Source organism: Oligoflexus sp. (assembly GCF_035638955.1).
Classification (GTDB): Bacteria; Bdellovibrionota_B; Oligoflexia; order Oligoflexales; family Oligoflexaceae; genus Oligoflexus.
In genome coordinates this window covers 57672-173014 of the sequence record NZ_DASQYZ010000083.1, presented here as the reverse complement: position 1 = coordinate 173014, position 115343 = coordinate 57672, and the positions used below count along the sequence as shown (strand labels likewise).

The window sequence follows — 115343 nt, the reverse complement described above, 5'->3', positions numbered from 1 at the left end:
GCTACTTTTCACTTTGAAGGTGAAATCCTCTAACTTCGGGCGTTTCGAGAGATAGAAATTTCGTTTTGAAAAACAAGTTGGCATACTGATTTCAGAAAAATTATCCGTTGTGGTTCAGCCGGTGGTTGACTGATGCCGTTTTGCAGTGAATAACGAAAGTCTAAGTTGCATCGAATACGAGGTGGGGAGCGGAATGGAGCAGTCTGCAATATTCTTATCAAGAAAGCTGAAAGAGTTTATTGACGGGCGCCACGAGGGCAACGTCAATCGCGCTTGCTTTCATTTAGGCATAGATGATTACAATAGTGTATATCGCCTCTATCATGGCAAGGTTAATTCTCCAGCATTCTTTTTAGCCTATCGAATTCTTAAGCAAACCGACCCTGAAAAATATTGCGAACTTCTCGCCGACTTTTATCCCCAAGAAATGGAAACTATTGGTCAAATCGCAGGTGATAAAAGCGATGACCTAATCGGCAGTCTCGATAAAAAGTTCGCATTGGTCATGAGTTCAAAGCTTCATTTTTCGATCTATGCTCGCGCCTGTGAACATGATGGAACCAAATTGGATGACATCACGAGAGATTTTGGCAACATGGGTTTGATAGTTGCTAATGAACTCTTGAGCGCTGGTGTGCTATCACTTGAAAAGGGAATTTTTCTTAGCGAACTCGCTGACAAAGATTTCCGGCCAGCAATGTCAATTGTCAAACAGCATGGACATTTGCATATAGATTTATTTCAGGACGCCGCCCCAGGGTTTCGGATGGAAAATCCATACGGCGGGCTAAATGAGGATGGAATCAAGGAAATGTATAGAGCGTTAGACGAATTGGCGTCTAGAACTCTCAACATTTTCAGAAATCCCAAGTTTCAAGGCAATATCATGTATCTGACCACAATTCTTGGAGGACCAATGCAAAATCCAAGAAAGGAGCATAACCAGTGAAATTGTATGTTTCAATACTTGCGGCAAGTCTGTTAGCTGGTAGCGCTTTTGGTGGAGGAACAACAGGAGGTGGATCGCCTCCTGCAATGAAGGAACTCAAAGAATATCTCATGTCAAATCCTGACATCGCTGCGGGTGTATTTGATCATGGAAATGGCAACATAGGTCTTGGAATTAATGGTGCTTTGAGTCCTGAGCTAAGGATGTCAAAGTCAAGTTTGCAGTCTTTTGATATGAAACTATCTGATATTGATTTTGACTTATTGCGTAGCAATAAGTTTGTTGAGGCTGTAAGCCTCAAGGGATCCGAAGAACGAAGTTCTGAATCCCGTAAGTCATATAGCATCGAAGACGGTGATGCTTTAGGTGAGTTACGCTTAAAAGATCGTCGCGAGTTAGCTCGGGAATCAGCGAAATAACATAATTCACATTCAGAATTATTTGAAAGAGGCAGCTAATGCTGCCTTTGCTTTTTCGTGCATCGACTAGGCTCGGTATCGTAGCAGTCCACGCCCACCATGTTCCAGGTTCCATTTTGGTGCTTGGCTTTGTTTCGCCGCCTCGTTGTTTTTTTGCTGAGCCGTAAAAAACATCTACCTTCTCAGGTCGTACCGCATCGCTACCATTCCGGAGTCGAGTTCCTGATGGCTCACGAGTTTTAAGTCGACGTACTTCGATAGCCCCGCGAACAACGTTGGCCCGTGTCCTGCCAGCCTGGGCTGCACGACGAACTCGTACTCGTCGATCAAGCCCAGGTTCGCTAGCGCCAGGGGAAGCTTCACACCTCCCACCAATAGCTCCTTGCCGGGCTCACGCTTGAGCGTCTAGACGGCCTGCTTCAGATCCCCGCGCACGAACTCTGCGTTCCAGTCGACTCGATCGAGCGTGCTCGACACAACGTATTTCTTGGCCGCGTCGATCGTCCGGCTAAAGGGTTCCATCCAATCGGCCATCCATTCAGGCCTTGCACCCGACCGCCTCCTCCAGGCGGCCTCCATCATTAAGCGGACTTCGTACCTTTAAAGCAACCACACACAATGCCTGCGCGGCTTCAAGAAGCGCACGAAGTACAATCAATATGCCAGCACCAATCCAGTTCACTGCATCGCGCGAAATACCGAGTGGTTTTGGATTTGGAGGCTGGACTGCGATCGCCTGAGCTTTCGGAAGTTTTTCAGCGATCCTTTGCATGGTGGACCAAGCTCCAGCTTTCGTGGCCTTTTGCAAAGCATCTGTAAGGGCACTCATTACAGGATCGACACTCACTGAATGACTGGGCTGAGCCGACAATACTGAGACGGTCTCAGATAATGCCTTTTCCCAAGTGTAGCTGAAAATATGGAAGGTGGTACTAGCGACCATAAAGGCATAATATCCACCGCAAACAAATCTGCGAATCCAATCAGCTGTTCCTGATAGTTGCAGAGTCAGCAAGGCAATCATAGCAAGCGATCCAGCCACAGCGAGTGGCCATGAATATCCGGGAAGAATATCGTGCTGGCGGTAGAACTCGTGCTGAAGGAACGTCGAGAGAACTCCTAAACCGCATACTACAGACACCTGGAAGAGGTGGATCAGGGACGGGAGAGTTGCCAGTATTTTTAACTGCTCAGACACTTTCGATTTTTTCTCATCAACTGAAAACCTGTACACGGTTGCAGCGGGGGCTGAGGATAGGGGCATGATGGTTTCCTGATATTGAATAGTGGTCGAGCAGTCCGGTTCGTCATGGCTCTTTGACTGGCAGAACTTTGGTTCGTCGCAGTTCGACACCTGATCACGGTCTGACGCCTGACCAGCACTCGGCTCAAAATCTAATGTTGGAAGGTTCGATGCCTGTCCGTGGTCCGACGCTGGCTCGTGGTTCGATGCCGGTGCGTGGTCCGATGCCTGACCTTGGTCCGACGCTTGGCCTTGGTCCAATGCCTGACCTTGGTGCGACGCCTGGCCTTGGTGCGACGCCTGACCTTGATCCGATGCTTGGCCTTGGTCCGATGCCTGACCCGGGTCCGATGCTGAGTCGGATTCGGAAGGGCATGCGCGTTCAACAAGCTTTAGTCTGGGTACTCCCAGCTCGCTCCGTTCTTTCTCGCGCTGACGCCTATCCCGGCGCCTTCGATTTATCTCGTCCCTGTTAGCTTGGTAGTATCGATTGTCTCTGGCTTTGCGGCCTTGGGCTTTTGTCATTGAACTGCCTCCGCCACTTGGTATTTTTTGCAGTAGCGACTATAGAGGTCGAGGCAGTGACCGAAGGTCAGCTTAGACAGAGCACTTTCAATTATTGCCAGCTCACGGACCTGCTGCTCTGAGATTTCTCCCTGGGCCATTCTCGTGATTTCAGATCTTAGTTCCCGCACGTTAGTCGGGACAGGTTGGTTACAGGCTGTACCGACTCTGCGCTTTGCAGAATTTATGGGCTCCTGAAGGAGATGCTGCACAATAACATCAGTTACGTTGCCAAAGTTCTGCGATTTATTTCTGATGAAATCGGGGATTTCGGACAGAAGGCTATCGAGATCACACTTGCTTTCGACCCTTGTAAGGGCTTTAGTGGCTTTATCGATGATTTCCGATCGATTCTTGAGGGCGCAGTCGATGCCGCTGAAGAGAAAATTGATGCTCTTGGCTCGTGCCGCAATATATGGATCGGATGCGATCGGAAGGAGTTTTTCCATGAAATGGACCTCGTTACCACCGGTCCTAACGTAGTCCCGATAAAACTTCTCCTTCTCACGTTGTGAAACAGGAATCTTAACCAGTTTTTCCCAGGCACGGATAATGGTATCGACCTCGCGCTTTATCTCAAATCGATTTCGACTATCAGAAGAACTGATTTCTCTTTGGCTTTCGTTTGGGCTTTCAGGAAGGGAATTAGGCAACGCCACAGACAGAGGGATACCTTCAGATGCAAGGCATTCCTCTTTTCCCGAAAAAGTGGTGGGGTGTTTGGCAGGAAAAGAAAAAGAATCTCCGACTGCTCGCTTTCTATTGCTCGAAATTTGTTCGCGACTGCTTAGAACATTGTCAAAAAATTGAAAAGCACGTGAAGAGAGAAAATAGTTATTGGACGATTGCTCAAAATGCCCGCGGTCGTTCAAAAAGAGCACTGCATCAATTTTGATATAGCCTTTTGACTGAAGCGCTCTGAGTCTTTTTCGAACAGTGGATTCACTGATTTTTGTTGCTAGGTGAATGGTAGAGATTGAAGGAAAGGCAGGATGATCGACAAATTTCTTATCGAAAGGCATGAGTGACCCTAAATAGGTCAGGATGGAATGCTCATAGTGGTCAATGTCAGAGGCGTGATCAAACGCGCGTAAGTAGCGCCCACCCTGATAGACCCTGTGTCCCAGAGGATAAACATTGTGCAAATGTGACATTATTCCCTCAATTCATGAGGGAGACCGGCAGGTGTTGAAAAGCGGACGTGTCCGTACTAATCTCCAAACGGAGCGTCGGGGTCTGCTTTGTCGTAATTGCCAGGCTCCGGGTTCCCGGAGGCAGAAGCTCCAACTTCTGTCTCCACCAAAAAGCCAACTGCACCCTACGATATTTCCTTCGTGAAAAAATTCACACTGCAATCTTATGATTTTTAGAAAATATTTAGTAGAAGCCATGAAAATCATGAGACTCATGCGTTTCACGATTTCAATTTAGTGACATCATCTATTGAAGTCTGCGACCAATTGCGACCAGACTTTGAAAACAATGGTGGATAACGAGAGATATCGGTGCACGAAGGAGAATAATGGCAAGGGTTTAAGATAATTCAGATTTTCAACAATTTCAGTGAATTGAGTGCTTACTTGGCGAAACAGGCTCCTTTTCGACTGAAATAGCGAGGCCAGAATCCGTAGTGTATTGGACCACCATGCTATACCATGGTCCGCACCCCAGTTCCAGTGGACAGCCAGGCATTCATCAGCTAAAAAGCCGATGCAAAGCAGAAGAACGCCAACAGCAGGAAGGGTATCCCATGGGTAACGTGACCATCCTCGTCGGAGCTCAGTGGGGCGACGAAGGCAAGGGCAAGTGGATCGACATCATGGCCGACAGCGCGGACATCGTTACGCGCTACCAGGGCGGCAATAACGCGGGACATACCCTTTACGTAGACGGCCAAAAAGTAGTTCTCCATCAGATCCCCAGCGGCATCTTTCATCCCGGCAAAATTAGCGCATTAACGACAGGTGTGGTGGTAAACCCGTATCAGCTGGTGGAAGAGATGCGGAAAGTCAGTCCATTTGTGACCCTGACTCCCGAGCGGCTGTGGCTTTCCGCCCGTGCCCATGTCATTTCCCCTTGGCACATTCATCTGGATGGTAAAAAGGAATCCGAATCCTCCCAGCCCATCGGCACGACCAAACGCGGTATCGGCCCCACCTATGCAGAGAAGGCCAACCGTACCGGTCTACGCCTCGGTGACTACGCGAACCCGGCTCGACGGGAACGCTGGTATCAGATGATGCGACAGAGCGCCCAGGGTTTTGGCACGCATCAGGAAGTGTATCGCGAAGATTGGGCTCGTTTCGAGGACGCTGCCACGCAGCTGGCTCCGTTCATCTGTGACGCCGAAGTCCGCATACGTGCGGCCATCGAGTCCGGCAAACGCATTCTGCTGGAAGGCGCCCAGGGTGTTTTGCTCGACATCAATCATGGCACCTACCCTTATGTCACCAGCAGTGAGACCGCAGCTGGTGGTGCCTTTGCCAGTCTTGGTTTTTCGCCGAAACGCGTAGATAAAATTTACGGCGTGGCCAAGGCTTATGTCACACGTGTTGGCGAGGGCGCGCTTCCTACCGAATTGAAGTGTGAAACCGGTCAGCTCATTGCCACCCGCGGCAAGGAATTCGGTGCCACCACGGGTCGTCCACGTCGCTGCGGTTGGCTGGATGCTGTCGCCCTGCATTACAGCGCGCAGATCAGTGGCTATGATGGAATCATTCTGAACAAGATGGATATCCTTACCGATTTGCCTGAAGTCAAAGTCTGCGTGGCTTATGAACATCCTGAACTCGGTCGCATCGAAGATTTCCCATGGGACCATGAGGTGCTGACCGCGTGCAAACCCATTTATAAAACATTCGCCGGCTGGAAAGAGGAGATGCCTCGCACCGGTCGCATGTCTGATTTGCCCGTTAATGCAAGAAAGTATGTGGAAGGCGTGGAAGAAATTCTCGGTTATCCCATCAGCATGGTCGGTACCGGCGTGAATCGCCAGGATGCACTGTTTCGCTAAATCTCGCTGAATTTCCGGAACCTCTGTGGAATCTCCGGCCCCTCTGTGGAACCTCTGGGACAGCACTCGCTGTCCCACATTACCTCTTGCCTGCTGCAAAAAATTCTGCGAACGTCTTCCCATACAATTTTCCAGGTTCATGTGGGAAAGGACAAAACATTATGAAACGTTTCTCTCAGTTGCTTGTATCGGCTGTCTTCCTCGCGCAGAGCGTCATGGGGTTTGCGGCAGTGAAAACCAAAACGGTGGAATACAAAAAAGGCAAGGATGGCTTTGAAGGTGTGCTGGTCTATCCGGACAACGCCAAAGGCAAGGTGCCTGGCATTCTTATGATTCATAACTGGATGGGCGTCACCGACGAAACCAAAAAGCAGGCCTCGCGCATGGCCGAGCTTGGCTATGCGGTCTTTGCCGCCGACATTTATGGCAAGGGCATCCGGCCTAAAACTCCCGAAGAAGCCGGAAAAATCTCGGGCTCCTATCGCACCGATCGCGCCCTTTTCCGCGAGCGTCTGAAACTTGGTCTTGATATTCTGCGCGGACAGAAGGAAGTGGATACCAATAAAGTCGTGGCTGTCGGTTACTGCTTCGGCGGAGCCGGTGTCATTGAACTCGCACGCAGTGGTGCAGATATCACAGGTGTGGTGAGTTTCCACGGCGGTCTCGATAGTCCAACGCCAGCGGACGGTAAAAATATCAAAGCCCGCGTTCTCGCCCTGCACGGCGCTGACGACCCTTATGTAAAACCGGAAGATCTGGCCGCTTTCGAAAAAGAAATGCGCGACAACAAAATCGACTGGCAGCTCTATAAATATGGCAATGCCGTTCATAGCTTCACAGAAATGAGTGCCGGCACGGACCCTAGCAAAGGTGCCGCGTACAATGCCGCAGCCGATGCTCGTTCCTTCGAAACCTTCAAGGATTTCGCCAAGGAAACCCTCTAATTTTTCAACCCTCGGGGTGGCGTCATGGTGAGCAAGGATCGTCGTTTGGCTTTAACCGTTGATATCCCCCCCGAACCAAATCTGGCGCCAGCGCTGCAGGGTTTTCATCCGATATTGCAGCGTTGGTTTCAGCAAAAGTTCAAAGAACCGACCCCCGCCCAGCAGCAAGGCTGGCCCCTTCTGCAGCAGCACCGCAATACTCTGATTGCCGCGCCCACCGGGGGCGGTAAAACCATGGCGGCTTTTTTTGTAGCGATCGATGATCTCTTTCGCCAGGCCGTCGATGGGGGTCTGGATAAAGGCATCCAGGTCCTTTATCTTTCCCCTCTGCGCGCGCTCTCGAATGATGTGAAGAAAAATCTGGAGCAGCCTCTGCAGGAAATCATGGAAGCGGCCAAAGCTTCGGGCCTGCATCCGGATCCGATCCGCATCGGCCTGCGCACGGGGGATACGTCCGCGACTGAACGGGCCCGTATTCTGCGCGATCCTCCGCATATTCTGGTGACCACGCCTGAGTCCCTATTTTTAATGCTGACTTCAGGTAAAGCGCGCACGATTCTGCGGTCCATCAAATCCGTGATCATCGATGAAATTCACGCCCTGGCCCGCGATAAACGCGGCTCCCATTTGAGTCTGAGCCTCGAACACCTCAATTCCATCTGCGGTCGTGCTCCGGTTCGGATCGGTCTGTCGGCCACTCAAAAGCCACTGGAGACCATCGCTCAGTTTTTGGTCGGCGGTACGGAAAAGCCCAGGCCCTGTGAGATCATCGATGTTTCCAAACAGCGTGAGGCCGACCTGGATATCATGGTGCCCGATCTGCCCCTCGGCGCCGTCTGCAGTCATGAGATGTGGGCCGAACTTTATGGCAAACTGGCAAAAATGATCGAGTCGCATCACAGCACTCTTATTTTTGTGAACACAAGGCGCATGGCCGAGCGCATTACCTTTCAACTCAGTGAAATGCTCGGCGAGGATGCCGTGGCGGCTCATCACGGGAGTCTTTCCAAGGATAAGCGCCTGATTGCCGAGGATCGGTTGAAGAAGGGCGAGATCAAAGCGATCGTAGCCACCGCTTCTCTCGAACTGGGTATCGACGTGGGGACCATCGACCTCGTTTGTCAGATCGGGTCGCCGCGCAGCATTGCAGCCTTCGTTCAAAGAGTGGGCCGCTCCGGTCACGCGCTGGGACTTAAACCCAAAGCTCGTTTGGTTTCGCTCACCCGCGATGAACTCGTGGAATGCCTCGCGCTGATGCGCGCCTATCGCGAAGGCACGATGGATAGCATCGAAATTCCCGAGGTTCCATTCGATATCCTGGCCCAGCATATAGTCAGTCTGGTGGCCTGCGAAAATCGCCGCCCGGATGATATTTTCAATCTGTGTCGGGAAGCCTATCCCTTTCGCAACCTGCAGCGCGTGGACTTCGATAAAACGCTCGATTGGCTGGCTGAAGGTTTAGGTTCAGCCACCCGACGCGGCGCTTATTTGCATTGGGATAAGATCAATCATGAATTGAGGCCACGCCGCAACGCACGCCTCGCCGTGGTGATGTCAGGTGGTGCGATTCCTGAACAGAATGCCTATCGCGTGATCAATGGGGACGATCAATCGTTTGTCGGGACTGTGGATGAAGAATTCGCCGTGGAAAGCACCAAGGGTGACGTCTTCCTGCTCGGCAATCATTCGTGGCAGATTCAAGGCATGAAAGGGGACACCTTACTCGTGCGTGACCTGCATGGAGCACCGCCGACCATTCCCTTTTGGAAAGGGGAAGCCGGTGGCCGGACCTTTGAACTGTCGCAGGAATTGAGTCGCCTGCGGACTGAGGCGGATGCGATCCTGAGTGCGCAGGAAACTCCGGAATGGCGCGAGCCGGATCCCAAAAAGGATCCTGCCCTGTGGACATCCTACCGACAGCCTTTGCAGGACTTTCTGACCAAAACATTTATTATTGATCCGGCGTTGGCCCAACAGGCTGCGGATTTCCTTGCGGCGCAGAAGATTGCGCTGGGTGTGTTGCCGACCCAGGATCGCGTGGTTTATGAACGCTTTTTCGATGAAACCGGCGGCATGCAGCTGATCGTTCATGCGCCCTTTGGCAGCCGCGTGAATCGTGCCTGGGGTCTGGCGTTTCGCAAAAGGTTCTGTCGCGGTTTCGATTTTGAGCTGCAGGCCAGCGCCACGGATAACGGCATTCTTCTATCCGTGGGACCGAACCAGAGTTTTCCTTTGGAAGCGATGTTCAAAATGCTGAACCCGCAAAACGGTCGATCGGTCCTGATTCAAGCCCTGCTGGATGTGCCCATGTTTGAAATCCGCTGGCGCTGGAATGCGACGCGGGCTCTTGCCGTCCTGCGCATGAAAAGCGGCAAGCGGGTGCCTCCGCATCTGCAGCGTTATCAGTCGAATGATCTTCTGACCGCAGTCTTTCCCCAGCAAACGCAGTGTTTCGAACACCGGACCGGAGATCTGGAAATACCGGATCATCCCCTTGTACGGCAGACGGTCCAGGACTGTCTGCAGGAAGCCATGGACTGTGTCCGCTTCGAACAGGTGCTGACCAATATTGCTGCGGGAACTGTGGAACTTCTGGCCCGAGATACCCGGGAACCCTCCCCTTTCTGCTATGAATTGATTCATGCCAATCCCTATGCGTTTTTGGATGACGCCCCGCTCGAGGAACGACGCATTCGCGCCCTGGCCACCCGCCACCGATTGGAGCCGCAGGTCTTCAATGATCTGACCGCGCTGGATCCCGGCGCCGTTTCCCAGGTTGTGAGTGACGCTTGGCCTCTGATCCGGGATCCGGATGAACTTTATGATGCCTTGAAACAGCTCGTGCTTTTTCCACTGGATGAGATCCAGTTTTATCAAAGCATGCTCGGTGAGCTGCAGAAAAAAAATCGCGCGCGCATCCTCACGTTGGGCGAGAAAAGTTTTGCCTACGCCTATGAGCTGGAAGCCGAGATTCAGCTCCTTTACGCCCAACATTTCGCCACGCAGAATGTGGATTTGGAGGCCCAGCAGAAGGCCATGCTGCAGCTGCTGCGGGGTCAGCTGGAGTGCCTGGGGCCTTTGACAGAATCGGCCTTATCAGCAAGACTTCTTCTGCCAGAACACGAAATTCTGGCCGGTCTGCAGCAACTCGAAAGTCTTGGGATTATTCTTTCGGGTGTCTTCAGCAAGCACAACAGTGGACGCGAATGGTGCGAAAGGCGACTTTTGCACCGCATGCATCGGCTCACCATTGAAGGCCTGCGCGAACAGATTCGTCCGGTTTCACGCGCCGTGTATCTGCGTTTCTTAGCCCGTCATCAAAGGGCCGCCCCTGAACATCGCTGGTCCCCGCATGATAACCTGATGCCGCTAATTGAAATGATGCAGGGTCTGGAGCTGCCCGCCAGTGTTTGGGAAAATGAAGTCTTCATGACCCGCGTGCAGGGCTATCGCGGTCGCGAACTCGATGCTCTTTGTCAAAGCGGACAGGTGGTCTGGGGCCGTATTCATGTCGCCCCACCCAAAGGTGAGAAGACCAACAAGAATCGCCTGCTGAGCCGCACTACCCCGCTGAGCTTTTTAACACGGACAGGACTGGGTTGGGTCATCCCCCATTCCCGTGAACTCCTCGTCGACCGACTGAGCGACAGCGCGAAAAAAATCTGGCTGCTGATGGAACAGCGCGGCGCTCTATTTTTTGACGAGATCAGCGCTTTGGGCAAACTCCTCCCGACCCAAATTGAAGACGGCGTCAGTGAACTCATCAGCATGGGTTTTGTTTCGACTGATAGCTTTGCCTCGATTCGCCCTTTGCTCAATCCCGATCGCAAGGCGAGACAGCCGGCCTCCGTTCGAGATGCCAGGCAGGTTCGTTACGAAACGGATTTTCGCAGCGGAGGCCGCTATGCACCCTTTGCTTTGCATCGACTGCCTTTGAGCCAGGAGGGACGTCTGGAGCAATGGGCCTGGCAGCTTTTGAAACGATACGGAGTTGTGTTTCGCGACCTTTTGCGCAAGGAATCACTGGCGCCGACCTGGGGTGAACTCGTGGTCGTTTATCGCACCCTGGAAGCGCGCGGGCTCATTCGAGGCGGACGCTTCGTTGAAAAAGTTGGAGGCGAGCAATTTGCTTTAAAAGAAGCGATTGATGCTCTACGGAGCTGTCGTGATGCACCACCTGATGCTGAATTTATCATACTCACCGCCGCGGATCCCCTCAACTGGATGGGCATACTCAGTGATGATCCGAAGCTGGCGTCGCAAGCTCGTCATCGCGTGGCGCTGTGGTCAGGACGTTATGTGGCTTATCGGGAAGCCGGTGCATGCCACATCATGGACGAAAGTTTAACCGGCGATCAACGCATGCGCGTGGAACGCGCTTTGCGGCTCAATGGACTGTTCCGTCATCACGATCCTTTTTTGAAAGAACCCGCGATAGCCGAGAAACAGGGCGACACACTGGGGCGTGACGAGCGCGGGCCAAGGCCTTTGATCCAGAACTGGCGCAAATTTCTGGCCGGCAATGATTCGGATTAAGAAGCGGGCGAGTATTTAGCCCGTTTCCCCCTCCTTCCACAAGTTCCAATTCTTCAAGATCGCGCCTGCCAAAAATCCTTTTCCGTTGGCTGACTGGTCGGTTAGTACTTCACTCAATCGATGCTTTGAATTTTTTAAAAGTCACCATCTCTCGGAAAGGAACTCACCGTGAAGTTACTCCTGTCATGCGGGTTATTCAGCATCTTGCTGTTGGCCAGCGCCTGTTCCCAGGAACGTCGCAGCGTGCAAGCGGATCCCGCCATTCAAAATTCATTCACTGTCGTGGATCCTCTGAGTTCAGCCGCGGCCGGCAATTTGGGAATGACCGATCAGAAGCTGATCAGCCTTAAAAAATCCGCACTGGACAAGGAATTTTTGTTGCAGGCTTCCATGATGCGACAGATCCCAATGCCCACAGCCAACGGTCTGAAGAGCCGGATTGTGGCCTTCAAACGTTCCGGTGACGCCCTTTTCATGATGGAAGCGACTCAGGGTCATGTCATCACCCAGGACCTGCCTTCGCAGCTGATACTTGCCAGACTGCCGATCATCACCGAAACCGAAACGGAAGTCATACTTGATTTTAGTGAGGGTATGGCCGCGACGTTTGTCGCCGGGGATTGGTATGGTTCTGATGATGGGGCTTCCTACGTGAAGACGTTCAAGGGCGTGGATGTTAAATCCAGCTTTATCGAAACCGCCACGTTTCATGGCAATGCCCTCAGCATCAGGCAGATCGCTCAGGTCATCGGCACTCAACTCGATACCGTGGAAGTGAAATATTATCTGGAGCCTTATCATCCCAGCTCCACGTTCGTGAAAACTCCGGGTCAGTCGCTCGACGTCTTTGGTTTCTTCCAGGTGGCGCCGCTCTATCAATCCGAGAACGGCACCGGTGTTCTGAACACCTATGCCAGCAAATGGGATTCCTCGAAGCCTATTATTTACGCGATTTCCGCCAATACACCGCCTGAGTATGTGGAAGCCGTGCGTGACGGCATTCTGTACTGGAATCGCGCCTTGCCTACGGCTCCTCTGCAGGCAGTGGTGGCACCGCAAGGGGTCAGTGCTCCTGACTATGACCACAACATGGTGCAGTGGGTCCCCTGGGATACAGCAGGCTATGCCTATGCCGATGCGCAGATGGATCCGCGGACGGGCGAGATTCGCCATGCCCAGGTTTTCATGACCAGCACCTTTGCTGTTTCAGGCGCGTCCCGGGCCAAAGCTCTCCTGAAAAGTCACCCTGGCAAGCAGAAGGCTCTTGAGACCGCCTTTGGGATGGCCGGCATGGTGCAAAAGCCTCTGTGTAACTTCGAGCTTCAGGATAATTTCCTGACCGCCATGGAAAATCTTGTGCGGGACAATGCGCCAGACACTGAATTTCTGCGTATTTCCCAGGACTATATTCGTGAAGTCGTCGCTCATGAAATTGGGCATACGCTCGGACTTCGGCATAACTTTGCCGGCTCGCTGGCCGCCACCTATAAACTGGAACAGCGGGCGGCCCTCGTTGCCGACTATGTAACCCAGGCGAAAATTCCGGACAATCTGCAGCCGGCATCCTCGGTGATGGAATACCAGGTTTTCGAGGAAGCTGCGATGACAGGTCACATTATTCACAAAACCAAACGTATGCTGGACTATGATCGCATGGTCATGGATGCCTTGTATAACGGCACCCAGTACGATCCCAAGGATGTCCCGCTGTTCTGCTCCGATTCCCAAAGGGATCACCTCGACTGCCAAACTTTTGACCTTGGCCAGAATCCCATCGAATCCATTGCGTTCGACGTCGATCAGCAGGAAACCAACCTTGTACAGAATCTTTTCAACAGCATTCTCAAGGCCAAGCGGTTGAATAAGGACCCCGCCCTTTTCGTGGACTCCTGGGCCTCGCGTCTGCTGAGTAGCCGTTTTGAGCTCCTGACTCTGACAGCTAACGAAACTCCTTTGATCCAGGTTCGACGCAAGTACAAGAATCCGGATGACTATTCACACGAAAAGATGGTCGCTGAAGAAAAAACTATGATGCAGCAGGCTTTGCAGGCCCAAGGCGGCTGGGACAAAATGCTGGCATTGCCCACTGAAAGAGAGCTGAAGAATGTTCCCTTTGCTCTACGCAAGCTTATGCTGGGGTATCAGGAAACTCAGGCCGACCAGACACTGACCTTCAGTTTGGAAGAGCAGCAGCGCTACGAAACCCTGATGCGTGATTTTGTTGAAAGATTGCATCAGGCCTTACCCGAGGCTCAGTGGGAAAGTCTCTCCATGGCCGCGACACCTCTGGCCAATAACCCATTCACCGATGACCTCCTCAGTTGGATCGGTCAAGAGGCACGCGGACTGCTTTTGACCACCAACGGCGTGATTCCCGCCAAACGCTATCTGGAGGATGGCACAGCCGTGGATCTAATGCTTCCCGCCTTTTCCGCGAATCCGGAATTGCGTCTGCAGGTGGTCAATACCTTGGCCAAAATTCCTGTCGAAGCCACGTGGAAAGTCGGCGCCATGAAGGAAAGCCTCCGTGACGACCTTCGCGAGATCCTCGATACTTACCTGTCTGAAAGCAGCACCATCAAATATAAGGACCTGGATGCCGCCGCTCAGGAATGGCGAGCTACCGAACAAGGCTTGATTCGGACCCTGTCCTACTGATTCACTCAGCCGGTCCTTGATGGGGCCGGCTGCCGCCCTTCGCATCCATGGAACCTTTTCTCAAGAAATTCGCTGAAATGTCGAATAATCTGGGGCGACATTTCGGTGGAGGTCTTGATCTTGTGGTTCATTCGCCAAATCCTGCTGTTTTTCCTGGCTCTGCCGGGCGGTTGGCTTGCGCTTGAAAACGTGTCCGCGGCCGCAGCATTGCCCTTCGAAATATCAGATCGAATGGATGGCCAGCCTCTCGGATTGCACTTTGAAAAACTGGAAGATAAGGACTGGCGTTTCACATTCGATGATGTTCGGCGCATCGAGGCTGAGGCAGGCCTTCAGCCTTCCCATGAAAAGGCTCCGAACTTCGGACAGAATCCGGCCCATCAATGGATAAAATTCACACTCCATAATCCAACCGATCACGCCATCGTCACTCTGCTTGAGAACAAATTCACGCTTGTTGATGAATTTACCCTTTATTATCAGGACACCAATCAGCAGTGGAAAACAAAAAGGGCTGGTGACCAGGTTTCTTTCGCGGAACGCGACATTCAAACTCGCCAGACAGTTTTTCGTTTCGTATTGTCTCCGGGAATCCATCATTTTTATGCGCATTCCATGACGGAAGGGGCCCATCAGGTACCGCTGCACATCTGGACTCATGACGAGTTTTTTAGCCACAATGCGGCTGAATATGGGTTTATTGGGATTCTGATCGGCTTTCATGTGGTGATCTGCCTTTACAATCTTTTCCTCTTCTTTTCTTTGAAAGATCGCACCTATCTTTTCTATGTGGCCTATGTCACGTTTAACCTCTTCTACCAGTATTCAGCTCTTGGACTTCTCCAGCAGACTATGAGCCAACTGGCCATCGCTGAAACGGCATCCAATGGTTGGCTCATTGTATGTGTCGATCTAGTCTCCAGTACGGCTTTGCTTTTCAGCTTTCATTTCCTGAATATCAAAGAGCGTCTGCCGCGATTTATTAAGGTGTACTACACCATCGGCATTCTCGATCTTGCCAACATCCTGATCACAATGTTTATCTCCGTCCGCCTTGGCACTTTGATTTGTTTGGCAACAGCGTCGTTGACCACCTCATCCTTGATTCTGTCCGGTTTCCTCATTTCAAGGAAAGGCTACCTGCCGGCCATCTTCTATCTCGCCGGCTGGGGCTGCTATCTGTTTGGAGTCACCGGTACCGTGACCAATCTCCTGGGCCTCCTGCCGACCAATGATTTCACCCGCTGGGGTCAATTCACGGGCGGTGCGCTGGAAATCGCGATTCTCTCGCTGGCGCTGGGAGCCCGTATCAATGAAAAGCGGCGTCAGACCCTCGACATGATCACGAGCCTCAACGAGGATCTGGAAGATAAGGTCAAAGAACGCACGAGTGAGATTCAATCGCTGCTTCTGCATATCCCGCAGGGTATCCTCTCCATTGGACCCAACGGTCTGATTGATGCTAACTATTCAGCCCAGCTTCCGAAAATCCTGGGCATCGAGCTTATCGCAGGGGAAAGTTTTCGCCAGGTTGTGCTCGAACATTCGACGCTCTCGGATGATGAAAAGGATCAGGCTTGGCAAACCATCATGGCTTCGCTTGGGGAATCCCGATTGAGCTTTGAACTGAACGTCGATAAGCTTCCCCATCAGCTGCATTATGCCGTCAGTGACGTTAAAAAAGTGGTTAACCTGACCTGGAACTTCGACCTCAACAGCAAGGACGAGATCAAGCACATCCTGGTGACTCTTCTGGATGTCAGTTCAGAAGTTGCGGCCCAGCAGGAGATCGCCCGGCAGAATCAGGAGTTCGAAATCATCCGGCAACTCGTCGATAGCGGCGCTAAAAAATCCATCCAGTTTTTCAATGCCGGCGATCAACTCATCGAAGAAAATGAGCGGCTTATTCGGGCCCCGGTGATGGACCGCGACTCGATCAAGATTCTTTTCGTCAATACCCACACTTTGAAAGGTGCCGCTCGCACCTTGCAGTTCCGGGAGTTGGCCAACGCTCTTCATCAGGTGGAAAGTTACTATTCGGCTATCATCAAAGAAAATCAGGCCCTCGATCAGGCACGAGCCCTGCGGGAATTTCTAGCCGCGCGGTCTGTCTACCAACGCTATTATAAGGCCAACCGTGACATCCTCGGCCGCACCGACGACGTGAAAAAAGTTTCTGTTGATCGGGATTTTTTGCATCAGAACGTCAAATTTCTCCGTCATCTCTCGGATGTCGACGTCCTGCCTTTCGAACTCAGGGACGTGATCCACACCTGGCGCCATGAGCTGACGCAATTGATTTTCATGTCCATGCCGATGATCCTCGATGACATCATGCAGCAGAGCGAAAAGATTGCCAAGGATCTGGGCCGTGAACCGCCCCGTGTGCAATTGGATGCGGACGATATTCTGGTGAGCTACAGCCAGGAATTGGCCTTGAAAAATGCCTTCATCCACATGCTGCGCAATGCTCTTGATCACGGCATCGAAACCCCTCGTGCTCGGCTCGATAAGGGCAAACCGGCCCAGGGAACGATTCAGGTCAAAGCCTGGGAACAAAATGGAACCATTCACCTGGAATTCAAGGATGATGGCAAGGGTCTGCCTTTGGGCCGCATTCGAGATCTCACCAAAGTCGATGCGCAGACGAAGCCTGACGTGCTGGCGAGCAGGATCTTTGAAGCAGGCTTTTCCACGGCGGAAACCGTTTCTCAAATGTCCGGCCGTGGCATCGGTCTCGGTGCTGTCAGGCAATTTGTCGAGGCGGAAAAAGGCACTGTCACGATCAAACTGGGTCGGCTGATCCAGGCCGAAGGGGAGTTTTACGAGTTTTCGCTGCACTTGACCCTGCCGGCGAACGCATCCGCAACCGGACCTCTCGCGACATCCATAGCCAGCTAAACCAACCATAAAAAAAGGCGCAAACCTCGCGGTCTGCGCCTTCCTGTTTTGAGCAGAAAATCTTAGAGCTGGATACCCCAACGAGCGTAGTAGTAACGACCAATCAAGTTGTGCGTACGCGCATCGATGTTATCGTTGGCCGCAGCATCCGTGACAGGTGGTTCCTTATCTGTCACGTTGTTGATACCAACCGAGAAGCGGCCGTATTCCACCAGATCATAACCAGCACGAAGGTCAAAGGTCGACCAGGCAGCCAGAGTGGGGTAATCGAAATCACTGCCAGCATCCAGTTCGGTGACGTGGTTGGCGGTCGCGCCGAAATCAAGACCAGCGTTCGACCAGCCCAGGTCCAGGAGGCCTTTCCACTTGGGAATCGAACCGCGGCCACCGGAAGCGGTGTCGGTATACTTGCCGACGACGTTTTCGAAAGGTGCCGACGAATCCGCCTGGTTCATGTACTTGATGTAATGACTGGCGAGCAAGCTGAAGGTATACGAACCGGTGGGTGTCCCACGCAGAGCGTAATCAAACGCCAGGTCAACACCTTCCACTTTACGTGAGGCCAAGTTCAAAGCAATGGCTTCGATCCGGGTGATGTTGTTAGCGGCATCAAGCTGAACCTTGTCAGCGAACAAACCGTTTTGACGGAACTGGTCTACGACAAACTGCGGATTGGTGTCGATCGCGTTTTTGGTTTCGATATTGAAATAGTCAGCCTTGGCATTGAAATTCGCAATCGAATACGTAACGCCGTAAGTATACGACTTGGATTTTTCAGGATCCAATTCGGTATTACCACCCTGCAGAGCCAGGAACTGGTTGATATCTTCATCCGCTTGCACGGCGCAATTGCCAGGGACCTGGCAAGGATCGCTCAGACTCGCAAAGTTTTCCTGCTGACCCTGGAAAAGTTCCACCAGAGACGGAGCACGGAAACCAGTCGAATAACTTCCGCGGAAAGTCAGACCTTCGAAGGGACGGATCTTCACACCAAATTTAGGGTTGGTCGTGGTTCCGAAGTCGCTGTAATCCGAATGACGAGCGGCGAGGTTGACCTCGGCGAGATCCGTCAGTGGTACAGTCAATTCAACGTAAGCTTCCTTGATGTCACGATCACCTTCGGTCGATTTCACGTTGGTGCTACCGATGGTATTGTACTTCTCGGCATTCGGATCGGACACACTGTTGTATTCTTCTGTCCGTCCTTCAACACCAAGAGCCAATCCGATTTTACCCAGTGGAGTTTCCGCCAGCTCGCCGACAAAGTTCACGGTCACCGAGTCGACTTCAGTTTTCGTATAGTTGGTGGCGTCGATGCGCAGCCAATCCATCATTTCGTCGGTCAAACTACCGTCTGGACCAAGGATATTCACAGGCACGCAACCCAGGCTGGCCAGCGCCGTGCAGTTGGCGGGATCACCGATTCCCAGCTGCAGGTTGGTCTTGTTCACGAGGTTTTGCGTGGTGGCGCGGGTTTTGGAATCACCGTGGTTATAGGCCACATCCCAATCCCAGGAGTCCGCGATTTTACCTTGGACGCCGGCAACAGCGCGGAACGTGTTCGAGTCCGCTTCCGATACGCGCGGACCAAGCTGAAGGAAGCGCTTTCTCACGTCGGTGAGGGGCACACCGAATGTGTTGAACGGATTGTTCGCTGCCACGACCAGGTCACCCGTCTCGTTCGACAAGAAGAGAGGTGTGGGAGCCGAGTTATACCGGCTGAGGGTATTGGTGAAAGTGGTTTCAACAAAGCCTTTCAATCCTGGGGTCAGCAGATAGTCACCGCCCAGGAAAATGCTCCGGCGATCCTGCGACATGATCGCGTCCGTAATGGACGAGAAATTGTAGCGATCGGCCGGGGTATAGGGACGATACGTACCATCTGGGTTCGCAATCAGGTTATCGGTAGCGGTGATCACATGCGCGTCCGGGGTTGCGGAGCTGGGACCGAGAGCGTCTTTCGACACGTCGCGATCGCGGGATTTCACAGAACCCTGGCTATAAACGTTAACGCCGAGGAGCAAACCACCTTTGTCATTGGTCGCGCCATAAGTCAGATCCATGGATTTGGTTTGGAGGTCACCACGGGACGCCTGGCCCACGTAAACGCTAAAATCCAAACCATCCCAGTCTTTCCGGGTGATGATGTTGATCACACCAGCGATGGCGTCAGAACCGTAAATGGCGGACGCACCGTCCTGCAGAACTTCGATACGCTCGATGGCAGCCACCGGGATCGAGTTCAAGTCAGGGCTATTGCCAAAGGCGTCGAGCGGGAGACGGCGACCATTCAAAAGCACCAAAGTCGACGAAGGATCCAGACCGCGGAGAGCGATATTACCGCTACCGTCACCACCACCGTTAGTCGATGTGGTGGTCACCGAGTTACCAATGGCCGCAGGCAAAGACTTGACGATATCCGTCACCGTTTGTTTACCGGTGGCTTGAATTTCCTCTTTGCCCAGAATCGTCAAAGGCGCGGCGGCATTCATGTCCACGCGCTTAATGCGGGTACCGGTCACAGCGATGACTTCAGTTTTTTTGTCGGTCTGTGGCTTTTTGGTTGTCGTGGCAGCAGCTTCCGTAGGCTTGGTTTCGTTCCCCTGCGGCTGCGCGGGCGTTGCGTCCTGCGCATGCGCTGTGACCAGCGATGACAGAAGCACAACACTTATTGCGCTAGCGATGGATGGCTTCATCGTAACTCCCTTAATTTGGTGAATCCTGATAACTGTCGCCGGCTTTGGTATATACGGATAATTTCTATAGGTGAAGATCGTGTAAAATGCACCATGCACATGAGAGGAGCGTCATCCCTATGCGGACTGGCGTTGATCCCTCGACCCTGTCCCGGTTGCGTTCAAAAAAGCCCACAAAGCCTTGCTGGTAAGGCGTTCAGGGTTTTTCGCAGGGTGGACAAGCAGAATTACCGTAGTTGTCTATTGAAAAAAAATACACAGTCTGTTTCCCCTCTTCGTGGTTGCCCAAGCCGATTTGCTGCAGAAAAATCACTTATGTCATTCCTTGGAGGACAGGCCTTAATTTTTTGGGGTCCGGACTGATTCCAGCCTTACAATTCCGTATAAAAATATTATGATGCCCGGCACATTTCCCCCCGTCGGCAGCCTTTTTCAGGCGACCGGCTGTGCAAAATCAGGAGGATCGAACGTCGATGAGCCGCGCAGAAAGCTTGGGACAGAACGTGTCAGGAGAAAGGCAGCCCCCTGCTCTTTACCTCCTATTCTTTGTCGAAATGTGGGAACGTATGAGTTTCTACGGGATGCGGGCCTTGCTGGTGCTGTACATGACAGCAGCCACCACCGCCGGAGGGTTTGGTTGGTCGCGTGCTGAGGCTCTCAGTATTTATGGCTGGTATACCGGTTTGGTTTACCTAACGCCGATTTTGGGCGGCTATATGGCAGACCGTTTTCTGGGTCTTCGGAAAGCCATTACCATCGGTGCGACCACCATGATGATTGGTCATATATCAATGGCCTTTACGGGTGAATTTGCGTTCTTCCTGGGTCTTGCCTGTTTGATTGTCGGCAATGGTTTTTTCAAACCTTCGATGGCGACCCTGGTCGGCTCTCTTTATCAGGAAGGCGACCGACGCCGCGATGCGGCCTATACGATTTTCTATGTTGGTGTGAACACCGGGGCCTTCATCGCGCCCTTTATTTCAGGGACTTTGGGCGAACGCGTGGGCTTCCACTGGGGCTTTGCCGCAGCTGCCGTCGGCATGTTCCTGGGTCAAGTCCTCTTCCAATTGGTCGGACCTCGTTTGCTGGGCGATATCGGTAAATATCCAAGACGCGCAGCGGCCAATGCCGCGAATGCGGTCAAGGAAACATTAAGCGCCGTGGAACGGGATCGCCTTAAAGTTATTTTCAGTCTGATGATTTTCGTGGTGATCTTCTGGGCTTCGTTTGAACAGGCCGGTGGTCTCATGACACTCTATACGGATACCAAGGTCGATCGCGTGATCTTTGGCTGGGAAATTCCCACGACCTGGTTCCAGTCCATCAACCCGGTCTTCATCATGACCTTCGGACCTCTGTTCGCCGCGATGTGGGGCTGGCTGGCCCTGCGGGGTCGTGAGCCTTCCGCTCCTGTGAAATTCGGGATTTCACTGTTCCTGATGAGTCTTGGTTTCCTCTGCATGGTCTTCGCGGCTCAGCAAAGTGAAGTCAATGGCAAGGCCAGTGTGCTTTGGATCGTGGCCTCCTATCTGCTGCAAACCTGGGCTGAACTCTGTCTGTCGCCCGTGGGTCTCTCGATGGTGAACCGTCTGGCTCCGGCCCGCTTTGCCACTGTGATCATGGGGATTTGGTATCTTTCCAATGCGGTGGCGAACAAACTCGCGGGCTTCATTGGTGGATTCGCGGAAACTTTGGGAGAAGCCCAGCTTTTCGGCGCCATTTCCGCGACCGCTTTCGTAGCTTCAATGGTCCTCCTCTTCGGTCTCTCCAAACCGCTGCGTAAATGGATGCACGGCGTCGGCTGAAAATTCGGTAAGCTGAGGCCCGACTGGGCTTCAGCCTTCCCCTCCCCTGCCCGGCAGAAACTGCAGTCTGCACTCCCACCCCAATGCCTCTATACTGGGATGAGATGGATAGTATCTGCAACTTCTGGTGACAGGGTCTTGCATGCGCCGCTCCACTGATAAAAATCCGGAAACTACAGCCACTGATGCCATTCGTTGGCCGTCTCTCAGCTTTTTGCTGGGCGGTTTGAAGCGGCAGTTTCTGTTTGCCAGCATCCTGACGATTCCGGTGTTCTTCCTGGTGGTCTTTGGCGTGAGCCGAATCCCCCTCGAATATACATCCAATATAGCTGTGATCTTTGATACCGCGGAAAGCATGAGCGGTGGCGGCGATAACCTGGCTGTGGTCGTCAACCGTATCACGAGTTCTTACATGTCCCGCTTCAGTGATCCTGAATTCTATAAGCGGATGATGCAACGCCTGCCTGAAGACACGATCAAACTTCTGCCACGCGGTGAGTCGAAAATTAAACAGTTTCTGCAGGGCATCCTGCCAGCAACCCTGCAGCCTGCCTCATGGTCGCTGACTCCCGAAGAGCAAACGGCCCTGGCGCGGATCGACGAATTGACCAACAGCCTGACACCCAGTGTGATTATAGGGCAATTTACCTTGAATCTGGCAGCGACGGCGGCCGACCCCAAGGATGCCCAGGTGATGGCCAGGGCGGGCATGGATCAGTATATTATCGATGATCTGACGCAAAGGCGAATCCAGGCCCAGGCGAAAATCCAGGAACTTTCGGCACTGGAAGCCACGGTCCTTAAGGAAAAGGAAGCGCCTTCCGACCTGAGCCAAACATCGGAACGTCAGACCACCATGCAAACGAGCCCAGAAGATCGTCGCAGCATCAAAAACAAAGAACAGGTCCTGGTTCGGGAAATCCTCCTGAAACAGGCTGACTTCGATCGTGCGCAGTCCACTCAGGAAAGCAAACTCCTTCTCCTCAACGATGACCTCAACAATCTCTTATCCCGCAAGGGCGTGACTCATCCCGATGTCATTCAAAAGCAAAGGGAGATTGAAAAGATGAAGGCGGAACCGGTGGATGCACCGATCCAGTCCGAACTCAATCGCCTGAAATCCCAGCTCTTCACCATGCAACGTGATATGAAAGCCCGCGGGTTGCCGATCGACCGCAGCGTGCAAATCGCCAGCTTTCCTGATGATACGCGCCGCACGCTTTCGGAACTCACCACGCAGATTCGTACCCTGGAGAATCAGGTTCAGGATCTCACGCGTGATATCGAAAATCCTTCCGCGAGCCGACGCTTCACCACCGTTCGTGAACCGGAAGCTCCCACAACGCCTTCCAACAAAAAACAATATGGTCTGGCCATCGGCGTTGGACTGATGCTCTGTCTTCTGACCTTCGGTATGACCATTCTGATCCGCGAAATGAACCAACCGTATGTCGTGGCTTCCGAGCAGATGGATCGCCTTTACGGTGTGCATCCGACGGCTGAAGTCAAACCCTCCTGGTTGCGCCAACACCCTGCTTTCGATGCTGAGCAGATCCGTGAACTGCGGCCCCAGCTCGGACAACTCGTCAGCAAGAAAAGACCGGAGCTCGTTCTGCTGGATTCCTATCGGCACATCGGTCAGCTGATCGATCAGATGCAGGAGCGGCAGGTCACAGTCGTTTTTGATACCGGTGCTGAAAATCATCCTGATAATCTCGCCGCCAACCTTACCAAGGTCCTGACGGTCGACAGCGGACGCCGCGCCCTCTTTTTAAGCTTTCGGGGTCGGGAGAATCAAAACGAGGAAAATACCGCGGACCTTATGGAATTCCTGGCTGGCAAAGCCGAATGGAAAAACGTTCGACTCAAAGGGTCCGCTGATGGGAGTCATGATACAGCCTACGCCCGTGACCCGCTGGAATCCCTGGGAGCCTTCCAGGAGGATCTGGTGCAAAGACTCTTCAAAAGCCTGCGTGAAAAATATCAGGTCATCGTCATCGAAGCGTTCCCACCCGCGTTCAATTCAGAAAACGGGATCCTCCACCAAGTGGCGGACGCCGTGGTTCTGCAGATCCGCCTGGGCGAAACGCGGCACGAAGACCTTCAGCGCCTGCTGCAGTTCATGGACCGTCGCAAGATCGCCGCGGCCCTCATGAGCTGAACCCGTTAAGGCACCAGTTCTGGCATAATAGCCTGGGGAAACAGGGAAAAGACTAGACCCCAGCCCATATAAAACAGGATCAAATAGCTAAAGATCCAGCCAAGTTTCGACAGATGGAGAAACTCCATGCGTCGGCCGAAGACCACACCCAGAACCAAAACATGCAGCACGAACATCAAGGCTAAACGCGTTAGCATTTGCCGAGCTCCTTTTTGCGCATTTGATAAAGCCGATAGCAGCCGCCGAGCAGAAGGCCACCCAACAGCTGATTCTTGCTGACCTGCAGCCCGATATCACCAAACACATAACTGAAAAACTGCACAAAATAGAAGAGCGAGAAAATCCCGATATAACGGTATCCCGCCATATCCTCATCAAAAACCAAACGGCCCGCCATGGCAAACATAAAGAGAAAGACCAGACTGAGCCCGGCTATCGTCAAAGGGCCCCCGTAACACCAGGCCGCCAGCAGGTTATTATGGGGAATCATCTTATACCGCGGGTAAACGCTGGCCACCGAAGGCATGGGATAGAACTCTTCAAATTCCTTGCCGTAGCCCATGCCAGTGATGGGGGCTTGCGAAACTTCGCGCAGCATGTTGGCATTTTCCAGGTCGCGATAACTTGGCCCTTCCTGGCCCGTCTCCTGACCGAAGGATCGGTACAGGGCTCCCACGAATCCCAAGGGGCCAGGTAGATTCCAGGTGACAGCAGTGAGTGTGCCAAAGGCCAGGGTGCAGGTTACAATCATGCGCCCATAAACTTTCATGAACGATTTAGGCAGGAAAAACAAGAGCGCTATCAACGCAAAGGGAATACCAACGTAGGATGTACGTCGATCGTTGAGGATATAAGCTATGAGGGTCAACACAAAACCTAGAACACTCGCCCCTTTCAGCAGGCCTTCCGGCCGACGCCAAGCATACTGCAAGAGATGCAGCATGGCCACCACCTGATAAGCGGAAAAATAGTGTTCATAAATATATTCCGCTTCCGCAAAATAACCCCGGTTGGTAATCCAAATAAAAATGGTCTGCACGGATTTAAATACGATCAGCATGGTGAGCCAGAAAAATATTTTGCGGAAAAACGGCTCATCCCGAAGCACCACAAAGCCAATAAAAGTCCAGATCGGCAGGAGATAAAGAAAACGGATTTGAATCAGCGCCGTTTCCGGTGACCCGCCCGTCATGACCCCATAGAATGAATTCACCAAAGCCATGAGCAGGATCATCGACGTGATGATCAGCAAAGGCACAAGTCCCAGACCCAGCCAGGCCTTCTTTTCTTCACGGCGGGTAATAATCACACAGAGCAGGGCAAATCCCATCGAAAAGACCTCAAATCCTGTGAGGCCAAACGAGCGAAACAGAATATTGCCTAGAATGTCTTTGGTAATCGAAAAAAGCCCATTCCAAGGCGCCTGGGCAATATCATCGATAAAAAAGCAGAGGATGAAAAATCCCAGGAGCATGATTTGATCGGAGCGCGCGCCGAGGCGAGGCAAAATAATCCAGGCAGCGACGGCCAGGATCGGTATGGGACTGAGAGGCAGCAGCGGCTCACGCATGAACATAAAAAGGCCAAGCGCCAGGGCACAGATGAAAACCAGCATCTCGATCCAGAGCGCATGACCTTTGGTTTTGGACTGTAACGTAAACTTGCCGGGATTCATCAAAGGCCCCCTAGAAATTCCCTAATTGACCCAGACTTACCAGGAAGGTGAGACGTTCGGCCGCCACGTCTGTGATCTCTTCCTGCAAATTTTCATAGCTAGCATCAAGACGATAAAAGGTTCGACCGCCGAGAGGCCTTACACCGCCCGTCAGGGTTTGCTGCCAGCCCACGCGCAGATCCGCAAAATTACGGCGGATCGCAACCGGAGGCGTATCCGTTTCAAAGCGACTGGAACGCGCGCCCAGGATAACACTCAGCTGCCCAAGCCTGGTCACATCATAGACCTGCGCAATATTCGATTCGACAAAATCTGCATGACTTTGGGCAAATTCCTGCCGACTCTGCACGAGGGAAAGAGTCAAACGATAGCGGCCCCGTTGATGCGCCCACTGCGCCTGACCCGTAACCGTGCTGCGCTGCTGATCCGTCGCCACAAAATTCTGCACCGTAAACACCCGATAAGCCGTGATCAAATCGATTTGCTTGCTGGCACCAAACAGAAACGAGTTCCGAGCATCCCCGCGGAAGGCCAGATTCGCTTCCCCAAAGAGTTGACCCGAGCTATCGTCATTGCCTTGCTCCCGTAACGCGCGCCCAAAAATGCTGGCACTCCAAGCTGATTCCGGCGTGTAGGTGAGCCCCAATTCGGGACCACTCAAGCGTCGATCTTCAGCATCGGTGCCCTGCGAACGCAAATCCTGCCAGCCCACACTGCCGTTGATTCGTCCGATGAGGGGAAAGAGCAGGCGGCCCTGAATATCAACCACGTTCTGCCGGGCGCGAAGTCTCTGACCAGCCAGATCATTACCTAAATCCAGTTCCGTCTTGCGAGCACTGGTCTGCAGACGCGCTCTGACCCAACGTTTTTCCAGGCGCGCACCCCAGCTATCGATCTCACTTTCGCTTTGGTCGGTACCGGCAATCTTCACGCGTGATTCCTGCCGATTGGCATCCAGCGTAACGTCCAAAGTGCGAGTCAAAGAAATGGTATCCGCAACGGTCAAGCCAACTCCCCAGCGATTGGTGGTCCCACCCGTTGTGGAGAGGTTCAGGCCGTTGCTCAAAATAAATTGATCTTCAAGATTGGCAAAGCGGGTCGAGCCGAAGAAAACACTGCCGCCTACATCGATGCCCAGACTGAACCGATGCTTGCCGACGCTCCGTTCCCAAAGAGTCTGGCCTTCCAGCAGAACAAAGCGATCCAATCGATCCCCAACACCCAACGTCCAGTTCAAACGGGTGACCTGGCTGCGGGCTTCCACGGAACGATTCAACTCAACAGTTCCGGTGTCCACGAGGTAAAAGGTATGCTCCGCGGTTTCAGGCTGGGCTCTTTGCCAGCCCCACCACAGTCCATCAGCGTGCTGCCAACTGCCTTCAGAATCACCCGGCGTTTGAGCGCGAAGCAGTCCAGGCAGCAGCGCCAGCCCGATGATCAGCGCCTTATTCCACGTAGATAACATCGCCACTTTCCAATGTGATGTTATCAATGTATTTTTCTCCGGTCAGGATATCTTCGTAGCGCAGCGAAAAGCGGCGAACCTTGTTATTTCCAACCTGGCGAATCAGAACAATGCGTCCCGTGGCAAAAGCGGTCGGCCCACCCGCCAGAGTCATGGCCTGCAAGAATGTGGTCTCACTCGTCAGCGGAACCATTCCAATGCGACTGATTTCCCCGGCAAAATACACGGAAAAGCTGCGAACCCCGAGGAGCGAGGCGGTGACTCTCGGATTTTTCACCATGCTGTCGAGCGCGCTTTCCAAACGCTTGGTCAACTGAGCGACTGTCATGCCCACGACATTGATCGGGGCGATCAGGGGAAACGTCAGAATACCGGCCGGTGAGACCGTAAAGCGGCCGCTGAGCTTTTCCTCGCCATAGACCACGATATCAATTTCATCGCCCGGCCCGATGGTGAATCCGCCCTGACGGGTAAATGTTTTACCGGCCTGCAGCTGCGAAATGTCCTCGGCTGGTATATGAAAGGTGCAGGCCTCCATCCAGGACAGGGCACACAGCACGATCAGAATACGAACTGCCATTTTCATCGACCCATCTCCTTGGCTGCTGATCCATGGCCGGCTCCCGTCAGAGCCACGCCCAGGACGACAAGACTCTCCTGCTCATCCTCTTCATCGAAGGGGTTCTTTTCGACAAATTCCCGTTCAGCTTCGACGAAGACATGCCAGGACCTTTGTACGAAGTATTTGGCTTCCAGGCGTAAAGCTGCGCCGAGCAGTTTGGTAAAACTTTCGGGATCCTGATAGTAGCTGCGACTTACGGTCAAGAGCCGTGCATCTCCCGAAAGATGCCAATACTGGCCGTCCCCATGAGCCGCGCGCAAACCAATCCCAGCCTTCCATTCGCGTGGATAGGTGACGGCATCCGCAGCGGGTTTGGGATGATCGCTGAATTCCAGGGGAATGAAAAAGCCAATGCCATGCTCTGTTTCTTCGGTCACCAGCTGCCCCAGACGCAGCTCGGATTGATAGGTGACAAAGGGCGCCTCATGACCATCACGTTCCAGAGCCGCCGTGAAAACATAGCGTTTCCAAAGACTCATGCCGACCTTGGCGGTATCGCGCATCAGACCCTGTTCCTCGATCATCAAAGGCCTTTCGACCAGCGAAACAGCCTCTCGACGCAGACCAAAGCCCAGCGAACTTTCACCCAGGCGTATAAAGTTATCCACCCGTCCCATCAGGTTCTGATCACCGGCTGAAAAATAGCCAAGCTCGGTCTGCAGATTCCAGTTGGTGGTCAGATTAAAGGTATAGCCCAATTCCAGGGATGCTTCCTTCTGTGGTTCCGGGTCCAAAGGATGGCTCAGCTCATGCGCACCGACCGCGACATGGAGCGGCCCATGGTAATCCACTTCCAGCGTCCGCCGCCGATACCCACGCAGATCCACCAAATCTTTGCCCGCGACACGCATCCAGACGTTATGCGCTGGGTGATCGGATCCAGGTTTGGCATTACCGTATTTTTCGAGCAGGGTTTCCGCTCGCTCCACGGACTGGCGTAAATAAGGAGACAGATCATAGCGCTTCATCGCGGCGATTCGTAACAGGGCCGCCTCATCATCACGACTCCAGATCAGAGCATAGAGTCGTTCGATCTCCGAGGATTCATTATTATCCTGAAGACTGATCAGCTGCTGATAGGTGGCAAGGCCATCCTTGTACTGCTCAAAGCGAATCAGGTTACGAGCCAGCACCAGCATGACAAACGGATCATCGGCATAATCACGCTGTCCGATGCGCACGCGATTCGCGAGTCCACTGTAATCTCCCTGCCAGGCTCGATAGAGCACCTGCACTTTTTCGGAGCCGGATCCGGAAGCCGGAATGGAACGCCCGAGGTCCTTGATAGCGGCTGCATTCTGCTGCATCGCATAGACAAAGCTGAGCCAATAGACGGCGGCGTGCCGATAATCATCCCGCGGACAGGCGAGCATTTGCCGGCCCAGGGATTCGGCCTGAGGCCCCAGGCTTTGGGCCTCGGCCAGGAATTGACCAAACGTCGACGCATCACAGGCGGCCTGCGCCCGTGCCGAAGAAAATCCCAACAGTAAAATGAATAGACCGATGCGACTTCGCAAGGCTCACTCCTTAATCGTAATCATCGCAGGAGGATTCACCTGCCACCTGATCCACCGTACTGCCAGCTTCTTCCAGGACAGCACGCAGTTCAGGAATCTGATCCAAACGCACAAAAGAGAAGCCAAAGGCAGACAAATCAGGAAGCAGGGCAGCGAGCAGCTCCAGACTGCGCGGGTCTTCATCATGAAACGGAATAATACCCTTTTGGAGCCGGACGATTTCGCTGAAGTACTGCTGCGTGCAGGCGCTCACGCTCAGGTCATTGTCCCAGCACGCGGCATCATCCATAAACGTATCGCTCGCCACCGTATCGGGAGCGATCGGGCCTACGTATTTACCAAGCCCATTGTGATTGAAAAGATCGGCGAGCTCTTCCGAAAACGCACCTTCCGGAGCATGGAACAAGAACATATTGCCGGTCACGTCTTCTGTGATCAGAGCATCGGTCTTGCGTACTTCCACAATCGGCTCGTGTGAATGCGTCAGCGCTGTGAAGGTATAGCCCCCATTGCCGACGATATGTCCCTGCTCCCAAAGATGGTGCAGAGTCGATTGATGCTCATGGGCGGCGGCTCCCCGCACAAAGAACGAACCTTGAATCCCGCTCTGTTCGAGCAGAGTTCCGATATCCGCGGTGGTTTCGGAAGGCCCGCGAAGAAAGGTCAAAGACAAAGTGTTCGTGGGCAGGCCGGCTCCAGTCCATGGCTCCGCGCGCAGATTTTTTGCCGTCAAATCACAGCTGCTGCCCTTTTTCACTAGCCCACAGCCAGCCAAAGCCAGACTGAGAGTAGCGGTGGCGAGTCCTTTCATGCGACTGCTCCCTTGGGACTGTCAAATTTTTTGTCAGGTGGTCTTGGCTATCAGTGTAGCAGAAGCCCTCCAAGCCACACAAATCATTTGTAAATTACCCGAGTTATGCGGCAAACCCGGTCTGGTCAGGACCTTGCATTTTCAAAAGGGCCACGCGTCTGTGGATTCGGCTGTTTCCCTGGGAATGGAGTTGTTATGACGAAGCGGTGGTTTCTTTTCAGCCTTTGGATTGTTACGGGTTGTCTGCCTCAACCGTCCAGTGACGTGCAGAAAGCCAGACCGGAATTGACCATCAAAGGTCGGATCCTGCATAGCAGTGAAAGTTTGAGCGGTCGCACGGCCGTCTATTTGGAGCAAAACTCAGCTCCGGAAGCCCTCTCGGCCGATGATGGCAGCTTTGACTTGACCCTGGATACCGAAAGGCTGGCAGCTTTACGCCTGCAGTACGGCTTGCAAAATTCACGTTTGCACCTCTATTTCGTCCCTGAAAACGCCGATCCGGAATCGGCCGTGATCGACTCTATCAATCTGGAATCTCGTGGTGAAATGGATTTGGGTAACGTTCTGATGCAACCGAACACGACGGTCACCGGTCGCGTCGTGGCTTATGGGGCTCCCGTACCTGAGGCGCGCGTGCGTCTAGGTCGTCAGGAACTGATCACAGCGGAAGATGGCAGCTTCAGCGCCGATGTTCCCGCGCAGTTATCCACTCCGCTGCTGGTCGAGAAACGAGGCTTTGTGCAGACCAAAGGCACATGGCTGGCTTCGGTTCAGGAACGCGATCTCGAACTCTATAGTGATCTCACTCCAGTCGGCAGCATTGCCGCTGAACCGACCCTCAGAAACGCGGGCAATACGCCAATTTCATTGAGTTATTCCGCAAACGGCGCCGCCTATTGGATTCGATTTGCCGGCCGTGCCGAAGTCCTGGACGAGAACTATGAGTCCGACGCTCCCTGGCTGGATTTACGCCAACCCTTGCAAATTTTGAGTGCGCCGGTGATTTATTATCAATTCGCGGATCGGGATCAGAAGATATTGGGACCGGTGCTGAGTTATACACCGGCCACGGTCGAGGAATGATCAAAGGTTTTCTTCGTCGACACCGAATTGCCGTTTAAGCCCCGGTGAAACATCGGCATTGCGCCGATTGCCCAGGAATATGACCGCCAGCTGCACGATGTAGTTGGCGTTTTCTTCAACCTGGTTCAAATCCTTTTCCCGCACAAAACGCAGACCCCAACATCCCGATAGACTATCGTATCCAATTTGATACGACGTTCCGTATTGGGACTTTTCATTCTCGACCTGCCGTTGAATCAGGTTCGCACCCAGGGTGATATAGGGAATGATGCCTGAACTTAAACCAGCGTTGGTGGTTTTAATCCTCTTGAAAAAGACCTTATCCTGAGCCAGATCCAGTTCAGCGTTTTTCTCAAGCACATAATTCATAGCCAACGATGTGGACCAAAACGTGGGCAGACCAAGGCCGAAGCTCAAGGACGTGTTCGCGTTCTTATAAATATTGTAAGTCGAGGTGGTGGTCAGCGACACGCCTCGCCAGTTGACCATCAAACTGGAGTACGGCCCCAGCCAGGACTCTGGCAGGTTATAGTAATTGACCTTGGACACGCGAAGCTGCTCGGCCGTCGTCGGATCGGCAGCAGCAACGGCCTGCTCTTCCAGTTCCTCATTGCGTTGAATCTGCTCCTGCCGCAGCTTTTCCTGCTGGTAGTCAAAGCTCATGCTGACCGAGAAATTCACTGGCTCTGACGCATTGATGTCTGAACTGCGATAACGATTGATCAACCAATCCACTCCACCATCCGGCTTATCACGGAACATGGACGTCGAACTGGTGACGGGCTGATCCTTGACGCTTAACAATTCCCGCAACGCCTGCTTTTGCATATCCAGGAGGTTGCCTTTGATCTCCGCCTCCTCATTGGGCGGCAGCTGACCCGGCACCGTTTCCAGCACCCGATCGAAAACCTGCCAGCGATGACTCGTACTGAGTGTGATGCGCTGATGAGGAATCATCATATCCTCATCCCGGACGTCACGATCTTCGGCGTAAAAGACTTTGCGATCCGAGGGGAAATAAACCAGAGGGGCATTGTTGGTATCCACCAGTTCACCATAAGGCCCATCCCGCACCACACTGGGCCGCATGGAAAGACTGAGGCCCCAGTTCATAATGTGCTTCACATAACTCTGGCCCTTGCCGTCTTCCGGCTTGCGAATCCACGCGGGAAGCGGCCCGGTTCCATCGATCGGCAAATTCAGCGCAAAGCCGGTTCGCCAACTGCGGATGGTGCTGCTTTTTTCCGGCAACGATCGGTGGCTGATGACCCGCAATTCCCCTTCCGTGAATTGATCGACGCGCACAATACTTTCCGTGGTCAAAGGCGTCGTCAGCAACATGGCCATGCGTTGCCACGTTCCATCGCCCAATCTCGGTTCGACCGTCGTGGGCGTGGGTGTGACCGTGGGCGTCAGACTCGGGGTACTGGAATCGAACTGATCAATTGAAATCGTTTTCGCCTGCACCTCGGCATAGATCGGTATGTTCAGCCATTGGGCCGGCAGGAGGCGGAACAGCCTCGTCTGAACATTGAAATAGGCAGGCATTTGCTGGCCCGCATAGCGTTCCGTTGACCACGCGTTATCACCGACCGAACCCCCGATGCCAAGATAAAAATCCCGACCATCGAAATCCATACGAGCCTTGGCCGTCGAGAACGCGTTGGCATTGGCCTGAGTGGCAAAGGCTGTGACGATATCTTCAGGCAGATAAAGATCTTCAATATAACGATGATCCGACGTGACTTTACCGGCAGAAACAATCGACAGTCGCGGCGCCAGGAAATAGCGTCCCTGCCACTCCTCTTTGCCCCTCCAGGTGTTTCCCGGCGGCGAAAGGGTATCAATCGTTTGCTTTTCGCAGGCCGCTCGTTCTACGGGATCAGTCTGGGTACAGAAGGGTTGATCCACCAGATGATACTGCAGAAGCCCATTGCGTTCACTGCGGAGCTGCATCCATGAGGTATCGCGAATCATTTCCGTTTGAAAGCGAAAGCCTGAATTCTTGCGGGCTTCATATCGCCCTTCGACCCCGACGCGCGTCCCACGTTTTTGAAAAAGGTCGGTGGTGATCGTGGCGTCGGCATCCTCGCCGAGATCCAGAAACACCGGCTGTGTGTACACAAAACCGTTTTTCTGTTGTCCGCTTTGAAAGCTCGGCATCAGAAAACCCGACTGCCGTTTGGCCTTCAGCGGCAGTTTCAGATAGGGCAAATACAGAATCGGTATGCCTTTGATGGTCAGCACCGGATGATGCAGATCCACGTAGCCTTCCTGCTGCGCATCGATTTTGTCCGCCTGAAAACCCCAGGCTGGTGTTTCATCTTCATCGCACCGGCACGGCGTGAACGATCCGCGATCGACGCGATAGAGATTGCCATCCCGTCTTTGCAGATTTTCACCTTCCAATCGGAAATAATAGTTCTGGGGCAAAGGCGCTGTCTTGGTTTCGGCGCGGGATTTTTTCCAGTAGGTGCGGCGCCGTTCCAAACGCGACCGCCGCTCGGGATCACGATCCGCGAGCATGGGGGGTGAGGACTCCCGCGTAAAGCGTTCCCGCTCCAGCAGACGGGTATAAGCCGTGACCTGGTCCTGCGAGGGTTCACGGGCCGGCGACACACCGAATTCCCGCTTCATATCATCCTTGCTCTTTTGAATGGCGCGCAGCTGCTCTTCACGGGCCGCGTCATAAGCCAGTTCCCGCGGCGCCTGCCCCAGAATACGGCGGCTGACTTCCTCGACTTTTTTGGGATCATTGGCGGTAAGCATCGCGTTGCTGATGGTGAAGTCGCCAAGCTTCCACTGCATCTCAATGCGTGTCCCGGTAAACACTTCGTATTGGTGGAGCAGGACCACGTGCCCTTCCGCCACCAGCGTGGTCGTCGTGTAATCGACCTGGATTTTATCGGCCGTGATCACGTTGCCACCGCCGATCAGAACGACATCCCCTTCGAAAAGGTATCGCTTGCCTTCCTTGTCGAGACCAATCGTGCGCGTATCGTAGAGAAAGGAATAGTCCGGATCGACATCCAGAGGATCCAGCGAAGGGACCGGTCGATCGGCAGCGCCCAGTTCAGGCACCGGCCGTGTTTGCGCAGAAGCCAGGCCAGAAGCCAGGCTGCCGAAGATGAGGATTAACAGAAAGGACCGCAGAGAAAGCCCCTTACCAATCACCGCTAAGACATCGTTCAAGGCTGATTCCATCCTTAGGCGCGCTATCAAAATGCTGAAGGATTCGTCCCACAGCCAGCACCGAACCACAGACAGCCCAGGGCGCATCGGCCGGGTTCCATCGAACCAGGGCTGCGTTCCAGGCCTCTGTAAAATTCGAAAAAAATGGCAGATCGCGATGCCGGGCGTCGAGAAGTTCCGGCTGCCAGGCACGTTCATGCTCAATCCCAAACAGGATGACAGGATGCAGCCGCGAACGCAAGACGTCCAGAATGCGATTCATATCCTTGTCTTTCAAGATACAGACCAGAGCCGGCATAGGTCCCGCAAGGCCGCGACTGGTCAATCCAGTCAGAAATGCTTGGGCACCATCAGGATTATGCGAAACATCGAGGATAAGGCGCACCGGACCACGCTCAGTCGGAATCAGCAGTCTTTGGCTCCGACCGTACAGGGTCACAGGTGCCGCCGCCTGACCTTCCCCTAAAAGCGGCCAAATTTCATTCAGAGGCCCCCAGCCGGCTTCGATCTGAGTCGACTGCAGGTAATGGTACATCGCAGCCGCCAGAGCCAAATTCCGCCTTAAAAAAAGCGGAGTCGCGCGCAGACAGTTTTGAATGGGGAGTGAGCAAAACGAAAGGTTCGGCAGGTTGATCACGACGAGCTCACTGGCTTCGTCATAACCAAAATCACGGCCCGCTTCAAAAAGAGGCACATTGAGTTTTGCGGCTTTCTGCAAGAGGTGCTCACGATAACCGGGAACCGCGCAGACCTCACCGCTGTTGCCCCAGAACAGCGGGCGTTCAGCGCGCATGATCCCAAGTTTTTCATCAAGGATGCCCATCAGATCGTGACCAAGATATTCCTGATGGTCTTTCGAAACACTGACCACAGCCGAGATTAAGGGATCGCTCACATTGGTCGCATCCCAACGTCCACCAAGGCCCACTTCGAGCACTTGAAAATCTGCGGCTTTCTGCTGAAAAAGTCGGAAAGCCAGCAGTGTCGTGATTTCAAAAAACGACAGCTCGTCATAGAGGTCAGCGGGCAGTTCCTTCTGCAACTCGCGCCAGACATCAGCCAGCATCCCGTCATCACACGGTGTTACACTCAGCTGGCAGCGTTCCGAGAACGCAGCGAGGTGGGGCGAGCTGAAGAGGCCGATGTTGCGCTGATTGAGCGCCAGGAGGTACCAGAGGAAACCACTGGTGCTCCCTTTTCCATTGGTGCCACCAATCAAAGCCGCGGGGATACCTGCAGCAGGTCGCTTTAAAAATTCGTAACTGCGCTCAATCCGTTGCAGACCAGGTTTTATATGGGTGGAGCGCTTGGCAAAGAGCTGATCGAAATCCACGGTTTTTTCCTCAGTCACGCTGGCCTAAGAACCGAATTACTTTAACAAAGAACCGCTTTTTCGGGCAGGCCTAAAAGCATTTTTCCCAAATATTACAAATATTTTCCCGTTGCAGAGCCAGATCGCATGGCCTAAGATGACCCTAACCCCATGAAAAAATAACGGTTGATGGCGGAGAGTACTGGCCACAGAGGGGAGCTTTTTATTAAAAAGCTCAGACTCTGTGTGAGGGAGCCTTGCGCGTCGACAGCCTTGACAAGAAAGGTGGCCCTAATGCTTTGTAAGCGTTGTCCTCACTTGGTTCGTCACGGACAGTATGTCCAAGAGAAATCCCAGATCGAATTCAAGAGTCTCTGTGGTTTGATCATGAAAAAATACATGACTCCCGAACCAGTGATCGACGACCCCAAAGCCAAAGGCCCTAAAAAGGTCGGCTTGCGTCGTCTTCCCAAAAAAGGTGAAGCGGAACCCAACATGGATTGCGTCAGTCATCCATTCCCCAATGTATTTGATTACATTGATTGCAGCGTCTATCAGGAAACCTTCAAGTCCACCACGCGGAAGAATGATGTGATCCCGACCAAGGATTTCCAGTATTCCGACGCTCTGTCTGGCAACTCCATCACGGATATGGAACTCCTGTAAACAGCGGCCTTATCATTCATGGTGGAAAAAACAAGGGGGCCTTTAGCCCCCTTTTTGATCCCTGCATTCGAGATGGTCATCCCAGTCCAATACTAACCATCAGTTAGCCGCGAAGCGGTCTGACCCGCCACGCGACCCAGGACCTTAGCCGCGAGCAACCTCGCTGCCCGCAACCTTAATCACTTTTTTCTTTTGCCACTGTTCAAAGAACAGAAGGCCCGTGGTCGCCACGAAGGTCGAGCTGACCGTCGCTGCAATGATACCGATGAACATCGCAATCGCGAAGTTCAGGATCTGCGACGTGCCAAAAGCCAGAATACCAGCCAAAGACACCATAGTGGCAAACGAAGTATTGATGGAACGTGACAGCGTTTCATTCAAGGAAATGTTCACGTTTTCCAGAAGAGAACGTCGGGCATGCCCCTGAATGTTTTCACGGATCCTGTCATAGATAACAATCACGTCATTGACCGAGTAACCGATAATCGTCAGAACACCAGCCACCGCGGTCAGATCAAAGGGTCTTTGGAAGAAGAGATAGAACGCCAGAACCATGGACACGTCGAAGATCATCTTCAAAACCGCGCCAGGGACAAAGCGACTGTCAAAGCGCAGGGCCACATAAAGAACGATACCCAGTACCGCCCAGAACACGGAATAAACACCCTGCTTGCGGAGTTCCTTACCGATGGCGGGACCTACGTATTCCACTTTTTGAACATCCGGCTTATACGGCGCCAGCTTCTCCATTAGCGTCTGTCGAATCGTGCGAGTCTGTTCTGTGTTTGCAGCCACTGCGGCTGCATCGACACCTTCTGCCGTGATATTACTGCCTTCAAATCGGGCCGTGTACTGCTTGCCGTCGGCACCGACTTCCTGCAGCTGCACATCCTTCACGCCGGCCGCTTCAAAGGCCTGACGAACAACATCAACTTCAACCTTCTCACCGAAGACAACATCGATCTGGGTACCACCCGCGAAATCCACCGCCCAGTTAAAACCAAGCGTTTGACTGCCGACCAGAACCGCAAGCACCATAGCCACGCCAAAGCCGGTCACAGCTTTGCCATATTTCATGAAGTTGATGTGCCGACGAGGCGCCTGAGCTTGTTTTTGAGCGCGTGCCCAGCCCAGCCATTCCTTGACCTGTTGCTCGTTCTTGCCGCGGGCAATCAGCAGTTTGAAGAAGGTATGAGTTACCGTCAAAGCTGTGAAGAGTGAAACCAAAAGGCCGAGGATCAGTGAGATGGCAAAGCCTTTAACAGGACCCGAAGAGCTGGTTTCCAGCATAACAAAAGCGGCAACAAGGGTCGTGACGTTGGCATCGATAATGGTCCAGAACACTTTGGAGAAACCGTTTTCCAAAGCTTTTTGGGGCGGACGCCCATCCCGCAATTCGTCGATGATACGTTCGTTGATCAAAACGTTGGCATCAACCGCCATACCCAAAGTCAGGATAAAGCCGGCGAAACCGGGCAGCGTGAGCGAAAAGCCGAAAGCGGCCATCAGCATCAGCAAAAGGATACCGTTCAACACTAGAGCTGCGCACGAAAGCGCACCGGGAATACGGTAGTAACCGATGATAAAGACCAGAACGAAGACCAAACCCACAAGGACCGAGATCACACCCTGGTTAGCCAATTCAGGCCCGAGGGTTGCGCCGACCTGCCGTTCTTCAAGGATGGTGATCGGTGCGGGCAAAGCACCGGAACGCAGAATCAAGGCCAATTGCAGGGCCTGTTCCTGTTTGACGTTGAAGGCTTCACCGGAACCCAAGGTGATCTGAGCGTTGCCGCCCGAGATTTTACTTTGGATCACAGGATCGGAAACGATGACGTCATCCAACACGATCGCCATCCGACGTCCGATGTTCGCACCGGTAATGTCACCGAAACGCTTGCCACCGGTCGGGGTAAAATTCATGGAAACAACGGGATCATTGGTCAGGGAGTTGGGATCGTAGGTAACGCTGGCGTCGAGCACATCTTCGCCGGACAGTTCCGTGGCAGCCTTCAAAACCTGGCCTGTGTAGCGGAATTTCTTACCACCGGCGAGGGCAGTTTCTTCAAACAGCAATTCACGACCTTCGGGAACCAAAGGTTTGGCCAGTTCGGTCAGAACCTGCTTGTCCTCGCCAACCAAAGCCATCGCTCCGGTATTGCCCCGGCGCTCCAAAGTCACGCCAGCAGGCAGTCTGCCTTCCAAGGCAGCGAAACCGCGGAATTCTTCATCTATGAGTTTGAACTTAAGCTGAGCGGTTTTGCCAAGCAGTTCCTTGGCCTTGTCCGGATCCTTGAAACCTGGCAACTGCACCATGATCGACTTGTCGGCCCGACGGTTGATCGAAGGTTCGGATACACCCCACTTATCGATCCGGGATCGAACGACTTTTTCAGCCTGCTCCAAGGAACCATCGCGGATGCGTTTCAGTTCGTTATCATCGTATTTCAGATCGAGAACCTGGCCTTCACCGCCCACGCGCTCCAGACCTGCATACTGGCTGCGGAGGTTGGCTCGGAATTCGTTCACATCCACACCGTCTTCCAGCGTGATGCGAAGAGTCTGCTTGCCTTTGATGCCGTAAGCTTCCTTGACAGTTTTCTTGTCCTGGTTGGCCCAACGCTCAAGTTCCGTTCCGATACGACCCAGACGGTTATCGATAGCCGCCTCGGTATCCACACCTAAAACCAGCTGCACGCCACCTTGAAGGTCGAGACCCAGTTTGATGTGTTTTCTGGGGAGCCACTTAGGAATGGCTTTGTCGAGTTCCGCCGGGTCATTCCGCGTTTCCTTAGGTAAGGAGAAGTAAATAAAAGTCGGCGAAATGTAGTAGAGCGCTCCTAGCGTGATCAGCAGGATGGCTATGGCGCGGAATCGCAGGGACTTCATGGGGGCTCCATTCCTTCTATTAAAGCAGACTACACCGCATCACGGGTGACCGTTACAGATACCTTGACTCGTCGGAAGTGTCAGCCGTTTTTTTGGTAGCGATTCAGCGTGGATGCACGCTCCCAAGAAACGCAAATACGACGCAGTTACATTCCTGTTTCTGCAGCTGTCACCTGATGCTCACAACTGTGCTGCCTCCAAGTCTGTCAAAATGATATTTGGCTGTCCATGAAAATTCATCATCACCTTGCAGCGCAAGCGCTTGAAAGCTTTCTTATGTATGGCATGGGTTTCGCTCCGCAAACCTTGCTTCCTATTACGTCGCGGAGGACTCACTTCATGCAATCGGTTCGAAAGATTTTGGTTCTGGCCAGTTTCCTCAGCCTGTTCACGGGCTGTGCTGTTGAATTGGATGACACACCAGCAGACGAAGAGGACAAGGTCCATTACGAGTATGGTACCTGGGAAACGCATCCTAATTCCTCGACCTATGAGTATGTCGAATGCACCACATCGGGCGGTTCATCACGTCTGTGTGGTTACCGTCCTGGCACGTCAGCTTCATCGACCCGACCCGATTACAGCTGGCAGAGCAACTGCCGCGGTGGTGACTGCCAGATTCTGAACGTCTTCGCCCATTATTCGCTGCATGAAAATTTGGGCACCAGCCGCACCCTGGTGATCGAAGCCTTTGAAAATGCCCAATTCAGCGGTTCGCCGGCTGCCAACATTCATATTGCCGGTTTTGATGCCAGCCGTCCGAATTCGAGCGATCTCGAGGAAATGTACCTGGCGCCCGGCGAATATTATTTCCGTGCCTATTTCACGACCGCGGATTCGCAGCCGACCCCTTATCCCATGGACGGCATGATCCTGGTGGGTGAAGTGCCGGTGGGTGTTTATGGAGCTCTATCAGGTGCCAAACGCGTGATGGTGAAACCGGAGCAGCAGCCGGAGGTCATCAATATCTATATAAATCAGCTCTTTAAAAAGCCGGGCAGCGACCCTGATACCAACGCTCGCATCCGCCTGCGTGTGAATGTTTCGCCAGAGGATATCATTCCGGCCAATCGGGATGTCCGTATTTTCCTGCTGAAAACCCCGGATACAGAAGCGCGGCCTCTGTACAACCTGAGTTTCAGCAGCAACCTTCTGCTGGTCCATGGCCAGGAGTATACCGCGGAATTTGTGACCCCGAGCCTTGATTTGGCTTCCTATTATGTCTTCGCTTTCGTCGACGAAAACAGCAACGGTTACTATGACTCCATCGAGTTGGGGGCCTTTTACCTCGAAAATCAGGAGGTTTCGAGCTTCCCGGTCGAGCGTGATCGAACCCGCAGTCTTCAGTTAAACCTGAGTCTGCACCCGGATCGTTGAAGTTTTGCGAGCTTCCGGCCCCGGAACCAATATCGGTTCCGGGGCTCTTTTTCGTCCCCTACCCCAAGGAAACCCATCCGCCAGCCGGGTCGCAGCGGCCTTGCCCCACCAGACAAAATTGTTTATAGTCCCCCGTCTCAGTCATATGTGCTCTGAACAAAGGACAAGCCCATGCAAGAGAGTGCTGCTCCCCGCCGCAAGAAAGGCTGGATGAATCTGAAAGTGACCCAGGTGATCGATGAGACCTGGGATACGAAAACCTTTCTGATGGAAGACGCCGAAGATGGCTCCTGTCCATTTGACTATATTGCGGGCCAGTATCTGACCTTTCGCTTTGATGATATCAGCGAACGCCCCGTCGCTCGTTCCTATACGATGAGCAGCTCCCCCAACCAGCAGGGCTTTGCCGCCGTGACCATTAAACGTGTGGTCGGAGGCCTCGTCAGTAATTATTTCTGTGACAAGGTTGAAGTGGGTTCGGTTTTGAAAGCGCGCGGTCCGATCGGACGTTTTACCTGGGATCCCACACGCTGTCGCAATCAGCTGGTCATGGTCGGCGCCGGCAGCGGTGTCACACCGTTTGTCAGTATTCTGCGCGCCTATGCCGACACCCTGGGCCAGCCGGGTTCACCCGAGAAAATGACTTTGCTCGTCGCCTATCGTTCCAAAGAGGATTTGATCTGCTGGCCTGATCTGGAAGTCCTGCAGAAAGTTCCTGGCATTCGTATCTTTGTAACGCTGACGCGTGAAGATGCGCGATCGGAAGGATTCCTGCACGGTCGTCCGGACGAGGCCATGCTTGCCGGCGTGTGTGAAGGGACCTATGAAGATGCCACGTACATGACCTGCGGCCCTGATGCGATGATGAAAAACGTTCGGGAATTCCTGCAGAAGAAAGCCGTTCCCGATCAGCACATCATGCTCGAATCCTTCGGCGACTAATCACCCTAGGGAGCGGAGCCGAGGCCACCGCCTTAGCCGCTCCCGATGTCATTATCCTTCTTCATATTGCCAAACGCCAGCACATCGGTCCGCGGCTCAATCCACTCCTGGGGATACAGCGGCATCGGAAAGCCACCAAGGTTTTCCAACTGGCGAATCTTCTCATGCACCTCCTGCTGCCGCTGCTTCAGGACTTCCGGATCCTGGGACAGCAGTATGGGTGCGCCCTGGAAGCCAAATCCAGCACCGCTTTCTTCCACCAACCGGACAATTCTTATATTCAGGTCTTCGACGACGGCCAGGTACTCATTCCAATCCGTGCTGCGGATGTAAGCAAAGAATTCGATTTCAAATCCGTTCGACGTAAACTTCACAAACCGCACGCGCGAGGGATCATTCATCACCAGAGGATGACCAATCAGCATCTCTTTCAGCTTGATGAGAATGTAACGCAGCTGATCCGCACTCGTATCGAAGCGGAGGACCATGGTTGATGTCCACCGCAGTTTATCCCGTCGCTCGAAGTTCTCCAGTTTCATCAGGGAGAATTCCGCGTTCGGAATCGTCACGACAGTCCGGTCCAACGTTCGGACTCGCGTGGAGCGCAGGCCTATATCCTCGACCGTTCCCACGATATCACCGTAACGCCCAAAATCACCCACTCGCACGGGCTGATCCAAAATCACCGAAATGCCACCAAACAGGTTTTCAATGGTTTTCTGACCCGCCAGCGCAATGGCCAAACCACCAACCCCAAGACCCGCGACGATGGCCGTCACATTGAAACCAAGGTCGCGCAGAAGAAAGATAATGCCGATCACCACGACGATGGTCTTCAACCCTTTTTGCGTGGGCGGCAGCATCGCGGCGGCTCCCGGTCGCCCCTGTTTGTCGAACGACAAACGCATCATGGCCATCGTCGCTTCAGTCAAACGCAAAGCCAGAAAAATAAGGGTAAATGTCAAAACAACAGTCGTTCCGTATTGGACCGTCTGCCGCACAGCCAGGTTCAGATCCACATGATCGAGCGCTATGTCAAAGACCCAGAGACCCGTGAGCATGCGCAGCGGGGGCACAAAGCCTTTGAGCATCTCATCCGTCAGATAAATCTTGAACCTTCGGCTGGTGAAATTAATCCCCTTGATCAGAAACCAGGCCAGGATCCGCGAGACCATCGACGCCATCAGGATGGCGAGCGCCAGGCCGAGCCACTGCCAGGCTTTGATGCCACGAAACTGATACTGCACCAGGACTGGTGGAATGTTGGCTTCGATATCCGACTGCTTTATTTTGTCGGCAAGGGCTGGAATCTGATCCATGAACTCCGGAGCAAAACGCCAGACCTTGGCATCCTCCACCTGCACGTGCACCAGCATCACGGGTGTACTGATCCCGTCGACGGCGACCTGGCCGACGACTTCCACGTCAGGGGCCAGGCTGTCGTTCTGATAGCCATCGGGCTCGATGGAAATGACCGCGAGATTGATTTGCCCCTTTTTATTCAGAACTTCAAAGAGCTGCCGCGTGAGTAAGTGCCGACGACTCGACCCCAGGCGTCTCGAAAACTCAATATAACTGACAGCGCCGTCCACATCCTCGCGCTTCATCACATTCAAAAACTGCCGCATCATATAACGCGGCGACTCGATATTTTCCCGGCTTTCTGTCCGCGAAGGCGCCGACGCATCCTGCGCATAGAGTTTGGCGGCCTGCACCTGGCCAAAGGCCGAGGAAAGGCTGAGCAGCAGCAGAATTGCGGAGATCATAGGCCCAGGACGACATAACTTCGGCATGAACGCACCCTTACCTTCAAACATAACCACTGGCTTGCAAAGCGAACAATTTCGCATAACGACCCTGGGCCGCGATCAACTGATCATGGCTGCCCTGTTCGATAATTTGTCCACCTTCGATAACCAGTATCGTATCAGCCATGCGAACCGTGGGGAAGCGGTGAGAAATCAGGATCGAGGTACGATCCCGGGTCAAAGCCCGAAAACTGTTGAAGACCGCAAATTCAGCTTCAGCATCCAACGCCGCTGTCGGCTCATCCAGCACCAGGATATCAGCCTCTTCCCGCATGAAGGCTCGCGCCAGAGCAATCTTCTGCCATTGTCCGCCGGATAATTCCACTCCGTCATGAAACCAGCGACCCAGAGGTGTCTCCAAACCCTTCGGCAGTCCTTGCAGCACGCCATCCGCACCGCCGTGATCAATGGCACGCAGGAGGCGCGACTGTTCCGTTTCATGCTGGATACTGCCCATGGCTACATTTTCAGCAAAACTCATTTGATAACGATTAAAGTCCTGAAAAACCACCGCCATGCGCTGCAATAAAACGTCCTCAGCCCAATCCTGCAAATCTTTTCCATCCAAAAGAATGCGGCCCCGTGTCGGTCGATAGAGTCGCGTGAGGAGTTTGATAAAGGTCGTCTTGCCGGCTCCGTTGTGTCCCACCAGAGCCAGGCTTTGCCCTTTTGGAATAAAGAGGTTGATATCACTCAAAGCTTCCTGAGTTTGCCCAGGATATTGAAACGAGACCTGCTCAAAGCGAATGCCTTCCTCCTGTCGAGCCGTTATCACACGCTCCGGCGGCGTGGCAGTCGTTTCAGGAATGGCCAGAAACGCAAAGAGGTTCGACATATAAAGATTGTTCTCATACATGCCGCCCAAGGTACCCAGGATCGACTGGAAGGACTGTTGCCCTTGACGAAATGCCGCCACATAAAACGTGAGGTCACCGAGCGACAATTTTTTCAAAGCAGCGGCCATCGCAATCCAGGCGTAACAAAGATAGAACGCCAACGTCCCGATCAAGGATAGGAGGTAACCCCAGGTCGAACGCCGCAAACTCAGCTGCTGGTCCTCACGATTCATGCTCTCGGCGATGGCTTGATAGCGACGGAGCAGGGTCGGACCCAGTTTGAAGAGTTTGACCTCCTTCACATGCGAATCATTGGCCAGCACATATTCCAGATAGTTGAGCTTGCGCAGCTCGGCCGAGCGTCGATTGCGCGCCCAGAATGTGGTCGTTGAAAAATAAATTTCCGCCAGTGCGGCCGGCATTGCCGCCAGAAAAAGACCAATCACCGCCCACACATTCAGATTCATCAGCAGAACGAGGTAACCGCTGAGAGTCAGGCCATGCTGAATCAACATAAAACTGTCGCTGACAACGGCCAAAGGCCGTGAGGACGCCTCCCGGCGGGCACGGACCAATTGATCATAAAATTCAGGATTTTCAAAATCCTTCAGATCGAGCGTCAGAGCTTTTTCCAAAATCCTGACATTGATGTCGATCGCCAAACGTCCGCCAATCAACTGCCGACAGAGACTGAGGCCACGTTGGCTGAAAGACTGGAACACCATCACACCCAGTTCGATGGCCACCCATTGCAGAGTCAAGGCGCTGTCCCCAGCGACCACGGCATCGATAATAAGTTTGCCCAGCCAGGCGATAAGGAGCGGCAAAAAAGCATTCACCAGCGTCAACAGACCGAGCCCCACGAAGAGGCGCGGGGCCGACTTCCAGGCCAAACCAAAGGTGGCGGGTGTATACGTGAAACTTTGCCGGATGCGGGTCCAGCTTAAAGGATTTTGAGAAGGCTTGGGTTTTTCCGGCAGATAAGGACGCATCGTATCCCCCTTGGCAGGAATACGATGACAGAAATCAAGGCGCTGGAGCAAGGGACAAAGCGCGCCCCTGGTTTATAAAGGTGTGATGATAAACTTGTCCAAAACCTTGCGGGTCGGGGTCGCGCCGATTTTTTTCAATTCGTTATCGAGAAGAATCAGCCCATCCTTGGTCAGCTGCTGAACATGTTCATCCGGCTGAAAGGTGGCACCTTGCGGAAAATCCTGACCGGGCGTTTTGGAAATTTCCACATGAGCACCCAGAACGTGGCTTATGGTTTTTCCTTCAGCAAAGGTGCGCAGCCTCGTAATGCTGGCCCGATACGTTTCCCAATCCTGAACATAGAGGCGTCCCGGATACAGAGTATCGCCTGTGAAAAGGATACCTGTTTGCGCATCAAAATACGCGAGGTGACTGGCTTCGTGCCCAGGAATCGGAATCACCTTGATCACCCGGCCGCCAAGATCGTAGTCCACCACCGAATTCGGGAAGTCTGCAATCCCAAAGAAAGTCGAAACAGCAGCCTGACCCGTGCCGACCACCACTGTGCCGGCCTGTCCATTAAACTGAGCATCGGCCGCACGGTGATCACCATGGGCATGGCTGTGGGTTACGACCAAGGTAATTTGCGCGCGTTGGGCGGCTCCATAATGTTCGACCAACAGGCTTTCCACCATCGTGCGGATCGGAAAGGTTGCCGCCGAAGCTGTCGCTCCTGAATCGATCAGGAGGGCTTTCTGCGCGCCAAAGATCAGATGAATAAACGGCGCTTCAAAGTTTGTACATTTATTCTGCCGCAGAATGGTGAGGTTTTTATTATAGGCGTGAACCTGAATCGGCGGCTGGTTATTCTGAGCGCAGTTGGCGACGCCGGCATACCATTGCACGTTCAAGTTTCCAGCTTCGAGCGCGGGAGCGGGCGCCGGGGTATTCGTGGCCGGTGTGTTCGGCTTGGTCTCGGGATCAGCCTGGGTATCACCCCCAAGAGTTTCATCGGGGACGCCCGTGGCATCTTCGCCGGGAGCTGTGGTGGTGGTCGTCGTCCGGGTCTGCCCCGGTTGGGCGCTTTTGGGCGCGGTGCAGCTCAGAAGACAATAACCTAATACATACAGCAACTTGGAATTCATTCTAGGCCCTTTCCGCAAACGTGTAGGCTGCGTATCGGCAGAATTCTTCAAAAAAGTAAGGATAAAAAAAGGGCGGCGAAACAAAAGAGGTTTTAAGGAACGATGCCTTTCAGCTTCCAGCGACCCATTTCATTGATCGCAGCGATCCACTCATCCGAGGGGTGTTCGAGGAGGGCGGCCTGGGCGGTCCCGAGGCTCAGAGGCGTTCCTGACAGCAGCGTTGCGGCTTCCGACCAACCCGGATTGTGACCAATCATCAGAATGGTTTCCAGCGCATCATCTTCATCACCGCACGATTGAATCACGACATGATCATCGGCCAGATAAAGGTCGCCCTGAATTTTCGTGGCCACACCGACCAAGCCTGCACTGCGTACGACTGCATGCAGGGTGGCCACGGCCCGCTCGGCGTCACTGCATAGGATGATTTCGGGACTGAAACCAAGCGCCCGAATTTCCTGACCACAGCGCAGGGCTGCAGCCTGGCCAGCCGGCGTGAGCCTGCGCTTCCGGTCGTCCATTCCGGCCAGCGCATTTTCGGCTTCGCCATGTCTCATCAATATCAATCGGCGCATTAACTGGCAGCCTTATCATGGGCACGGGCTTCGATTTCCTGCAGTTTGCGTTTGGCAGCTTCAAAGTCCGGATGTTTTTCAATACAGCGTTTGATCAACTTGATGGCTTCATCGTGCTGGCCTTTGGCAGAAAGCATCACACTTTTGTTATAGAGCGCTGCTTTGTTGCTGGGGTCCAGCTTGATCACAGTGTTATAAGTCTTGCTTGCTTCTTCAAACTGATCGGATTCCTTATAACAAATTCCCAGCTGATTGAGGAAGGTTATATTTTCCGGCTCCACCGAAAGGGCGGATTTGATATGGCGAATCGCCTTCTTGTAATCCTTCAGCGAATAGAACGCCTGGCTGAGATAGTTATGCAGGCTCGGAAACGACAGCTCCTTATCCAAGGCCATGGTCAGCAGTGTCGCAGCTTCCTGATAACGCTGCTTCTTAAACAGTAATTCGGCCGCTTCTTCATAGCGCAACGGATTCAGCGGGGACAGATCGATGGCCTGCTTGAATTGCTCAATGGCCTCATCAATTTTATTTTGCTTGGTAAAAATGCGTCCTCGTTCCACGTAAGCCAGGACGTAAAACTTGTTCCGTGTGCCGGCTTCTTCAAGGAACTTCAATGCTTTTTCAAAGTCTTTTTTCTCGGACGCGATCCGCGCCAGACCAACCAAGGGTCTGGCAGCGCCTTTGGCCGACTGAGCCAGTCGTTCAAAAATATGTTCCGATTTGTCCAGGTTTCCCGCGCGCAACTCCGCCTTGGCTAACTCATACACCTGTTCGGGGTTGTTCGGGTTGTTAAACTTCTTATGCGCATTGCGCAGTTTGGGCACCAGATCTTTAAGCGTAAAGGGCTTGACCAGGATCTCATCCACTCCACTTTCGGTGGCGAGCATGATCTCTTCCTTATCCGGGTTCCCCAGCGAGATGGTGAAGGCGCCACGTGAGTACTGAGGATTTTCTTTGATCTCGCTCAGAAAATCATAGCCACCCAGGACAGGCATTTCCTTGTCGCAAATGGTCACGGAAAAGTTCAACGTCGGGTTGTCCTTCATGAAGTGCAGCGCTTCATGACCGTTGGTGAATTGCTTGATCGTGGCAAATCCCAGTTTATTGAGATGATGCGCTACGATCAGACGGAGATCCTGCTGATCCTCGATCAGCATAATGGGATCTTCGTGCCCCAATTGGGCGTCCACTTTAATGCCATATTCCTCGGCCAGACTCTTTTTTTCGCTCATGTTGCGACTCCCAATTCGGCTTACGGAGTCACCATCGGCACCCTTGGCACAAAGTTAATGTGAAATTAGGCATAGCCTCGTAAAAATGAGTTTATATGAATGATAATAGGTGATTAAGGGGGAGGTGGCAGGCACTCTTACCAGAAAGTCAGACGAGTGCCCGCTGTATGCTTAAAGGCTTCGCATCACTTTCAGGAAGGCATCGTTTTCCTGGGCGGTGCCGATACTTACGCGCAGGCAGCCTTTCAATCCAGGACCGCCGGAGACATTGCGCAGGAGTATGCCTTGCGCGACGAGTGCTTTATAAACCCGATCCGTATCCGCTTGATTGGGCCAACGCATCAAGAGGAAGTTGGCCTTCGAATTGATGACCTTCATGCCATTGCAATCGATGGACTGCAAGCCTTTGAAGACCCGCTCACGCTCGCTGCGCGCATTTTCAATATTGCGGGCGACAAACTCTTTCATATCAGGATCGGTCAGCATCACGCGGGCCGCTTCCATCGTGAAGTGATTCAGAAGATAGGGCAGACGCAGTTTGGTCAGAAGACTGATCAGCTCCGGCGAGCCTATGGCGTAACCCAAACGAACCCCGGCGGCTCCCATGGTTTTCGACAGGGTGCGCAGGATCAAAAGGTTGGAGAACTCACCCAAAAGATCGGTATAGGGCTCATCATCAAATTCATAATAGGCTTCATCGGCCAGGAACAGGACTTTGGGAAATTCCTTGAGCAGAGCTCGAAATTCCGCCTTCGGCAGGCCTGTACCCGTGGGATTATTCGGTGAGGCGAAAACCACCAGCGAGCCATCCGGCAGAGCAGGCAATCGTTCGCGCTGATAGCAAAGATTTTCGTCCAGATCCCAGCTTTCAAAGGGAATGCCTGCGTAGTGGCAGTGCGATTCGAAGAGAGCGAACGAGGGACGCGCGATCACGACCTTGCCTGGCAGGCGGCGGCCGAGCGCATCTAAAATCAGAGAAATCAAATGATTGGAGCCAGGACTGGTGATCAGACATTCGGGTTTGACGCCTACATATTGAGCCAGGATTTCCGCAAGCGAAGCGGCCATCGATTCTGGATACCGGTTCCATTCCAGATTTTTCAGACGAGCGAGAATCTTGTCCTTCAGCTGCACCGGCCAATCCCATGGACTCTCGTTCTGATCGAGTTTAATCGTGATGCCCTGCGGCGCATCGATTTTATAGGGTTTGGCGGCCAGGAGACTCGGCTGAAAATAGGCGCCAAGCCAGTTCATGTCAGGGCTCTTCGGTTGCAGCACATTCGGGGATACCATGACTCACCTTTTCTAAGCAAAGAGACCGCGGCGCTTCATCAGATCGTAAACCACGATCGAACAGGCGTTGGCCAGATTCAGACTGCGCACATGGGGATGAAACATCGGGATACGATAGAGCTGGTCGGCAAAGCGCTCATGAAATTCCGGGGGAAAACCCGACGTTTCACGGCCGAACATCAGCACTTCAGTATCTTCCGGCATCTCCGTATAGAGTTTGGTGGCGAATTTCGAAAAAAACGCGACGCGTCCAGGATACGCGCTCACCAGCGGCTCGATACTATCATGAATTTCCAGATCCAAAAAAGGCCAGTAGTCGAGCCCCGGCCGCCGCAAATTCTTATCGCTGGTGCCAAAACCGAAGGGCTTGATCAGATGCAGACGGCAGCTCGTGGCGGCCGCCAGGCGACCTATGCTGCCGGTGTTCTGTGGAATTTCCGGCTGAAATAGACAGATCTGTGGGTGTCCTGGTTTCATGCTTTATTGGCTTTTTGTTTGCCATGAGTCGCCAAAAAGCGGCGATACTGGACGCGCAAGGCCAGCATCGAGACAGCGTTCACCAGGAAATGACAGATGAGGGAGGGCCAAAGGTTGCCGGTGGAATCAAACATCCAGCCCATCATCAGACCGGAAATAATCGCCCATAAGGTCCAAACGGAAATGATTCCCTGCGGTCCCAGATGCAAAAGGCCGAACAGCAGCGACGTTCCCACCAGCCCCAGGACGGGCTGCACGGCGGCTCGAAACAGCAGTTCCTCACCGATGGCGGAAATAAAGGCCAGGTACAGGGCAACGGGAATCGTCGCTGCACCGATCATCTGCATCAGCACATGACGAAAAACTTTAAACGATGGGAACTGCTCTTCGAACAAATGATGGGCAATCAGAAGGACCGCGGCCCCGAGCAGGCCAAGTCCCACCAGCGACATGAGGGCTGGCATCTCGGCCGGTAGACTTAGAATTTTTTTGAGCGAGTGATGCCGATAAAGGCTGACCATCGCACCGACGCCGGCCATCCCCACGTAAAACACCGAGGAGGACAAAACGAAGTTACCCATCTGTTCGATGCTACTGGTCTCGTTGCCAGCGTCATTTTGATCTTGCATAAAGTGCCTTTATGACCATGAGTGCGGCTTCCTGCAGGCTGCCCCCTGGTTTAATCAAAGTCCCTGGCTTTTTTCCAACGAAAAATGCCGAAAGGCCGGGTAAGATCCGGCGGCAAACAACGTCTGGAGGTCAGACACATGCGTTCCGTCCCATTGACCCGTCTTTTGACAACGATCTGCCTCTTCTCCACGGCCGAGCTTTGGGCTGTGGCCAAACCCCTGCCCTTGTCGGATGCGGCGGGCGAAGTCATCACCTGGATCGAGAGCGTCGATCCTTCCACGCAAACCCAAAAAGAAGCCTGGGACAAGGTCCGCAAGGCTTTGGAAACCGCCGGCCGCGAATCTGAATCGGAAGCCGGTTTGAAACTCAGCGTGACGCGCATTCTGCAGCACTGGAGCGGTAAAAGCTTCCGCGTGCTGGATGAAGCCGATCCGCAATCCTGGGCGTTGCAATCCAGCGACCAGCCTTATCCTGACCTGGGAGCCTGGTTTCAGGCCCGCGGTAACAAATGGACTGTGCAGTATATTGGCCGCCACGGTCAAAAAAACTTTCGCCGCGGCGATACGGTCAAAAACACCGGTTTCCATCCCATCCATGCGGTTCAAAAAGCCCAGGCCCTGGATCTTGAAGTCCAGAGCAGCCCCATGAGCCCTGCGCGCAAAGTGAAAGCCGATGTTCGTCCGCAGCGTTTCGCGGACTATGTCCTGGCCGAAACGCAGGCGGCCGGCACCATCATGACCCAGGACAAGGAACGCATCTGCCTGCAGAAATCCTGGTTTTGGTTGAATGATGCGGTGAATTCCCATCTGCTCTCGCGCATTAGCTTTCAGACGGAAAATTGCGCAGCTCAGCTGATCGATCTGCGCGATAGTTTTGGTCTGGAACCGACCGGTCCCCTGAAAATTGCCAAAAAAATTCCCACGGTGGTGCTTATCAATCAGCAGACCCGCGAAGGCGCCGCTCGCTTCGCCCTGCGTTTGAAAAAGGAACTGAATGCACGCGTGATTGGGGAGACCAGTGGCCAAACCGTACTGCCTGAAAAATTGCAGACTTTGAAGGCCTTGCCCTGGACGGTCATTTCCTATGCAGGCACTGGCGCACCAGTGGAACCCGATAGCGCCGTGAAGGATTCTTTGGTTTATGCAGAAGGCCTCGATACCATGTATGAACAGGGCCTGCAGTGGATCCGCGAACAGATTAAATAAGCGGTACCCTTAAGCCGGTCGTACCACCAGAACTGAGTGGCGTGTATGCAGCACCTGATGGGCTGCCACGCTGCCCAGACTCAACCCTTCCAGCATGCCATGACCCTGCGCGCCCAGAATCAAGAGCCCCGCTTCCTGATGCTTCAGACTGCTTTCAATGGCTTCGTGAATGGGTTCCCCGCGCACCTCAGCGACGGCATGAAAGCCTTCCTGCTGAAGGCGTTTGACCACCGCCTGGTTTTCTTCGTAAAGTTTGTCCTCGACCCAGCGACTTACATCCAACCCCAACTGGCTCACAAAAGGAGCCAAAGCCGAAGTCAGATTCTGCGGGTAAGCGGTGAGCACAGCGATATGTTCGATACCCTGAGGCCGCATCCGGATCAAACGTTCCAAGGCCTTTTGCGCGAAGACGGAGTGATCCGTGGCAAAGACGGCTCGTTTAAGCGTTTCGGGAGCATCCCAAGGTTTATACACGAAGAAACTGGTCGGACATTGAAAAATCATTTTGCGACCGACCGAACCGAAAAAGAAATGACCCAGCGTTTCCTGAGCCTTCAATGTGACAGCGACCAGCTCCGCCTGGGACTCCTGAGCCTCAGCCATGAGTTCGTTGACCACATGACCCTCACGCAAGCGGGCGTGACTTTGGATCCCGCGTGCCTGGAGTTCCTTTTCAAAACTGCTCAGCAACTCCTGGGCTTTCAGCTGTTCATTCTGCATATATTGGGCGTAATAATCGCTCTCTGTGACGGTCAGCAGATATTTGCCCAGAGTGCTGCCCACATGTTCCATCACATGCGTCGGCCGAACTTCGAGATCATTAAACCCAAGCTCTAAAACGGCTTGCAGAGCCTGATGGGCAGATGGTAAATGGTGGACTCCTAGGACAACACGCATAATAACCCCCTTGCTCGTCACCCTTAAGCTATACCTGATAGCGCTCGGGATCAAGCAGGCGGTTTATGCAGTAATTTTACCCAATCGCTGGATTAAAAGGACTTTGCCAGTTCCAAATAAAAATCGACATCCACTGTGTAGTCAGGATTACGCCGACGGAATTCGCGGCTACTGGCCGACCCGGCGACAAAATTATTGGACGTGATGGTATAGGTACCACTGAGGCGAATCCATTCTGCGAACGAAATCACACCGCCAGCCTGATAAATCATCTGTTCGACATCCGTAACATAATCCTGCAAGGCGAGGCCCGTGGTATCAAAATCGGTATAATGGTAGCCCGTAAGCAGATGATAAGCTGCTGATCCTGTAATGCTGGCGCTATCGCCCAAGGGTATATTCAAACTCACCAGCGATTTGCCAGCCCCATAGGCCACCGACTCTACGCTGTCAATACTTCGCAAGCGATTGAGGTTGGCACCTTGGAGTGCCTCGCGTTGTATAGCTTCCAGGCGGAGCTGCAGCGTGGTTTCACTGAAAATATTAAACAGAAGACTGCCTGTGGCACCCTGCTCATTGACGAAGCCTGTGCGATAACGCAGGTCAGGATCCGCCAGCACCAAACGAAACCGATTGGAACTTTGAAACCGGGCGTGATCTGTCTGCCACCCATAGGCCTGCACATTCAATCGCACATCCCCGAACTGTCGCTCCACATCCGCACGTCCACCCAGATCAATCGCTTCCTTATCCTGTTTTTCATCAAACGACTGCAAAGCGGTCAGCTCAAGACCGATTTCGAGGTCAGCATGTTCATAGCGTGCACCGAGCTGCTGTGAAACCTGACCCCAGGCCTGAAGGTAATCATAATCAGGAAAATACGAACTCACTCCAACATTCAGTTCGAATCGCATGGTCTCGGTCACGTACCAGTTCAAATAGGGTTGCAGGCGAACAAATCCACTGGATTCATTTTGATTGGTGCGGGCCTGCGAGGTGAAAACCCCAGAGGTTTGCTCCAGAGTAAAATACTGAACCTCTTCCAACTGGGCACTGAATCCAATGTCACCCAGGCTATATTCCAGACCACCCACGAGACCTCCGCTGCTGCGGCGTTCATCCCCCGAGTTGACCATGCCGCTCACCCCTTCACGATGCGCGAAGAGGTTGACATTATCGTGATTCAATCCATGATTGTCGGAGAGTTGATTCTGTTGCGTCAGCATCAAGGATGGTTTGAAGCTGTGACGCCAGCCTTTCTGATCCTCGAGGCCTTCCACCTGCAGCGCGTTGGCTTTGGGTGCCGCCAGGTCCTCTTCAGAACCACTATCCTTCGGCGGCATAGGGGTGGCAACTGGCGGCTGGGGCGCAGCCAGATCCTGACCACTCTTGCTGACGCCACCAATGATGGCTTCGAGCATTTTATCCTGCTGCCTTTTAATATCTGCCAGATAACGTCGTCGATTGACGCGCAGGGCGACGGTCAGGTCTTCCGGATTCACCTTTTGAAAAAACTTGCGCGCCCTCTGCCACTGCCCAGCCCTATATGCGATGACACCCAGATAATACGTGGCATAAGGTCGGAACGGAGCCTTGTTCTTAAGGATATAGCGAAAGCCAAGGGCGGCTTTTTTATCCTCATCAAATTCCAGATAGGTCGAACCCCACGCAAAGGCATTGTCTTGATTCAAAAGACTGGCATCACCCTTCTCAAAAAGATAAAGGGCTTTTTTCAATTTACGGTTTTGGTAGTAAATCGTGCCCAGCAGCATCGCGGCTTCGCGGTGGCGCGGATCCTTCAAAAGGAGGGCCTTTAAAGCGCGAGCGGATTCACGAATGCGATTGGCGCGATAATCATTCAAGGCGGATTCGTAGGTCGGTTCACCTTCAGCCAAAGCGCGGGGCGTGCCTGCTGCCAGCAGCAAGGCCATCCATACCAGCAGCTGAATCAGCGTCCGCTTCATTCATGTATCCTAGTGCTGAAAATTCATGGCCGGATACTTTTGCTGCATCAGGTTTTGGGCGTCACTGATGTTGCCTTTCTGCTGCACGATTTCCTGATAGAATTTCAGCTCAGGCTCACGCGGCAGATAGTAGTTGGGAGCCCGGTTGCCAAAATCGGACACCAGAGCCTCCAAAGCACCCAGTTGTTCGGCTTCCACTGTATTGCGGCCCGTGAGAGCGAGTTCAATTTTGCGTTGGAGCACGCTCACATCGAAGGCTTCGCGCCAGCCCGGCTTGGGATTGACGGACCCGAGACAATTCTTCAGAGCGGATTCCTCGCGCGCATCCTCGATGCAGCTGAGAGCCCAAAGCGTTCCGGACATTTCAAAATCCTCGTCCGGCACCTGGGCCTTGATCACTCCGATCTGCCAGCGCATGCGCGAAACAAAGACTTTGGCTTCCCACGACATGTTATCACCGGTGAGACGCTGCATCGCTTTCACAGCCATACGCAGACAGGCTTCCGCATAACTCCCCGGATTGAGCCAGCCCGGGGCCGGGGTCCGCGTGCGAATCCAGTGCGGGTCCAGAGCCAAAAGATAAGCCCACTCTTCCTTGGGAAATTCCCGTCCATCCAAAAAGCGCGCCCATTGATCGCGGCTTTGGGTCCAGCGCTGTTCCCAGGCTCCCATCGAGCAGTCCTGCGGTAAAAAGCCATCCGCCTGGCCGCGCAGTTTTTTCGCCGAAAGGCCGTCCCAGCGTCCGTCCTTTTCAAAGGCCACCGCACGCACATAGGGCAGCCAGAGGGTACTGGTCTTTTTCTTTTTCAAAGCGGCATTGATCATCTCGCGATTGCGATCCATGAACGCTTCGAATTTTGCGTTGTACTGATCCCCATACTGAACCTTGGCATTATACAGTTGGCGATCTTTGATCATGCCAACCAGATGCCCGAATTCACCATCCTTGTAGAGCGAGATCCCGACGACACCCAGCACCACAAAAAGGACCAGCACCAGAATGAAGAGCACGGGCACACTGCTGCCACTGCGAGGCTTGGATGGGGCTTTCACTTTTGCAGGCAGCGGCGACGTGCCCATGGCTGAATGGGTGCTTACGCCCCAGCCCGACAGCATTTCGCGCTGCACGAGCTGCACGAGCTCGGGATAATGTTTACGGATACTTTCAAAATCGTCGAACGCCACCCACTGACGCAGACTGCCCGCAACCTCATCCTGGAGACCAAACTCCATACGACTGTACGCTTCCTTAACCTGCTTGAGCGAATAAGGCCCCAGGAAGCGTTCCATGTCGACTCGAATGAGATAAAGCTTGTCCACTTAACCCCGCACTATCGAAGAGATCACAACAGTTACATTATCCTGGCCGCCAGCTTCGTTGGCTTCCTGAATTAACCTCTGCGGCAGTTCATACAGCTTGTTTTCATATTCCTTGATGATCCGCAGAATGCGGCGATCATTAACCATACCCGTCAGTCCATCGGAACAGGTCAGCAGAATCTCGCCAGGCTGCAGTTTCAGTTCATAGATATCCACTTCGCATTGAGTGGACAGTCCAAGGGCCCGCACCAGGGCGCCCGGCTTCGGATTCACCGCCAGGGAACCATCCGGCAGCCAACCTCGCTCCACATAATTTTCGATATTATGATCCAGCGTGAGTTGCCAAAGGTGCTGTTTGAAATAAAGATAGGTGCGTGAGTCACCCATGTGACAGATAAAGGCTTTTTCACCGACGAAAAGAATGGCATTCAGGGTCGTCGCCATACCTTCAAGCCCTGGTGTAGCCGCACCTTTATTAATAATGTCCTTGTTCACTTGATCAATGCTCTTGATCAGAAACGGTTCCACTTCCTCGTGCCGCAGACTGTCACAGTTCAGGTAAGCTTCCTTGATACCATTCACGGCCGTTGCGGATGCAACCTCGCCGCCTTTTCGTCCCCCAATGCCATCGGCAACGATCAAGAGCCCCAATTCAGCATTGAAGAAGAGACTGTCCTGGTTGTTTTTTCGGACTCGACCCATGTCGGTCGCGCCGTGCATTTCGATACGCAAAGGCTACTCCTGTGATGACTCGTTTCGTTATCGGCCATTCCTCCTAAAACATAAGGATTCCGGCGAGGTGGCCCAGGGCTTGAGGGCAAAAAAGGCGAATTTTCTGGTGCTTTTTCGCGGAATTGATCAATATAACCAAAGCGTGATTCCAGGAGGTTACTCATGCTGCCTTGGATGGATGCTCATTGTCATTTAACCACGCGGTTTCATCCCGAGCCTTTACCGGGGGTTCTGCAGACTTTACATGAGGCAGGCTGTCAGGGCTTTGTACTCGGTGGCGTTGATCCTCAGGATTGGCAGGAGCAGCTCGACATTCCGTCTTCCCCTCTGCGTATCATGCGAGGTTTTGGTCTGCATCCCTGGACCGTTCAGGAAAGGGACGACAGCCAGTTGCAGAAGGATTTTGCCGAATTGGAACGGCTGCTGCCCGAGGCCCAGGCCCTGGGTGAATGTGGTCTGGACTACTTCCGCTGCAAGTCGGAACCCGAACGTGACAAACAAATAGTCTGGTTTGAACGCCAATTGGAATTGGCTGCCACGCAGAACATACCCTGTATTTTTCATATCGTTCGTGCGCACAACGAGGCCCTGCGGCTGATGAAACCCTATGCGGGCAGATTGACCGGTATGGTCCATAGTTTCTGGGCCAACCCCCAGACAGCCCAGCCCTGGCTTGATCATGGCTTTTATCTGTCGCTGCATCCGAGGATTTTGAAACTCGATAGCCACGGCTTGCTTCAGTACGTCCCAACCGATCGTATCCTCTTTGAATCGGACAGTCCGGAGGTCCATGAGGACGGCACGGCGTCGGACCCCCGACAGGCGCTCGACATCATGAAACACGTCGCCTGGACCAAATGTATACCAGTCGACAAAATCATCGAACAGCAAAACGCCAATCTTATTCAGCTCTTCCCCGCCCTGGGCGTCTCATAGATTTTATCTATCTGATTATAAATATATTAGATTTCACTTATCGGGCCTGATGCCCGATATTCTTCTATGTCTGGGGCGCCGAGGGTCACGATCCCTCCGCCGGACTCTCAGAAAAACATTAAGGAGATTTACATGATCACGATCATTAACACCAAGATTCCTGATTTTAAAGTCCAGGCTTATCATCAGGACAAGTTCATCACCGTTTCCCAGAATGATCTGAAGGGCAAATGGTCGATCTTCTTCTTTTATCCGGCTGACTTCACCTTTGTCTGCCCAACCGAGCTGGGTGATATGGCTGACAAATACGATGCGCTCAAGGAACTGGGCGTGGAAGTCTATTCCGTGAGTACCGACACTCACTTCACGCACAAAGCCTGGCATGATGCCTCGGATACGATCAAGAAAATCAAATTCCCGATGCTGGCTGACCCGACCGGAACTCTGTCGCGCGCCTTTGGTGTGCACATTGAAGAGGAAGGTCTCGCCTATCGCGGAACATTCCTGATCAATCCGGAAGGCCAAATCAAGCTGGCAGAAGTGAACGATAACGGCATCGGCCGTAATGCGGACGAACTCTTCCGTAAGGTTCAAGCGGCTCAGTATGTCGCCAGCCATGACGGCGAAGTCTGTCCAGCCAAGTGGAGTCCAGGTGAAAAAACCTTGAAGCCTGGCCTGAACCTCGTTGGCAAAATCTAAGCCAACTCCAACTGTCTGTAAGCCTCGGCAGAGGCACGCTGGGGGCTCCGGCCCCCTCACACGAAGGAGCAAGCGATGCTTGATAAAGATCTAAAAGAACAACTCCAAGGTGTCTTCGCTGAATTGAAACACTCCATCGATCTCGCTGTTGATGCAAGCGATCACAATCAGCAGATTGAACTTTTGGACTTTTTAAGGGACCTTGCCTCCACCAGCCCCAGGATTACGGTAACCGTTGGTCAGGAAAAATCCCCGGCTCCACGTTTTCGAATCCTGAAAGATGGCGCCTTCACCGGCATCATTTTCCGCGGTATTCCCGGTGGGCATGAATTCACCTCCCTGGTGCTCGCGATTCTCAACAGTGCGGGTCAAGGCAAACTGCCCGATCGCGGCCTGACGCAGAAAATCCAGGGTTTGCCTGCGAAAACCCATATCCGTACCTATATCAGTCTGAGCTGTGAAAATTGCCCCGACGTCGTGCAGGCCTTGATTCAAATCGCGCTGGCCCACGGGGATCTGACTCACGAAATGGTCGACGGCGCCATGGCCCCGGATGAGCTGGACAAGCTAAAAATCCAGGGTGTTCCCAGCGTCGTTGTGGGCAATGAATTGATTCATTCGGGCCGTTCAAACCTGGCCGAGCTTCTCAATAAACTCGAAGCCAAACTCGGCAGCCAAAAGCAATCGACCGAGCCTCGCGAACTTGGACATTTTGATGTGGTCGTCATCGGTGGTGGCCCAGCCGGTGCGTCTGCTGCGATTTACAGCGCCCGCAAAGGTTTGAAAACCGTGGTCATCGCCGAAAAAATTGGCGGTCAGGTCCAGGAAACCAAGGACATTGAAAACCTGATATCCGTGGTGAAAACCGAAGGCCCGCATCTGTCCTCGGCCTTGGATAAACACATGGCAGCCTATAATATTCAGGTCCTTGAACACCGCCGTGTGGAGCAGGTCAGCACCGGTAAAAAACGCGCGATCACATTATCCAGCGGCGAGACGCTGACGACCGATACTCTGATCGTGGCCACCGGTGCCAAATGGCGGGAACTGAATATCCCCGGTGAAAAGGAATACATCGGCCGCGGTGTGGCCTTCTGCCCGCACTGTGATGGACCGTATTACAAAGGTAAAAAAGTGGCCGTCGTGGGCGGTGGCAACTCGGGCGTGGAAGCGGCCATTGACCTGGCCGGTATCTGCTCCAGTGTTACGCTCTATGAATTCATGGACCAACTGAAAGCGGACCAGGTGCTCGTGGATAAGCTGTATTCGCTGCCGAACGTCAAAGTCCTCCTGCAGGCCAAAACCACAGCGGTGGTAGGCAACGGGGACAATGTCGTCGGCTTGCGTTACGAAGACCGGCGCGACAGCTCGCAGCACGAGGAAAAACTGGATGGTATCTTTGTGCAGATTGGACTCTCACCCAACAGCGGTTTTGTAAAAGACCTTGTCAGCGTCAACCGCATGGGCGAGATTGTAGTCGATGAGAAAGGTCGCACCTCGGTGCCAGGCATCTATGCAGCCGGTGATGTGACGACAGTGCCTTATAAACAAATCGTGATCGCCATGGGCGACGGAGCAAAAGTGGCTCTGGCAGCCTTTGAAGATCGTATGCGCGGTGAAATATGACCCTCACGCAGTTGACTTACATCGTGGCCGTGGCCACTCACGGCAACTTTGGGGTCGCCGCCCGCAAATGCCATGTGACTCAACCGACGCTGAGCATGCAGATTCAAAAGCTCGAGGATCTGCTGGGTGTCCTTATTTTTGATCGTTCCAAGCAGCCCGTGGTCATGACACCGATCGGAGCACGGCTGGTGGAACAAGCTCGTAGCATCCTTCGGGAGGCCGAGCGCCTCCAGGAAATTGTGCGTGAAGAGTCCGGCCAGATTCAGGGAGACTTTCGTTTGGGAATTATTCCGACGATCGCTCCCTATCTTCTTCCTCTCTTTCTGCAGAAGTTTATCGACCGCTACCCTTTGGTGAATCTGACGGTGGAAGAACTGGAAACTGCCTCCATCGTGCAGCGTCTCAAGGAGGACACGCTCGATGCGGGTATTCTGGCGACGCCTCTGCATGACAATGGGATTCTCGAAAATCGGCTCTACGATGAGCCGTTTTTTGTGTGTTTTTCCCAGAAGGATGAGCTGGCCCTGAACAAGATCGTGCACGAAAAGGATCTGCCGCTGGAGCGCATCCTTCTCCTCAACGAAGGCAACTGTCTGCGCGATCAGATGATCAACCTCTGTCAATTCAAAGCCCAAGCGCCGCGCAAAAGTCAGCGTCTGCATTTTGAAAGTGGCAGTCTGACAACTTTGATTCGTCTCGTCGCCCAGGGCTCAGGTTTCACCATCGTCCCTTATCTGGCTGTGGAGACCATTCCCCCGGGCCAGTGTGTGACGAGGCCATTCGCGGAACCTCAGCCCATCCGTGAAATCAGTCTGATCGTGCATCGCAGCTATGTGAAGCACAATATTCTGGAAGCGCTCCGCAAAGAGGTTCTGGAACACCTGCCGGAACGCCTCCAGGAATATCAGAAAAACAAGGGCCGTATCGTCGAATTTCAATGGAACTGAATCAGGCCTCCAGCTGCTCACGCGGCCACGCACACGCGAGCTCAGGCAGATAAACCCAACCCTGCTGCATGAAAAAATCATTGTTCGGTCGGGAACAAAAACCAAAGAGTTCCAACGCGGCAACAATCGCAGCTATGGCTGCTGAAAAACTTTCCACCGTGGCCGCGACTTCATCGATGTCATCCTCTTCCAAAAAACCACGCTCATGCAAAGCTTCGAGCAGATCAGTGCGTCGATCACGTCCAACTTCAAAGGCGCGATAGTGATAAGCCAGCTCCCGATCCAGCCCAAGCTGGTCGACAAGGCAGCTCAGGGCATGCGGCACTGACGTTTCCCACAGACGAATCGGCTGCGGGAGAATATTCAGTCGCCTCTGCAGGGTCATGGCGCGTACGACCAGCGGTGCCTTGTTCGCGCTGTACGTCGGTTCCTGAAGGGAAGGCGCCCATTGAAACCATTCTTTGACATCCCAAATCCGCTGGGTCTGTGGATTCATCACACGCTTTCGTTTTTTACCGGCTGCACTTTCAGCGAGCATTTGCATATAAGCCACTGCAATATCCTCGCAGGCGTTGACGCCCGGGCAACTCGGGCGGGTACAAGCCACGCACGGAGGCACAGTCAAAGGACTGTCGATCATCACCCGATCGGGTAGTTCACGCCGCAAAAATTCGAAGAGTCGATCGTCTGAAAACAGCCGGTGGAGGGCGCCCATACGGTCCAAAACCGCGGTGATCTTTAGGTTGCCTTCCCCAAGGCGACCTGTCATGATCACGACTGTTGTTTTGGTGGAGTTGGGCCCTGCAAGATGTATCCCAGCTACTTTGACAGTTTTTCCGATTTGCATAACAGGCCCCCAGGCTTAGCGCCGCTGATAAAAGGTAAAGGTATAGATTGTTATTTATGGGTATCCGTCGCCATCATTTCACCTGCCTCCTTTTGATTCTTGGACTTGAGGCCATTGTGCCGAATCGCGGTTGGGCGCAAAACGCAGAGCCGGGCAAACAGGATTCTAGCGCACTCATTCAAGCACAAGAAGAGTTTTCCCAAAGACGATTTGTCGAAGCCTTACAAAAATATCGCAGCTATTTACGTGAGCACCCGGAAGACCAGGATGCCTGGACGCTTTTCGCGGCCACTTATTATCACACAGGCCAGGCGCGTCAAGCCCTTGAGTACCTGCGTCGATCAAAACCTTCCAACCGGCTTCGGGCCTTTAATCTTTATTATCAGGCCCTCTGTTACGATGCGACCGGTGATCGCAGGCGCGCCAAACGCTATTTGGCACGTGTCAGCAAAATAGACGAACCCCTGGCCGAGGACGCCTTGTTCGAATGGGCGGCCATGGAATTCGAGGATGCCGATACCACAGCTGCACGGGCCGCGGCCGAAGATTATCTGAAGCGTTTTCCGCAAGGACGCTTTCGCGCCCAAATGGATTTGATCCTCACTCGCATGGCTGTCGCTGGAAAAATCGAAGTCCCCGGGACACAGCATGCGCGGTATCGCATCAGCTTTTTTGAGCAGCATCCCCAGTCGCTGATGGCCCTTCCGCACTTCTGGTACTATCAGGTGGGCTATTATTACGAACGCAGCGAGCGTTCCAATCCTGGTTACGAGCAGGAAAAACCTGTCATCAAAACCGGGATCGCCTCGGAAGCTTTTAAAATTGTCGCCAATGCCGGTTTGGGTCTGGGGCCTTTTAAAGGCAAGGGGACCGAAAGTTATGCGGGCTATATTTATGAACAGGATTGGTTCAGCGATGGCGACCGGCTCAAAACCTGGACCCAGGATCCCGGCGACGTCCAGTATTTTCCCTTCCGCCCGGATCTGATGGAACGTCGGCATCGCATGTTTGTGGAAACATCGGGTCAGTCCGGTGATTTTCTGCTTGGTGTCTATGGCCACTGGCAGTTTTATCGCGCCGGCTCGGAATATTTTCCAGCCCCTGAGCGTCCGGAAATTCGCCAGGCGTTTGATGTAGGAACGGAAAACCTCCTGGCCCCTTGGGTGGAGTGGAGCTACCATCCGCAGCATAGTGCCCGCTTTTATCTGCTCTTCCGTAAATATTTGGATCGACGCGAAAGCGATTCGAGTTTCAAAACCTATAATTTATTTGGATCGAGCATTGATCCGTTCCTGAGCGGAACGCTGGAGCATAACAGCAACTTCCCACAACTCTGGGGCATGAAGCTGACCGCCGAGGTCTTTCAGCATCAGTATGCGTTCAATGACTTCTTTTACAGCTATACCAGCCGCGGACTCGCGGGCCTGGTTCGCGTCACTCCCTGGTCTTTCCTGCACCTGAGCGGCCGGGCATCCTATTCCCTGGAAGACTATACGTACGACACAATCCAAAGTCAGGGCTGCGGCTCTCAGACCAGCTCGGCGGCCGCACTCTGCCAAAGACTCGAAAAAACCATAAATTTGGGTGGATCGGTCAGCTATATCAATGGCAAACAGCAGGCTCTCAGTTTGATAGGTCACTATCGCAGCCACAAAAATGATACATTAAAGGTATACGACGAAAGCCGGTTCGATGTCCTTTTCCAGTTCACTCAGGCGTTCCCGACGCTCAACCAGGCAGGGCGCTACATCGAACCCTTCCGCGGTATTGCTGAATCCAAGGGAGCCTACTGATGTCCATCGATGAAGCTTCGCTCGAACTCATCCAGGAATGCGTCCAACGGAAGTCGCCGGTATTTTTTTCGGCCAGCGAAGTGAACATCGTATTCCAGACCCATATCATGGTCATCAAAAACCGCTCCATCGTGCTGGCGAATACGGTCCCGCCCGAACATATTTCGGCCGTGGCGCAATCCCAGCAGTATTTTTTGAAGATTCATTCGGTGCGTTTTGTGTCCGATCGCATCACCACCGATGGCGTGCACATCCTGTTTCCTCTCGAAGGATTGCGCCTGATCGAAGACAGTCGCAGCGCCAAGCGTTTCATGTTCGATGCCAGCGAGCGCGTGGTGATGGAGGTGGTGAATCCCATCGACCAGGAGACCGTCCTGCGCAAGGCTATCCTCGACATGTCGACCACCGGTCTCTCCATTCGCACCCCCATGCAGTCCAAGCTCTACACACCAGGACAGCGTTTTGAGAAGATGAAAATCATCATGGACGGTAAGGTCTATAACGAAGTCGACGGTCACGTCGTCTATCAGCAGACTTTCCTGAACCAAAAAGGCAAGAGCTATTGCCAGGTGGGTTTCAAATTCGATAACGTCCCCTGATCGCCAAGGTTATTTCACACCATGCAAAAACTGAAAAAGCACCAAAAGATTTACGTCAACCGTTCCCTGAATATGGCGTCCATCAAGTCCATTGGCTTTGATATGGATCATACGCTGGTCCTCTATAATCGTGAGAATTTCGAAAGCCTGGCGTTTCATGAGACGGTGAAGAAGTTCGTGCAGAACGGCTATCCCGAGGAATTGCTGAAGCTCAAATTCGATCCCGACTTTGTGATCCGCGGCCTATTGGTCGACCGTGATCGCGGCAATCTTCTCAAAGTCGATTCCCATAAGTACGTGAAAGTCGCCTTTCACGGCCATCGTAAACTCGATAAGCAGGAACGCTACGAACTCTACAATGCCAAGAGTTACAAGGCGGACGACTACCTGACTGTGGATACCTTCTTCGCCCAGAGCGAAGTGCAGCTCTTCACGGAAATCGTCGACTACATGCGTCGGCATCCAGGCCAGATTCAAAAAAGCTATCGGCAGGTCTATTCCGATCTGCGCGAGTGGATTGATCTTTCCCACCAGGACGGCTCGATCAAACTGCGGGTCCTCGCGGAACCCGAAAAGTATATTGATCGCGATAAAAACCTGGTGGAAACCCTGGTGAAGCTTCTGGATGGTGGCAAGAAACTCTTTGTCATCACCAACTCCGACTGGAGCTACACCAATGCGGTCATGACCTATCTGCTCGACGGCCTGCATGCGGACTTTCCGAGCTGGCGGGATTATTTCGAGCATATTATTGTCAGCGCCGGCAAGCCCAACTTCTTTACCGGCAGCAACCCCTTCTATGAAGTGGTGACGGAAAAGGAAGGCCTGCTCAAGATGCACCGCGGTTCGTTTCTGCCGAAGCAGGTCTATCACGGTGGCAACGCGATTCTGTTTGAGCGCCTGACCCAGCAGAAGGGCGATCAGATCCTGTACTGCGGGGACCACATCTACGGTGATATCCAGCGGTCCAAGGAACTCTTCAACTGGCGGACGCTCCTCGTCGTCCAGGAACTGGAAGACCAGCTGAGCCGCCAGGAGAAGCTGCAGCCTGACTTTGAACGCATCATGGAAACGATTCATCAGGAAGAGGAGCTGCAGGACGAAGCCCAGTCCTTGCGCTCAGAAATCGGTAATTTGCAGCGCCGGCAAAAGATGGTGGGCAGCGATAAGCAAAAGGAAATCAAGCAGCAGCAGCGGCTCAAGGAATATATTGATCAGCTTCAGCGCAAGGAAATGCAGCTGGAAGAGATTCATAAGCAGATCAAATTGCAGATTGAGCAGCGTGAAAAGGCCTTGCACCCGATCTGGGGTGAGCTGATGCGGACCAGCCTGGAAAAAAGCCGCTTCGCGAAGCAGATTGAATCGTACGCCTGTCTTTATACCAGCCGTGTGACCAATCTGCGCTTCTATTCCTGCAGCCAGAAGTATCGCTCCTATCGCGATATGATGCCCCATGACATGTAAGCCGGCGTCAGCAGTTCCTGGAAATGCTCAATGAGCATGACCATGGCCAGGGTATCGAGTTCACAGTAACGCAGAAGACCCTGGCGCAGGCTGGCAAACTCCAGATCATTCATCTCGGTAAACTGCATGCGGGCAAACGCCATCATTGCAGCACCACCATCCGCTACCTCATCATCATCCGATAAAAAGGTTTCCAGGACCTCTGGATCCACATCCGTGAAGAGTGGCGGCAGCTGCTTGTAAGGATCCAGGAGATCGCCGCTGGCGTCGCGCTGAAGCCAGGTGTGCTTTTTAAAATTATGGCTCACGATCGCATCACCATAGATGGGCTGGCTGTACTTTTCCTGCAAAAATTTCGAGTCAGCCAGGACCGCAGGCAGGACTTTCTTAATACTGTTGGAACCCTTGGTCAGGGGATTGTAATAAGCCTTTTTCACAATCTCAAGAAGATCGATCATACAGCGCGGGCCTAGCCAGGATTCAACGCTGGCGGATCCGGATTTGGTGATGCTGCGGATGAATTGCATCAGCTCATCCTTGTCCGCTTCCCGGCTTCCCTGCAGCTGGTCGTGGATCGCGCAGAGGATCGTGTTCTCGTGATTGGAGTAACGGAAGATACTGCCGTTATCACCTTCCAGGGCTTTTTTGAGAGCCCTGACAAAGGCAAAGTTGGGAAACTCGCCTTTGACACCGTGCAGATATTCATTGGCATGCGTGACCTTGCCGTCTTCGCTGATGGTATGATGCGAAAATTGAAAGGCGATCTGCTCATAGGGGCGACGGCCTTCGTGAAACGGAATGGCCACGGCCGTGGTTTCAAAGTCGATGCAATGCAGCGGGTACTGCCAGGATTCGACAGCGTGCCGCAGGTAGTCATGATCCACAAAAGCCTGATGTTCCACCTGAAGCCACTGCCTTTGCCCGGTGGAGAGCCCCTGCCCTTCCCCATCCAACTTAAGGTCTTCCTGCGTGACTTCCTTGAGGAGCAGTCGGCCCTCACTGATGAGTCGATCGGCATGCAGATAATTCCAAAGATCGATCACCAACTTTCCAGGTTCCGGCTGCTGCTTCAGGCGAGCCGTCCAGCACTCGTGAAAACCACTCTTTTTTTCGCCACCCGCGTTGCAGCGATATTCGCACTTGCGGCAGGTCTTGCTCAGTTCCGTCGCGATTTTAGTGCCGGAGCGAAAAGCAGTGGACCAGGCCTCAGCATTTCGCTGAAAGGACGGGTCGGCCAGCAAACGGTCCACATGCTCATCGGTAGACAGGGTATAAAGAATTTTCTGTCCCACCGTCTCCAGACTGGTGCCGGGAGCCACTTTGATCTTATTGCGACCCTTGCCTTTGGCGATCAGAAACCTTTGGTTCAAACCTGATACGGTCGCCACCTTGCTCTTGTCGGCAAAAACAAGATGGGATGCAACCTTGCATTCCGGGTAGGCGCGGCGGCACACCATGGTTTGAAAGGCGATATCCTGAAAATAAGGTTCCCACCTTGATTTCAGCTTATGTACACCTTTTTTCAGCGATCTCTTATCATAGATATCATCAACGTCATCGGGATGAATGGATTTGGCTTTCACTTCATAAAGTCGAAGCGTCGAGCCTTTTTTGATCAGGACATCGACCCGAACCAAAAATGAATCGACCTGGATCGCAGCTTCATAAAGAGTGACGTTATCCTGCTGCAGGAGGCGCCTGGTTTCGGCCACAGCCTCGCCCGGAGCAAGGGCGGACACCTCGATCCCACCAGGGAAATAAATGCGAGCCAACTCACCGACTTGAAACCCGCCGTAAGCGAGAGCCCGAAGGAACGGATCATCCAGGCTCCGATTTTCATAAACATCGGGCTGCGCGTGATAATAGAGTTTTGTCGGGCATTCCAAGGCTTTTTTGTGCAAAGACTTGGTGAAATAGCGAGGTTTGGTCATGGTCACGACCATATAAGAGTGTAGAGTACGATTCTTTTTCAGTTTAACACTGAGCTATTGACCGGCCCAAAGGGTGGGCATAGACTGCCTAGTGGGACCCGTTTTGGGAACTTTGATCAATTTGCGGAGGTAGGTGAAGACGTGTTGTTGCAACATCGCACTGAAATGGAAAAGTTAAGAGCGGCTCCAGATTTTGTTCGCAGTGTGGCTGTGGATATCGTCCTCACCATCGTTCTCTGTGGTCTTTGGAATATCTGGGTTCAGGCCCGGCAGATGCGGGCTGTCAACTTCATGATCAACTCGGAAAAATATAAATTTCTTCCCTGGCTGCTTCTCACCATCGTGACCTGCGGGCTCTGGCATCTTTATCACGAGTACCGTTTGAGTCGGGATATCTGCCTGGCTATGAACAAGCCGGATTCCGATAATCCACTGGTGCATTTGCTTCTGTCGATTTTTGGTCTGAGCATCGTGGCCGATGCTCTGCAGCAATCGGAGATCAATAGTTACTTTGGGCAAAATTCCCTTTAAGCGAGTGATCGCCGGCATCCTCTTCATCCTCTTCTGGACGGGCGTTTATCTGGCCCATCACAGGCCCCTGTCCGTCGGGGAATGGGCCTCCCTGGTCCCTCTCCGCTGTCCACTCTCCTGGATTTTCAAAATTCAATGCCCTACCTGCGGGCTCGGTCGTTCCCTTGTCGCCGCTGCATTGGGGCATGGGCAGGAATCGTGGCATTACCATCCTTTGGGCCTGCCCCTGTTTTGGAGCACCCAGGCATGGTTTTTATTTTGGCTCGTCTGGCCCCGCGCCTCGGCCGCATTCTGGCAGCGCAATCTTACGCTTGCGCGCCGCAGCCAGCCTGCTTTGTGGCTTGTCATCATCGTTTACAGCCTCTGGGGATTTTGCTGGCGGGCACCGATCTGATCCCTTGGGGATTGTCGAACGCCACCGATTCGATCCCCTGGGGGATTCTTCGCATTGAATCGAGTGCGGATGTACGCTACGAAGAATGGTTTTTCTTTCGTTGACAAGGTCGTCTTTGGAGGTCAGCCATGCGTATTGCTCTTTGCCTCAGTTCCCTTTTGTTGATTGCCTGTTCCCCGTCCCCATCCAGTTCTCTCACAGCCCTGACGCCCGAGCGCGAAGCCGCGACGCTTGGGTTCTATGCCCAAAGGCTGGTTTTCGCCAATGTCTCGGAGCTTCCGATTGTTGGTAAAAGCAAGACAGTCGCAAGTTCAGATCGAATTGTTCAGCTGGTGAAAGAAGGTGACGGTTATAAACTTCTGGAACGCACCTGCCGTCTCCGGGTTGTTAGCGACGGACTTCTGAAAATCAGTTTTTCGGATCAGAACATTCAGGCTCTGGCGCCCACTGAGAGTGTCGTCACGCTCGGTGAAGATGGAGACGCGCTTGTCCTGACACGTTCAAAGCAGGCGGAAATTATTGGAGCCAAATTAAGCGATCTGAATGAAGCGCTGCCTCTGAAAGAATCCGATCCTCGCATCGTGGATGCCGATCAGGATGGCAAACCAGGGTTAACAGCGTCGGCCGAGGCTGGTCCACTCAAAGGACAACTCTATATGATTCAGCGCTCCATCAGCAGCTATGAAGCCCGTGAGCAGACGTCAGGAGCGTTCACAGGCCTTCTGCAGGATAAAACAGAACAGGCCATCGTGGGCACGTCCAGCTTCCTTTTAAATGCGGCCAAGGGCAAACTTGCCTTGACGCCTGATCCTGATCCCAACCAAAGCCATGTCCGTTTCGTTAAGGCTGATGACTCCATCACCTGTGCGGACCTTGATGCCATTCTCGGGTCGTGAAATCGGTCAGCATGACTTAAAGCACGGCTGACTCCAGCGCATGGAGCAGCCTGTGATGAACGCAAAAGCCTGCTTTGCATTTCTCCCATGCCATGATAATTATGGCGCTGGATCCTATCCTAAATTTTGAACTTCCCCGCAAAGAAGCAGGACAGCATGAGCCCACTTCCCTTTCATACTTATTCGAAACTGATGCGTCTGACACTGCTCGGCAGCCTTCTTGGCAATACCATTGTCGCCATAGCTGAACCCGGGCCGACACCGGCGACAGAAGCCTGGCAGGAATTGCAGCAGCAGCTGCGCACGACGCGTAATTTCCGTTTAGGAGCACCCTTCAATGTCCACGTTCTCGAAGATGGAGATCGGGTGCTTTATCAAAAAGCGATTCCACCTTCCACGTCGGCGGCCGTATATGAATTCAATCGCAAAACGGGTGTCGAAACGAAGGTCCTCGATGCGGAGATGCTGGGCGCCGGCGATGGTCCGGTATCGGCCGAGGAAAAAGCGCTGCGTGAACGGCTGCGACTCTTGACCGGCGGCATCAGTTTTTATGATAACAATCCTCAGGGTGATTGGATTCTGACCCCTGTCAAGGGCAAACTTTTTCTGTTCGATCGCAAGACGCAAAAAAGCCGGGAAATTGGCGCCGGCAAGGGCGCCGCATTTGGGCCTAAAATAGCGCCTGATGATCAGAAGGTGGCCTTCGTCCGTGACAGCAATCTCTACGTCGCACCGCTTTCCGGCGGTCCCGCTGTGGCCGTGACCAAAGGTGGTACCGAAGAAAAAAGCTTTGGTGTGGCGGAGTTCATCGCCCAGGAGGAACTCAATCGCAAGGATGGTTTCTGGTGGTCACCCGATAGCCAGACCTTGCTGCTTCAGGCCATCGACCAAAGTCACGTGGAGCGCCTCTCGATCGCCGATCCTTTCCGTCCGGATGCGGAACCTCAGCGTCCCTACTATCCACGTCCCGGCAAGGCCAATGCGAAGTTTCGCTTCGGCTTTGTTTCGGCCAAGGGTGGGCCCATCACCTGGATTGATTTTGGCAAGGAAGCGTTTGAGTATATCGGTCCCGTGCAGTGGAGCAAACACGGCAAGCCTTCTTTTCTGCTGCTGAATCGCCTGCAAAATGAAGCGCGCCTAGTGGCGGCTGATCCCAAGACTGGTCGTACGCAGATGCTGATCAAGGAAACCGATGCGGCCTGGGTTGATATTGATCGCACCATTCCACTGTGGCTCCCGCAGAATCAAGGATTCATTTGGGCTTCGGAGCGCACCGGCACGAAACGACTTGAGCTGCATGATGAAAAAGGCGCTCTCGTTCGCATGATCAGCCCTGAAAATCTTCATGTTCGCAATGTCCTCGGCGCCTCAAAAGATGGCAGGACGATTTACTATGAAGCCGCAGAGGATAGCATTGCCTCATCGATCCATGCATCGTCCATCGCCGATGGCAGCACGCGAACGGTCGCCGCGCGTGAGGGCGGAAGTGTCGGCAATTCCAGCTCTTTCCATGATCGCGTGTTGGCCGCACGCATCACCAACCTGAAGGGTGAAGACAAAACGGTGATGCGCGGTTGGAATGACGAGCAGGAACACATCATCCCATCGGCCGCGGCTGAACCTGTGATGAAGTCGAATGCTGTGATTGAACGCATCGGTCCTCAGGCCATTCGCACCATTTTGATTCGTCCTTCCAATTTTGACCCTAAGAAAAAATATCCGGTCTTGGAACATGCCTATGGCGGGCCCAGTTCCTTGCAAGTCCGTGCATCTGGTCGAGCCTATCTTGAAGATCAGGTCCTGGCTGATGCCTTGCAAGCCGTGGTCGTGCGCATGGATACTGCCGGTACTCAGGATCGAGGTCGCGATTTTGAAAAAGCCATCTTCAAAAAGTTTGGCTCTCTTCCTGTGAATGATCATGCTGAAACATTGAAGCTCCTCTGTGCTCAGCATCCCGAACTCGATGCCAATCGCATCGGTGTGTTCGGCTGGTCCTACGGTGGTTATTTCGCGGCTTATGCGGTGCTGGCTCGCCCGGATGTTTACAAAGCGGGTGTTGCCGGTGCACCGCCAGTGGATTGGGAGGACTATGATACGGCCTATACCGAGCGCTATCTGGGACTGCCGGAGAAAGACCAGGAAGCCTATGCCTCAAGCTCCGTTCTCACTCTTTTAAAACCGGAACGTCGCTCCAAAACACCCAAACCTCTTCTGGTGATTCACGGCACAGCGGATGACAATGTTTATTTTTTCAATTCCATGAAACTGATCGATAGTCTGGAGCGTGCAGCATGGCCTTATGAATTCCTACCCCTTATGGGGCAGACGCATATGATTGCCGACGCGGAATTGGATTCCAGACGCTTTGACCGAACCCTGGCTTTTTTCCGCCAGCATCTCGCGATTGCGAAATAGACTTGACCCTTGGCTGGCCAGCTCCCTGGCCAGCCCAGTCTTGTTTGTCCAAAACAACATAAGTTTCCTCACCTTACCCATCTCTGCCCCGCAAGAATGATTCAAGGTCGCATTTTGACAGCTAAAACTCCCGAGGCCTGACTTAAGTGCCATCCCTTTCGGACCGATAGGATGAGCGGAAATGAGCGCCTAATCGCTGAATTCAGGTTGGGAAATTTTTCCCTGCAAGCACAGAGACATGGCCGGGATGCAGAAACAATTGGTCGGCAATCGCTATCGAATCAAAGGCCTCATCGGCGAGGGGGGTATGGCCTCCGTATATGCGGCGCTTGATGAAAAACTCGATCGCCGGGTCGCCATCAAAATTTTGCATCAGCACCTGGCCCGGAACCCCGATATTCGTGAACGCTTCCTTCTCGAAGCGAAAACCGTATCGAATTTGGATCACCCTAATATCATTAAGGTTTACGATTTCTCCGGGCTCGACTCCGAGCAGCTCTGGATGGTTTCGGAAATCCTCTACGGGGTGGATCTTGCCGAGTACGTCAAACGCTATCCCAAAAATCGCCTTCATCCTGTGGTCGCGATTCTGATCGCGCGTGAAGTCTGTCGAGCTCTGCATGAAGCCCATAAATTGAATATTGTGCATCGGGACATCAAACCGGAAAACATCATGCTGCTCGATACGGGGCAGGTGAAGCTCATGGACTTTGGTATTGCCAAAGTCCATCGGGCCAAGGCCACGCAGACCGGTACCTTCATGGGTTCACCAAGCTACATGTCACCGGAACAAATCCGCGGCAGTGATGTTGATGTTCGCGCGGATATTTATAGTCTCTCCGTGCTCTTTTACGAAATCGTTACGGGGGTTCTGCCCTATTCCGGTCAGACCACGGCCGAGGTGATTAACAAGATCATGGTCGGGCGTTACACGGCAGCCAACCTTCTGGCTCCGGAATTGCCTTTCGTGATCAATGAAATCATCAACAAGGGCATGAAAAGTTCCAAGGAAGAACGTTTCCAGGATATTCTGGACATGTCTTCCGCTTTGGATGAATTCCTGAGAGGCTTTGGCTTTGGTGAAAGTTCGAAGGAGCTCGAACAGTATACCAACAACCGTATGGCCTTTGATGAACGTCTGGCCAAACTGAAAATGCCCAAGACCACGGTTCCTAAAATTGAATCGCACAAAAATATTTTGGATCAGAGCAAGCCTCATAGCTCGCGCAGCCATCATACATCGGTGAACCGTGATGGCGTCGATCCGAATGCGGAAACCAAGGCCCTGACAGGACCCAAGCCTTCGCGTGCCGGCACCACACCGCCTCGCGCGGTACGTCCGGCCGATGGCAATCATCAGAACACCGGTCCGCGGGGACATGCCCCTCAGCAAAAACATATGAGCCACCGCCCAGGCACGTCCCATGATATGCCGACGCAAATTTTACCGCAGCAGCCGGTGCCGACCCAATCGCCTGTCCGGTCATCGGCAACGGTGCCACCGCAATCGCAGCAGGCCAGGCATCGCACCCCACCCCAGAAAGTGGTGATTCGTGAAGTAGGTGGCTTCACACGCCGTAAAAAATCCAGCTCGAGCACTTATGTCCTGTTCGGATTGATTGCCGCCATTGTCCTTGTCTTCATCTTCGGCGGCGATAGGCTCATGAATCAGGTCAAGCGTGACGGCTCGCGCGTCGCGCAACAGATCGATCCCTTGAAGCAGAAAAAAGCCGGCGGCTCCCGCACAGAGACATCGGTTGCCAAATCAACCAGGACCGATCCCCTGCCTGTGGAAATGCCGACCGCACCTCTGGTGGAAAGCCAGACCGTGGTGATCGATAACAACAAGCCCGCAGCCGTCAGTGATAAGGAAACAGCCACCTTTAAATCTGGCCGTCCTGTGGTCACAACCAATAAAACGCTCAATACTCCGGCTCGACCTAAAATCGCCGCTCTACCGCCGCAGGATACGAGTCGTGTGAAAACGGGAACCAATCCTCCGCCGGCTCAGCCGGTCCCGGATCCCACTCCGGCAACCGAAACGCGGCCACCTGTCCTGGCGTCAGTTCCTGAAAAAACGACGGTCACCGATCGTCTGCCCCCGGAACCACCGAAAAAAGGTGAGCCGGGTATTCTGCGTGTCTCGGCCTTGCCAGCCGCCGAAATTTTTATCGATGGCAAACCGTATGGCACCACCAATGACCCCGAGATCGCAGGGCAGGGTATTCGACTCGATCCTGGATCTTATTCTCTGCGACTCAAACGTAAGGGTTACAGGCTCGACGAGCAGCAGGTCCAGATCAAAGCCAATGAACAACGAAACGTGAATGTGACTCTACTGAAGACAGTGGATCTGGTGGAGCTGAATATCCGATCGAATCGCAATCCGGCGCAGCTGGTCATAGAGGATCTGAAGGACGGCGGCCGACGCAAGGAAATGAATATGACCAAGTCTTCCTTAATACTGAACCTAAGACCGGGCACATATCGTGTGGTCGTCACCTTTGAACAGGAAGTGGTCAGTCGTGTCTTCGAGTTAAGGGAAAATGAGGGATCTCAGACGTTTACCGCTGACTTCAAGTGAAACCTATGTGGAAGTCAAGTGCTACGACATGGCCGAATAAAAGGATCCTGAGACAGATGCTTTCCGGCTGTCTCGCGCTGCTCCTTTTTATAGGCGTCCCCCCATCTGCCGACGGCAAGACTTCAGCCTATAAGCAGGGTCTTCAGCATTATGCCAAGGGCGAGTTCGACAAGGCCATCCAAACCCTGCAAAAAGCTTTGAAAAAGAAACCCAGCAAATCCGAAAAAGTTAAAATCTATAAATACATTGGACTCAGTCTTTACACTCTGGGTCGCCAGACCGAGGCTCAAAAAAATTTCGAGCAGTGCCTTGCCACCGACTCCGCTTGCTCCATTGAAGCCAAGGAAGCCCTCGACGAATCCGTGCTGCCGTTCTTTCAAACGATCAAGCGTGGCATTGTCGAAAAGAAAAATGCTCCGAAACCCAAGACGCGCATCCTGGTGAAAACTCCGGTCAAGGATGCGGAAATTCTTATGGACGGTATCCTCCTGGGTCCCGCCAACGTCTCACTCGACGCCAACCCTGGCACGCGCGAAATCACTCTTCAGGCCAAGGGCTATCGCCCGCGACGCGTGAAAATTGCGGTGAACAAACTGGTCGAGAACGTTTACGAGATTCAATTGGATAAGCTTCCCCCGAAGGTGGATCCGAGAGAGAAGGAAAAAGAAAAGGAAAAGGAAAAAGAGAAAGCGCGGCAGGCCAGGATCGCTCGCGAAAAGGATAAGGAACGCGAAAAGGAACGGACGCGCCGACTGGAAGCCCGTAAAGCCCGTGATGAGAAAAAAGAAAAGGTCCCACCCGTGCTGCCCACCGAGGACGAAACCGCTCGGGGTTTGACCGATCCAGGTCCTGAACCGAAAAAGGAAAGTCTGGAACTGGCGGAAGAAAAAGGACCTCAAGCGTCGTCCTCGTCAGCATCCCCCGTTCCATCAGACCCCATGGACCTGGAGCGTGAGCCTGTAAGCTTCGCTCATTTCCTGCCGCTGGGAGTCGGACAATTCTATAATGGCGACTTCCTCCTGGGCACACTCTTTCTCAGCAGCCAGCTCTATGCCGCTGGCGTGATTGTTCAGGCCAACCAGGATATTCAGCAGGCCGAAACCAATGAGCAGGCGGCCATCCGTCGGGCTCAGGTGGATCCCACAGTCTCGCAGGAAGACCTTGATGCCTTTTCGCAGGCCAAGAATAGTTTTGTTAAGGATAAGCAGGAACGTTTGAATCTGGCCTTGGGTGTAGCCGCCGGGACCTACGTCTTTGGCGTTGTGCACGCCCTGATCATGCGGCCTTACGTGTTGCCAGGCGCGGTCAGCCTGCAGCGGCAGCTTCCCGCATCACCGAGCACGCTCAGCCTGCAAAAGCAACCTTACGTGTCACCCAACACGTTTAGTCTGCATCTGCAGCCTTACGCATTATCAAACGTGGGCAGCCTGCAGCGGCCGCCTTACGCATTATCAAATGTAGGCAGCCAGCAACGGCAGCCGACCCAGAATCTGGGTCTGCAACTGCAAGCGCGCTGGGATTTCTAGAATGTCCTCGGCATCGTTTTCGCCACAGCATCCTTCCGGACGTGCTGACTATACTGCACCAAAGTCTGAATCAAAATCTTCCGACTGATAGGCTTGCTAATGTGGGAGTTGAAACCACTCGCGAGGCAACGTTGCCGCTCTTCACCCATGGCGTGTGCCGTGAGCGCAATGATGGGTTTAGTATAACCCTGCCGCCGCAATTCCTGAGCCGCGGCATACCCATCCATTTCCGGCATCTGCAGATCCATGAGGATGCAATCGAAGGTGCCGCTCTGGGCCTTCTGCACACCTTCGCGTCCATTGGAGGCGGTTTCGACTTTGACGCCACTCATCTTCAGCATGCGAGTGACCAGCAGCTGATTGTCCGGGCTGTCTTCAACCAGCAGAACGCGCAGATGCTCGAGCGGGACATTGGTCTCTTCAGTGCGTGCTTCCGCACCTGAACGAAGCGGCGCTACCGTTCGCATGGTTTCGCCTGGATCGATGGTGACAGTGAATTCACTGCCCACACCGGGAATGCTGCTGCTCAGCTCCACATCACCGCCCAGGGTGTTGGCCAGTTTCTTCGACAGAACCAGGCCTAAGCCTGTGCCCCCGAAGCGACGTGTCGTCGAACTATCAGCTTGCGCAAAAGGTTCGAAGAGACGGGTGGCCTGCACGGTGCTGATGCCACGTCCCGTGTCACGGATGATAAAGGCAAGCCGATAGCGGTCGTCTTCGATTTCCGTCTGCTTGATGGAAACGGAGATCATGCCATGATCGGTGAATTTAATCGCGTTGCCGACGATATTAAACAGCACCTGACGCAAACGCAGGGGATCGGTCGTGATATGCGAAGGCACCTGGCCTTCGGTCGTCACAGTCAAGCGCAGACCCTTCTCCCGGGCTTCCAGCGAAAGGAGCATATTGATGTCGGTGAGGATATCATCCAAAGGCACCAGGACCTTTTCCACATCGAGCTTGCCAGCTTCGACCTTGGACAGATCCAGAATATCGTTGATGATATTGGACAGGAGCTTGCCGTTACGCTTGATAACTTCCACGCAGTTGACGCGTTCGGCCAAGGGCTGCGTTTCATCCAGCATCAACTCGGAAAAGCCCATAACGGCACCCAAAGGCGTGCGGATCTCATGACTCATGTTGGCCAGGAATGCACTCTTGGCTTTGTTCGCAGCCTCGGCGAGTTCCTTGGCGGCGACCAGCTCTTCCTGCTTTTTGCGCAGAAGACGCTCGATACGCTCTCTCTCATTGATTTCAGCACGCAGAGCCTTGTTGGCCATTTCCAGCTCAGCCGTGCGTTCCTTGACCCGAATATCCAGAATCTCATAGGCACGCTGGAGGGTTTCATCCGCCGTCTTGCGGTCGGTAATGTCACGAGTCACAATCGCAAAACCACGCAATTGTTCCGACGAGTCGCGCAGGGCTGTAATCACCGAGTTGGCCCAGAACATGGAACCATCCTTGCGGATCCGCAAGGCTTCCTCTTCGAACTTGCCTTCGGCGATGGCCTTGCGCAGGCCCTCCTGCGGAATATCCTGCTCGATCGCCTGAGTGGTGTAAAACACCGCGTGATTTTTACCGATGATCTCTTCGCTGTCGTAACCTTTGATACGCTGCGCCCCATCATTCCAAGTGCGCACGTTACCATTCTGATCCAGCATATAGATCGCGTGATCTTTCACACCAGCCACGAGCAAGCGGAATCGCTCTTCGCTTTCTTTCAGGGTCTGCTCGGCTTTTTTTCTTTGAATAAAGAGCCCAACACGCGAACCAATATCAACCAGAGCTGAAAGAACGAGGCCATCCTCGTTGGCAATTTCCTGATCAATGAATTCCACTACGGCGATCAGCTCTTCGCCTTCCCAGATGGGCAAGGCCACAATACCGCGTTCCTGGGGCTCGTCGAAATTCCGGCTGCTCGGCAGGTGTTTCGTTCCCTCCTGAATCCACATCGGTGAAGCTTTTTCCCAGGAAATGCCGACCCCATCCTGACCTTTTTGCAGCTTGATGTTTTCAGTCAGCGCGGCCAGCTTAACCATAGCAGGCGATTGATCGTGCCAGGCATGCTGGACCTGCATGCAGGATTGCGTATAATCGATGAGCCAGATCGAAGCCCAAGCCCATTCCATGCCGCGACCGACAACCTCAAGCAGGCGTGGCACCGCATCATTCACACCGTTCGATTCAGCCAGAATCCGGGTCACATCCAGCTGAATGCGCTGCATCTTTTCAATCCGCTTTTTGTAAGCGTTTTCCAAAAGAGCTTCGCGAATCTGCTGAGTTTGAATCGCCGCCTGCTGCTTGAGTTCCGCAATGCGGTATTCCTTTTCCCGGCGTTCACTTTCCAGAAGTTCCGCCACCTGACTGCGGATCAGGAGTTTTTGCCGGAACAGCTGGACAAAAACAGCGACTTTCGCCTTGACGACTTCAGGGGCCAACGGCTTTTGCAGGTAGTCGACCGCACCCACATCGTAACCGCGGAAAATATCCCCGACATTGGCTTCCATAGCCGTCAGAAAGATTATTGGAATCTCCCGCAAACTTTCGGATTTCTTGATCCGCGTCGCCAGCTCAAAACCGTCCATCAGCGGCATCATCACATCAGCGAGGATAACGGCAAACTCAGCGGTTTTAAGTTTCTCCAGGGCTTCGCGCCCCGACGTCGCCATGACAAGGTTGTACCCCGGCAAGGAAAGAAACGATTCCAATGCAATCAAATTGCTCGGCTTGTCATCGACCAACAAGATATTAACTGTTGGCTGCACTTCAGCCGCTGCCGGATCCATACATTCTCCTCAATTTACCCAAGCTTTTTTCTTTTGCAACCAGGCGTACATAACCGAGAGCAACTTTTCAGGATCCACAGGCTTGGTTACATAATCCGAAGCTCCTGCTTGAATCGCCTTGTCACGATCCCCTTTCATGGCCTTGGCCGTCAGGGAGATAATGGGCAACCGACTGAAGCGTGGGTCCTGACGGATGATGCGCGTGGCTTCGATGCCATCCATTTCCGGCATCATCATATCCATCAGCACCAGATCCACGTCCGGGTGAGCCTGCATGTGCGAAATCGCAATCTTGCCGTTCTCAGCATGGATGACTTGCATGTTGCGCTCTTCCAGCACCGAATCGATGGCAAAGATATTGCGGCTGTCATCGTCGACGACCAGAATCTTGCAACCACTGAAATCAGCATTTTCCGGCAGTGGAGGAATGTGGGCGTTGCTTTCCGTGCTCGATTCCGATGGATTCGATTGAGTCAGCTCCGCACCGCTGTAATTCTGTGGCAGATACAGGGTAAAGGTACTGCCCTGATCGGGAGCGCTGACAACCTCCAGCCATCCACCCAGAAGACGAGTGATCTCGCGGCTGATGGTCAGACCCAGACCGGTTCCGCCATACTTCCGGCTCGTGGTTCCATCCGCCTGCTGGAAGGCTTCAAAGATCAACTTCTGCTTTTCCATCGGGATGCCGATACCAGTGTCCCGCACCGCAAAGGCGACGATACTCTGAGCCGCAGGAACAGCCGCCTGACCAATGCGAGTATCCTTGGAAGGCGTACTCACGGTCATCACCACGCGGCCACGTTCGGTAAACTTAAAGGCATTCGAGAGCAGGTTTTTAAGAACCTGCTGCAGACGGTTAACGTCGGTAAACATCGTACGCGGCACGTTCTGATCCATGATGATCTGGAATTCCAGACCTTTTTGCTCTGCCATATGGCGGAACGTACGTTCCACATAATCCTGAACTTCAGGCAGATCGAATTCCTTGGGATTGATCGGCATCTTGCCCGCTTCGATTTTGGACAGATCCAGAATCTCGTTGATCAAGGCCAGGAGGTCGTTACCCGATGAATACACGGTACTGGCGAATTTCACCTGCTCCGGCGTCAGGTTACGGTCTTTATTCTCAGCCAGCATCTTGGACAGAATCAGGAGACTGTTCAGAGGCGTGCGCAATTCATGCGACATGTTCGCCAGGAATTCCGATTTGTACTTGGAAATAAGCTGCAGCTGCTCGGCTTTTTCTTCGACGCTTCGGCTCGCCAGTTCCACTTCGTGGTTCTTGACTTCGAGGAGTTTGGCTTTTTCGTTCAGCTCGTTGGCCTGGGCTTCGAGTTCGGCGTTGGACCGCTTCAGCTCCTGCAGGAGTTCTTCCGTACGCATCGACGAGGAAATCATGTTCAGGATAACACCGATCGAGTCCATCAGCTGATCGAGGAAGCTCAGGTGGTTATCGCTGAAGATCTTGAACGAGGCCAGTTCGATAACGGCCTTGATTTCACCTTCGAAAAGGACTGGCAGCACAACGACGTTACGCGCTGGGGCGTCGCCCATGCCGGTTGAAATATGAATAAAGCCTTCCGGAATATCGGACATCAGGATGCGTTTTTTCTCGAACGCACACTGACCGATCAGGCTTTCCTTCAAACGATAGGAATGCGAAAGGTTCTTACGGACAGTGAAACCATAACTTGCGATCAGGTTCAGAATCGGAGTGGTCCGATCATCGCCCGTTTCCATCATGAAGAAACCACCATGCTGCGCGCCGACCAGTGGGGTCAGCTCCGACATGATAAGTTGGGCCACCGAGATGATATTACGCTGACCCTGCATCATACCCGAGAACTTCGCGAGGTTGGTCTTCAGCCAGTCCTGCTCGTTGTTCTTCTGGGTCGTGTCCTTCAGGTTGCCGATCATCTGGTTGATATTATCTTTAAGCGCGGCCACCTCGCCCATCGCTTCGACGTTGATCGAACGGGTCAAGTCGCCCTTCGTCACCGCAGTGGAAACTTCCGCAATCGCACGCACCTGAGATGTCAGGTTACCGGCGAGCTGGTTCACGTTATCAGTCAAGTCACGCCAGGTACCGGCAGCGCCAGGCACCTTCGCCTGACCGCCCAGCTTTCCTTCAATCCCGACCTCGCGAGCCACAGTCGTAACCTGGTCAGCGAAAGTACGAAGTGTATCGGTCATGCTGTTGATCGTTTCCGCGAGCGCGGCCACTTCACCTTTGGCTTCGAGTACGAATTTCTCGTTCAGATTACCATTCGCAACCGCCGTCACGACCTTGACGATACCCCGGACCTGCGTTGTCAGGTTCGAGGCCATAATGTTTACGTTATCGGTCAAGTCCTTCCAGGTACCGGCCACACCAGGCACGCGGGCCTGAGCACCCAGCTTCCCTTCGATCCCTACCTCACGAGCAACTGTTGTGACCTGATCCGCAAAGATACGAAGTGTATCGGTCATGCTGTTGATCGTTTCCGCGAGCGCGGCCACTTCACCTTTGGCTTCAAGGACGAATTTCTCGTTCAGGTTACCGTTGGCAACCGCGGTCACAACCTTGATGATACCGCGTACTTGCTTGGTCAGGTTACCAGCCATGAAGTTTACGTTATCGGTCAGGTCTTTCCAGATACCGGACACACCTTTCACTTCCGCCTGGCCACCGAGTTTGCCTTCGGTACCCACCTCTTTCGCCACGCGGGTTACTTCCGCGGCGAAGGAGTTCAGCTGATCCACCATCACGTTGATCGTGTTCTTCAGCTCCAGGATTTCGCCTTTGGCATCAACCGTAATCTTCTGCGAAAGGTCACCCTTCGCAACAGCGGTTGTCACCTTCGCGATGTTACGCACCTGGGCAGTCAGGTTACCGGCGAGACCATTCACATTATCGGTCAAGTCCTTCCAGGTACCGGCCACACCTTTCACATCCGCCTGGCCACCGAGTTTGCCTTCGGTACCCACCTCTTTCGCCACCCGGGTTACTTCCGCGGCGAAGGAGTTCAGCTGGTCCACCATCACGTTGATCGTGTTCTTCAGCTCCAGGATCTCGCCCTTGGCATCAACCGTAATCTTCTGCGAAAGGTCACCCTTCGCAACAGCGGTTGTTACCTTCGCGATGTTACGCACCTGGGCGGTGAGGTTACCCGCAAGACCGTTCACGTTATCGGTCAAGTCCTTCCAGGTACCCGACACGCCTTTGACATCCGCCTGGCCACCGAGTTTGCCTTCGGTACCCACCTCTTTCGCCACACGGGTTACTTCCGCAGCGAAGGAGCGGAGTGTATCCACCATTGTATTGATCGTATTTTTCAGTTCGGAAATTTCGCCCTTCGCATCCACGGTGATTTTTTGGGACAAGTCACCGTTGGCCACCGCAGTGGTTACTTTTGCGATGTTACGCACCTGGGCGGTGAGGTTACCCGCAAGACCGTTTACGTTATCGGTCAAATCTTTCCAGGTACCGGACACGCCTTTCACATCGGCCTGACCAGCGAGTTTGCCTTCGGTACCCACCTCTTTCGCCACACGGGTTACTTCCGCGGCGAAGGAGCGGAGCGTATCCACCATTGTATTGATAGTGTTTTTCAGCTCGTAAATTTCACCGCGAGCGTCGACCGTAATTTTCTGGGACAAGTCACCGTTGGCCACCGCAGTGGTTACTTTTGCGATGTTACGCACCTGGGCGGTGAGGTTACCGGCGAGACCGTTTACGTTATCGGTCAAGTCCTTCCAGGTACCCGAGACACCCTTCACTTCCGCCTGGCCACCGAGTTTTCCTTCGGTCCCTACCTCTTTCGCCACGCGGGTTACTTCCGCTGCAAACGAGGACAACTGATCCACCATCACGTTGATCGTGTTCTTCAGCTCCAGGATCTCGCCTTTGGCGTCCACCGTAATCTTCTGCGTCAGGTCACCCTTCGCAACGGCCGTTGTCACCTTGGCTATGTTACGCACCTGAGCAGTCAAGTTACCTGCAAGGCCGTTTACGTTATCAGTCAAGTCTCGCCAGGTACCCGACACGCCTTTGACATCGGCCTGTCCGCCCAGCTTCCCTTCGTTACCCACCTCTTTCGCAACCCGCGTTACTTCGGCTGCGAAGGAGTTCAGCTGATCCACCATCGAGTTTACCGTCGTACCAATACGCAGAAATTCACCGCGGACCGGACGGCCTTCGATTTCCAGAATCATTTTCTGGGAAAGGTCGCCTTTCGCCACCGCCGTGATCACGCGCGCGACCTCGTTGGTTGGCGCAACAAGGTCACCGATCAACTGGTTTACGGAGTTGACACTGGTAGCCCATGATCCCTTAGCGGGCCCCACGGAAGCGCGTTCCGTCATGCGCCCTTCCTGACCAACGATCTTGCCCACACGGACCAGCTCGTTGGAAAGGTGCTCATTCAACCCAATGATATCGTTCAGAAGTTCGCCCGCGCGCCCCAGGATATCGCCTTTCTCATAATCGAAGCGGACCGAAAAATCTCCCGACTTGACTGACTTGAGGACTTCCACCAACTGTTCGATTTCATCTTTTTCAGCCAACGAAAGATGATCCCAGTCGGAGTCCCGAGAACGCTTGGCCCTGGCGGGCTGCGCTTCACGTCGGTCACTGGAATTGCCTTGAAAAGTTCCCGCTTGCTTGTAATTGCGATGAGCTTTGACTTCTTTTTGAGCCGTGGGCTTCATTCCTAAACCTCGATATAGGGGCGACTAAAATGAGAAAAACGAGACTACTGAAACAAAATTCGTCGGAAACTTGAAATCCGGCGATGAGCTTGGCGGTAAAAAAAGTTCAGTTTCCAACTTAGACGTTCAGTACCAAGAACCTCAAGCTAAATCTGACGAGTTTCGCGTCAAGAGCGGGATCATCAGAATGGGTACACCTTTGAGCAAAAATCCGCAAAAAGCCAAAGCGACCGAATACATTTCCCTACATGTATTTTTTGACCTTCACAGACAAAACGACAGCCACCAAAATAGTACAGTCGACACGATATTTTGTGGGTTGATTCTTGAGCATAACCCTGCCAGCCTTAGAGCACAGCTTGCTCTAGCTTACGCATGACATGGGTCGCCCTGGGAGATTGGATGACAAGCGCAAGGCTCGACCAGAATATTGAGAAGTTCATTTTTGCCTGCATAAATTCCGTGGAGCAATTGGAAATTCTATTGCTCCTCCGCGCTCGCAAAGAACTCGAATCGGACACCATAACCCAGGAACTCCGAACGACGTCCTCTTCTGTTGAAAAAAGGCTCTCCGATCTGATGCGTAAAAACCTGGTCACCATGCGGGAAGACAATGGGAAGCGCATTTATGTGTATGCTCCTGCAAATTACTCCGACACCATGGATCAACTTTCAGCCCTCTATGCATCCCACCGCGTCTCTGTGATAAACCTTATATTCTCCAAGCCATCCGATGCCCTGACAGGTTTTTCGGATGCCTTTCGATTCAAGGAGTGACCATGGCATCCATCGTGTATGCTCTGTCGACCCTAACGTGCATTGCCTGCGCTTATCTTTTGCTACGCTCTTTCAAAAAAAATGGCACACGATTGCTCCTTTGGAGTGGCATCTGTTTCGTCGGCCTGGCTTTGAATAATGCCCTGGCGACTATTGATGTTAATACTCCGACCGAGCTTATGGATCTTGCAACCGTTCGGGTGGTCGTATCGATCGTTAGCCTTGGTATTTTGATCTATGGGTTAACTTGGGAATCGATATGACAGATAGGTGAGGGGATCATGCGGCTATTCTTATCCGGAATGTTTACAGCTTTGGCCTTCGTGGTCTCGCTCTTCTTTTTACGATTTTATACGCGAACCCATGATCGCCTTTTTATATGTTTTGCCTTTGCGTTTCTGCTGCTCGGCGTGGAACGGGTCATGATTTCCATACTCGAGATCTCGAACGAGAATGTGGGCCTTGTCATTCTCATGCGCCTCGTCTCGTTAACCTTGATCCTGGGCGCCATTGTTGACAAAAACCGCCGAGGGGCCTCCTGACCAGACGCCAAGCATAGGCCTCGACAGAGCGGGCTTCATACTTTACGATGCCGTTGGCCGCTTCCACCGCAGAGGCAAAGGTATGAAGACACAAGAGGCACTGAAGCAATGGGGCATAGCCCTGACCGGGGGGATCGCCTGTGGAAAATCGACCATAGCCTCCATTATACGCCAGCAGGGCTATATTGTTTTGGATGCGGATGCCATGTCTCGCGCCGTCGTGGAACCAGGAACAGAAGGCCTTGCTGATGTCGTCCAAGCCTTCGGTCCGTCCATTCTGAACAGCGACGGCACCATGAATCGCCAGCGCATGCGCGAGGTGGTTTTTCAGGACCCTGGGCGGCGTCAGGCACTGGAAGCCATCATCCACCCGAGACTCGAAGCCGAAGTTCAAAAAGCTCTTGAAATAAAGGGTTTTGTTCAACATCCCCGCCTTTGGTTTTATGAAGCCAGTCTGATCTATGAAAGGCAGCGCGCGGCTGATTTCAAAGCCGTCTGGGTCGCTTATTGTCCGGTGGAGCTGCAGATCACACGCGTCATGCAGCGTGATGGTTGCTCCCAGGACATGGCCGAAGCCATTCTGCTCGCGCAAATGCCCGCGCGGGACAAAGCGGATCGTGCCGATTATGTGATTCATACCGATTGCCCTTATCCTGAATTGGAGCAGCGTGTGCTCAAAGCTCTTCTGGACCTTAAACCGGTGAGTTGAACTTGACTAAAAAACGCAAAAACGGCCCCAAGCGTCGCGACGAACCTTCCACCTCCCTGGTCATACGCAATCCATCCCGACCGCGTCCGCCGGCGGAAGCGATCGAAGAACGCCTATCGCCGCAGGATCTTGAGATCACGCGCAAAGCCAGGCAGATCACGGACAAAGCGCTGCAAAAGTGGCTCCACGAGGCGGAAGCCAACGCGCGCCGACCGCACAAGGATTTAAGCCATGTGCCCTTGATCGACCAGCTGGATCCCTGGCAAAGGGAGGCCTTCGATGCTCTGCTCAACGGTGAGCATGTGATCGTCGATGCGCCCACGACCGCGGGAAAAACCCGGGTGGTGGAAGCATTTTTCGAAATCAATATCGACCAGCCCCGATTTCGCGCAGCCTATACCACACCAGTCAAAAGTCTTTCGAATGACAAACTCCGGGAATTCAGCGACACCTTTGGCAAGGAAAACGTCGGCATTGCGACCGGTGATATCAAGGAAAATTTGAGTGCGCCCATCGTGGTCGCCACCTTGGAATCGTATCGAAATTCCCTGCTTGGGGTCGAACCGGATTTGGGACGAACGCTGGTTGTCTTCGATGAATATCATTTTATGCAAGACGGCAGTCGCGGCAGTGCTTGGGAGGAAGCGATCATCCTGACGCCACCGACCTGCCAGCTTCTGCTCCTCTCAGCCAGCGTCGAGAATCCCGAGCAGTTTTGTGCCTGGATCACGGCGATCAGCGGCCGCCGCTGCCGTTTGATTCAGACCCGAGAGCGTCCTGTGCCGCTCGTCGATCTCGTTTATTTTCACGAGCAGTGGCTTCTGGTTTCTGAAGTTGAAGCGAATCTTCCCAAAAAATCCAACGCCCCGGCGCGCTTTCCGTTGGAGCATGGAGAAATCGCTCGACGTTTGAAATCCATTCCTTCGCAGGGGCTGACACCCTGTATCATCTATGCGGGTCGGCGCGCATCCTGTGAAAATATGGCCCTTGAACTCTGTAAACAACTGGATCCGATTCCACCCGCAGATTCCCAGCGGATCCGCGAGTTGATTGAAAATGATGCTGAAGTCGACGATCCGATGAAATTCATCCAGGTGAATTTGCGGCGTTTGCTCCTCGTTTATGGAGTGGGTTATCATCATTCTGGATTGGCCCCCTATGCACGACGCGCCATTGAAAAACTCGTGAAAAATGGTCAACTGCGTTTTTGTGTGGCCACCATGGGCCTGAGCATCGGTATCAATTTTTCGGTGCGCTCCACCCTGATCAGCGATTACACCCGTCCTGGGGAAAGCGGCTTCACCACATACGCTCCCTCTGAAGTCCTGCAGATGCTCGGTCGGGCCGGACGTCGTGGCAAGGATGTGGTGGGTTTCAGTCTTTGGCCTTCGGTTGCGGCCTGGCAAAAATTCGGCGGTACGCGACGCGACCGTTGTGAATCGCGTTTGAAAAATGATCCCACGACTTTTCTGGGACTCCTGGGGCGGGGATTCAAACTGCGCGATGTGGAAAATTTTTATGAGAAAAGTTTTTTACGCTTCGGTGATAAATCCGTGCGATTTTCCCTGATCCGGGAGCAACCTCTGAAAAAATCCTTGAGCGCGGCAAGTCTGCCCTGTGGGGCTTCACCGGCGTCGGCCTTTGCCGATTTTCTGGATGAAAAGCCCGACGCGCTTTGCTTGAGCTGCCCGTTGCGTGAGCCTTGCCATGCGCATATTCATAAACATATGGCCAGCAGCCTTGCGCATTTGCATCTGCATCTCCACCGCATCGGCTGCATTGATGAAAGCGAGCAGCTGACCCGCTACGGGTCCATTGCCCGGTATTTTCCTCAATCCGGTGGTCTTCTCATGGCCCAGCTCATTGACCAGGGTGACGTGACGATGGATAACTTGCTGGCCGGCCTGGAATTGATGGCGGCGCTCTGTTTGACCCGCTTCAAGGAGCCTGACACCGATCGTGATTACGACTTTCCTTTTGTGTCAGAGAAAGTCGAAGAACGTCTGGAGGAGCTTTATCCGGTCGAACTGTTTGAAGAGCTTTATGATGCGCCCGGACAACGGCGGGATAGCTATGTGTTTCGGGAATACAATCCACTGGCAGGCTCGATTCTGAGCGATTGGGCCAGGGGCATGAGCTGGGCCGACCTTGTCCGCAAAACCACGGATGAGCGTTTTGGACAGGGCGACTTAATGGCATTGATTTATCGAGCCGCCACCTATCTTCAGTCCCTCAGCCAGGCCCGAATTCCAGGTCTGGGGCGCGCTGCAGCTTCGCTACGGGACCAGATTCTGCGCGAACCTCTTATGCCCTCGTCACATCGACTTGTTGAAGAAGATGACGAGGAATCGGAACTCCTGGCCTAGAAAGAAACGTTGCTTTATTACAACAAACATCTAAAAAGACATACTTCCCTGGTACGATCGATTTTTCTAAATGAGAGATTTGTAAGAACCTTTTCGGCCGTGGAGCCAGCTGACACGGCTTTTGCGCGGCGCACGCTTGCAGATTTTTTGGTGGAAAGTTCCAAGCGGTGGGCTTCCTGATTCGCCAATGGTGTTGGAATATTACGACTCTCGCACCCCGCCATTTGACTTGGAATATGTACGCAAAAAATTTTTGATACTCACAAAACACCGGTTTATAGGTTGACAACCCAACCCGTTAGCGTTAGAACCAGCGTCGGTCATCCGGCACAACATTCCGTGACTTTTCGCAGATAAGACTGCAAAATGACAAGGGATTTTCTGCCCCAAAAACCTGGTGTTAAATCAGTGTTTCGAAGACCAAAAACTTACTCAAAAAGCTCAGGCACTGCATTTCAGAGTCCTTTCTCGTTTTTTCGGCGTTTTTTAAAAATGCCGCACGTACAGACATATCCCCCTTTTCATCACAAAACGCCTTATCACCTTAGGTGTCATGAGCTTTGAGGGGCCCTTCACGGGCCCCCCATTAATTTCCTCTTTCCAATAACTTGCCCCGTCCCCTCGAATAGTCATCAAGTTTCATCCCATTGCGCCGATCGCCTTGATAGTGCGAGAGCGTACGGAATGGGAAGGTTTTGGGCATGATTCCATCCAGGCTTTACCGAGCGTGTTTAAGTCTTGTTCTATCCGGCAGCGCCGGGCATCTGTACGCAGATAGTCTGGAGTTTCATCGTATCTATCGAAGTGCCTACTTTCTGGGCCGCGGGGATACGGGTGTGGCGACCGCGGATTATCATGAAGCCATCTTCTATAACCCGGCTGGTCTGGCCAAGGGCAAAGGTCTCTATAAGGAAACGGTCCTCATTTCCCCAACCGTTCAAGTGTCCACAAAAACCAAAGATCTTGTGCGTCAGGTCCTCGTACAGGAGGACAATGATCCGGATACTCTGCGCGGCTATCTAGGCCGCAATCTGCATCTGGGTGTGAGCAACTTCACAGGCGTTGTCTTTCGACGGGCCGCCTTGGGTATTTTGGCCTCGTCAGATACCAATGTCATGCTCGCAAAATCGGCGGACGAACGGGGACTCGAAACCCTGCATGCTGATGCTGTGGCCAATCGCGTGGCTGTCTTCAGTGCGGCGGAAGATTTCTTCAATCAAAAACTTCTGGTCGGTATCACAGGTAAATACATCATGCGGAATGAAGCGACGCTGGATGTCAGCGCTCTCGATTCCGACAACATCTCCGATCAGCTCAGCTCCAATGATGCTGAAATATCGCGCAACGGGATCGGCGTTGACCTGGGTCTTATGTATGATATGGACAAGAAGCCCTGGCGCTTTGGTTTGCATGTTGAAAACCTGGGCACGACCAAACTTGCGGCAGGGGAATCCGGTGTCAGCAGCAAACGTCTGCCGCAGATCGTGACATTGGGCGCAGCTTACGATCTCACGACCAAAATGAGTTCCCTCGTAGTTCAGGCTGACTTCCGTGATGTCGGTGGGGCCGTGGAAAAGGATACCTTTAAACGCTTGCATCTGGGCACCGAACTGCAGTTTGCACGGGTCTTTGGTTTTATGGGTGGTTTGAATCAGGGATATCCCACAGTCGGCCTCTTTCTGAACCTCTATGTCGCTCGTTTGGATATCGGTGCTTATACAGAAGAAGTCGGAAGTACAGCAGGTGTGCGTCCCGATCAACGGCTCTTTTTTCGGCTCAAGGCCGGATTTTAAGGAGGGTGCCTTATATGAACATCAAGCTCCCATCACTCCTCCTCGTCCTGCTCCTGAGCGGCTGCAGCTCGAATTTATTTGAAAGCGTGGCCGACCCCGATCCAGCCGACGAAGCCACGGCCGCGATGGATGAACGCAAATCCGATGATGCGATCGATATCCTGGAAAAAGCCTTGCAGAAGGAACCTGAGAACTGGCTCTATGTATCCCTCCTGGCCAGTGCCAAAGCGCAAAAAGCCGGTGTGGATACAACCGATATCGCCCTGGAAATGGCCAAAGGCGGAGAATCGTCTGGCAATCCCTTGACCGCCCTCTTCACTGTTTTGCCTTCCGCCACCTCTGATGTGCTGGACCTGCTCCAGGAAGCCACCGAACTTCTCGCCAGCATTCCTGCCGATCAGCTCGAGGACGGTGATGCGTTCAAGATTTCGATGTTCAATACCGCCTTCACCGCACTGCAGGCCAAATATTTTGATGCCGATGGCAGTGGCTCATTCAGCGTCGAGGAACTGCAAAGCCTGGACGAAGAGGCTGCGATCAACATTCTCAATAGTCTGCTGAACGCGGAAAGCGCAGCTACCATCTATCAATCCGCCGGCGGAACCGGTGATGCCACGAGCAATGTCAGCCAGATCAGGACCCAGATCGATGCCCAGCCCGGCGATTCCCAGGCGGAAAAACTGCGAAGCTATTTGGGCACAGGATCCTGACCATACAAATTTCCAAAATTGGACTTGAAAACCGAACGCTCCCGCTGCCACATAGGATCTGCATATCCTAGGGAGGGAGCGGCCTATGCGCAATTACTGTTATTTCCCCACGGCCATTGGCCCCTGCGGCCTTTTATGGAATGAGACGGCGATTGAACGCGTGCAGTTACCGGAAAAAACGCCAGCCGAGGCCAGGCGGCGCCTCACGGATCAGATGAAACCTTGCCAGGAAGTGGACCTGTCTCTTGCTCCCGCCTGGGTCCAGGATGCCGCCCAGCGGCTGCAAACCCTGCTCCTGAAGGGACAAATGGATTTATCGTCCATCCCCATTGATATCAGTCGCATTCCGCCTTTTTTTCGTCAGGTTTATGAAGCGGCGCGCAGGATTCCTCCTGGGCAAACCTCAACCTATGGAGCCCTCGCGCTGGCCGTCGGTTCACCTGGAGCCGCGCGCGCGGTTGGGCAGGCCATGGGAAAAAATCCGCTGCCGCTTATCATTCCCTGTCACCGGGTGATGGCGGCTGGGGGCAAACCAGGTGGATTTTCCGCGTTTGGTGGGCTTATGACCAAACAGCAAATCCTGGCGATAGAAACGGCAGGTTCCCTCGACTGGCATCAGGATTTTGCGGGCGCGTCGGCTCACGCTGTGGCTTATTTGAAAAAACAGGATGATGTTCTTGCGTCTCTGATCGAACGCGTTGGCGACTGTCGTCTGGTCCCGAAACGAGGGACTTCCGTCTTTGCGGCTTTGGTGGAAGCCATCATTTATCAGCAGCTGCATGGCAAGGCGGCCGCCACCATTTTTGGCCGCTTTCGCAGTCTTTATCCGGAAGGTTCATTTCCTTCACCCGAAGCCGTTCTCAAGACACCGGAAGATACCTTGCGTAGTGTCGGCGTCTCCCGTTCCAAAATGCTGTCCATTCTTGATCTTGCCGATCGCGTGAATCGAGGGCTTATCCCGGAAATGTCGCAGCTCGCTGGCATGTCCGATCAGGCCGTCATCGACGCTTTAACCCAGGTGCGCGGCATTGGTCCCTGGACTGCGGAGATGCTTTTGATCTTTGACCTGGGACGCCTTGATATTTTGCCGGTCACTGACTATGGTGTGCGGAAAGGCTTCGCTCTGACTTATCGCAAACGCGAGTTGCCCTCCCCGGAAACCTTGCTGCGTCACGGGGAACGATGGAAACCTTTTCGGTCGCTGGCCTCCTGGTATCTATGGCGGGCTCTCGACCTTAAAACCTCATGAAGAGAATAAATCATGACCCATTTTACGGAACCCTTGATTAAGACCATTCATGAACTCTGGTTTGGTGAACTTGATGCCGAAGGCCGAGCGCTACCTGAAAAATCGCGGCGCTGGTTCGCCAAGGATCCGGAGTTCGATAAACTCATCCGCAAGCACTATCTCGAATATATCGATCCGGCTTTTATGGGAGCTTTTGATCGTTGGATGCAAACCGATGAGGGCCTGGTGGCATTGGCCATCATTCTGGATCAGTTTCCGCGTAATATGTTCCGCAATTCACCCCGGTCTTTTGCTTATGAAAAGAAAGCTTTGACCTTTGCCGGCAAGGCTCTGCAGGATGACCGTTTTCTAAAAATGCCGGCGGTTTATGCTTATTTCTGCCTGATGCCGACCATGCATTGCGAGGATCTCAAGATTCAGGACACCGGCCTGGATGCGTTCACGCGACTTTTGACCAGTGTTTCGCCTGCCCATAAGGAAATGATCGGTGGGGCCCAGCGGTATGCAAAAGCTCATCGGGATATCATTGAGCGATTCGGCCGTTTTCCGCATCGCAATGAGATCCTCGGCCGTCCTTCGACACCCGAAGAACTGGCCTTTCTGAAGGAACCAGGCTCAAGCTTTTGATTACATCGCGCCACTCCATTTCAGGTTAAAAAAGACCTGAAAACTGCCGGCGTAACGAGTCCCGGGCTTTTGGTCGGTAAAAAGTTGTTCTTTCAATCCGGGATAGTAGAGCTCGGTCCATTGAAAAACAAAAGATGCAGCCCGGGCCAGTTTCAATTCCAAACCAGCCGTCGCCTCAAAACCGAAGAGGTCGAGATCATTCTGATCCCATCCGCGCCGGTATCGATCGCCCCCTGCCTGCAAGCTGAGCACGGGCGAAAGGCGGGCGTCCTGCCACGGATGAACTTCCACTCCAAGCATCAATCCATATTGCGTGGCAAACAAGGCGTCTTCCTCCTCCTGGGTTTGATAACGCAGGGATTGGCTGACAGCCAGCCAGGGCGAGGCATATTCCAAAAGCCGTAGCTGGGCCCCAAAGCCGTCGCGAGCCATCAAAAGCCCGCCGCGGACGGCAGCATCCTGGCCGTTCGGAGCCCGGTGATGGCGCACGTATCCGTTGGAAGTTTCGTGCTTATCCACGGCCATCGGCTCAGCTTTATTTTCATCCAAAACCTCAGGATCCGGCGAGGCAGGCTCCATCGGCAGCTGGGCGGTTGGCGTCGGCTTGCGGGCCTGACTGAAGCCCACTCCAGCCTCCAAGCTGAGCCAAATAGCCAGAAGACCAAGGAAAAAGCGGGCATCATCGAAACGCATGCGGGGTCCTCGCACATTGGATTTATCTAAGTCTATTTTACTCAGTTTGGGCGCAAAGAACAGATTTGGAGCCCAGAACTCAGCCCCAGGCCGCGGCTATAGCTTTTTCCAGGAACCGGGAGTATAAAAGGCCTGCTGTTTGATACATAGAAACTGACCAGTTAGGAGTTGGGATCATGACGGTAAGAATCGGCATCAACGGTTTCGGTCGCATTGGTCGCGTCGTGGCACGTGCAGCGCTCAAACGCAAAGACTTTGAAATCGTCCATATCAATGACCTGACCGATACGAAGACGCTCGCGCATCTTTTCAAATATGATTCGGTGCATGGTACGCTGGACGCCACTGTTGAAGCCGTGGCCGATGGCATCGTTGTTAATGGCAAGAAAATCACAGTTTCGGCTGTGAAAGATCCACGGGAAATTCCCTGGGGCGATAAGAAAGCCGACATGGTTTTCGAATCCACGGGCCGGTTCCGTGATCGCAAGGACGCTGAGCTTCATTTGAAGGCTGGCGCTAAAAAAGTTCTGATCTCTGCGCCTGCCAAGGGCGAGGACTTGACCGTGGTTTACGGCGTAAACCATGACAAACTCAAGCCTGAAATGACCATCGTTTCCAACGGCAGCTGCACCACCAACTGCCTGGCTCCCGTGGCCAAGGTTCTGAACGATGCCTTTGGTATCGAATTCGGTCAGATGACAACTGTGCATAGTTACACCAATGATCAGCAGCTCCTTGACCTACCCCACTCCGATTTGCGTCGGGCACGCGCGGCTGCTCTGAATATGATCCCCACTTCCACCGGCGCAGCAACGGCCATCGGCCTTGTTTTGCCGGAACTCAAAGGCAAGCTTGACGGTATTTCGATCCGTGTTCCCACGGCCAACGTCTCGGTTGTCGACCTCAACGTCATGGTGAGCAAAAGCACCACGAAAGAGGAAGTGAACCGGGTTCTGCGCGAAGCTGCGGCGAGCGGTCCTCTCAAAGGAATTTTGAACTATACCGAAGAACTTCTGGTATCATCCGATTTCAATGGCTCGACCTATTCGAGTTCGATCGATGCGGATAGCACGATGGTCATGAGCGGCCGCATGATAAAAGTGTTGGCCTGGTATGACAATGAGACTGGCTTCAGCAATCGTATGCTGGATGTCGCAGCTCTGATGAGCAAGTAGGTCAAATTCGAAACGGTGTTGAATCCAAGTGAGGCACACCGTGCAAAACAGCCAGGATGGCTCCCAATAGGATGCCCCTGGCTGAATTCGTCTTTGCAAAAGCAATCGGCGCATATAAAGTAGATAATCTATACAATTACGTCGTCGCCCGCACTGTTAGCGAAGCTGCCTGAGGTGGACATGAGCAAGAATTCGGAAAATCTGGTAACTCTGACTCGGAAAGAGGTTCTCGAAATCCTGGCCGAGACCAAGGAACTGGTTGGCTATGACATGCGAAAAGCCAACCTTGTGAAGGTGGATTTTTCCGGCTGCGATCTCCGCAAAGCCAACCTCTCTTATGCCAACCTGAAGGACGCCTCCTTTCGGGATGCAGACCTGCGTGGCACTTCGCTGTGGAGTGCAAATCTTGAAGGTGCAGACTTCACCGGTGCAAATCTGGAAGATGCCGATCTCGACTATTCCAAGCTGCGTGGCGCCATTCTTTACAGGGCAAACATTCGTCGAGCCACTCTACCGACAGAGTTGATCTCGCGCGAGGACATCATGGCCTCAGTGCAAACTGGCTGCAAAGTTGGTGTGAAACGGGTCTGATGCCTTCTCAATTGAAGGAATCATCAGGTGAAAGATACTGCTCGGGCATTCCGCGCTACTGTGCGACGGATCGAATATATTGGTCGTCGCTACGCGATTATTGAAGCGCAAGTCTCACCCGATTTTATTCATAGTCCCGGCCAGTTCACCAAAGTTGCCTTCGTGGATCAAGAGGGAACCTTCGAACGCTACTATTCCATCGCCTCGGCACCCCATGGCGATGGACGCTTCGAACTTTGTCTCATTCTCGATGAACAAAGAACGCGGGACCTTGTCGAGGGCTGGGCTCCGGGCTCAATCTTTATGTGCAGTGCTCCGGCAGGTCGTTTTACGATCCCTCGCTATCATCGGCCTATCGTCTGTATCGCAGGCGGCTCGGGCATCACTCCCCTCAAGGCTATTATCGAAGACCGTCTGAAACAAAGGGACGCTGCCCCTACGATTTTGCTTTACGGTTGCCAGAGTGATGCGGAAATTCCTTTTTATGATGACCTGAAACGGCTGGCACTCCATCATCCCTCACTCAACCTTCAAATTTTTGCGGATGATACTGCCTTGGGTCGTGCCCAACCGGGTCGACCTTTGGATGAACTGAATCATTTTATATTAGCGGATGCTGATTACCTGCTGTGCGGCCCGCCGGCTTTTATGGAAGCCGCCCGTAACCTGCTCGTGCAGCAGGGCGTTGCGCCGGATGCCATCCACCAGGATCGCTATTAGGACCCAATCGTATGAGCGTCTATTATATTACGCAGTCCCAGTGCATTCTTGTGAGTGGCAAAACCTATCCCTATCGCGAGGTTCTGCGGAATCTTGGAGGCCAATACCAGGCCCAGGATAAAAGCTGGCTGCTCCCACTGAACGATGAGAGTCTGCAAAAAATTGAAGAGCTCTGTCGCACCATAGGCGGTGGACCCCAGAAGGTCGCGCGCCCGGCTCCAGCTCCAGCTCCGGCTTCAGCTCCACCTCCACGCGCCGCTGCCGCTGCCGCCGCCGCCATCCCCAATGAAACTTTGGTTTCGGACGCTGGTTTTGAACCCGTCACTTCCCTGCACGGGGAAGGGCTCACCATTGCTGAACTGATGCAAAAGCTGCAGCTGGCAATTTCCCACAGCTTCCCGCGCAGTCTCTGGGTCATGGGCGAAATCCAAAATTTCCGGCAAACTGCGACCGGATCCTATTTTCAGCTCGCTGACTTTAAAGAAGGCGCCTCACGTTCTGCGACCATGACGGTGAATGCCACCATCTGGCGAAGCCAATGGCTCGATATGGAACGCAAGCTGGGCCGGGATACATTGAAGGAATTGATGGCCGATGGTCTGCGCGTCCGCATGCTGGTCGATATTTCACTCTTCAAGGATCGGGGCCAGATCAGTCTTCAGGTGCAGGGGATCGATCCCACCTTCACCAAAGGCAGCCTCGCCCTGGCTCGCGAAAAATTGCTGCGGGAATTGCGCACCAAAGGTCTGGATCAGAAGAATAAACAACTGCCGTGGCCGGCCTTTCCTCTGCGCATCGGTCTGATCAGCGCCGATGAATCGCGCGCCAAGAGCGACTTTCTGGATCAACTTCTGGTTTATGGTTTCCCTGGCCAGGTGCTGTTTTTTCCCGCTCAAATGCAGGGTGAAAATACGCTCCGGGATGTCGTGTCCGGCATCCAGGCCCTGGAAGCGCGGCACTGCGATATGATCGTCATCACACGAGGTGGCGGCAGCGCGGCCGATCTTCGTTGGTTCGACAGCCCTGAGATTGCCTATTCCATTACTGCCGCCCGCGTACCGATCGTTGCCGCCATCGGTCACCATGAGGACGTCTGTGTCGCGGAAGAAATCAGCGCGCGTCGGGAAAAAACCCCGACCGCGGCCGCCGATTTTTGCGTGCATCTTTTGCAAAAAACTCGCGAGCGCATTGAACAGCTCAGCCTCGTCATGTCGCGTTCCATGGATGAACGCGTGCGCCTGCAAACCCAGATCCTCCAAAATCTGAAAGCCCGCCTGCACCTGGGCACCAAACAGCTCACGCACCAGCATGAGTCGCACCTGCAAACCGTTCGTAACGAGCTACAGATGCGCAGTGAGCGTCGGCTTATGCAGTGGACCACGCAAACGCAGAATCTGCGCCAGAACCTGTTCCAAAGACTGCAGTTCCTTCTGCGCGAGCAAACCAACCGACGCCAGCGTTTGAGCCAGGACCTGCATCATCGGGCCCTGACCGCCTTGCTTCCCAAGCGCTATGAGATCGAGGACCAGAAACGTGCGCTCGGGTCCATGATGCGCGAGACTCTGCAGCAGCAGCGGGAAAAAATTCTCCATCTGGAGAAATTACTCATTCAAAGTGATCCCCAGCCGTGGATGGCTCAGGGCTGGACCCAGCTCTTTGCTGAGGGCCGCAAACTGGATCGAGCCGATCAACTCGAACCCGGCATGCATGTCCGGGCGCGATTGATTGATGCCCTGCTTGAATTAAAACTGGAGAGTCTGACTCGACTCGATCCGAACAAGTCTGCTATAAAGAAGGAGTCTTCCCTATGAAAGAATCACAAAGTTATCAGAAGATGCTGGAAGAGGTGGAAGGGCTCGTTCGCGATATCGCGGCGCCTGACCTGGATCTGGATGTGATGGTGCAGAAAGTTGAACGCGGCTACGAACTGATTCGTAGCATGAAATTGCGTCTGGAAGAAACCAAAACCCGAATTGATCAGCTGCATCAGCGTTACGATGAGTCGGAAGCTGGCACCTGAATCAGTAAGTGGAGCAGCATGCGGCGATCACTCTGCAAACTCATCCTTGGGATCGCCAGTTTTGCCTCCACCCACCCCACGTGGGCTGCTGATACCGTGACGCCTTCACCCGCTCTGCCGGTGGCACGGGTGTCATTCACGAACTTTCCTCCCTGGTGTGTAAAAGGCAGCAATGGCCAATACCAGGGTATTATAGTGGATTATCTGCGTGATTTGGCCAAGGACGTTAATTTGGGGCTTCGCGAGGAAGTGGTTCCCATCGCCCGTCTGCATCACAGTCTGAGTCATGGCAAAATTGATCTCTTCTTTTCCCGAGTTCCTGACAAGGGCTTTGACTGCTGCACCTCCCTCGGCAAGGCCTTTGATAGTGAAATCATCATACTTGGCAGAAAATCCGGCCCGGAATGGAACAAAAACACGGACGTCCATTCGATATGCCGTACAGGGCTGAGTGGTTATAGCATTCCAGGTTTTCGGATGTTCGATGCGGATAGTCTCGAGACCTGCATTCGGATGGTGTCCCGCGATCGGCTCCCCTTTCTCATGGGCGAGCGCCTTTCCTTGAGCCAAACTTTACAGGCACAAACAGCTGAAGTCATCGCGCTCTTCGCCGCGCCCCAGGTTGTCGAAACCAGGAAATTTCACTTTTTTATCACGAAAGCCCTGGATCAAACAACCTTTGGCCCTCTCATTCGCAAAGCGACCGCACAAAGAAAACTCACGGATTATATCAGCCGCTATGCGGATACCAAACCATAAGGGAACTTCGGCATGGCCACCTCCAGTCTCGTCACCCTGCTCGCGCTTACAGCCTCCACATCGTCAGTCACCATTCAGATCGATGATCGAACGCCTGGCAAACCCATCAGCGATCTTATCTATGGGCGCAATGATCTGTCCTTTGGCAAGCATGATACAGACCTCACCTATCCTATCGTGCGTTTTGGAGGCAATGCCACCTCACGTTACAATTGGCAGCAGAATGCCTGGAACGCTGGAAAAGACTGGTTTTACCTTAATATCGTCTTCCCCTATCAACCACGCGTGGGCAAATTCTCCGGTAACTTTTCCTATACGGATGCCATCATCCTCAAGCAGAGCAGCCTCGGCCAGGATACGCTCATCACGATCCCCATGATCGGCTGGGTTGCTAAAAACAGGGAAACGGCCTGGGGCTATTCCATAAAAAAGTTTGGCAAACAGCAGCAAACGGAACAGGATCAGAGCCGCGGTGATGCCGGCAATGGTCGTCTCCCGGATGGTTCACCACTCAAAAAGGGTTCACCTGTCGATACGTCGGTCGCAGCCACTCCCGAATTCATGGGTCAATGGGTCAAACACAATCTTGCCTTAACGTCCAAACATGTTCCCAAAGGGCCCATGGTCCGCTTCTATGCGCTTGATAACGAACCCATGCTCTGGCACGACACGCATCAGGACTTACGCTATGGTGACCCCAAGTTAAAGTCACCGGAGGTCGGATATGACGAGCTTTGGGAACGCACAGTGGCTTATGGAACGGCGATTCGCAAGGCGGATCCGCAGGCAAAAATTCTGGGTCCCGCGGAATGGGGCTGGTGCAGCTATATGTCTTCGGCCCAGGATCAATGTAAATCCGGACCAGATCGCGCGGCTCATGGTGGCAAACCTTTGCTTGCCTGGTATCTCAAGAAGGTCTGCGAGCATCAGAAAAAAACTGGAATTCGACTCATCGACTATCTGGATATCCACTATTATCCCATGACCGAAAAGTCGTTGGAGGATGAATCCCATGAAGGTCAAAAGCTGCGCTATGAAGCCACACGCAGCTTGCATGAAAAAGGCTTTAAGGACGGCAGCTGGATCGAGGAATCCATAGAACTTGTTCCCCGCATGAAAAAATGGATTAAAGAGGAGTGTCCAGATACCAAACTCGCCATCACCGAATATCGTTTTGGTGCCGCCGCCGAGGGACTCTCGTCGACCCTGGCCAACGCCGAAGCTCTCGCTATTTTTGGTCAGCAGGGTGTGGACCTCGCCACGTTCTGGGGTCATATCCCGAAGGATTCCAAACTGGAAGGGGCGTTTGCGTTGTATTTGGATTATGACGGCAAGGGCGCTTCAGCCCGCAGCGGGACTTCACTTAAAGCCATTTCGAGTCGATCCGCTGATATCCCAGCCTATGCCATCCAAACCAAAGACCGCATGCTGGTTTATGTCTTTAACAAAAGCCAACAGGATTATGCCGTGGATTGGCAAGGTTTGAATCAGTGGAAAATGGAACGATCGTTTGTTATCAACGGTCGCCAGAAACTCAGTGAAGCGAAGTCCCTGGCGAAAGTTGAAGCGCGATCAGCAGCGCTTTTTGAATGGCGTAAGAAATAACGAGTCAAGCGACGGTTCCAAACCGAAACACATGGCGCAACTGCAGGCGGCGTCCTATCAAAACCAACGCCACCGGAATCATGATACCGGCGAGGGATGCCAGCACCAGATGCAGGGTCACGTCATGGCTCTTGAATCCATGCAAGAGGATCGCTCGCATCGTGGCGGAAGCGAGGGTATGGACCAGATAGATTTCAAGTGAGAGCCGACCAATCCAGCCCAGGCCTCGTGTCACAGACCAGTCGGCCGGTAAGCTCATGGCCAGCCACAAACTGGCTAACACACCAGGAACAGCCCAAAGAATATTGGAATGCAAAAGATTGTCGGGTTGCATCATCGCACCCCAGCTGGTCAGAGCGAATCCCGACAGGATACCCGTCCACCGCAAGGAGGGTGAGGCCAGTCGCATTTTTTCAATGAGTTGCGGCATGATGCCGAGCACCGCGCCCGCGGCGAACCAAACACCATGAATGCATACCAGGTCCCACATCGCCCAGACGCCCGTTCCATTCTGAGTCAAATGGAGAACCAGGGCTGCCAACAGAAGCACCGGAGCAGGAACCCCAATACGCCGCAATCCCAGCCAAAGCAGGCTTAAGAGCAGAAGCACATAGAGAAACCAGAATTGCATCACGGGCTTCCAAAGGATACCCAGCAAATGCATCCAATCATATTGAGCAGTCGTGTAACTCGACATTCGAATCTGGACCAGAGTCTGGAGCACGGACCAGACGAGATAAGGCCAAAGCAGGGTTTTGGCGCGATCTTTCAAGGCGCGATCCAACGGTTTATGGACAGCTTTTTCCATAAAAAAACCGGAGAGAAGGAAGAATAGAGGCATGTGAAAGGAATAAATCCAGGCGTCCAGAGCATGTGACCAACCAGTCGTTGGCAGAAGCTGGGCATTTTGCAACCCGCGCAGGGCATGACCTAAAACCACGAGCAAAATGCCCCAGCCTTTGGCTGTATCGATCCATGACTCCCGGGACGGAAGCCTTGACTGAACTGAAGTTGCGCGACCGGAAACTGACTGCATGCGACGCCTCATCAATTATGGCGTAGCCCTTTTAACCGGTTTCAGGTCGCTTTGTCAAAGCGAATTCGCATGATTCAAGGCCGCACGAGCGCGAAGCGAATCAAAATCCTGGCGAAAGATTTCGTTCTCACGATTGTAAAAAAATTCCTGCCGGTGATGATTCGAAAACTTGCGGATCAAATTAAGTAAGTGATGCATGGTTTTTATCCTCTTCCAAACTGGTCACAACCAATACAGACTTTGTGCCAAAACTGTTTAGCTATTATTCCAGGCAGTTACCTTACAAAGGCTGCAAATGCTGTCCGGATTTGGGACTGGGGACTTTGCTTAGGCGTCCTTCCCAATAGAGAGACGACTGACGATCCATTATGGTGCAAGGATTGAGAACGCTTTTTGGAAGAGGAGTTCGTGATGGAAACACAACTTGGACGAAGCTGGTCGATGTGGATGGTGCGCGGGATCGTGGCCCTGCTCTTCGGGCTGGTGGCGCTGATTTCGCCTTTTGCGACGTTGGCCTCACTGATCATGGTGGCGGCAGCCTTCATGTTCGTCGATGGTATTTTCGCCTTTTTCTATCTGTTTTCACGTCGTGGTTCGCCCTTCTGGTGGACCTCGTTTTTTGAAGCTTTGGTCGGCGTTGGGCTTGGTCTGGCGCTCTTCATGTGGCCCGGTATTGGTCTTCTGACCTTCCTTTATTTTCTAGCAGGCTGGGCTGTCGTGAGCGGCATCTTTGAAATTGCGACTGCGATTCGACTGCGCAAAGTGATTGAACGCGAATGGGCCTTGGGACTTGCAGGATTGTCCTCCATCGTGTTTGGAGTGGCCATTGTAGTTTTTCCGGGACTGGGTGTCATTGCAACGAGCTGGATGCTGGGCGCCTATGCCATCATCTTTGGAATCCTCATGGTGAACACTGGCGTCAACATTCGTCGCGAACAGCATAAGGATAAAATTGGTGGCATGGGGACACCCAAAGCTATCTGATTTCGCAACGATACTGGCAGCTGATACCAACCCTTCCGACTGGCCGGGGATGCTGAAAAGCGATGGACTTTCGTCCCGCATTCGGACATCCTCGGCTCGACCAGCTGGAAGGAGTCCTCATGCTGCAAAAACCTGCCATCCTTCATCTGGATGACGATCCGCTGTTTCTCGATCAGGTTCGCGATATCCTGATACCGATCGGCGTCCAACTGTCGTCCTTCACCCAGGCCCAGCAATTGCTTGAGGCCCTCCCGGCCATGGGCGAGCCAGCTGTCCTGATGCTTGATATCTATCTGGATCGACCCGGCCCTGATGGGAAGGCGCTGGCCCAGCAACTGCGAACGCGACTTCCTCAAACTTTGATCGTGATGTGTTCCGATCTGCATGATGCCTCGACCGTACGGGACTGTATTGCTCGCGGTGCAGATGATTTTCTGTTTAAAGGCAGCGATATGGAACAGATTCGGCGGCGTATCGAAGCAGCCGTCACCGAATATCATCGCCGTCTCGACCAAAGGCAGAAGCAGCGGACCATGACCGCCATGCCGCAGGTGGTGGGTCGCACCTGCCGCGAACTCTGCGAACGTATTCCACGCATGATCAGTTCCGCGCTGACATCCGTGCATGTTTTTGGTGAAACCGGAACAGGCAAGGAAGTGATCGGCGATCTCTTCGCTCATTATATAGGCGAGCGACTCCCATTTGTTCGCATTCATTGCGGAGCAATTCCAGCTGGTCTGATCGAAAGCGAGCTCTTCGGCCATGTGAAAGGGGCTTTTACCGGCGCCCAGAACAATAAAATTGGTCTTTTCGAACAGGCCGATGGCGGCTGGGTTTTTCTGGATGAGGTTGCCACCCTTAGCGCACCGGCTCAGGTGGCCTTGCTGCGGGTTTTGGAGAATCAGGAGCTGCGTCCCGTCGGTGCTTCGCAAAACAAGCGGGTGCATGTGCGGGTCCTCTCGGCGACCAATGAAAATCTGGAGCAGCTGGTCCAGGAAGGCAAATTCCGTCGGGATCTCTGGCAAAGGCTTTGTGAAGCCGTTATCACGCTGCCGCCCCTGCGCGAACGCATGGATGAATTCGATGAGCTGCTGCAGAGCTTTTGCCAGACCATGCGTGGCGGTCCCTATGAGGTCAGCGCCAGCGCTATTGAAGTTCTCAAACACTATGATTGGTCGAACGGCAATATCCGTGAACTGCGCAACTGTCTGCGGGCTATGACCGAGCACGCTTACGGTGGAGTGATTGCGCCATCCGCCATCCCTGCCTTTATCTGGGAACAGGTCAATAAGCCGAAGAAATCAGAAGGCCTGAGTCTGAGCGCGGATACGCATCAGCGCCGTATTGTGCTGGAATGGGGCGAAGATGAAGAATGGACCTATGAAAAATTGATCATGCGTCTTTTGCTCGCGCTGGTGACAGCAGAATATCAAAAGCAGGGACGGCTGACCTTGCGGCAACTGGCCAAAAATTTGGGAATCCCTCGTTCCACGCTGTCCACCAAACTGCAGGAGTTGGTGAAGATGGGCTTGACCACGGCTCCGGAACTGCGCGGCATGGTGAATGTCATGGCTGAAACCGAAACTCCGGAGACACGCGGATGAGCAATTATCCCATCCAGGCCCAGATCATTCGGGACGCCCAAACCAGCCGACTGGTGATTGAAGGCCCGCGCCATCCCACTGAACAGGAAGCTTGGCGAAAAGCCCATCATGATTATCTGGCTGCCATGCGCAGTCTGCGATATTTAGCGCAAAAGGCTTTGCAAACCCCGTTCGATACTCCAGAACAGGCCGCGCAGAAAAAGGAATCCCTCGAACGGCATATCAAGCACCTGGAACAATTTGAACAGGCTGTGGTCCAGCCCCTCCTTCAGGAATTGCCGCGGAGCCCGACTGATGTCAGCCCATGATACGCGAACCTTGCGTTTATTTTTGCCTCGGCTCCCAAAACTTCACGCGGAATGGAAAGCGGACAGCTGGATCGATGAACTGCTGCAGGTGAACTGCGGCGAAACCCTGGGCAGTACGATCGGGGGCACCTCGGATCGTCGCGTTCTGGATTCCTGCTCCATCAGTCGCGAAGGCTTATCCTATCGGCTGCAAATCAAAAAAGGCTGTGTCTTTGCCGACGGCCAGGAGATGACGGCCGACGATATTATGGATACACTTTTGCGGGTGGGGGGACAGCCTTTCCATCCGTCGGGATTGGGCCGTATTCTGCGCTTTACGGGCAGCGAAATCGGCAAGAGTTTTCGGGTGCTGTCACGCTATCGACTGGAAGTTTTGCTGAATCGCGCGGTTCCGGATTTTTTGGAGAGATTGAGTCACCCCTCCTGTTTTCTGCACCGACGCGGTCAGGTGAATCTGACCAGCGGTTGCTGGCAGCTCGTCTCGGAACAGCCTCATGAAATTCAGCTCCGCAGCAATGCGCGTTTTTCCAAGGACCCGAAGCGCTACGAACTTGTGCGCATTCAAAAACTGGATGCCGCGCTTTGGAAAAATGATGATTTCGATGAAGCCTTTGTCGCCATTTTTCCCGGCGATACCTTTCCCTCGCCGGCCGGCAATATTCTCAATGGCCGCAGCACGACCATTGCCAAGCAAAACATTCTGCGGGCTCTGTGGCTGGCTCCAGCGGCCAAGCAACCGGATCCGAGTCTGGCGCAGGCCATCACCGACTACGCCCGGCAGCGTTCGCTCTGGCGTAAAAAACCTCTGCGCTCCCTCTTTGAGAACCAAAGGTTTCAACATGATCTGCCGCTCCGGGATATTGCCGATAAGCCAGGCCCCGGCACGCTCAATATTCACTGCCTGGCGCCCGAACCGGCCACGGCATTTTTGGAAGATTTTCGGGCCTTTTTAAAGAGTCGCTGGAGTTGGGATCTGACCCTGCAGACCCAGCAGCCGGCCGATGCCGTTCTCTTTAGCCTTTTTGAAGGGAGCGCGGATGAAGGCGAAAGCACCTTAAGCATGGCCTTCGGTTGCATGGACCATCTGCATAGGCAGCTGCATGGCATAGGCCAGGTGGCGTTGAAAAAAATCGTGCAGGAAGATGAAGCCTTCCGTCGGCAGAAGCTGATTCATGAGCATCTGCATAAGTTTTCGCACAATCCTGCTTTGATTCCTCTCTATCGAACGCCGCTCCTCATTCATAGCAATCGGAATCTGCATCGCGATGCCGATGGTATTCCCCTCCTGCTGCTGACCCAGGTCGGTGACAGTCTGCGCCGCGAGCAGACGGATGAACTGCGTCAGGCGTCATTAAGCGCTCTGGGTTCCGCGGTGCAGATGCTGGTGCATGATGTGAAACGGCCGTTTGCCATGCTGCAGGGCGTTCTGACTTTAATGGCCTCGCATGAGGATCCGGAACGCATCCGGGATCTGGCCAGAAACTGGCTGCCCGAGGTCAAGCGCATGGCGCACACCGTGCAAGAGATGATCAGTGATGTCCTGGAAATGGCGTCCAATCAGGAAATCATGACCGAACCACTCAGCCTTTTGGATGTTGTGCATGATGCGCTGAATCTTTTAACGGCCGCAGGCAAGAGCGTGCAGCTGCGTTTTCAGCCGCAACATTCCCTCATGTTCGAAGGCGACCGTTTTCGGCTGGCCCGGGTGTTTGCCAACCTTCTGAACAATGCAATCCAGGCCACGCCTGATCAAGGCACCATTACCATTAGCAGCAGTGAGGAGCATGCGGGCTCCCGGAAATGGCTGCGCGTGCGCATTCATAATACGGGATCGTTTATTCCGACCGACAAGCGGCAGCGTATTTTCGAGGCTTTTTTTACGGAAGGGAAGCGTCAGGGCACGGGTCTTGGTCTGGCCATCGCGCAAAAAGTCATCGTGAGTCACGGCGGGCAAATTCTCTGTGAATCGCATGAGTCCGATGGCACAAGCTTCATTTTTACCGTGCCGGCTTCCTATCGTGCCGATCCGAAAAGCGCCCTGGAAGAACGGGACCTGAGTCATATCTTTCAACGGCTGCCACCGGTCCTGCAGCCTGCGGTGACAAAACCTCAGGGCTCAAGGACTCTGCGCATCCTCCTGATTGATGATGATTATCTTTATACGAGTTACATGGGGGATGTGTGGCAAACTCTGCGTTCCACGGGCCTCGACCTTCAACTTTTCACGGCCGAGGACGCGCGGCGGGCGACGGATCTTGTGGAAAAAGATTCCTTTGATCTGATTCTGGTCGATTATGAATTGGGCGCCGATGATGGGCTTGCGTTCATTCCCAAGCTGCGGCAGCTGCAGCCGCGGGCGCTCATTGGCTTGCATTCGCATCATTCTGGCATTGAACTGCGTGAAGCTGCTCTGCAGGCCGGCGCGGACATCTTTGAACCCAAACCTTTAACGGCACAGCTGGCCCAACAGCTGCTGGCACGTCGTCTGGAACAGAAGGATGCGACCCTGCCTTGGCTCATTTTGGTCGAGGACGACCCGCTTTATCAGGATATGTGGCGTGATCTATACCCTCAGCTGATTTGCTTTGCCTTTCCTGAGCAGCTTCTGATCGCCGTACGCCAGGATCCTGAACTCCTGAGCCGGGCCCAGGCTTTGATCACCGATCGCTTTTTCGTTGGCAGTGAAATGCAGGGGATTCAACTGGCGGAACACATTCACTCCCTGCGCCCGGAATTGCCTATCCATCTTTGCAGCCAGATTCATGACCGCACCAGTCCGTCCACGGTATTCAAAGGCTTCGTGGCCAAGGATCCAGAGGCCATTCAGTCGTTTTTACGAACGTTGCGCCCGCCTTCAACAAATTGACAGGCTCAGGAATTTGCCTTGCACACCCCAGCCCGGTTTGGTTAGCTGGGGCGTAATCTCGCAAGGAGTTGCCATGTTTTACGAAATCACGATCACTCAATTTGTTAAAATGTTGAACAACCTTTCGACCTTCATGGAAAAAGGTGTCCAGTTTGCCGAAACGAAGAAATTCGATGTGGAAGTTTTGCTGAATGGACGGCTGGCCCCGGATCAGTTCAACCTCATCCGCCAGGTCCAGATTGCGTGCGATACAGCAAAATTGGGCGCATCACGCTTGACTGGCAAGGAAGCACCGAGCCATGCTGATACTGAGAAGACGCTACCGGAATTGAAGGCACGCATTCAAAGCACCATCGCTTATCTGCAATCCTTCTCACCAAACGATTATGTCGAAGCTGCGAGCCGGAAGATCAGTCAACCACGCTGGGAAGGTCAGTGGCTGACAGGCGAAGAATTTGCCATTCATCATATGATCCCGAACTTCTATTTTCACATCACCACAGCGTATGCGATTCTGCGCCATAACGGAGTGGATGTCGGTAAGAAGGATTATCTCGGCATGATGCCGTATAAGAAATAAGCTGTCCTTAGATGAGTTCCTGATTCTGTAAAAACCGCGGCTGCTGATCCAGAATGGGGGCTTCCTTGATTTCCTTCTTCGGGTCATCAGCCTTAAGGTCCTGGAATCGACGGGCGCTGACCAGCACCCGGCTTTCCACCGTCCCAACGAGTCGATTGTAAGCCTGCATACTGGACCCCAGGCTGCGCCCCATATCTGACAGATGACTGCTCATATCGCTGATTCGCTGGTAAAGTTCCTTGCCGAGGCGACAGATTTCCTGGGCATTACGGGCGATATCCTCCTGCCTCCAGGAGTGGGCCGCAGTGCGGAGCAGAGCGATCAGCGTCGTGGGCGTCGCAATCAAAACCCGATGATCGGCGCCGACTTCAATCAAACTGGGATCAGCCTGGAGCGCCGCACTGAAAAAAGCCTCGCCCGGCAAAAACAGCAAAACAAATTCCGGTGAATTGTCGAGCTGATCCCAATAGGATTTTTGTCCCAGGGCCTGAACCTGCTTTCTCACCTGGGCCGCGTGCTGCTTATAATGCTCCTTGCGCCGATCATCATCGGCACAATCCACGGCTTCCAGATAAGCCTGCAGGGGGACTTTGGCATCGATGATAATCGATCGATTGCCAGGCAAGCGGATGATCATATCCGGCCGCAGACGGCCGTCGGTGCCGAGGTGTGTTTGTTCTTCAAAATCACAGTAAGGTAGCATGCCCGCAAGCTCCACCACGCGGCGCAGCTGAAGTTCCCCCCAGCGCCCCCTGGTGGTGGGCGAACGCAAAGCCGTGGCGAGGTTGGATGCCTCCAGCTGCAAACGTTTCTGGGCATCCAACAAGAGACTGATCTGATCCTGCAGGCCGTGGTAAGCGCCGACGCGCTGCTTTTCCAGATCCTGGATGCGTTCTTCCACTTTACCCAAGGATTTATTGATAGGCTCGATCAGCTGATCCACGGCCTGACGCCGTAGGTCGAGTTCACCTGTAGCCTTGGCCTGATGCTGCTTGAAAACGCTGTTCGCCAGCTGCAGGAAGGATTCCGAACTTTGCCGCAAGGCGTCGGCTGACAGCGCCTGAAACGACTGGCTCAGCCTATGCTCGGCTTCCTGAAATGTTTTGAGCCGTTCTTCGTAGGAGGATTTTTGATAATGCAGCTCAGCTTCCTGACGAGTGCAGCGCAGATTGAGTTCCTGCTGCTTCTCCTTGGTATCCCTGAGCAAAGTTGCGGTTTCCAAAAAACGCGCCCGATGCTCCTCGGCTTCCTTGCGCGCATATTCCAGACTCTGCGCCGCCGTTCGCACCCGCAAAGTCTGAACCAATCCAAAAGCCACACCACCTGCCGCCAGCATCAGAGACAGTATCAACCACACATCCATTTGTCGTCTCAGATAGGAAGGGATCGCGAATCCGGGCGTCCGACGCACTCATAATGAAATCCGCGACTGATGAGATCATACGATTCATACTGGTTGCGCAAGTCAAACAACGCGCGGCTGGCCATCATCTGCCCCACCTTATCCCAGTTAGGTCTTTTATATTCGCTCCACTCAGTCACCAGCACCAGAGCATCCGCGCCGCGAATGGCATCATAGGCGCTATCCGCATAAGTCAGACGCTCATGCTCACCAAATTCCTTGGCAAAGTTGGACTGGCCCTGCGGATCATGACCAATGACAAAAGCGCCCGCATCCAACAGACGTCTGATGAGGACGGTGGCCGGCGACTCGCGCACATCGTCAGTTCCGGGCTTAAAGGTCAAGCCCCAGACCGCGACGCGGCGACCTGCGAGGTCACGGAAATGCTGAGCGATCTTTTGAAAGACCAGATTTTTCTGCCGATCATTGGCTTCGGTCACAGCATTGAGAACTTTCAATTCCACGCCATGCACGATTGAAGTTTTCAAGAGGGCCGATACATCTTTCGGAAAGCAGGAGCCGCCATAACCAGGACCAGCATACAAAAATTTGCGGCCGATGCGCGCGTCCGAACCAATGCCAAGACGCACCTTATCAATATTCGCTCCCAGGCGTTCGCACAGAAGAGCCATCTCATTCATAAAGCTGATACGAGTGGCAAGCATGGCATTCGCACCATACTTGGTCAGCTCACTGGACCGGCGATCCATGAGCAGAAGCTTGCCCTGATCATCCATGATAAAGGGCCGATAAAGATCGCGGAACGACGTTTCCGCTGTAAAATCATTCAAGCCCACGACCACGCGATCCGGCTTCATAAAATCAGCGATCGCATCGCCTTCCTTCAAAAACTCTGGATTGGAGGCGACGACGACCTGAAACTTAACCTTCCGCTTATCCAGCTCGCGATCGATGATTTCCTCGACGATATCGCAGGTCCCGACCGGAACGGTCGACTTCACAACCACGACCATATCTCTATTGACCAAGCGGCCCAGCGACTCCGCCACGGCCTTGACGTATTTCAAATCCGCGGAACCGTCTTCACCTTCCGGTGTGCCGACCGCGATAAAAACCATGTCCGCCTCGGCCAAGGGTGCTGCCAGTTCGGTGGTGAAGTGGAGACGCTCGTGTTCGACGTTGCGACGGATCATGCCTTCAAGGCCTGGCTCGAATATGGGGCAAACGCCATCCTTCAGAAGGCGAATCTTTTCCTGGCTTAAGTCAACACAGGTCACATCGTGACCAACTTCTGAGAGACAGGTTCCAGTTACCAAACCGACATAACCTGTTCCGACCATCACCACGCGCATGGACTACCTCTACTCAATAAAATATCCAATCTTCCTTAATTACTAGACACATTTCACCAAGGCAAGGCCGACTTGAGTACATCAAAAAGGCGGCCCGCAAGTCCCTGAGATTACCAGAAGCGCGTCCACTCGAACCGGCGCCGGATTGCGCCGTTGGCCCGGACATGTTATCCTTGAAGCAAGACCGCAATCTTGTTCAATGACGCCTAACCATCGAGTGTTCCACTACAATGGCAGACGATAAAACCATAATTGCTGACCCCGGTTCGAGCATCTTCAATCCACCCAAGAAGTCGGCTGCCTGTCTTGTTCAGTACAGCGGCACCAACCTGGGCAAACGGTATGTTCTCGACCAAAAAGAGATGGTCGTTGGTCGAGCGCCGACGGTTGAGATCGTGGTCAATGAGCAAAGTGTTTCGCGCAGTCACGCCCAGTGCCTGCAGCAGGGCGATGAAGTTTATGTCGCCGACCTGGGTAGCTCCAACGGCACTTATGTGAATGATAAAAAAATCAGTACACGTCAAGTTTTGCGGGACGGTGACATTATCCGTCTTGGCAATATCGTTTTCAAGTTCTTTGCGCAGGGCAATATTGAGAACGTGTTCCATGACAAGATCTATCGCATGGCTACGATCGATGTCGGCACCAATATCTTTAACAAAAAGTATCTGGTTGAGGCGTTGGAAACCGAAGTGAAGTTTTCCCGCGCCTATGGCCGTCCTCTCTCGATCATTTACTTTGATCTCGATTTTTTCAAAAAAGTCAACGACACCTATGGTCACGGTGTCGGCGATGGCATCCTGCGGGACTCAGCGACTCTGGTGAAATCCATCATACGGAAAGAGGACATCTTTTGTCGGTATGGCGGCGAGGAATTCGTGATTCTGCTCCCGGCGACTGATGCGAAAACAGCTTATGAGCTGGCGGAGCGGATCCGGAACAACTTTGAAAACCATAAATTTGATATTCAGGGGCATTCGATCAAGCAAACCCTGTCCATAGGCGTTTCTCAGCTGAATCCCAAGATGACCACGCCTGATTCGCTACTTGAGGACGCGGATAAAAAGTTGTACCAATCCAAGACAGGTGGCCGCAACCGAGTGACCATCTGATCTCAATAAGGATGCTGACGTGCAAACTCGCGGACTCGTACCCTTGCTGTTTCTGTTGACGGCCTGCCTCAGTTCACCTGAACCGGAAGTCAACTATCCCCTGGCCGCTCATGAGGACAAGCCTTATTTTCAGGCTTATGAGGCGGCATCGGTCAAGTACGATGTCATCCATAACTTCGAGACCCGGTTCAAGGCGCAGATCACCCGCGTGACGCCTGCCTTCCAACAGGCCCTGACCCAACGTTATGCTCATATTTGGAATGAACCCCAGCCGCTGATCCAGGATGCCGCTGCGAAAACCGCCTTTTTCGTGACGATCTATACCGCCAACCAGGAACTGGAAAACGTCGCGGACGCGGACCTTTGGAATATCCAGCTTCAGGTTTCTGGCCAGACGCTCAAGCCTTCCGCCATCAAGAAGCTCAAACCCAAGGAACGATGGCAACCCTTTTTTCCTGAAATCAATCATTGGAGCCGTGAATTCCTCCTGCTCTTTGATCGCCAGCCTGACAATGGTACCGAGCCGATGAAACTCACCCTCAGTTCACCCGATGGTTCCGTGCGCGCCGAATGGTAGGAAGCGTCTGCAAGAACTGCGCTTTTCACCGAAACTCCGCAAAACCGCCCAAGCCCTTATAGGCCAAGGATTTGACAGCACTCGCCCCTCCCTTGATACAATAGACTTGTGAGCAAGCCAAGCATCAGGGGAATCAGGAGGCGTCCATGTCGCGTTATGATCGCCGGGATATCATGATGGAACTCATCGAATTGTCACGGGATATAAAAACGGAGATCATGCAGCAGCTGAATTATTACCGGGCCAGTGTTTACAAAAGTGAAACAGCTCTTCTGGTTGAAAACCGAATCCAGGAATTGCAGCTGGTCGCCGATCTGATCGGTGATGACGAATTGCAGGATGTGTTCCGCGACTACGAAGCCTTGAAACGCAACGGTTTGCTGCTGGCCACTCCTGGTGAATGCTTGCTGAGCCTGCGCACCATGAATCTGCTGCAGGCCACCGATCGGATCTTTGCTGATCTGATCAGTCGGCATGCCGCAAGCAGCCCGCAGGATACCCTGCAATTCTCGCGGCACATTCAAAAGCATCGACGTCAACTTTTATCTTTGTGCCGACAGGGTTCACGTCAGTGGACATTTTTTAGTACACTCTAGGTTCCGCTTCTCGTCACGCGTGAATCAACGAGGCAATTCTTTTGATCAAGTATAGTCTGATCCCCATTTTGGCGGCTCTTTTGCCCTTGCTTCTGCCGATGGGGCGCAATTTTGAATACGAATATACTACGCTCAATGCTTATGCCTGTTTGCTCCTGATTCCCTTCGGGGCATTGATCGACCCTTCCTTTTTGTCGCTTAAAAAGCGGCTGCTGTTCATGCTCGCGGGCGTGATCGGTAATCTTCTGCCAGCTCTTTTGGTTTTCGGCTGGAACGTGTGTCCATGTGCCAGCGGCGAATTTCGCACGTTCTGGTGGCTCCAAACCCTACCTCATCTGACTCTGGGGTTTGCGGTGGGGAGCTGGATTGAACACGCTCGTCGTCAGGGTCTGTCGCGCATTCGACTGCTGCTGATATGCGGTGTGGTGCTCTTTACCAGCTGTCTGCTCCTGGCAGCACAAATCTGGTGGGAGCCACAGAAGCGAGCCACGCATATCTTCGCTGGTTTTTTACATGGCGCCATCTATGATAGCTGGATTCCCCTGGATGCCGGTGTCGCGTGGATGCGTATCAGTCATATCTGTTTGGCGCTAGCGTTGCTGATCGGTGTCATCCTGCAGAGCCGCCGTCTGCGCTGGCCGGCGGTAACGCTCTGCCTGGCCGCATGGTTGGTCTGCCATTGGCAGGGACGCCAGAGTCCAAGCCAATCACATGGCCTCGCCGCCTTGATTACGGCTATGCCCGAGACGAGGTTGGGTCCCGGTTTCACTCTTCATTATCGCAACCGACCTTTGGATGGCAATTTTCAACGGCGCCTTGAAAATATTTATCAGTCCGCGCGTTTTCACAGTCAGGATCTGATGCGTCTTCTGGCGGTCGATCAGCCAGGTGTCCATATCTTTGTGTATCCGGATCGGGAGAGCAAAAAACTTTGGTTTGGCGGTGACGGAACGGATATTACGGATGTCGTAACACCCTCGATCCATATCACGCTGGATGGGTGGCCGCACCCAACCCTGCGCCACGAGCTGGTGCATGCCATCGCCTCGCGCTTTGCCTACCACGGCATAGGTTTTCATCCGAATATGGCTTTTACGGAAGGCCTGGCTGTGGCCCTGGCGCCCCGCGATGATGATATGAGTCTGCATGAAGGCGCTGCGGATATTATTCAAAATCGCCGGGTGGCGCAGATTGAACAGCTTTTTTCACCCCTGTTTTGGAGCGAATCCGGCAGCCGAGCCTACACGGTGGCCGGGTCTTTGATTCTTTATCTTTTGGAGCAGGGCGGTCTGGATAAGGTCAAAGCACTTTATGCGGGTTCCAGTTGGGAAGAGGCCTTTGGTCAATCCGCCGAACACATCATTAAAGCCTGGCAAACCTATCTGCGCGCCCACTATACCCGGGTCGGGCCCGCGTTGCAGGCGGAGTCGCTGTACCGTTATCCTGGAATTTTGCGCGACGCTTGTCCGCATAGCAAAGCCATGCTGTCCAAAGTGGATGGCATTTTTCTGGGGCAGCGGCAACCGAAAGGCTGGGTTCCCGCTCAGGATTATTGGCCCTGGCGCGTGCGTCTCGATCAGGATCCTGGGGCTCGCATTCTGGTTCTGCAGCAGCGCTTCAGGGTCATGGCTCAGGGCGATCCCGATCCCAGCTTCGATGCGGATTTGAAAATTCTGAATCCTCATCCACCCAGGATTATGGAAAACGTCGAGGCCTTTATCCTGGCAACCGATCGGCGTATTCAGCTGGGTGAGTGGATCGAAGCCCGGGATGACCTGAAAGCCTATATTAATCTGGTTCAGGAACTGCATGTCGGTGACGGCCTTTTGCGTCAAATGTGGGTGCGCTGGCTCCTTTTACGCGACGTGCCTGAGGATCGCAATCGCAGCTGGCTAAGGCTCCTGGCCGGCATTGAAAAGCAGCTGCCCGATGACCTGCCCGCGGATGTCAGCTGGATTGAAACCTATCTGTTTTTGCGCAACAAGCCCTCGGCCCTGATCAGCATGAAACATCTGGATCGCATGTCCCAGATTCCATTGCCCGATGAATTGCCAGCGACGTTTCGCCTCGAATGGTGGAAATTTTTAGGGGAAGGTTATCTGCAGAAGGGGGATTTGCTCCTGGCCATTGCCATGTACAACCGGGCTGCGATGATCGCACCGGAAGGCAGCCGCGCCAGCCTTAAGCTGGTGGTGGAAGAGCTGAAGTTCAGAAAAAAACCTCAGTCCGCCGTGAACTGAGGCTTTTTCGGTTGGGTTTTCACTCGTTCGTTGGCTTCATGCCACGAAGGTTGGAAGCATCGTAGTTGTAAGTGCGTGGCAGGTTTTTCGCCTGACGGATCAGGAATGCCTGCTGGTTACGCAGATACTGAACGATCTTCTGATTCTGCGGATCGACTTTCAGAGTGTCGATGTTCTGCTGAATGCCCTGAATTTTCTCGACATCATCCTCTTTCGTATAGATCTGATCGAGGATGCCGTTGAACTTGTTCTTCTCATCTTCGTTAAGACCGGTGGTGTTGGTATAACGGTGATATTTGTTGACGGACATCGGTTCCGTGTCAATGACCACGGTACCGTCTTCCTTCTTCTCTGTAATCACACCAGGATTGGTGTAAATCCCTGCTTTCGAAATAAGGTCACCGATATGTGGCATGAACTTCCCCTTTCCCAAACCTTAGAGTTTCGAGTCGTCAATCTTATAGATCCTTGGGCTGATGCCCTCGGAATTCATGATGTGAGCCATTTCCCCTTCCAGATAGCGGGTTAAAACCTGCTTTCTGGGGTCGCTGCGCATCTCTTCCACGACGCCCTGGAGCAGCGATACCCTTTCCCGGGGATCCTTTTTTTCCCGCACGGCGGTGATGATGGTTTCAAACTCACCACGCTCCTGCGGAGTCAAGCCGTTGATATAGCCAATGTTCCTGGCTTTATCGAAGTTTGGGCCTTCTTTTTCGACGATCAGCGCTTCTGTCTTCTGATCCCGGCCAAGGATTACACCGGGATAACCGTCCCGATTGAAGTAGTTGTCGCCCACTTTGAATCCCATGGAACCTCCTGATAGAGGGGCCTATCGAAAGAATACAAGTTTTTTTAGCCCCCCTCAACTGACCGAAACGACTCAATTTTTCCTAGTTTAACCGGGTAAATACTGCCTATAATTTTGGCTTATGCTGTTTAAGAAATACCGACAAAGCACCGATAGAGAAGAGAATCCGGGAGGTTGATGGTATGTTCGACAATAGGGTGAGGTCATGGGACAGGTCATTGAGCTAGCAAAATTTCGATCAGTGAAAAAGCGGTCTTACTTAAAAAAGTATGAGTCGCAGATCCACAAATTCGTCACTCATTTCATACACCGCAACATCCGTTGCAGCTTCGAATCCATCAGCCAGCATTATATTGCGACGAAGCAGGCGGAACAGGCCACGGCCTGGGACT

The 115343-nt window shown here is 53.4% G+C and carries 90 protein-coding genes and 2 pseudogenes (1 of these 92 only partly in view); 55 read left to right on the top strand and 37 right to left on the bottom strand.

What is annotated here, in order from left to right; genetic code table 11:
- The first annotated feature begins 193 nt into the window (after window positions 1–193).
- Both VE954_RS08495 and VE954_RS08490 read left to right on the top strand, forming a co-directional pair.
- On the top strand, window positions 194–949 hold the full coding sequence (locus tag VE954_RS08495) for a hypothetical protein (RefSeq protein ID WP_324951654.1): 756 nt from the start codon (window positions 194–196) through the stop codon (window positions 947–949).
- The gene (locus tag VE954_RS08490) at window positions 946–1368 is read left to right on the top strand and encodes a hypothetical protein (RefSeq protein ID WP_324951652.1); all 423 of its coding nucleotides are present in this window, start codon (window positions 946–948) and stop codon (window positions 1366–1368) included. Before VE954_RS08495 ends, VE954_RS08490 begins: the two co-directional genes overlap by 4 nt.
- A gap of 174 nt (window positions 1369–1542) precedes the next feature.
- Here the strand turns inward: VE954_RS08490 and VE954_RS43745 are convergent.
- The 4 genes and pseudogenes from VE954_RS43745 to VE954_RS08475 all read right to left on the bottom strand — a co-directional run.
- A pseudogene (locus VE954_RS43745) lies at window positions 1543–1950 on the bottom strand (dihydrofolate reductase family protein); the annotation flags it as partial.
- A complete protein-coding gene (locus VE954_RS08485; protein ID WP_324951650.1) occupies window positions 1907–2632 on the bottom strand; it encodes a hypothetical protein in 726 nt (241 codons plus the stop codon). The gene VE954_RS08485 and the pseudogene VE954_RS43745, both read right to left, overlap by 44 nt.
- 131 nt (window positions 2633–2763) lie before the next feature.
- Entirely contained in the window at window positions 2764–3000 is a 237-nt protein-coding gene (locus VE954_RS08480) for a hypothetical protein (RefSeq protein ID WP_324951648.1), read from the bottom strand.
- A 132-nt stretch (window positions 3001–3132) separates the two neighbouring features.
- The gene (locus VE954_RS08475; RefSeq protein WP_324951646.1) at window positions 3133–4329 is read right to left on the bottom strand and encodes a hypothetical protein; all 1197 of its coding nucleotides are present in this window, start codon (window positions 4327–4329) and stop codon (window positions 3133–3135) included.
- 596 nt (window positions 4330–4925) lie between these two features.
- Here VE954_RS08475 and VE954_RS08470 point away from each other — a divergent pair.
- The 5 genes from VE954_RS08470 (at window position 4926) to VE954_RS08450 (ending at window position 17227) form a co-directional block, all read left to right on the top strand.
- The gene (locus tag VE954_RS08470) at window positions 4926–6188 is read left to right on the top strand and encodes an adenylosuccinate synthase (RefSeq protein ID WP_324951644.1); all 1263 of its coding nucleotides are present in this window, start codon (window positions 4926–4928) and stop codon (window positions 6186–6188) included.
- A gap of 161 nt (window positions 6189–6349) precedes the next feature.
- Window positions 6350–7132 (top strand): dienelactone hydrolase family protein, encoded by a 783-nt coding sequence (locus VE954_RS08465; protein ID WP_324951642.1) that lies wholly within the window; start codon window positions 6350–6352, stop codon window positions 7130–7132.
- Between the two features lie 24 nt (window positions 7133–7156).
- The gene (locus tag VE954_RS08460; protein WP_324951640.1) at window positions 7157–11668 is read left to right on the top strand and encodes a DEAD/DEAH box helicase; all 4512 of its coding nucleotides are present in this window, start codon (window positions 7157–7159) and stop codon (window positions 11666–11668) included.
- 168 nt (window positions 11669–11836) lie between these two features.
- Window positions 11837–14326: a zinc-dependent metalloprotease gene (locus VE954_RS08455; protein ID WP_324951638.1), complete on the top strand. Its 2490-nt coding sequence runs from the start codon at window positions 11837–11839 to the stop codon at window positions 14324–14326.
- A 120-nt stretch (window positions 14327–14446) separates the two neighbouring features.
- The gene (locus VE954_RS08450; protein WP_324951636.1) at window positions 14447–17227 is read left to right on the top strand and encodes a 7TM diverse intracellular signaling domain-containing protein; all 2781 of its coding nucleotides are present in this window, start codon (window positions 14447–14449) and stop codon (window positions 17225–17227) included.
- A gap of 62 nt (window positions 17228–17289) precedes the next feature.
- On the opposite strand, the gene VE954_RS08445 is transcribed toward VE954_RS08450, so the two are convergent.
- The gene (locus VE954_RS08445) at window positions 17290–19923 is read right to left on the bottom strand and encodes a TonB-dependent receptor (RefSeq protein WP_324951634.1); all 2634 of its coding nucleotides are present in this window, start codon (window positions 19921–19923) and stop codon (window positions 17290–17292) included.
- 473 nt (window positions 19924–20396) lie between these two features.
- On the opposite strand from VE954_RS08445, the gene VE954_RS08440 reads away from it, so the two are divergent.
- Together VE954_RS08440 and VE954_RS08435 are read left to right on the top strand one after the other, a co-directional pair.
- On the top strand, window positions 20397–21728 hold the full coding sequence (locus VE954_RS08440; protein ID WP_324951632.1) for a peptide MFS transporter: 1332 nt from the start codon (window positions 20397–20399) through the stop codon (window positions 21726–21728).
- A gap of 142 nt (window positions 21729–21870) precedes the next feature.
- The gene (locus tag VE954_RS08435) at window positions 21871–23889 is read left to right on the top strand and encodes a hypothetical protein (RefSeq protein ID WP_324951629.1); all 2019 of its coding nucleotides are present in this window, start codon (window positions 21871–21873) and stop codon (window positions 23887–23889) included.
- 5 nt (window positions 23890–23894) lie between these two features.
- Here VE954_RS08435 and VE954_RS08430 read toward each other — a convergent pair whose 3' ends face one another.
- Genes VE954_RS08430 through VE954_RS08405 form a run of 6 tightly spaced genes read right to left on the bottom strand, consistent with a single transcriptional unit; the run spans window position 23895 to window position 29979 of the window.
- On the bottom strand, window positions 23895–24086 hold the full coding sequence (locus tag VE954_RS08430; protein ID WP_324951627.1) for a hypothetical protein: 192 nt from the start codon (window positions 24084–24086) through the stop codon (window positions 23895–23897).
- Entirely contained in the window at window positions 24080–25564 is a 1485-nt protein-coding gene (locus VE954_RS08425; protein ID WP_324951625.1) for an O-antigen ligase family protein, read from the bottom strand. The genes VE954_RS08430 and VE954_RS08425 overlap by 7 nt, the downstream gene beginning before the upstream one ends.
- A 10-nt stretch (window positions 25565–25574) precedes the next feature.
- Window positions 25575–27029 carry a hypothetical protein gene (locus VE954_RS08420; protein ID WP_324951623.1) on the bottom strand — a complete coding sequence of 485 codons (1455 nt, stop codon included), beginning with the start codon at window positions 27027–27029 and terminating at the stop codon, window positions 25575–25577.
- The gene (locus VE954_RS08415; protein ID WP_324951621.1) at window positions 27010–27615 is read right to left on the bottom strand and encodes a polysaccharide biosynthesis/export family protein; all 606 of its coding nucleotides are present in this window, start codon (window positions 27613–27615) and stop codon (window positions 27010–27012) included. Before VE954_RS08415 ends, VE954_RS08420 begins: the two co-directional genes overlap by 20 nt.
- On the bottom strand, window positions 27612–29168 hold the full coding sequence (locus tag VE954_RS08410) for a hypothetical protein (protein ID WP_324951619.1): 1557 nt from the start codon (window positions 29166–29168) through the stop codon (window positions 27612–27614). Before VE954_RS08410 ends, VE954_RS08415 begins: the two co-directional genes overlap by 4 nt.
- A gap of 10 nt (window positions 29169–29178) precedes the next feature.
- On the bottom strand, window positions 29179–29979 hold the full coding sequence (locus VE954_RS08405; RefSeq protein ID WP_324951617.1) for a polysaccharide deacetylase family protein: 801 nt from the start codon (window positions 29977–29979) through the stop codon (window positions 29179–29181).
- A gap of 195 nt (window positions 29980–30174) precedes the next feature.
- Here VE954_RS08405 and VE954_RS08400 point away from each other — a divergent pair, with 195 nt between their 5' ends.
- Window positions 30175–31062, top strand: a complete 888-nt coding sequence (locus VE954_RS08400) for a hypothetical protein (RefSeq protein ID WP_324951615.1) — start codon at window positions 30175–30177, stop codon at window positions 31060–31062.
- Here VE954_RS08400 and VE954_RS08395 read toward each other — a convergent pair whose 3' ends face one another.
- A complete protein-coding gene (locus tag VE954_RS08395; RefSeq protein ID WP_324951613.1) occupies window positions 31063–34254 on the bottom strand; it encodes a putative LPS assembly protein LptD in 3192 nt (1063 codons plus the stop codon).
- Window positions 34226–35587 (bottom strand): bifunctional folylpolyglutamate synthase/dihydrofolate synthase, encoded by a 1362-nt coding sequence (locus tag VE954_RS08390; RefSeq protein ID WP_324951611.1) that lies wholly within the window; start codon window positions 35585–35587, stop codon window positions 34226–34228. Before VE954_RS08390 ends, VE954_RS08395 begins: the two co-directional genes overlap by 29 nt.
- Before the next feature lie 273 nt (window positions 35588–35860).
- On the opposite strand from VE954_RS08390, the gene VE954_RS08385 reads away from it, so the two are divergent.
- On the top strand, window positions 35861–36232 hold the full coding sequence (locus VE954_RS08385) for a hypothetical protein (RefSeq protein ID WP_324951609.1): 372 nt from the start codon (window positions 35861–35863) through the stop codon (window positions 36230–36232).
- Window positions 36233–36376: 144 nt separating this feature from the next.
- On the opposite strand, the gene secD is transcribed toward VE954_RS08385, so the two are convergent.
- Entirely contained in the window at window positions 36377–39121 is a 2745-nt protein-coding gene (gene secD, locus VE954_RS08380) for a protein translocase subunit SecD (protein WP_324951608.1), read from the bottom strand.
- A 339-nt stretch (window positions 39122–39460) separates the two neighbouring features.
- Here secD and VE954_RS08375 point away from each other — a divergent pair, with 339 nt between their 5' ends.
- Together VE954_RS08375 and VE954_RS08370 are read left to right on the top strand one after the other, a co-directional pair.
- Entirely contained in the window at window positions 39461–40498 is a 1038-nt protein-coding gene (locus VE954_RS08375) for a hypothetical protein (protein WP_324951606.1), read from the top strand.
- A 171-nt stretch (window positions 40499–40669) separates the two neighbouring features.
- Window positions 40670–41440, top strand: coding sequence for a ferredoxin--NADP reductase (locus VE954_RS08370; RefSeq protein WP_324951604.1), 771 nt, complete (start codon window positions 40670–40672; stop codon window positions 41438–41440).
- A gap of 32 nt (window positions 41441–41472) precedes the next feature.
- On the opposite strand, the gene VE954_RS08365 is transcribed toward VE954_RS08370, so the two are convergent.
- The 8 genes from VE954_RS08365 to VE954_RS08330 form a co-directional block, all read right to left on the bottom strand.
- On the bottom strand, window positions 41473–43233 hold the full coding sequence (locus tag VE954_RS08365) for a mechanosensitive ion channel family protein (RefSeq protein ID WP_324951602.1): 1761 nt from the start codon (window positions 43231–43233) through the stop codon (window positions 41473–41475).
- A 16-nt stretch (window positions 43234–43249) separates the two neighbouring features.
- Window positions 43250–45076 carry an ABC transporter ATP-binding protein gene (locus VE954_RS08360; protein ID WP_324951600.1) on the bottom strand — a complete coding sequence of 609 codons (1827 nt, stop codon included), beginning with the start codon at window positions 45074–45076 and terminating at the stop codon, window positions 43250–43252.
- Window positions 45077–45148: 72 nt separating this feature from the next.
- A complete protein-coding gene (locus VE954_RS08355) occupies window positions 45149–46201 on the bottom strand; it encodes an MBL fold metallo-hydrolase (RefSeq protein ID WP_324951598.1) in 1053 nt (350 codons plus the stop codon).
- Between the two features lie 92 nt (window positions 46202–46293).
- A complete protein-coding gene (locus VE954_RS08350; protein ID WP_324951596.1) occupies window positions 46294–46776 on the bottom strand; it encodes a SixA phosphatase family protein in 483 nt (160 codons plus the stop codon).
- Entirely contained in the window at window positions 46776–48008 is a 1233-nt protein-coding gene (locus tag VE954_RS08345) for a tetratricopeptide repeat protein (RefSeq protein ID WP_324951594.1), read from the bottom strand. Before VE954_RS08345 ends, VE954_RS08350 begins: the two co-directional genes overlap by 1 nt.
- A 171-nt stretch (window positions 48009–48179) precedes the next feature.
- A complete protein-coding gene (locus tag VE954_RS08340) occupies window positions 48180–49262 on the bottom strand; it encodes a pyridoxal phosphate-dependent aminotransferase (protein ID WP_324951592.1) in 1083 nt (360 codons plus the stop codon).
- A 51-nt stretch (window positions 49263–49313) separates the two neighbouring features.
- Window positions 49314–49778: a tRNA (cytidine(34)-2'-O)-methyltransferase gene (locus tag VE954_RS08335; RefSeq protein WP_324951589.1), complete on the bottom strand. Its 465-nt coding sequence runs from the start codon at window positions 49776–49778 to the stop codon at window positions 49314–49316.
- Window positions 49775–50407 carry a CPBP family intramembrane glutamic endopeptidase gene (locus tag VE954_RS08330; RefSeq protein ID WP_324951586.1) on the bottom strand — a complete coding sequence of 211 codons (633 nt, stop codon included), beginning with the start codon at window positions 50405–50407 and terminating at the stop codon, window positions 49775–49777. Before VE954_RS08330 ends, VE954_RS08335 begins: the two co-directional genes overlap by 4 nt.
- Before the next feature lie 138 nt (window positions 50408–50545).
- On the opposite strand from VE954_RS08330, the gene VE954_RS08325 reads away from it, so the two are divergent.
- Window positions 50546–51613 carry a hypothetical protein gene (locus VE954_RS08325; RefSeq protein WP_324951584.1) on the top strand — a complete coding sequence of 356 codons (1068 nt, stop codon included), beginning with the start codon at window positions 50546–50548 and terminating at the stop codon, window positions 51611–51613.
- A gap of 9 nt (window positions 51614–51622) precedes the next feature.
- On the opposite strand, the gene VE954_RS08320 is transcribed toward VE954_RS08325, so the two are convergent.
- The 4 genes from VE954_RS08320 to VE954_RS08305 all read right to left on the bottom strand — a co-directional run bounded on the left by VE954_RS08320 (window position 51623) and on the right by VE954_RS08305 (window position 56526).
- The gene (locus VE954_RS08320; protein ID WP_324951582.1) at window positions 51623–52510 is read right to left on the bottom strand and encodes a universal stress protein; all 888 of its coding nucleotides are present in this window, start codon (window positions 52508–52510) and stop codon (window positions 51623–51625) included.
- A gap of 92 nt (window positions 52511–52602) precedes the next feature.
- On the bottom strand, window positions 52603–54474 hold the full coding sequence (locus VE954_RS08315) for a tetratricopeptide repeat protein (RefSeq protein ID WP_324951580.1): 1872 nt from the start codon (window positions 54472–54474) through the stop codon (window positions 52603–52605).
- Between the two features lie 9 nt (window positions 54475–54483).
- Window positions 54484–55794, bottom strand: coding sequence for a hypothetical protein (locus VE954_RS08310; protein ID WP_324951578.1), 1311 nt, complete (start codon window positions 55792–55794; stop codon window positions 54484–54486).
- A complete protein-coding gene (locus VE954_RS08305; RefSeq protein ID WP_324951576.1) occupies window positions 55795–56526 on the bottom strand; it encodes a PP2C family serine/threonine-protein phosphatase in 732 nt (243 codons plus the stop codon). It lies immediately after the preceding gene.
- Between the two features lie 162 nt (window positions 56527–56688).
- Here VE954_RS08305 and VE954_RS08300 point away from each other — a divergent pair, with 162 nt between their 5' ends.
- The 4 genes from VE954_RS08300 to VE954_RS08285 all read left to right on the top strand — a co-directional run bounded on the left by VE954_RS08300 (window position 56689) and on the right by VE954_RS08285 (window position 60734).
- Complete coding sequence (locus tag VE954_RS08300) at window positions 56689–57462, top strand: TatD family hydrolase (RefSeq protein ID WP_324951574.1); 774 nt, start codon at window positions 56689–56691, stop codon at window positions 57460–57462.
- Between the two features lie 132 nt (window positions 57463–57594).
- On the top strand, window positions 57595–58161 hold the full coding sequence (ahpC, locus tag VE954_RS08295) for an alkyl hydroperoxide reductase subunit C (RefSeq protein WP_349263806.1): 567 nt from the start codon (window positions 57595–57597) through the stop codon (window positions 58159–58161).
- 75 nt (window positions 58162–58236) lie between these two features.
- On the top strand, window positions 58237–59787 hold the full coding sequence (gene ahpF / locus VE954_RS08290; protein WP_324951572.1) for an alkyl hydroperoxide reductase subunit F: 1551 nt from the start codon (window positions 58237–58239) through the stop codon (window positions 59785–59787).
- Entirely contained in the window at window positions 59784–60734 is a 951-nt protein-coding gene (locus tag VE954_RS08285; RefSeq protein WP_324951570.1) for a hydrogen peroxide-inducible genes activator, read from the top strand. The genes ahpF and VE954_RS08285 overlap by 4 nt, the downstream gene beginning before the upstream one ends.
- A 1-nt stretch (window position 60735) precedes the next feature.
- On the opposite strand, the gene VE954_RS08280 is transcribed toward VE954_RS08285, so the two are convergent.
- On the bottom strand, window positions 60736–61581 hold the full coding sequence (locus tag VE954_RS08280) for a hypothetical protein (RefSeq protein WP_324951568.1): 846 nt from the start codon (window positions 61579–61581) through the stop codon (window positions 60736–60738).
- Window positions 61582–61637: 56 nt separating this feature from the next.
- Between VE954_RS08280 and VE954_RS08275 the strand changes: the two genes are divergently transcribed.
- Genes VE954_RS08275 through VE954_RS08265 form a run of 3 tightly spaced genes read left to right on the top strand, consistent with a single transcriptional unit; the run spans window position 61638 to window position 65437 of the window.
- Window positions 61638–63374, top strand: coding sequence for a tetratricopeptide repeat protein (locus VE954_RS08275; RefSeq protein WP_324951566.1), 1737 nt, complete (start codon window positions 61638–61640; stop codon window positions 63372–63374).
- Window positions 63374–63973: a PilZ domain-containing protein gene (locus VE954_RS08270; protein WP_324951564.1), complete on the top strand. Its 600-nt coding sequence runs from the start codon at window positions 63374–63376 to the stop codon at window positions 63971–63973. Before VE954_RS08275 ends, VE954_RS08270 begins: the two co-directional genes overlap by 1 nt.
- A gap of 21 nt (window positions 63974–63994) precedes the next feature.
- On the top strand, window positions 63995–65437 hold the full coding sequence (locus VE954_RS08265) for an HAD-IG family 5'-nucleotidase (RefSeq protein ID WP_324951562.1): 1443 nt from the start codon (window positions 63995–63997) through the stop codon (window positions 65435–65437).
- Here the strand turns inward: VE954_RS08265 and VE954_RS08260 are convergent.
- Window positions 65407–67368 (bottom strand): DUF2779 domain-containing protein, encoded by a 1962-nt coding sequence (locus VE954_RS08260; RefSeq protein ID WP_324951560.1) that lies wholly within the window; start codon window positions 67366–67368, stop codon window positions 65407–65409. The two genes, VE954_RS08265 and VE954_RS08260, sit on opposite strands and share 31 nt — an antisense overlap.
- 147 nt (window positions 67369–67515) lie before the next feature.
- On the opposite strand from VE954_RS08260, the gene VE954_RS08255 reads away from it, so the two are divergent.
- The 7 genes and pseudogenes from VE954_RS08255 to VE954_RS08230 all read left to right on the top strand — a co-directional run bounded on the left by VE954_RS08255 (window position 67516) and on the right by VE954_RS08230 (window position 75714).
- Window positions 67516–67899, top strand: a complete 384-nt coding sequence (locus VE954_RS08255) for a DUF4234 domain-containing protein (RefSeq protein ID WP_324951558.1) — start codon at window positions 67516–67518, stop codon at window positions 67897–67899.
- Window positions 67847–68119: pseudogene (locus tag VE954_RS44140) on the top strand (DUF2752 domain-containing protein); the annotation flags it as partial. The gene VE954_RS08255 and the pseudogene VE954_RS44140, both read left to right, overlap by 53 nt.
- A gap of 26 nt (window positions 68120–68145) precedes the next feature.
- Window positions 68146–68397: a hypothetical protein gene (locus tag VE954_RS08250; protein ID WP_324951556.1), complete on the top strand. Its 252-nt coding sequence runs from the start codon at window positions 68146–68148 to the stop codon at window positions 68395–68397.
- A 24-nt stretch (window positions 68398–68421) separates the two neighbouring features.
- On the top strand, window positions 68422–69189 hold the full coding sequence (locus VE954_RS08245; protein WP_324951554.1) for a hypothetical protein: 768 nt from the start codon (window positions 68422–68424) through the stop codon (window positions 69187–69189).
- Between the two features lie 156 nt (window positions 69190–69345).
- Window positions 69346–71604, top strand: a complete 2259-nt coding sequence (locus tag VE954_RS08240) for a S9 family peptidase (protein ID WP_324951551.1) — start codon at window positions 69346–69348, stop codon at window positions 71602–71604.
- Between the two features lie 247 nt (window positions 71605–71851).
- A complete protein-coding gene (locus VE954_RS08235) occupies window positions 71852–74188 on the top strand; it encodes a serine/threonine-protein kinase (RefSeq protein ID WP_324951549.1) in 2337 nt (778 codons plus the stop codon).
- Window positions 74189–74244: 56 nt separating this feature from the next.
- Window positions 74245–75714 (top strand): tetratricopeptide repeat protein, encoded by a 1470-nt coding sequence (locus VE954_RS08230; protein ID WP_324951547.1) that lies wholly within the window; start codon window positions 74245–74247, stop codon window positions 75712–75714.
- Here the strand turns inward: VE954_RS08230 and VE954_RS08225 are convergent.
- On the bottom strand, window positions 75711–78500 hold the full coding sequence (locus VE954_RS08225; protein ID WP_324951545.1) for a response regulator: 2790 nt from the start codon (window positions 78498–78500) through the stop codon (window positions 75711–75713). The genes VE954_RS08230 and VE954_RS08225 overlap by 4 nt on opposite strands.
- 9 nt (window positions 78501–78509) lie before the next feature.
- Window positions 78510–83189, bottom strand: coding sequence for a HAMP domain-containing protein (locus tag VE954_RS08220; RefSeq protein ID WP_324951543.1), 4680 nt, complete (start codon window positions 83187–83189; stop codon window positions 78510–78512).
- 70 nt (window positions 83190–83259) lie between these two features.
- Between VE954_RS08220 and VE954_RS08215 the strand changes: the two genes are divergently transcribed.
- The 10 genes from VE954_RS08215 (at window position 83260) to VE954_RS08170 (ending at window position 91962) form a co-directional block, all read left to right on the top strand.
- Window positions 83260–83568 (top strand): hypothetical protein, encoded by a 309-nt coding sequence (locus VE954_RS08215; RefSeq protein WP_324951541.1) that lies wholly within the window; start codon window positions 83260–83262, stop codon window positions 83566–83568.
- A gap of 23 nt (window positions 83569–83591) precedes the next feature.
- Window positions 83592–83966, top strand: coding sequence for a hypothetical protein (locus VE954_RS08210; RefSeq protein ID WP_324951539.1), 375 nt, complete (start codon window positions 83592–83594; stop codon window positions 83964–83966).
- Window positions 83967–83968: 2 nt separating this feature from the next.
- On the top strand, window positions 83969–84229 hold the full coding sequence (locus tag VE954_RS08205; protein ID WP_324951537.1) for a DUF5985 family protein: 261 nt from the start codon (window positions 83969–83971) through the stop codon (window positions 84227–84229).
- 18 nt (window positions 84230–84247) lie between these two features.
- Complete coding sequence (locus VE954_RS08200) at window positions 84248–84508, top strand: DUF5985 family protein (RefSeq protein ID WP_324951535.1); 261 nt, start codon at window positions 84248–84250, stop codon at window positions 84506–84508.
- Between the two features lie 82 nt (window positions 84509–84590).
- Window positions 84591–85217 carry a dephospho-CoA kinase gene (coaE, locus tag VE954_RS08195; protein ID WP_324951533.1) on the top strand — a complete coding sequence of 209 codons (627 nt, stop codon included), beginning with the start codon at window positions 84591–84593 and terminating at the stop codon, window positions 85215–85217.
- A 2-nt stretch (window positions 85218–85219) separates the two neighbouring features.
- Window positions 85220–87583: a DEAD/DEAH box helicase gene (locus tag VE954_RS08190; RefSeq protein ID WP_324951530.1), complete on the top strand. Its 2364-nt coding sequence runs from the start codon at window positions 85220–85222 to the stop codon at window positions 87581–87583.
- Window positions 87584–88284: 701 nt separating this feature from the next.
- A complete protein-coding gene (traF, locus tag VE954_RS08185; protein WP_324951528.1) occupies window positions 88285–89376 on the top strand; it encodes a conjugal transfer protein TraF in 1092 nt (363 codons plus the stop codon).
- A gap of 14 nt (window positions 89377–89390) precedes the next feature.
- A complete protein-coding gene (locus tag VE954_RS08180; RefSeq protein WP_324951526.1) occupies window positions 89391–90086 on the top strand; it encodes a hypothetical protein in 696 nt (231 codons plus the stop codon).
- 85 nt (window positions 90087–90171) lie between these two features.
- Window positions 90172–91335: a methylated-DNA--[protein]-cysteine S-methyltransferase gene (locus tag VE954_RS08175; RefSeq protein WP_324951524.1), complete on the top strand. Its 1164-nt coding sequence runs from the start codon at window positions 90172–90174 to the stop codon at window positions 91333–91335.
- Window positions 91336–91347: 12 nt separating this feature from the next.
- The gene (locus tag VE954_RS08170) at window positions 91348–91962 is read left to right on the top strand and encodes a DUF924 family protein (protein WP_324951522.1); all 615 of its coding nucleotides are present in this window, start codon (window positions 91348–91350) and stop codon (window positions 91960–91962) included.
- Here the strand turns inward: VE954_RS08170 and VE954_RS08165 are convergent, their stop codons facing one another.
- Window positions 91963–92655 (bottom strand): hypothetical protein, encoded by a 693-nt coding sequence (locus tag VE954_RS08165; protein ID WP_324951520.1) that lies wholly within the window; start codon window positions 92653–92655, stop codon window positions 91963–91965.
- Between the two features lie 176 nt (window positions 92656–92831).
- Between VE954_RS08165 and gap the strand changes: the two genes are divergently transcribed.
- The 7 genes from gap (at window position 92832) to VE954_RS08130 (ending at window position 99525) form a co-directional block, all read left to right on the top strand.
- Entirely contained in the window at window positions 92832–93830 is a 999-nt protein-coding gene (gene gap, locus VE954_RS08160; RefSeq protein WP_324951518.1) for a type I glyceraldehyde-3-phosphate dehydrogenase, read from the top strand.
- Between the two features lie 180 nt (window positions 93831–94010).
- The gene (locus VE954_RS08155; RefSeq protein WP_141735337.1) at window positions 94011–94421 is read left to right on the top strand and encodes a pentapeptide repeat-containing protein; all 411 of its coding nucleotides are present in this window, start codon (window positions 94011–94013) and stop codon (window positions 94419–94421) included.
- 27 nt (window positions 94422–94448) lie between these two features.
- Window positions 94449–95141: an FAD-dependent oxidoreductase gene (locus VE954_RS08150; RefSeq protein WP_324951515.1), complete on the top strand. Its 693-nt coding sequence runs from the start codon at window positions 94449–94451 to the stop codon at window positions 95139–95141.
- Between the two features lie 11 nt (window positions 95142–95152).
- A complete protein-coding gene (gene xseA, locus VE954_RS08145; protein WP_324951513.1) occupies window positions 95153–96952 on the top strand; it encodes an exodeoxyribonuclease VII large subunit in 1800 nt (599 codons plus the stop codon).
- Window positions 96949–97161: an exodeoxyribonuclease VII small subunit gene (gene xseB / locus VE954_RS08140; protein ID WP_324951511.1), complete on the top strand. Its 213-nt coding sequence runs from the start codon at window positions 96949–96951 to the stop codon at window positions 97159–97161. The genes xseA and xseB overlap by 4 nt, the downstream gene beginning before the upstream one ends.
- An 18-nt stretch (window positions 97162–97179) precedes the next feature.
- Window positions 97180–97920: a transporter substrate-binding domain-containing protein gene (locus VE954_RS08135; protein WP_324951509.1), complete on the top strand. Its 741-nt coding sequence runs from the start codon at window positions 97180–97182 to the stop codon at window positions 97918–97920.
- Window positions 97921–97932: 12 nt separating this feature from the next.
- Window positions 97933–99525 carry a glycoside hydrolase family 44 protein gene (locus tag VE954_RS08130; RefSeq protein ID WP_324951507.1) on the top strand — a complete coding sequence of 531 codons (1593 nt, stop codon included), beginning with the start codon at window positions 97933–97935 and terminating at the stop codon, window positions 99523–99525.
- A 4-nt stretch (window positions 99526–99529) separates the two neighbouring features.
- Here VE954_RS08130 and VE954_RS08125 read toward each other — a convergent pair whose 3' ends face one another.
- Entirely contained in the window at window positions 99530–100561 is a 1032-nt protein-coding gene (locus tag VE954_RS08125; RefSeq protein ID WP_324951505.1) for an acyltransferase, read from the bottom strand.
- Between the two features lie 54 nt (window positions 100562–100615).
- Complete coding sequence (locus VE954_RS08120; RefSeq protein WP_324951503.1) at window positions 100616–100759, bottom strand: hypothetical protein; 144 nt, start codon at window positions 100757–100759, stop codon at window positions 100616–100618.
- Window positions 100760–100972: 213 nt separating this feature from the next.
- Between VE954_RS08120 and VE954_RS08115 the strand changes: the two genes are divergently transcribed.
- The 5 genes from VE954_RS08115 (at window position 100973) to VE954_RS08095 (ending at window position 106903) form a co-directional block, all read left to right on the top strand.
- A complete protein-coding gene (locus VE954_RS08115) occupies window positions 100973–101545 on the top strand; it encodes an HdeD family acid-resistance protein (protein WP_324951501.1) in 573 nt (190 codons plus the stop codon).
- Window positions 101546–101664: 119 nt separating this feature from the next.
- The gene (locus tag VE954_RS08110) at window positions 101665–103149 is read left to right on the top strand and encodes a sigma-54 dependent transcriptional regulator (protein ID WP_324951499.1); all 1485 of its coding nucleotides are present in this window, start codon (window positions 101665–101667) and stop codon (window positions 103147–103149) included.
- Window positions 103146–103457 carry a hypothetical protein gene (locus VE954_RS08105; protein WP_324951497.1) on the top strand — a complete coding sequence of 104 codons (312 nt, stop codon included), beginning with the start codon at window positions 103146–103148 and terminating at the stop codon, window positions 103455–103457. Before VE954_RS08110 ends, VE954_RS08105 begins: the two co-directional genes overlap by 4 nt.
- Complete coding sequence (locus tag VE954_RS08100; protein ID WP_324951495.1) at window positions 103444–106323, top strand: ATP-binding protein; 2880 nt, start codon at window positions 103444–103446, stop codon at window positions 106321–106323. Before VE954_RS08105 ends, VE954_RS08100 begins: the two co-directional genes overlap by 14 nt.
- Window positions 106324–106396: 73 nt before the next feature.
- On the top strand, window positions 106397–106903 hold the full coding sequence (locus VE954_RS08095) for a DUF1993 domain-containing protein (RefSeq protein WP_324951493.1): 507 nt from the start codon (window positions 106397–106399) through the stop codon (window positions 106901–106903).
- Between the two features lie 7 nt (window positions 106904–106910).
- Here VE954_RS08095 and rmuC read toward each other — a convergent pair whose 3' ends face one another.
- Window positions 106911–108266: a DNA recombination protein RmuC gene (gene rmuC / locus VE954_RS08090; protein ID WP_324951491.1), complete on the bottom strand. Its 1356-nt coding sequence runs from the start codon at window positions 108264–108266 to the stop codon at window positions 106911–106913.
- Window positions 108267–108274: 8 nt separating this feature from the next.
- Window positions 108275–109618, bottom strand: coding sequence for a UDP-glucose/GDP-mannose dehydrogenase family protein (locus VE954_RS08085; protein WP_324951489.1), 1344 nt, complete (start codon window positions 109616–109618; stop codon window positions 108275–108277).
- A 230-nt stretch (window positions 109619–109848) separates the two neighbouring features.
- Here VE954_RS08085 and VE954_RS08080 point away from each other — a divergent pair, with 230 nt between their 5' ends.
- The 4 genes from VE954_RS08080 (at window position 109849) to VE954_RS08065 (ending at window position 114143) form a co-directional block, all read left to right on the top strand.
- On the top strand, window positions 109849–110730 hold the full coding sequence (locus VE954_RS08080) for a GGDEF domain-containing protein (protein ID WP_324951487.1): 882 nt from the start codon (window positions 109849–109851) through the stop codon (window positions 110728–110730).
- Window positions 110731–110749: 19 nt separating this feature from the next.
- Complete coding sequence (locus tag VE954_RS08075; RefSeq protein ID WP_324951486.1) at window positions 110750–111307, top strand: hypothetical protein; 558 nt, start codon at window positions 110750–110752, stop codon at window positions 111305–111307.
- Between the two features lie 146 nt (window positions 111308–111453).
- Window positions 111454–111903, top strand: coding sequence for a hypothetical protein (locus tag VE954_RS08070; RefSeq protein ID WP_324951484.1), 450 nt, complete (start codon window positions 111454–111456; stop codon window positions 111901–111903).
- A gap of 41 nt (window positions 111904–111944) precedes the next feature.
- On the top strand, window positions 111945–114143 hold the full coding sequence (locus tag VE954_RS08065) for a hypothetical protein (RefSeq protein WP_324951482.1): 2199 nt from the start codon (window positions 111945–111947) through the stop codon (window positions 114141–114143).
- A gap of 19 nt (window positions 114144–114162) precedes the next feature.
- On the opposite strand, the gene VE954_RS08060 is transcribed toward VE954_RS08065, so the two are convergent.
- On the bottom strand, window positions 114163–114558 hold the full coding sequence (locus VE954_RS08060) for a hypothetical protein (protein WP_324951480.1): 396 nt from the start codon (window positions 114556–114558) through the stop codon (window positions 114163–114165).
- Between the two features lie 21 nt (window positions 114559–114579).
- The gene (locus VE954_RS08055) at window positions 114580–114951 is read right to left on the bottom strand and encodes a hypothetical protein (RefSeq protein ID WP_324951478.1); all 372 of its coding nucleotides are present in this window, start codon (window positions 114949–114951) and stop codon (window positions 114580–114582) included.
- A 205-nt stretch (window positions 114952–115156) separates the two neighbouring features.
- Between VE954_RS08055 and VE954_RS08050 the strand changes: the two genes are divergently transcribed.
- Window positions 115157–115343 carry the 5' portion of a hypothetical protein gene (locus VE954_RS08050; RefSeq protein ID WP_324951476.1) on the top strand. The gene runs 179 nt beyond the window's last position, so 187 of the gene's 366 nt are visible here — the first part of the coding sequence; it begins with the start codon at window positions 115157–115159; its stop codon lies off the right edge, out of view.

Bases quoted from the DNA above. Each gene is read 5' to 3' on its own strand.
- VE954_RS08130 (WP_324951507.1), top strand. From the start codon at position 97,933: ATGGCCACCTCCAGTCTCGTCACCCTGCTCGCGCTTACAGCCTCCACA.
- VE954_RS08400 (WP_324951615.1), top strand. From the start codon at position 30,175: ATGACGAAGCGGTGGTTTCTTTTCAGCCTTTGGATTGTTACGGGTTGT.
- VE954_RS08470 (WP_324951644.1), top strand. From the start codon at position 4,926: ATGGGTAACGTGACCATCCTCGTCGGAGCTCAGTGGGGCGACGAAGGC.
- VE954_RS08320 (WP_324951582.1), bottom strand. From the start codon at position 52,510: ATGCGTGTTGTCCTAGGAGTCCACCATTTACCATCTGCCCATCAGGCT.
- VE954_RS08300 (WP_324951574.1), top strand. From the start codon at position 56,689: ATGCTGCCTTGGATGGATGCTCATTGTCATTTAACCACGCGGTTTCAT.
- VE954_RS08445 (WP_324951634.1), bottom strand. From the start codon at position 19,923: ATGAAGCCATCCATCGCTAGCGCAATAAGTGTTGTGCTTCTGTCATCG.
- VE954_RS08155 (WP_141735337.1), top strand. From the start codon at position 94,011: ATGAGCAAGAATTCGGAAAATCTGGTAACTCTGACTCGGAAAGAGGTT.
- VE954_RS08070 (WP_324951484.1), top strand. From the start codon at position 111,454: ATGTCGCGTTATGATCGCCGGGATATCATGATGGAACTCATCGAATTG.
- VE954_RS08125 (WP_324951505.1), bottom strand. From the start codon at position 100,561: ATGCAGTCAGTTTCCGGTCGCGCAACTTCAGTTCAGTCAAGGCTTCCG.
- VE954_RS08360 (WP_324951600.1), bottom strand. From the start codon at position 45,076: ATGCGTCCTTATCTGCCGGAAAAACCCAAGCCTTCTCAAAATCCTTTA.
- VE954_RS08475 (WP_324951646.1), bottom strand. From the start codon at position 4,329: ATGTCACATTTGCACAATGTTTATCCTCTGGGACACAGGGTCTATCAG.
- VE954_RS08180 (WP_324951526.1), top strand. From the start codon at position 89,391: ATGAACATCAAGCTCCCATCACTCCTCCTCGTCCTGCTCCTGAGCGGC.
- VE954_RS08230 (WP_324951547.1), top strand. From the start codon at position 74,245: ATGCTTTCCGGCTGTCTCGCGCTGCTCCTTTTTATAGGCGTCCCCCCA.
- VE954_RS08205 (WP_324951537.1), top strand. From the start codon at position 83,969: ATGGCATCCATCGTGTATGCTCTGTCGACCCTAACGTGCATTGCCTGC.
- VE954_RS08330 (WP_324951586.1), bottom strand. From the start codon at position 50,407: ATGCAAGATCAAAATGACGCTGGCAACGAGACCAGTAGCATCGAACAG.
- VE954_RS08370 (WP_324951604.1), top strand. From the start codon at position 40,670: ATGCAAGAGAGTGCTGCTCCCCGCCGCAAGAAAGGCTGGATGAATCTG.
- VE954_RS08275 (WP_324951566.1), top strand. From the start codon at position 61,638: ATGGGTATCCGTCGCCATCATTTCACCTGCCTCCTTTTGATTCTTGGA.
- VE954_RS08340 (WP_324951592.1), bottom strand. From the start codon at position 49,262: ATGAACTGGCTTGGCGCCTATTTTCAGCCGAGTCTCCTGGCCGCCAAA.
- VE954_RS08240 (WP_324951551.1), top strand. From the start codon at position 69,346: ATGAGCCCACTTCCCTTTCATACTTATTCGAAACTGATGCGTCTGACA.
- coaE (WP_324951533.1), top strand. From the start codon at position 84,591: ATGAAGACACAAGAGGCACTGAAGCAATGGGGCATAGCCCTGACCGGG.
- VE954_RS08440 (WP_324951632.1), top strand. From the start codon at position 20,397: ATGAGCCGCGCAGAAAGCTTGGGACAGAACGTGTCAGGAGAAAGGCAG.
- VE954_RS08265 (WP_324951562.1), top strand. From the start codon at position 63,995: ATGCAAAAACTGAAAAAGCACCAAAAGATTTACGTCAACCGTTCCCTG.
- VE954_RS08335 (WP_324951589.1), bottom strand. From the start codon at position 49,778: ATGAAACCAGGACACCCACAGATCTGTCTATTTCAGCCGGAAATTCCA.
- VE954_RS08250 (WP_324951556.1), top strand. From the start codon at position 68,146: ATGGTTTTTATTTTGGCTCGTCTGGCCCCGCGCCTCGGCCGCATTCTG.
- VE954_RS08280 (WP_324951568.1), bottom strand. From the start codon at position 61,581: ATGCAAATCGGAAAAACTGTCAAAGTAGCTGGGATACATCTTGCAGGG.
- VE954_RS08375 (WP_324951606.1), top strand. From the start codon at position 39,461: ATGCAATCGGTTCGAAAGATTTTGGTTCTGGCCAGTTTCCTCAGCCTG.
- VE954_RS08460 (WP_324951640.1), top strand. From the start codon at position 7,157: ATGGTGAGCAAGGATCGTCGTTTGGCTTTAACCGTTGATATCCCCCCC.
- VE954_RS08430 (WP_324951627.1), bottom strand. From the start codon at position 24,086: ATGCTAACGCGTTTAGCCTTGATGTTCGTGCTGCATGTTTTGGTTCTG.
- ahpC (WP_349263806.1), top strand. From the start codon at position 57,595: ATGATCACGATCATTAACACCAAGATTCCTGATTTTAAAGTCCAGGCT.
- VE954_RS08285 (WP_324951570.1), top strand. From the start codon at position 59,784: ATGACCCTCACGCAGTTGACTTACATCGTGGCCGTGGCCACTCACGGC.
- VE954_RS08420 (WP_324951623.1), bottom strand. From the start codon at position 27,029: ATGTTATCTACGTGGAATAAGGCGCTGATCATCGGGCTGGCGCTGCTG.
- VE954_RS08165 (WP_324951520.1), bottom strand. From the start codon at position 92,655: ATGCGTTTCGATGATGCCCGCTTTTTCCTTGGTCTTCTGGCTATTTGG.
- VE954_RS08200 (WP_324951535.1), top strand. From the start codon at position 84,248: ATGCGGCTATTCTTATCCGGAATGTTTACAGCTTTGGCCTTCGTGGTC.
- VE954_RS08495 (WP_324951654.1), top strand. From the start codon at position 194: ATGGAGCAGTCTGCAATATTCTTATCAAGAAAGCTGAAAGAGTTTATT.
- VE954_RS08270 (WP_324951564.1), top strand. From the start codon at position 63,374: ATGTCCATCGATGAAGCTTCGCTCGAACTCATCCAGGAATGCGTCCAA.
- VE954_RS08120 (WP_324951503.1), bottom strand. From the start codon at position 100,759: ATGCATCACTTACTTAATTTGATCCGCAAGTTTTCGAATCATCACCGG.
- VE954_RS08095 (WP_324951493.1), top strand. From the start codon at position 106,397: ATGTTTTACGAAATCACGATCACTCAATTTGTTAAAATGTTGAACAAC.
- VE954_RS08085 (WP_324951489.1), bottom strand. From the start codon at position 109,618: ATGCGCGTGGTGATGGTCGGAACAGGTTATGTCGGTTTGGTAACTGGA.
- VE954_RS08365 (WP_324951602.1), bottom strand. From the start codon at position 43,233: ATGCCGAAGTTATGTCGTCCTGGGCCTATGATCTCCGCAATTCTGCTG.
- VE954_RS08315 (WP_324951580.1), bottom strand. From the start codon at position 54,474: ATGAAGCGGACGCTGATTCAGCTGCTGGTATGGATGGCCTTGCTGCTG.
- VE954_RS08135 (WP_324951509.1), top strand. From the start codon at position 97,180: ATGCGGCGATCACTCTGCAAACTCATCCTTGGGATCGCCAGTTTTGCC.
- VE954_RS08350 (WP_324951596.1), bottom strand. From the start codon at position 46,776: ATGCGCCGATTGATATTGATGAGACATGGCGAAGCCGAAAATGCGCTG.
- VE954_RS08235 (WP_324951549.1), top strand. From the start codon at position 71,852: ATGCAGAAACAATTGGTCGGCAATCGCTATCGAATCAAAGGCCTCATC.
- ahpF (WP_324951572.1), top strand. From the start codon at position 58,237: ATGCTTGATAAAGATCTAAAAGAACAACTCCAAGGTGTCTTCGCTGAA.
- VE954_RS08080 (WP_324951487.1), top strand. From the start codon at position 109,849: ATGGCAGACGATAAAACCATAATTGCTGACCCCGGTTCGAGCATCTTC.
- VE954_RS08465 (WP_324951642.1), top strand. From the start codon at position 6,350: ATGAAACGTTTCTCTCAGTTGCTTGTATCGGCTGTCTTCCTCGCGCAG.
- xseB (WP_324951511.1), top strand. From the start codon at position 96,949: ATGAAAGAATCACAAAGTTATCAGAAGATGCTGGAAGAGGTGGAAGGG.
- VE954_RS08115 (WP_324951501.1), top strand. From the start codon at position 100,973: ATGGAAACACAACTTGGACGAAGCTGGTCGATGTGGATGGTGCGCGGG.
- secD (WP_324951608.1), bottom strand. From the start codon at position 39,121: ATGAAGTCCCTGCGATTCCGCGCCATAGCCATCCTGCTGATCACGCTA.
- VE954_RS08260 (WP_324951560.1), bottom strand. From the start codon at position 67,368: ATGACCAAACCTCGCTATTTCACCAAGTCTTTGCACAAAAAAGCCTTG.
- VE954_RS08385 (WP_324951609.1), top strand. From the start codon at position 35,861: ATGCTTTGTAAGCGTTGTCCTCACTTGGTTCGTCACGGACAGTATGTC.
- rmuC (WP_324951491.1), bottom strand. From the start codon at position 108,266: ATGGATGTGTGGTTGATACTGTCTCTGATGCTGGCGGCAGGTGGTGTG.
- gap (WP_324951518.1), top strand. From the start codon at position 92,832: ATGACGGTAAGAATCGGCATCAACGGTTTCGGTCGCATTGGTCGCGTC.
- VE954_RS08415 (WP_324951621.1), bottom strand. From the start codon at position 27,615: ATGAAAATGGCAGTTCGTATTCTGATCGTGCTGTGTGCCCTGTCCTGG.
- VE954_RS08355 (WP_324951598.1), bottom strand. From the start codon at position 46,201: ATGAATTCCAAGTTGCTGTATGTATTAGGTTATTGTCTTCTGAGCTGC.
- VE954_RS08175 (WP_324951524.1), top strand. From the start codon at position 90,172: ATGCGCAATTACTGTTATTTCCCCACGGCCATTGGCCCCTGCGGCCTT.
- xseA (WP_324951513.1), top strand. From the start codon at position 95,153: ATGAGCGTCTATTATATTACGCAGTCCCAGTGCATTCTTGTGAGTGGC.
- VE954_RS08170 (WP_324951522.1), top strand. From the start codon at position 91,348: ATGACCCATTTTACGGAACCCTTGATTAAGACCATTCATGAACTCTGG.
- VE954_RS08405 (WP_324951617.1), bottom strand. From the start codon at position 29,979: ATGAAAGGACTCGCCACCGCTACTCTCAGTCTGGCTTTGGCTGGCTGT.
- traF (WP_324951528.1), top strand. From the start codon at position 88,285: ATGATTCCATCCAGGCTTTACCGAGCGTGTTTAAGTCTTGTTCTATCC.
- VE954_RS08100 (WP_324951495.1), top strand. From the start codon at position 103,444: ATGTCAGCCCATGATACGCGAACCTTGCGTTTATTTTTGCCTCGGCTC.
- VE954_RS08055 (WP_324951478.1), bottom strand. From the start codon at position 114,951: ATGGGATTCAAAGTGGGCGACAACTACTTCAATCGGGACGGTTATCCC.
- VE954_RS08325 (WP_324951584.1), top strand. From the start codon at position 50,546: ATGCGTTCCGTCCCATTGACCCGTCTTTTGACAACGATCTGCCTCTTC.
- VE954_RS08425 (WP_324951625.1), bottom strand. From the start codon at position 25,564: ATGAATCCCGGCAAGTTTACGTTACAGTCCAAAACCAAAGGTCATGCG.
- VE954_RS08225 (WP_324951545.1), bottom strand. From the start codon at position 78,500: ATGGATCCGGCAGCGGCTGAAGTGCAGCCAACAGTTAATATCTTGTTG.
- VE954_RS08220 (WP_324951543.1), bottom strand. From the start codon at position 83,189: ATGAAGCCCACGGCTCAAAAAGAAGTCAAAGCTCATCGCAATTACAAG.
- VE954_RS08345 (WP_324951594.1), bottom strand. From the start codon at position 48,008: ATGAGCGAAAAAAAGAGTCTGGCCGAGGAATATGGCATTAAAGTGGAC.
- VE954_RS08435 (WP_324951629.1), top strand. From the start codon at position 21,871: ATGCGCCGCTCCACTGATAAAAATCCGGAAACTACAGCCACTGATGCC.
- VE954_RS08210 (WP_324951539.1), top strand. From the start codon at position 83,592: ATGACAAGCGCAAGGCTCGACCAGAATATTGAGAAGTTCATTTTTGCC.
- VE954_RS08245 (WP_324951554.1), top strand. From the start codon at position 68,422: ATGCGTATTGCTCTTTGCCTCAGTTCCCTTTTGTTGATTGCCTGTTCC.
- VE954_RS08060 (WP_324951480.1), bottom strand. From the start codon at position 114,558: ATGCCACATATCGGTGACCTTATTTCGAAAGCAGGGATTTACACCAAT.
- VE954_RS08485 (WP_324951650.1), bottom strand. From the start codon at position 2,632: ATGCCCCTATCCTCAGCCCCCGCTGCAACCGTGTACAGGTTTTCAGTT.
- VE954_RS08105 (WP_324951497.1), top strand. From the start codon at position 103,146: ATGAGCAATTATCCCATCCAGGCCCAGATCATTCGGGACGCCCAAACC.
- VE954_RS08110 (WP_324951499.1), top strand. From the start codon at position 101,665: ATGCTGCAAAAACCTGCCATCCTTCATCTGGATGACGATCCGCTGTTT.